Annotated in this window: 105 protein-coding genes and 1 other RNA gene (2 of these 106 running past the window's edge); 43 read left to right on the forward strand and 63 right to left on the reverse strand. The window is 68.0% G+C overall.

All coding sequences use genetic code 11. The annotated features are described in order from the left end of the window. The 3 genes from secD to HWX03_RS13220 form a co-directional block, all read left to right on the forward strand. Positions 1–279: the final stretch of a protein translocase subunit SecD gene (gene secD / locus HWX03_RS13210; protein ID WP_175820536.1), read on the forward strand. 1,743 nt of this gene lie to the left of the window's left edge; 279 of the gene's 2,022 nt are visible here — the last part of the coding sequence; its start codon lies off the left edge, out of view; it ends in the stop codon at positions 277–279. An 18-nt stretch (positions 280–297) separates the two neighbouring features. Next, positions 298–1,248 carry a protein translocase subunit SecF gene (gene secF, locus HWX03_RS13215; protein ID WP_174433005.1) on the forward strand — a complete coding sequence of 317 codons (951 nt, stop codon included), beginning with the start codon at positions 298–300 and terminating at the stop codon, positions 1,246–1,248. Between the two features lie 218 nt (positions 1,249–1,466). After that, positions 1,467–3,011 (forward strand): S41 family peptidase, encoded by a 1,545-nt coding sequence (locus tag HWX03_RS13220; protein WP_175871521.1) that lies wholly within the window; start codon positions 1,467–1,469, stop codon positions 3,009–3,011. Between the two features lie 18 nt (positions 3,012–3,029). On the opposite strand, the gene HWX03_RS13225 is transcribed toward HWX03_RS13220, so the two are convergent. From HWX03_RS13225 to HWX03_RS13240, 4 genes are all read right to left on the reverse strand, one after another. Further along, positions 3,030–4,307 carry an MFS transporter gene (locus HWX03_RS13225; protein WP_175871522.1) on the reverse strand — a complete coding sequence of 426 codons (1,278 nt, stop codon included), beginning with the start codon at positions 4,305–4,307 and terminating at the stop codon, positions 3,030–3,032. A gap of 192 nt (positions 4,308–4,499) precedes the next feature. Further along, positions 4,500–5,081 (reverse strand): YceI family protein, encoded by a 582-nt coding sequence (locus HWX03_RS13230; RefSeq protein WP_006476873.1) that lies wholly within the window; start codon positions 5,079–5,081, stop codon positions 4,500–4,502. A gap of 65 nt (positions 5,082–5,146) precedes the next feature. Then, positions 5,147–5,707 (reverse strand): YceI family protein, encoded by a 561-nt coding sequence (locus HWX03_RS13235; protein WP_006482463.1) that lies wholly within the window; start codon positions 5,705–5,707, stop codon positions 5,147–5,149. Between the two features lie 8 nt (positions 5,708–5,715). Continuing rightward, entirely contained in the window at positions 5,716–6,276 is a 561-nt protein-coding gene (locus HWX03_RS13240) for a cytochrome b (RefSeq protein WP_174388762.1), read from the reverse strand. A 258-nt stretch (positions 6,277–6,534) separates the two neighbouring features. Here HWX03_RS13240 and HWX03_RS13245 point away from each other — a divergent pair, with 258 nt between their 5' ends. The 6 genes from HWX03_RS13245 (at position 6,535) to HWX03_RS13270 (ending at position 14,208) form a co-directional block, all read left to right on the forward strand. Beyond that, a complete protein-coding gene (locus tag HWX03_RS13245; RefSeq protein WP_175871523.1) occupies positions 6,535–7,200 on the forward strand; it encodes a paraquat-inducible protein A in 666 nt (221 codons plus the stop codon). Next, positions 7,197–7,832: a paraquat-inducible protein A gene (locus HWX03_RS13250; protein WP_175871524.1), complete on the forward strand. Its 636-nt coding sequence runs from the start codon at positions 7,197–7,199 to the stop codon at positions 7,830–7,832. The genes HWX03_RS13245 and HWX03_RS13250 overlap by 4 nt, the downstream gene beginning before the upstream one ends. Next, complete coding sequence (locus tag HWX03_RS13255; protein ID WP_175871525.1) at positions 7,825–9,444, forward strand: MlaD family protein; 1,620 nt, start codon at positions 7,825–7,827, stop codon at positions 9,442–9,444. Before HWX03_RS13250 ends, HWX03_RS13255 begins: the two co-directional genes overlap by 8 nt. Next, positions 9,441–10,160: a PqiC family protein gene (locus HWX03_RS13260; RefSeq protein WP_175871526.1), complete on the forward strand. Its 720-nt coding sequence runs from the start codon at positions 9,441–9,443 to the stop codon at positions 10,158–10,160. The genes HWX03_RS13255 and HWX03_RS13260 overlap by 4 nt, the downstream gene beginning before the upstream one ends. Positions 10,161–10,638: 478 nt before the next feature. Continuing rightward, entirely contained in the window at positions 10,639–12,753 is a 2,115-nt protein-coding gene (locus HWX03_RS13265; protein WP_175871527.1) for a site-specific recombinase, read from the forward strand. Between the two features lie 153 nt (positions 12,754–12,906). Then, positions 12,907–14,208 carry a class I SAM-dependent RNA methyltransferase gene (locus HWX03_RS13270; RefSeq protein WP_175871528.1) on the forward strand — a complete coding sequence of 434 codons (1,302 nt, stop codon included), beginning with the start codon at positions 12,907–12,909 and terminating at the stop codon, positions 14,206–14,208. Positions 14,209–14,282: 74 nt separating this feature from the next. Here HWX03_RS13270 and HWX03_RS13275 read toward each other — a convergent pair whose 3' ends face one another. After that, entirely contained in the window at positions 14,283–14,747 is a 465-nt protein-coding gene (locus HWX03_RS13275) for an SRPBCC family protein (protein ID WP_175871529.1), read from the reverse strand. Positions 14,748–14,749: 2 nt separating this feature from the next. Beyond that, entirely contained in the window at positions 14,750–15,073 is a 324-nt protein-coding gene (locus tag HWX03_RS13280; protein ID WP_175871530.1) for a metalloregulator ArsR/SmtB family transcription factor, read from the reverse strand. Positions 15,074–15,270: 197 nt separating this feature from the next. On the opposite strand from HWX03_RS13280, the gene HWX03_RS13285 reads away from it, so the two are divergent. Both HWX03_RS13285 and HWX03_RS13290 read left to right on the forward strand, forming a co-directional pair. After that, entirely contained in the window at positions 15,271–15,681 is a 411-nt protein-coding gene (locus tag HWX03_RS13285; RefSeq protein ID WP_175871531.1) for a VOC family protein, read from the forward strand. 73 nt (positions 15,682–15,754) lie between these two features. Next, positions 15,755–16,441 carry a YafY family protein gene (locus tag HWX03_RS13290; RefSeq protein WP_175820550.1) on the forward strand — a complete coding sequence of 229 codons (687 nt, stop codon included), beginning with the start codon at positions 15,755–15,757 and terminating at the stop codon, positions 16,439–16,441. A 68-nt stretch (positions 16,442–16,509) separates the two neighbouring features. Here the strand turns inward: HWX03_RS13290 and HWX03_RS13295 are convergent, their stop codons facing one another. Further along, a complete protein-coding gene (locus tag HWX03_RS13295; protein WP_059236082.1) occupies positions 16,510–17,433 on the reverse strand; it encodes a carbon-nitrogen hydrolase family protein in 924 nt (307 codons plus the stop codon). A gap of 80 nt (positions 17,434–17,513) precedes the next feature. Here HWX03_RS13295 and HWX03_RS13300 point away from each other — a divergent pair, with 80 nt between their 5' ends. Further along, the gene (locus HWX03_RS13300; RefSeq protein ID WP_175871532.1) at positions 17,514–18,434 is read left to right on the forward strand and encodes a LysR family transcriptional regulator; all 921 of its coding nucleotides are present in this window, start codon (positions 17,514–17,516) and stop codon (positions 18,432–18,434) included. 86 nt (positions 18,435–18,520) lie between these two features. On the opposite strand, the gene HWX03_RS13305 is transcribed toward HWX03_RS13300, so the two are convergent. Genes HWX03_RS13305 through HWX03_RS13315 form a run of 3 tightly spaced genes read right to left on the reverse strand, consistent with a single transcriptional unit; the run spans position 18,521 to position 21,449 of the window. Beyond that, a complete protein-coding gene (locus HWX03_RS13305; RefSeq protein WP_175871533.1) occupies positions 18,521–19,975 on the reverse strand; it encodes an NAD(P)(+) transhydrogenase (Re/Si-specific) subunit beta in 1,455 nt (484 codons plus the stop codon). Next, a complete protein-coding gene (locus HWX03_RS13310; RefSeq protein ID WP_006476884.1) occupies positions 19,972–20,298 on the reverse strand; it encodes an NAD(P) transhydrogenase subunit alpha in 327 nt (108 codons plus the stop codon). Before HWX03_RS13310 ends, HWX03_RS13305 begins: the two co-directional genes overlap by 4 nt. An 11-nt stretch (positions 20,299–20,309) precedes the next feature. After that, complete coding sequence (locus HWX03_RS13315; protein WP_175871534.1) at positions 20,310–21,449, reverse strand: Re/Si-specific NAD(P)(+) transhydrogenase subunit alpha; 1,140 nt, start codon at positions 21,447–21,449, stop codon at positions 20,310–20,312. 305 nt (positions 21,450–21,754) lie between these two features. On the opposite strand from HWX03_RS13315, the gene HWX03_RS13320 reads away from it, so the two are divergent. The 3 genes from HWX03_RS13320 (at position 21,755) to HWX03_RS13330 (ending at position 25,204) form a co-directional block, all read left to right on the forward strand. Then, positions 21,755–22,264, forward strand: coding sequence for an NUDIX hydrolase (locus tag HWX03_RS13320; RefSeq protein WP_059501004.1), 510 nt, complete (start codon positions 21,755–21,757; stop codon positions 22,262–22,264). Further along, positions 22,261–23,466 (forward strand): tRNA 2-thiouridine(34) synthase MnmA, encoded by a 1,206-nt coding sequence (mnmA, locus tag HWX03_RS13325; RefSeq protein WP_175871535.1) that lies wholly within the window; start codon positions 22,261–22,263, stop codon positions 23,464–23,466. The genes HWX03_RS13320 and mnmA overlap by 4 nt, the downstream gene beginning before the upstream one ends. 118 nt (positions 23,467–23,584) lie before the next feature. Further along, positions 23,585–25,204: an FMN-binding glutamate synthase family protein gene (locus tag HWX03_RS13330; RefSeq protein WP_174429897.1), complete on the forward strand. Its 1,620-nt coding sequence runs from the start codon at positions 23,585–23,587 to the stop codon at positions 25,202–25,204. 106 nt (positions 25,205–25,310) lie between these two features. Here HWX03_RS13330 and HWX03_RS13335 read toward each other — a convergent pair whose 3' ends face one another. Continuing rightward, entirely contained in the window at positions 25,311–25,925 is a 615-nt protein-coding gene (locus HWX03_RS13335) for a glutathione S-transferase C-terminal domain-containing protein (RefSeq protein ID WP_174429898.1), read from the reverse strand. Positions 25,926–26,110: 185 nt separating this feature from the next. Between HWX03_RS13335 and HWX03_RS13340 the strand changes: the two genes are divergently transcribed. The 10 genes from HWX03_RS13340 (at position 26,111) to HWX03_RS13385 (ending at position 36,677) form a co-directional block, all read left to right on the forward strand. Then, entirely contained in the window at positions 26,111–27,496 is a 1,386-nt protein-coding gene (locus tag HWX03_RS13340; protein WP_175871536.1) for an aminopeptidase P N-terminal domain-containing protein, read from the forward strand. Positions 27,497–27,533: 37 nt separating this feature from the next. Next, positions 27,534–28,721: a UbiH/UbiF/VisC/COQ6 family ubiquinone biosynthesis hydroxylase gene (locus HWX03_RS13345; protein WP_175871537.1), complete on the forward strand. Its 1,188-nt coding sequence runs from the start codon at positions 27,534–27,536 to the stop codon at positions 28,719–28,721. Between the two features lie 138 nt (positions 28,722–28,859). Next, positions 28,860–29,927, forward strand: coding sequence for a tRNA dihydrouridine synthase DusB (gene dusB, locus HWX03_RS13350; protein WP_174386055.1), 1,068 nt, complete (start codon positions 28,860–28,862; stop codon positions 29,925–29,927). Further along, entirely contained in the window at positions 29,924–30,157 is a 234-nt protein-coding gene (locus HWX03_RS13355; RefSeq protein WP_006476892.1) for a Fis family transcriptional regulator, read from the forward strand. The genes dusB and HWX03_RS13355 overlap by 4 nt, the downstream gene beginning before the upstream one ends. 44 nt (positions 30,158–30,201) lie before the next feature. Continuing rightward, positions 30,202–31,767, forward strand: coding sequence for a bifunctional phosphoribosylaminoimidazolecarboxamide formyltransferase/IMP cyclohydrolase (gene purH, locus HWX03_RS13360; RefSeq protein WP_175871538.1), 1,566 nt, complete (start codon positions 30,202–30,204; stop codon positions 31,765–31,767). A 154-nt stretch (positions 31,768–31,921) separates the two neighbouring features. Next, positions 31,922–32,464, forward strand: a complete 543-nt coding sequence (gene ruvC, locus HWX03_RS13365; RefSeq protein WP_027813218.1) for a crossover junction endodeoxyribonuclease RuvC — start codon at positions 31,922–31,924, stop codon at positions 32,462–32,464. Between the two features lie 192 nt (positions 32,465–32,656). Then, positions 32,657–33,238, forward strand: coding sequence for a Holliday junction branch migration protein RuvA (gene ruvA, locus HWX03_RS13370; RefSeq protein WP_175871539.1), 582 nt, complete (start codon positions 32,657–32,659; stop codon positions 33,236–33,238). Positions 33,239–33,346: 108 nt separating this feature from the next. After that, complete coding sequence (gene ruvB, locus HWX03_RS13375) at positions 33,347–34,420, forward strand: Holliday junction branch migration DNA helicase RuvB (RefSeq protein ID WP_174429902.1); 1,074 nt, start codon at positions 33,347–33,349, stop codon at positions 34,418–34,420. A gap of 24 nt (positions 34,421–34,444) precedes the next feature. Then, a complete protein-coding gene (locus tag HWX03_RS13380) occupies positions 34,445–35,398 on the forward strand; it encodes an oxygenase MpaB family protein (protein WP_175871540.1) in 954 nt (317 codons plus the stop codon). Between the two features lie 151 nt (positions 35,399–35,549). Next, complete coding sequence (locus HWX03_RS13385; RefSeq protein WP_175871624.1) at positions 35,550–36,677, forward strand: ParB/Srx family N-terminal domain-containing protein; 1,128 nt, start codon at positions 35,550–35,552, stop codon at positions 36,675–36,677. 58 nt (positions 36,678–36,735) lie between these two features. Here the strand turns inward: HWX03_RS13385 and HWX03_RS13390 are convergent, their stop codons facing one another. From HWX03_RS13390 to tyrS, 3 genes are read right to left on the reverse strand one after another with little or no spacing between them, the layout of a single operon-like run. Continuing rightward, complete coding sequence (locus HWX03_RS13390) at positions 36,736–37,401, reverse strand: histidine phosphatase family protein (RefSeq protein WP_175871541.1); 666 nt, start codon at positions 37,399–37,401, stop codon at positions 36,736–36,738. A gap of 23 nt (positions 37,402–37,424) precedes the next feature. Then, the gene (gene dtd / locus HWX03_RS13395; protein ID WP_011544595.1) at positions 37,425–37,883 is read right to left on the reverse strand and encodes a D-aminoacyl-tRNA deacylase; all 459 of its coding nucleotides are present in this window, start codon (positions 37,881–37,883) and stop codon (positions 37,425–37,427) included. Continuing rightward, positions 37,880–39,121: a tyrosine--tRNA ligase gene (gene tyrS / locus HWX03_RS13400; protein WP_175871542.1), complete on the reverse strand. Its 1,242-nt coding sequence runs from the start codon at positions 39,119–39,121 to the stop codon at positions 37,880–37,882. Before tyrS ends, dtd begins: the two co-directional genes overlap by 4 nt. Positions 39,122–39,263: 142 nt before the next feature. Between tyrS and HWX03_RS13405 the strand changes: the two genes are divergently transcribed. Further along, positions 39,264–40,412 (forward strand): anhydro-N-acetylmuramic acid kinase, encoded by a 1,149-nt coding sequence (locus tag HWX03_RS13405; protein ID WP_175871543.1) that lies wholly within the window; start codon positions 39,264–39,266, stop codon positions 40,410–40,412. 107 nt (positions 40,413–40,519) lie between these two features. Here the strand turns inward: HWX03_RS13405 and erpA are convergent, their stop codons facing one another. The 3 genes from erpA to rplM all read right to left on the reverse strand — a co-directional run bounded on the left by erpA (position 40,520) and on the right by rplM (position 41,940). Beyond that, complete coding sequence (gene erpA / locus HWX03_RS13410) at positions 40,520–40,891, reverse strand: iron-sulfur cluster insertion protein ErpA (protein WP_006759918.1); 372 nt, start codon at positions 40,889–40,891, stop codon at positions 40,520–40,522. A gap of 217 nt (positions 40,892–41,108) precedes the next feature. After that, positions 41,109–41,501, reverse strand: coding sequence for a 30S ribosomal protein S9 (rpsI, locus tag HWX03_RS13415; RefSeq protein WP_174386066.1), 393 nt, complete (start codon positions 41,499–41,501; stop codon positions 41,109–41,111). Positions 41,502–41,511: 10 nt separating this feature from the next. Continuing rightward, positions 41,512–41,940 (reverse strand): 50S ribosomal protein L13, encoded by a 429-nt coding sequence (gene rplM / locus HWX03_RS13420; protein WP_041490553.1) that lies wholly within the window; start codon positions 41,938–41,940, stop codon positions 41,512–41,514. A 310-nt stretch (positions 41,941–42,250) separates the two neighbouring features. Between rplM and HWX03_RS13425 the strand changes: the two genes are divergently transcribed. Both HWX03_RS13425 and HWX03_RS13430 read left to right on the forward strand, forming a co-directional pair. Beyond that, a complete protein-coding gene (locus HWX03_RS13425) occupies positions 42,251–42,556 on the forward strand; it encodes a DUF1090 family protein (RefSeq protein ID WP_175871544.1) in 306 nt (101 codons plus the stop codon). Between the two features lie 408 nt (positions 42,557–42,964). Further along, positions 42,965–43,429 (forward strand): OsmC family protein, encoded by a 465-nt coding sequence (locus HWX03_RS13430; RefSeq protein WP_074801272.1) that lies wholly within the window; start codon positions 42,965–42,967, stop codon positions 43,427–43,429. Positions 43,430–43,497: 68 nt separating this feature from the next. Here the strand turns inward: HWX03_RS13430 and rnpB are convergent. From rnpB to pyrC, 3 genes are all read right to left on the reverse strand, one after another. Next, an RNA gene (rnpB, locus tag HWX03_RS13435) (RNase P RNA component class A) lies at positions 43,498–43,909 on the reverse strand. A 12-nt stretch (positions 43,910–43,921) separates the two neighbouring features. Beyond that, entirely contained in the window at positions 43,922–44,800 is an 879-nt protein-coding gene (locus tag HWX03_RS13440; RefSeq protein ID WP_175871545.1) for a DUF3025 domain-containing protein, read from the reverse strand. After that, positions 44,797–45,861, reverse strand: coding sequence for a dihydroorotase (gene pyrC, locus HWX03_RS13445; RefSeq protein ID WP_175871546.1), 1,065 nt, complete (start codon positions 45,859–45,861; stop codon positions 44,797–44,799). Before pyrC ends, HWX03_RS13440 begins: the two co-directional genes overlap by 4 nt. Positions 45,862–46,066: 205 nt before the next feature. Between pyrC and HWX03_RS13450 the strand changes: the two genes are divergently transcribed. Beyond that, positions 46,067–46,981, forward strand: a complete 915-nt coding sequence (locus tag HWX03_RS13450) for a class II glutamine amidotransferase (RefSeq protein WP_174386069.1) — start codon at positions 46,067–46,069, stop codon at positions 46,979–46,981. Positions 46,982–47,594: 613 nt separating this feature from the next. Beyond that, positions 47,595–52,865, forward strand: coding sequence for an autotransporter outer membrane beta-barrel domain-containing protein (locus HWX03_RS13455; protein ID WP_175871547.1), 5,271 nt, complete (start codon positions 47,595–47,597; stop codon positions 52,863–52,865). Positions 52,866–52,981: 116 nt separating this feature from the next. Here HWX03_RS13455 and HWX03_RS13460 read toward each other — a convergent pair whose 3' ends face one another. The 6 genes from HWX03_RS13460 to HWX03_RS13485 form a co-directional block, all read right to left on the reverse strand. Further along, the gene (locus tag HWX03_RS13460; protein WP_175871548.1) at positions 52,982–53,707 is read right to left on the reverse strand and encodes an amino acid ABC transporter ATP-binding protein; all 726 of its coding nucleotides are present in this window, start codon (positions 53,705–53,707) and stop codon (positions 52,982–52,984) included. Next, the gene (gene gltK / locus HWX03_RS13465; protein ID WP_174429912.1) at positions 53,704–54,381 is read right to left on the reverse strand and encodes a glutamate/aspartate ABC transporter permease GltK; all 678 of its coding nucleotides are present in this window, start codon (positions 54,379–54,381) and stop codon (positions 53,704–53,706) included. Before gltK ends, HWX03_RS13460 begins: the two co-directional genes overlap by 4 nt. Then, positions 54,381–55,121 (reverse strand): amino acid ABC transporter permease, encoded by a 741-nt coding sequence (locus tag HWX03_RS13470; protein WP_175871549.1) that lies wholly within the window; start codon positions 55,119–55,121, stop codon positions 54,381–54,383. Before HWX03_RS13470 ends, gltK begins: the two co-directional genes overlap by 1 nt. An 84-nt stretch (positions 55,122–55,205) precedes the next feature. Continuing rightward, a complete protein-coding gene (locus HWX03_RS13475) occupies positions 55,206–56,099 on the reverse strand; it encodes a glutamate/aspartate ABC transporter substrate-binding protein (protein WP_175871550.1) in 894 nt (297 codons plus the stop codon). A gap of 219 nt (positions 56,100–56,318) precedes the next feature. Beyond that, complete coding sequence (locus tag HWX03_RS13480) at positions 56,319–57,605, reverse strand: Glu/Leu/Phe/Val dehydrogenase (protein WP_174386074.1); 1,287 nt, start codon at positions 57,603–57,605, stop codon at positions 56,319–56,321. Positions 57,606–57,881: 276 nt separating this feature from the next. After that, positions 57,882–58,835: a LysR substrate-binding domain-containing protein gene (locus tag HWX03_RS13485; protein ID WP_174386075.1), complete on the reverse strand. Its 954-nt coding sequence runs from the start codon at positions 58,833–58,835 to the stop codon at positions 57,882–57,884. A 265-nt stretch (positions 58,836–59,100) separates the two neighbouring features. Between HWX03_RS13485 and purB the strand changes: the two genes are divergently transcribed. Next, positions 59,101–60,489, forward strand: coding sequence for an adenylosuccinate lyase (purB, locus tag HWX03_RS13490; protein ID WP_175820565.1), 1,389 nt, complete (start codon positions 59,101–59,103; stop codon positions 60,487–60,489). Positions 60,490–60,559: 70 nt separating this feature from the next. Here the strand turns inward: purB and HWX03_RS13495 are convergent, their stop codons facing one another. Continuing rightward, positions 60,560–61,981 (reverse strand): FAD-dependent oxidoreductase, encoded by a 1,422-nt coding sequence (locus HWX03_RS13495; RefSeq protein WP_175871551.1) that lies wholly within the window; start codon positions 61,979–61,981, stop codon positions 60,560–60,562. Between the two features lie 275 nt (positions 61,982–62,256). Here HWX03_RS13495 and HWX03_RS13500 point away from each other — a divergent pair, with 275 nt between their 5' ends. Beyond that, a complete protein-coding gene (locus HWX03_RS13500; protein ID WP_175871552.1) occupies positions 62,257–62,904 on the forward strand; it encodes a TetR/AcrR family transcriptional regulator C-terminal domain-containing protein in 648 nt (215 codons plus the stop codon). Positions 62,905–62,975: 71 nt separating this feature from the next. Here HWX03_RS13500 and HWX03_RS13505 read toward each other — a convergent pair whose 3' ends face one another. From HWX03_RS13505 to edd, 4 genes are all read right to left on the reverse strand, one after another. Further along, positions 62,976–63,479, reverse strand: a complete 504-nt coding sequence (locus HWX03_RS13505) for a gluconokinase (protein WP_174429919.1) — start codon at positions 63,477–63,479, stop codon at positions 62,976–62,978. Between the two features lie 13 nt (positions 63,480–63,492). Further along, positions 63,493–64,854 carry a GntP family permease gene (locus tag HWX03_RS13510; RefSeq protein WP_174429920.1) on the reverse strand — a complete coding sequence of 454 codons (1,362 nt, stop codon included), beginning with the start codon at positions 64,852–64,854 and terminating at the stop codon, positions 63,493–63,495. Positions 64,855–65,070: 216 nt separating this feature from the next. After that, positions 65,071–65,697: a bifunctional 4-hydroxy-2-oxoglutarate aldolase/2-dehydro-3-deoxy-phosphogluconate aldolase gene (gene eda / locus HWX03_RS13515; protein WP_011544577.1), complete on the reverse strand. Its 627-nt coding sequence runs from the start codon at positions 65,695–65,697 to the stop codon at positions 65,071–65,073. Positions 65,698–65,716: 19 nt separating this feature from the next. After that, on the reverse strand, positions 65,717–67,573 hold the full coding sequence (gene edd / locus HWX03_RS13520) for a phosphogluconate dehydratase (protein WP_175871553.1): 1,857 nt from the start codon (positions 67,571–67,573) through the stop codon (positions 65,717–65,719). Positions 67,574–67,867: 294 nt separating this feature from the next. Here edd and HWX03_RS13525 point away from each other — a divergent pair, with 294 nt between their 5' ends. Next, positions 67,868–68,716, forward strand: a complete 849-nt coding sequence (locus HWX03_RS13525) for a MurR/RpiR family transcriptional regulator (RefSeq protein ID WP_126359737.1) — start codon at positions 67,868–67,870, stop codon at positions 68,714–68,716. 94 nt (positions 68,717–68,810) lie between these two features. Here HWX03_RS13525 and HWX03_RS13530 read toward each other — a convergent pair whose 3' ends face one another. The 9 genes from HWX03_RS13530 to HWX03_RS13570 form a co-directional block, all read right to left on the reverse strand. Further along, a complete protein-coding gene (locus HWX03_RS13530) occupies positions 68,811–69,233 on the reverse strand; it encodes a CopD family protein (RefSeq protein ID WP_128841871.1) in 423 nt (140 codons plus the stop codon). Between the two features lie 22 nt (positions 69,234–69,255). After that, the gene (locus HWX03_RS13535) at positions 69,256–70,527 is read right to left on the reverse strand and encodes a glutamate-5-semialdehyde dehydrogenase (protein ID WP_175871554.1); all 1,272 of its coding nucleotides are present in this window, start codon (positions 70,525–70,527) and stop codon (positions 69,256–69,258) included. A 199-nt stretch (positions 70,528–70,726) separates the two neighbouring features. Continuing rightward, positions 70,727–71,821, reverse strand: a complete 1,095-nt coding sequence (gene holA / locus HWX03_RS13540) for a DNA polymerase III subunit delta (RefSeq protein ID WP_175871555.1) — start codon at positions 71,819–71,821, stop codon at positions 70,727–70,729. Between the two features lie 18 nt (positions 71,822–71,839). Further along, on the reverse strand, positions 71,840–72,391 hold the full coding sequence (gene lptE, locus HWX03_RS13545; protein WP_174429924.1) for an LPS assembly lipoprotein LptE: 552 nt from the start codon (positions 72,389–72,391) through the stop codon (positions 71,840–71,842). 38 nt (positions 72,392–72,429) lie between these two features. Beyond that, positions 72,430–75,024, reverse strand: a complete 2,595-nt coding sequence (gene leuS, locus HWX03_RS13550) for a leucine--tRNA ligase (protein ID WP_175871556.1) — start codon at positions 75,022–75,024, stop codon at positions 72,430–72,432. 183 nt (positions 75,025–75,207) lie between these two features. Continuing rightward, entirely contained in the window at positions 75,208–75,648 is a 441-nt protein-coding gene (locus HWX03_RS13555; RefSeq protein ID WP_174386089.1) for a biopolymer transporter ExbD, read from the reverse strand. A 24-nt stretch (positions 75,649–75,672) separates the two neighbouring features. Next, entirely contained in the window at positions 75,673–76,341 is a 669-nt protein-coding gene (locus HWX03_RS13560; protein WP_175871557.1) for a MotA/TolQ/ExbB proton channel family protein, read from the reverse strand. Between the two features lie 18 nt (positions 76,342–76,359). Then, on the reverse strand, positions 76,360–77,157 hold the full coding sequence (dapB, locus tag HWX03_RS13565) for a 4-hydroxy-tetrahydrodipicolinate reductase (RefSeq protein ID WP_175871558.1): 798 nt from the start codon (positions 77,155–77,157) through the stop codon (positions 76,360–76,362). A 65-nt stretch (positions 77,158–77,222) separates the two neighbouring features. After that, entirely contained in the window at positions 77,223–78,029 is an 807-nt protein-coding gene (locus HWX03_RS13570) for an outer membrane protein assembly factor BamE (RefSeq protein ID WP_175871559.1), read from the reverse strand. Between the two features lie 141 nt (positions 78,030–78,170). On the opposite strand from HWX03_RS13570, the gene fur reads away from it, so the two are divergent. Further along, positions 78,171–78,599 carry a ferric iron uptake transcriptional regulator gene (gene fur, locus HWX03_RS13575; protein WP_034182711.1) on the forward strand — a complete coding sequence of 143 codons (429 nt, stop codon included), beginning with the start codon at positions 78,171–78,173 and terminating at the stop codon, positions 78,597–78,599. Between the two features lie 93 nt (positions 78,600–78,692). Here the strand turns inward: fur and HWX03_RS13580 are convergent, their stop codons facing one another. The 3 genes from HWX03_RS13580 to HWX03_RS13590 form a co-directional block, all read right to left on the reverse strand. Then, a complete protein-coding gene (locus HWX03_RS13580; protein ID WP_011544566.1) occupies positions 78,693–79,226 on the reverse strand; it encodes an ureidoglycolate lyase in 534 nt (177 codons plus the stop codon). A gap of 14 nt (positions 79,227–79,240) precedes the next feature. Next, complete coding sequence (alc, locus tag HWX03_RS13585; RefSeq protein WP_175871560.1) at positions 79,241–80,248, reverse strand: allantoicase; 1,008 nt, start codon at positions 80,246–80,248, stop codon at positions 79,241–79,243. A 106-nt stretch (positions 80,249–80,354) separates the two neighbouring features. Next, the gene (locus HWX03_RS13590) at positions 80,355–81,674 is read right to left on the reverse strand and encodes a C4-dicarboxylate transporter DctA (protein ID WP_174386095.1); all 1,320 of its coding nucleotides are present in this window, start codon (positions 81,672–81,674) and stop codon (positions 80,355–80,357) included. 212 nt (positions 81,675–81,886) lie between these two features. On the opposite strand from HWX03_RS13590, the gene HWX03_RS13595 reads away from it, so the two are divergent. Next, positions 81,887–82,609, forward strand: a complete 723-nt coding sequence (locus tag HWX03_RS13595; protein ID WP_175871561.1) for an FCD domain-containing protein — start codon at positions 81,887–81,889, stop codon at positions 82,607–82,609. A gap of 42 nt (positions 82,610–82,651) precedes the next feature. On the opposite strand, the gene cynR is transcribed toward HWX03_RS13595, so the two are convergent. Continuing rightward, positions 82,652–83,542: a transcriptional regulator CynR gene (gene cynR / locus HWX03_RS13600; protein WP_175871562.1), complete on the reverse strand. Its 891-nt coding sequence runs from the start codon at positions 83,540–83,542 to the stop codon at positions 82,652–82,654. A 313-nt stretch (positions 83,543–83,855) separates the two neighbouring features. Here cynR and HWX03_RS13605 point away from each other — a divergent pair, with 313 nt between their 5' ends. After that, the gene (locus HWX03_RS13605) at positions 83,856–85,055 is read left to right on the forward strand and encodes an MFS transporter (protein ID WP_175871563.1); all 1,200 of its coding nucleotides are present in this window, start codon (positions 83,856–83,858) and stop codon (positions 85,053–85,055) included. A 110-nt stretch (positions 85,056–85,165) separates the two neighbouring features. On the opposite strand, the gene HWX03_RS13610 is transcribed toward HWX03_RS13605, so the two are convergent. Both HWX03_RS13610 and HWX03_RS13615 read right to left on the reverse strand, forming a co-directional pair. Beyond that, positions 85,166–86,224 (reverse strand): L-idonate 5-dehydrogenase, encoded by a 1,059-nt coding sequence (locus tag HWX03_RS13610; RefSeq protein ID WP_174429933.1) that lies wholly within the window; start codon positions 86,222–86,224, stop codon positions 85,166–85,168. 13 nt (positions 86,225–86,237) lie between these two features. Then, positions 86,238–87,011, reverse strand: a complete 774-nt coding sequence (locus HWX03_RS13615) for an SDR family NAD(P)-dependent oxidoreductase (RefSeq protein WP_175871564.1) — start codon at positions 87,009–87,011, stop codon at positions 86,238–86,240. 150 nt (positions 87,012–87,161) lie between these two features. On the opposite strand from HWX03_RS13615, the gene HWX03_RS13620 reads away from it, so the two are divergent. After that, complete coding sequence (locus HWX03_RS13620; RefSeq protein WP_175871565.1) at positions 87,162–88,052, forward strand: LysR family transcriptional regulator; 891 nt, start codon at positions 87,162–87,164, stop codon at positions 88,050–88,052. A 77-nt stretch (positions 88,053–88,129) separates the two neighbouring features. Here HWX03_RS13620 and gap read toward each other — a convergent pair whose 3' ends face one another. Then, positions 88,130–89,140 carry a type I glyceraldehyde-3-phosphate dehydrogenase gene (gene gap, locus HWX03_RS13625; protein WP_175820581.1) on the reverse strand — a complete coding sequence of 337 codons (1,011 nt, stop codon included), beginning with the start codon at positions 89,138–89,140 and terminating at the stop codon, positions 88,130–88,132. An 87-nt stretch (positions 89,141–89,227) separates the two neighbouring features. Beyond that, the gene (gene tkt / locus HWX03_RS13630) at positions 89,228–91,300 is read right to left on the reverse strand and encodes a transketolase (protein ID WP_175820582.1); all 2,073 of its coding nucleotides are present in this window, start codon (positions 91,298–91,300) and stop codon (positions 89,228–89,230) included. Positions 91,301–91,515: 215 nt separating this feature from the next. Here tkt and speE point away from each other — a divergent pair, with 215 nt between their 5' ends. From speE to HWX03_RS13645, 3 genes are all read left to right on the forward strand, one after another. Continuing rightward, on the forward strand, positions 91,516–92,373 hold the full coding sequence (speE, locus tag HWX03_RS13635; protein ID WP_175820583.1) for a polyamine aminopropyltransferase: 858 nt from the start codon (positions 91,516–91,518) through the stop codon (positions 92,371–92,373). An 87-nt stretch (positions 92,374–92,460) separates the two neighbouring features. Next, positions 92,461–92,877 (forward strand): glyoxalase/bleomycin resistance/extradiol dioxygenase family protein, encoded by a 417-nt coding sequence (locus HWX03_RS13640; RefSeq protein WP_174429938.1) that lies wholly within the window; start codon positions 92,461–92,463, stop codon positions 92,875–92,877. A 17-nt stretch (positions 92,878–92,894) separates the two neighbouring features. Then, the gene (locus HWX03_RS13645) at positions 92,895–93,662 is read left to right on the forward strand and encodes a 16S rRNA (uracil(1498)-N(3))-methyltransferase (RefSeq protein WP_175871566.1); all 768 of its coding nucleotides are present in this window, start codon (positions 92,895–92,897) and stop codon (positions 93,660–93,662) included. A 57-nt stretch (positions 93,663–93,719) separates the two neighbouring features. Here HWX03_RS13645 and HWX03_RS13650 read toward each other — a convergent pair whose 3' ends face one another. The 4 genes from HWX03_RS13650 to HWX03_RS13665 form a co-directional block, all read right to left on the reverse strand. Then, on the reverse strand, positions 93,720–94,130 hold the full coding sequence (locus tag HWX03_RS13650; protein WP_175871567.1) for a hypothetical protein: 411 nt from the start codon (positions 94,128–94,130) through the stop codon (positions 93,720–93,722). Positions 94,131–94,444: 314 nt separating this feature from the next. Further along, positions 94,445–95,014, reverse strand: coding sequence for a barstar family protein (locus HWX03_RS13655; RefSeq protein ID WP_174386107.1), 570 nt, complete (start codon positions 95,012–95,014; stop codon positions 94,445–94,447). Between the two features lie 16 nt (positions 95,015–95,030). Next, a complete protein-coding gene (locus tag HWX03_RS13660) occupies positions 95,031–95,462 on the reverse strand; it encodes a ribonuclease (RefSeq protein ID WP_031398890.1) in 432 nt (143 codons plus the stop codon). A gap of 376 nt (positions 95,463–95,838) precedes the next feature. Beyond that, positions 95,839–98,139 carry an NADP-dependent malic enzyme gene (locus HWX03_RS13665; RefSeq protein WP_175871568.1) on the reverse strand — a complete coding sequence of 767 codons (2,301 nt, stop codon included), beginning with the start codon at positions 98,137–98,139 and terminating at the stop codon, positions 95,839–95,841. Between the two features lie 176 nt (positions 98,140–98,315). Between HWX03_RS13665 and thiL the strand changes: the two genes are divergently transcribed. The 3 genes from thiL to HWX03_RS13680 are packed head-to-tail and all read left to right on the forward strand — an operon-like array spanning position 98,316 to position 100,381. After that, complete coding sequence (thiL, locus tag HWX03_RS13670) at positions 98,316–99,314, forward strand: thiamine-phosphate kinase (protein WP_175871569.1); 999 nt, start codon at positions 98,316–98,318, stop codon at positions 99,312–99,314. Beyond that, positions 99,304–99,849 carry a phosphatidylglycerophosphatase A gene (locus tag HWX03_RS13675; protein WP_174429942.1) on the forward strand — a complete coding sequence of 182 codons (546 nt, stop codon included), beginning with the start codon at positions 99,304–99,306 and terminating at the stop codon, positions 99,847–99,849. Before thiL ends, HWX03_RS13675 begins: the two co-directional genes overlap by 11 nt. Before the next feature lie 31 nt (positions 99,850–99,880). After that, positions 99,881–100,381: a CinA family protein gene (locus HWX03_RS13680; protein WP_034206379.1), complete on the forward strand. Its 501-nt coding sequence runs from the start codon at positions 99,881–99,883 to the stop codon at positions 100,379–100,381. Between the two features lie 35 nt (positions 100,382–100,416). Here HWX03_RS13680 and HWX03_RS13685 read toward each other — a convergent pair whose 3' ends face one another. The 11 genes from HWX03_RS13685 to HWX03_RS13735 form a co-directional block, all read right to left on the reverse strand. Further along, the gene (locus HWX03_RS13685; RefSeq protein WP_174429943.1) at positions 100,417–101,475 is read right to left on the reverse strand and encodes a haloacid dehalogenase-like hydrolase; all 1,059 of its coding nucleotides are present in this window, start codon (positions 101,473–101,475) and stop codon (positions 100,417–100,419) included. Between the two features lie 256 nt (positions 101,476–101,731). Beyond that, entirely contained in the window at positions 101,732–102,574 is an 843-nt protein-coding gene (gene pyrF, locus HWX03_RS13690) for an orotidine-5'-phosphate decarboxylase (RefSeq protein ID WP_175871570.1), read from the reverse strand. A 39-nt stretch (positions 102,575–102,613) separates the two neighbouring features. Continuing rightward, entirely contained in the window at positions 102,614–103,675 is a 1,062-nt protein-coding gene (locus HWX03_RS13695; RefSeq protein ID WP_175871571.1) for an aldose 1-epimerase, read from the reverse strand. A gap of 49 nt (positions 103,676–103,724) precedes the next feature. Next, positions 103,725–104,522: an SDR family oxidoreductase gene (locus HWX03_RS13700; RefSeq protein ID WP_175871572.1), complete on the reverse strand. Its 798-nt coding sequence runs from the start codon at positions 104,520–104,522 to the stop codon at positions 103,725–103,727. A gap of 28 nt (positions 104,523–104,550) precedes the next feature. After that, positions 104,551–105,567 carry an L-arabinose ABC transporter permease AraH gene (gene araH, locus HWX03_RS13705; RefSeq protein WP_006491027.1) on the reverse strand — a complete coding sequence of 339 codons (1,017 nt, stop codon included), beginning with the start codon at positions 105,565–105,567 and terminating at the stop codon, positions 104,551–104,553. 88 nt (positions 105,568–105,655) lie between these two features. Further along, the gene (araG, locus tag HWX03_RS13710; protein ID WP_175871573.1) at positions 105,656–107,167 is read right to left on the reverse strand and encodes an L-arabinose ABC transporter ATP-binding protein AraG; all 1,512 of its coding nucleotides are present in this window, start codon (positions 107,165–107,167) and stop codon (positions 105,656–105,658) included. A gap of 67 nt (positions 107,168–107,234) precedes the next feature. After that, entirely contained in the window at positions 107,235–108,230 is a 996-nt protein-coding gene (locus HWX03_RS13715; protein WP_050013854.1) for an arabinose ABC transporter substrate-binding protein, read from the reverse strand. 111 nt (positions 108,231–108,341) lie between these two features. After that, the gene (locus HWX03_RS13720; RefSeq protein ID WP_175871625.1) at positions 108,342–109,121 is read right to left on the reverse strand and encodes an SDR family oxidoreductase; all 780 of its coding nucleotides are present in this window, start codon (positions 109,119–109,121) and stop codon (positions 108,342–108,344) included. After that, complete coding sequence (locus HWX03_RS13725; protein ID WP_175871574.1) at positions 109,121–109,798, reverse strand: 2-dehydro-3-deoxy-6-phosphogalactonate aldolase; 678 nt, start codon at positions 109,796–109,798, stop codon at positions 109,121–109,123. Before HWX03_RS13725 ends, HWX03_RS13720 begins: the two co-directional genes overlap by 1 nt. Positions 109,799–109,820: 22 nt before the next feature. Continuing rightward, positions 109,821–110,846 (reverse strand): 2-dehydro-3-deoxygalactonokinase, encoded by a 1,026-nt coding sequence (locus HWX03_RS13730; RefSeq protein WP_175871575.1) that lies wholly within the window; start codon positions 110,844–110,846, stop codon positions 109,821–109,823. Further along, positions 110,843–111,586: the 3' portion of an IclR family transcriptional regulator gene (locus HWX03_RS13735; protein WP_034206368.1), read on the reverse strand. The gene runs 156 nt beyond the window's last position; the window shows 744 of its 900 coding nt (coding positions 157–900); its start codon lies beyond the right edge, outside the window — the gene reads right to left on this strand; the stop codon is at positions 110,843–110,845. Before HWX03_RS13735 ends, HWX03_RS13730 begins: the two co-directional genes overlap by 4 nt.

Below are 111,586 nucleotides of genomic sequence, written 5' to 3' on the forward strand. Positions count from 1 at the left end.
ACGTCGATGTTCTCCGCGGTGTTCTTCTCGCGCGGGATCGTCAACCTCTGGTACGGCGGCCGCAAGAAGCTGAAGTCGCTCGCGATCGGCCAGGTGTGGAAGCCGGAAGGCGCCGCTGCCGCCGCGTCGTTCACCGACGCGGACGAATCGACCGACACCGCGCGCGCCGCGAAGCTCGCCGCCCCGGCGAAGGGCAACGCGCCGCGCGCCGGCAAGCCGCAGCTGCGCAACCGCGCGCAGCAAGGCGTGTCGCCGAAGAAACCGGGCTCGACCCAATAAGGCCCCGGAGACGAAGCCATGGAATTTTTCCGCATCCGTAAAGACATTCCGTTCATGCGGCACGCGCTGGTGTTCAACGTGATCTCGCTGGTCACGTTCCTCGCCGCCGTGTTCTTCCTGTTCCACCGCGGGCTGCACCTGTCCGTCGAATTCACCGGCGGTACGGTGATCGAGGTGCAGTACCAGCAGGCCGCGCAGCTCGAGCCCGTGCGCGCGACGCTCGGCAAGCTCGGCTACGCCGACGCGCAGGTGCAGAACTTCGGCACGTCGCGCAACGTGCTGATCCGCCTGCAGCTGAAGGAAGGCCTCACGTCCGCGCAGCAGAGCGACCAGGTGATGGGCGCGCTGAAGGCGCAGAGCCCGGACGTCACGCTGCAGCGCGTCGAGTTCGTCGGCCCGCAGGTCGGTCGCGAGCTCGCGACCGACGGCCTGCTCGCGCTCGCGTGCGTCGTGATCGGCATCGTGATCTACCTGTCGATCCGCTTCGAATGGAAGTACGCGGTCGCCGGCATCATCGCGAACCTGCACGACGTCGTGATCATTCTCGGCTTCTTCGCGTATTTCCAGTGGGAGTTCTCGCTGGCGGTGCTCGCGGCGATCCTCGCGGTGCTCGGCTACTCGGTCAACGAGTCGGTCGTCATCTTCGACCGGATCCGCGAGACGTTCCGCCGCGAACGCAAGATGAGCGTGCAGGAAGTGATCAACCACGCGATCACGACCACGATGTCGCGCACGATCATCACGCACACGTCGACGGAAATGATGGTGCTGTCGATGTTCTTCTTCGGCGGCCCGACGCTGCACTACTTCGCGCTCGCGCTGACGGTCGGCATCATGTTCGGCATCTACTCGTCGGTGTTCGTCGCGGGCTCGCTCGCGATGTGGCTCGGCATCAAGCGCGAAGACCTGATCAAGGACAAGAAGACCGCGCACGATCCGGACGATCCGAACGCCGGCGCGCAGGTTTAAGCGCCACGCCGTTTCGGCATCGAAGCAAAGCCGGCCCGTTTGGGCCGGTTTTTTTTTGCGCTGGCCGCCGTCGTGCGGCACGCAAACGGCTCGACCGGCGCCGTCGCGGGGGTCGGCTACAATCGTCACCGCCCTGCTCCGTCGCTTGCCGGCCGCACCCCGGCACCGGGCAAGCCCCTCGCCACCCGTCCGAACGTGCGGTCCCGATGATGCCTCCCATGCGTGTCGTTCGTCGCCTCGCCGTCTGCGCAGCCGCCGCGGCCGCGTTCCCGTATGCGCCGCTCGTCGGTGCGCAAACGGCATCCGCGCCGCCCGCCGCTTCGCTGCCAGCCGCTTCACCCGCCGTCGCTTCGCCTGCCGCCGCCCAACCGCCGTCGCCCTGCCCGCCCGACTGGGAGCCGCAGCTCTGCGAACTGAAAGCGGCCGTCGAAGTGCTGAAGCGGCAACACCTGACCGACGTCGACATCGGCGCGCTGCTCGACGCCGCGACCCACGAAGGCATCAAGACGCTGCCGTACGCACGCTTCTTCAACGCGAAGGAAGAGCAGGAACGACGTAACGACGAGCAGCGCGCGCGTGACGGCACGCCGGGCATCGGGATCGTGTTCGAGACACGGCCCGACGGGCTGCACATCATCGACGTGATTCCCGACGCGCCGGCCGAAAAGGCCGGCGTGCGGCCCGACGATCTCGTCGTCGCGATGAACGACAGGAGCGTCGTCGGCATCGACGGCGGCGAGCTGATGAAACTCGCGAAGGGCGACGCGGGCGTGCCGCTGAAGCTCACGGTACAGCGCGGCCCGAAGCATGCGGTGCTGAGCTTCGCGCCCGTGCGCGCGATCGTCAAGCCGCATCCGGCGACCGCGAAGCGGCTCGACGGCGACATCCTGTACACGCGGCTGTCGAGCTTTCCGGAGCCGGCGGTCGGCGACTATATCGACGCGGTGCAGGCCGCACGCCGTGCGGGCCCGCCGGTGAAACAGATGATCCTCGACCTGCGCATCAACGGCGGCGGCGCGCTCAATGCGGCGATCGGCATCACCGCGCTGTTCGCGGGACGCGACCGCACCGCGATGGTGACGGTCGAGCGCGGCGACACGAACCGCCGCCGCTACACGACCAACTGGCCCGACTACGAATTGCCCGTCATGCACGGGCAGGATCCGCTCGCGCCGCTGCAGGCCGACGACTGGTGGCGCACCGTGCCGCTCGTCGTGCTCGTCGACGGACAGAGCGCGTCGGCCGCCGAAGCGACCGCGGCGGCGCTGAAGGATCTCGGCCGCGCGACACTGCTCGGCATGCCGACTTACGGGAAAGGGCTCGCGCAGACGGGCGTCGACCTGATCGACGGCACGCGCCTGAATTTCACGTTCGCGCGCAACCTGCGGCCGAACGGCTGCCCGATGGACGGCTACGGCGTCGTGCCGGACTGGCTCGTGCCGCCGCGCCGCGATTCGGACGTCGACGGCGTGCTGCTGTGGTACCGGGAAGTCGATCTCGCCCGCGCGCCGCATGCGGACCGGCAGGCGCCCGACCCGTTCGCGCAGGTGCGCAAGGCGCGGCAAAAGCTGCGCGAGGATCGCGTGCGCGCGAAAGTCGATACGGCAAGGAGCGCGGCGCTGCCGCAGCGCGCATTCGGCACGGCCGCCGACTGGCAGCTTCGGCAGGCGCTCGCCGCGCTCGCGGGGCGCCCGGTCCGGACCGTCGCCGCGCCGCCGCAACTGATGCCGGCGCAGCCGGTATGCGAGCGCGGCGGCGACTGACGCGCCGCCCGCCCCTTATCAGCGAAACCCGAACCGCCGCCGCAGCACGACCAGCGCCGCGAGGCTCAGCACGGCCGCGAACATCAGGTAGAAGCTCGGCGCGGTCTTCATCCCGGTCGCGCGGATCAGCCACGCGATGATGAACGGCCCGAAGCCGCCGAAGATCGTCACCGCGACGTTGTACGCGAGCGACATCCCGGTCGTGCGCGTCTGCACCGGAAACACCTCGGACAACAGCCCCGGCAGCGCCGCGAAGTAGCCGGTCATCAGGAACGCGAGCAGCACCTGCAGCGCGATCAGCGTGCCGAAGCCCGGATGCGCGACGAGGTACGCAAACGCCGGATAGATCAGCACGAGGATGCCGACGGCCGGCGCGATCATCACGCGCACGCGGCCGTAGCGATCCGACCAGTGGCCGACGAGCGGCGCGAACGCCATCTGGATCACGCCGACCACGAGAATCGCGGCAAATGCGGCGGACGGCGCGAGGCCGAGCTGCTTCACGCCGTAGGTCGGCATGAACAGCACGAGATAGGTGGCGACGGTGCCGAGCACGACCACGCCCATGGCCGCGACGAGGCGCGCCTTGTGCGACGCGAACGTATCGCGCAGCGGGTTCGCGGTGCCTTCGGCCGCGAGGAATTCGGGTGTCTCGTCGACCTTGGTGCGGATGTAGTACGCGACCGGCCCGATCAGCAGCCCGAAGAAGAACGGCACGCGCCAGCCCCACGACGCCATCTGCGCGGCCGACAGCTGCGCGTTCAGCACGGTGCCGAAGCCCGCGGCGAGCAGCGTCGTGAGCCCCTGGCTCGCGACCTGCCAGCTCGCGAAGAAACCGCGCCGGCCCGGTACGTGCTCGGCGAGGAACGCTGTCGCGCTGCCGAATTCGCCGCCGGCCGAGAAGCCCTGCATCAGCCGCGCGGCGACGAGAATCACCGGCGCAGCGACGCCGATCGTCTCGTAGGTCGGCAGCACCGCGATGATCAGCGTGCCGGCCATCATCAGCAGGATCGACAGCGTGAGCGCGGCCTTGCGGCCCGCGCGGTCGGCATACGCGCCGAGCACGATCGCGCCGAGCGGCCGCATGAAGAACGACACGCCGAACGTGCCGAGCGTGAGCAGCAGCGACACGGTGTCGTTGCCGGCCGGGAAGAACAGCTTCGAGATCGTCACCGCGAAAAAGCCGTAGACGACGAGATCGAACCACTCGAGCGCATTGCCGATCGACGCGGCGACCACCGCGCGCCACACGCGCGGCGACGAGGCAATGGAGCTGGACTGCGTGACGGCATGCATCGGCGATCTCCTTGTCGTTGTACGTTCTGTTCGAGGCGGCCGCCGTCGCGCGGTCGGCCTGCCCGGCGCCGCATGGCCGCATGCCGCGCTCGGGCGATTATAGGCGCGCAAAAAAAACCGCCGCGCCCCGGGAACGGGAGCGCGGCGGTTTGCTCGCGGGGGCCGGCGCGATGCCGGCCTCGCGGGGGAGTCTTACTGCTGCTTGACCGCTTCGGCCGTGATCAGCAGCTTCGTCTTCATCTTGAAGCCGTACTGCTTGCCGTAGTCGAGGCCGAAATCGTCGCGGCTGAATTCGCCGACCGCATCGACGCCGCACACTTCACGCTTGAGCATCGGGTGCGGCATGCACTTGAACGAATCGATCTTCAGCGTGAGCGGCTTCGTGACGCCATGCAGCGTCAAGTTGCCGACCACCGACACCGGCTTGTCGCCGTCGAACTTGATCGTGCCCTTGTAGTTCGCCTGCGGGAACTTCGCCGCGTCGAAGAATTCGGCCGTCTGCAGGTGCTCGTCGAGCTTCGCGCTGCCCGTGTGGATCGACGCGATGTCGGTCGTCACGTCGACCGTGCCGGTCTTCGCCGCGCGGTCGAGCGTCACGGTGCCGCTCGACTTGTCGAACTTGCCGCGCCAGACCGACAGGCCGCCGAAGTGGTCGGCCTCGAAGCTCGGGTACGTGTGGCTCGGGTCGAACTGGTAGGTCGCGCTTTCGGCGAAGGCCGAGAACGACAGCGAAGCGGCCAGCGCTCCGGCGGCGATGATCAGATGCTTTTTCAAACTCTTTCTCCTTGGAACAGCGCCGCGCCCTCGCGCGGCAATCGGGTGAAGCGACAACCCGCCGCTTACTTCGTGGCGACGAGATGGAACTTGATCTGTACTTCGTCCGCGACGATCGACGTGTCCTTCCACTCGCCGGTGCCGACGTTGAAGGCCGAACGCTTGATCGGCAGCACGCCGTCGAACGTCTGCGTCGCGCCGTTTTGCGCGACCGTGACAGGCACCGTGACGGTCTCGGCCTTGCCCTTGATCGTCAGCTTGCCGGTCACGTTGTACTTGTTGCCGCCGGCCGGCGCGATCGCCGACGACACGAAGGTCGCCTGCGGATAGGTCTTCGCGTCGAACCAGTCCTTGCCGGCGACCTGGTCGTTGTACATCTTGTCGCCGAGGTCGAAGCTCGCGACGTCGATCGTCATTTGCGCGCTGCCCTGCGCGGCTTTCGCCGGGTCGAACTTCACCTGCGCGGAAAACTTCTTGAACGCGCCTTCGGTCGGCACGTTCATCTGCTTCGACACGGCGGACACCTTGCTCTTCGCGAGATCGACGTCGGCATGCGCCGCGCCCGACGCGACAAGCGCCGCCGCGGCGAACGCGGTCAGCATGGAGCGGGAGAAAGACACTTTCATGGGATCCTTCATTTGGCAAAGGGAAGCATGCGCGACAGGAGGCCGTCGCGGTCCAACAACTGGTGCTTGAGCGCCGCGAGCACGTGCATCGCGACGAGCGCAAGCAGAACGTAATTCAAAGACACGTGCAGCGTCTTGAAGGTTTCCTTGAGCGCCGGATCGGGGTCGATCAGGCGCGGCAGCGGCACGATGCCGAGATAGACGACCGGGATGTTCGACGCCGAGCTGTACAGGTAGCCCGTCACCGGGATCACGATCATCAGCACGTACAGCAGCACGTGCACGCCGTGCGACGCCGCGCGCTGCCACGCCGGCGTGCCGCCCGGCAGCGGCGGCGGCACGTGGGTCGCACGCCACAGCACGCGCACGACGGCCAGCGCGAACACCGTCACGCCGATCCACTTGTGCCACGAGAAGTACTTCAGCTTGGTCGGCGTGAAGCCGGGGATGTCGGTCATCACCCAGCCGAGCGCGAAGCCACAGACGATCAGCAGCGCGATCAGCCAGTGCAGTGCGATCGCGGTGTGCGCGTAGCGTGCCGGCGCGGCCGGCGGCGATTTCGATGCCATCTTGGGTTCCTCAGTTCAGCGAACGGCTGCGCCGGTAAATTCGTCCGACGCATGTCAAGGGCGCCATGCTACCGCAACCTTTTGACGTGCGCGGACTCTGAGGACAGGCACGCCAGCCGGCTGACGGCGTCCCGTCATGTTACCGATCGGTCACGCAACTCACGATCCTTGACGCATCGAAAAAGCCCTTTTGGTAAGATTGGCGCGGGTTCCGGCCCCGTCGACGCGTTCCCCGGCCGTCGCAACACCGCCTTTTCCATGCAACGATACGACCTGATTGCCTGCCACGAGTGCGACGCACTGTTGCATAAACCGCGCCTGAGCGGCCGCCAGATCGCGCGCTGTCCGCGCTGCGACGCGCTGCTCTATCGCAACAGCACCACGCAGATCGAGCGCATCACCGCGCTCGCGGTCGCGGCGCTCGTCACGTTCATCATCGCGCAGACGTTCCCGATCCTCGAAATGGACCTGAACGGCACGCGCGTGCAGACGACGCTGATCGGCGCGATCGACGCGCTGTGGCATCAGGACATGGCGGTCGTCGGCGTGATGGTGTTCTGCTCGACCGTGCTGTTCCCGCTCGTCGAGATGGCCGCGCTGCTTTACGTCCTGCTGCCGATCCGGCGCGGCATCGTGCCGCCCGGCCTCAACCTCGTGCTGCGCACGATCCAGCTCGTGCGGCCGTGGGGGATGATCGAGGTGTTCATGCTCGGCATCGTGGTCACGATCGTGAAGATGGTGAGCCTCGCGCGCGTCGTGCCCGACGCGGCGCTGTTCGCGTTCGGCGCGCTCACGCTGATGACCGCCGTCGTGCTGATGTTCGACCCGCGCACGGTGTGGGACATCGCCGACGACCTGCGCGCCGGCCGCGCACCCGAGCGGCCCGACCCCGCCGCGCCGCCGCCGGACGCGCCCCGCCGATGACGGGGCCCATGCCGACTGCCGCCCGCGAGGGCTACGCCAGCTGCCACGCGTGCGGGCTCGTGCAGACGATCGACCGGCCGCACGCGCATTGCGCGCGTTGCGGCAGCGCGCTTCACGTGCGCACGCCGAACAGCATCATGCGCACGTGGGCGCTGCTGCTCGCGGCCGCGATCCTCTACATTCCAGCGAACCTGCTGCCGATCATGCGTACGTCGTCGATCGTCGGGTCGCAGCAAGACACGATCATGAGCGGCGTCATCTATTTCTGGACGTCCGGCGACTGGCCGCTCGCCGTCGTCGTGTTCGTCGCCAGCATCCTCGTGCCGATGCTCAAGCTCGGCGTGCTGACGATCCTCGTCACCAGCGCGCAGCGCCGCGCCGCCTGGCGGCCGCTGCAGCGCACGCGCCTCTATCGGATCGTCGAGCGCATCGGCCGCTGGTCGATGCTCGACATCTTCGTCGTGACGCTGACCGTCGCGCTCGTCCATTTCCGTTCGCTCGCCGTCATCACGGCCGGCCCCGGCGCACTCGCGTTCGGCTCGGTCGTGATCCTGACGATGCTCGCGTCGATGCAGTTCGATCCCCGCCTGATCTGGGATCCAGTCGAAACCTCAGGGAATCACCATGAATAGTCCACAAGGCCCGCAGCACGACGCGCCCCGGCCGCCCGATCCGACGATCTCGACGAAAAGCGGCTGGCTGCCGTCGCTCGTCTGGCTCGTGCCGCTGATCGCCGCGCTGATCGGTATCGGCCTCGTGATCAAGTCCGTGCGCGAGCGCGGCCCGGAAATCACGCTCAGCTTCCACAGCGCCGAAGGGCTCGAGCCGGGCAAGACCCAGGTCAAGTACAAGGACGTCGAGATCGGCATGGTCAAGACGATCAAGCTGTCGAAGGACCTGTCGCGCGTGCTGGTCCAGGTGCAGCTCAAGAAGGAAGCCGAGGACTTCGCGGTCCAGGGCTCGCGCTTCTGGATCGTGCGGCCGCGCGTCGGCGCGACCGGCGTGTCGGGGCTCGGCACGCTGCTGTCCGGCGCGTACATCGGCGTCGACGCCGGTCACGGGCAGGACACGCTGACCGACTTCACCGGCCTCGAGACGCCGCCCGCCGTCACGGGCGACCAGAAAGGCACGCAATACGTGCTGCGCGGCGATTCGCTCGGCTCGGTCGACATCGGCTCGCCGGTCTACTACCGCCGCGTCCAGGTCGGCCAGGTGGTCGGCTTCTCGCTCGACAAGGACGGCACGGGCGTCACGTTCAACGTGTTCGTCAATGCGCCGTACGACCAGTACGTCGGCATGAACTCGCGCTGGTGGCAGGCGAGCGGCGTCGATCTGCGGCTCGATTCGAGCGGCCTGAAGCTGAACACGCAGTCGCTCGCGACGGTGATCCTCGGCGGCATCGCGTTCCAGACGCCGCCGAACCAGGGCAGCGGCACGACCGCGCCGAACAACACGACGTTCCGCCTCGGCTCCGACGAGGGCGACGCGATGCGCGACCCGGACGGCCAGCCGCTGCAGGTCGTGATGAACTTCAACCAGTCGCTGCGCGGGCTCGCCGTCGGCGCGACGGTCGACTTCCGCGGCATCGTGCTCGGCGAAGTGACGAACATCGGCATCGACTTCGATCCGAAGACGAAGAACTTCCTGATGCCGGTGACGATGAACGTGTATCCGGAACGCCTCGGCCGCCGCTTCCGCGAGACGATCGAGAGCAAGGGCGAACCGGCGCGCCGCGAGATCGTCGAGCGGCTCGTCCAGCACGGGCTGCGCGGCCAGCTGCGCACCGGCAACCTGCTGACGAGCCAGCTGTACGTCGCGCTCGACTTCTTCCCGAAGGCGCCGGCCGTGAAGATCGACACGGCCCGCCAGCCGCTCGAGCTGCCGACCGTGCCGAATTCGCTCGATGAGTTGCAAGTACAGATTGCCGACATCGCGAAGAAGCTCGACAAGGTGCCGTTCGACCAGATCGGCGCGAACCTGAACAGCGCGCTGTCGAACGCCGACAAGCTGTTCAAGCAGCTCGACACGCAGGTCGCGCCGGAAGCGCGCGACACGCTGTCGGCCGCGAAGCAGACCTTCTCGACCGCCGAGGCGACGCTGCAGCAGGATTCGCCGCTGCAGTCCGACGTGCGCGGCGCGCTGAAGGAACTCACGCGCACGCTGCAATCGCTGAACGCGCTCGCCGACTATCTGGAGCGTCACCCCGAATCGCTGCTCAAGGGCAAGCCAGGAGATAAACAATGACGACACGCGTGAACGGTTTCGCGAGCGGCGCGGCGGCGGTCTTCGCCGCACTCGCGCTCGCCGCGTGCAGCTCGCCGCCCGCGCGGTTCTACACGCTCAGCCCGGCCGACGCCGCGGCGCCGCTGCGCACCGCGCCGGCCAACCCGGCGTTCCTGATCGAGGTGCCGTCGGTCGGCGTGCCCGAGCAGGTCGCGAAGAACCAGCTGGTCGTGCAGAAGAACGCCGCGCAGGTCGACGTGCTCGAGCAGGAACGCTGGGCGTCGCCGCCCGCCGACGAGATCCGCCGCGCGCTGTCGGACGATCTCGCCGCGCAGCTCGGCACGATCGACGTCGCGAATTCCGCCTATCCGGCCGGCGTGCCCGTGTACCGCATCAGCGTGAACGTGCAGCGCTTCGAGTCGTGGCTCGGCAAGCGAGCCGCGGTCGACGCCGTGTGGAGCGTGCGCTCGCTTGGCACGCAGGCCGTGATGACCTGCCGCACGAGCGTCGCGGAACCAGTCGCCGACGGCTACGACGCGCTCGTCGCCGGCCACCGGCGCGCGCTCGACGTGATTGCCACGCAGGCCGCGGCCGGCGTGCGCGCGTTGGCCGCACGCCGCGGTGCGGCGGCCACGGCCGCTGCCGGCAGCAAGACGGCGGCCGCACCGGTCGTGCCGTGCCCGGCCAACCCGACGTCCGGCGGCGACGGCGGCGCGACGGGCAAGTCCGGCGCATAAGCGAACGCGGACGGCGCACGGGCGAACGTTCGACACGGCGTTCGCCCGTGCGGTATCGAATGGCGCGGCGCGTCCCGCAGCGCGCGCCGCTCGTCGCCGGCTGCACGCCGCCGCAGCCGGCCTCGCGCACCGCCTTCATCGGCCGAACGGCCATTGACATTCTTTGTCAAAGCCGCCGGAACCCGCGCCACCTAACGCGGTCGGCTTGCGTTTTCCGGCCCGATTGACGATCCTACGCACTTTCAGGCTCGCGCCGTTCGTCGTGCGCACAGCCAAGCGGCGCCGGGCCGCGTTCGGCCCGACCGCCGTGCCTCCCGGCGCCCGCACGCGAACCGCGTGCACCGCAGCGGGGCAGCCGCATCGCGGGTCGCCGCGCCTCGTCCGGCACCGGTCCCGTCTCACCCGTTCTCCCGGCGCCGCGCCGCTTCCCTGGCCGGCATCCCGAACCCGCCCGTCCCGGGCTTTCGCTATTCCGTTTATGTTTCGTTCCCTGACGACCCTGATCAAGAAGTGGCGCGCGTCGCGCAATGCCGGTCACCAGCTCGACGCGCTGCTCGCGCAAGCCGACGCCGATGCGTCGTACGCCGAGCGCAGCGAATGGCTGATCGAGGTCGCGCACTGGCTGCGCCGCAACGGTACGGTGCAGGACGCGCCGGCCGAGCGCGACGCCGACACGCGCGCGTATCCGGCCCATGCGCGGCTGCGCTACCTGTTCCACGTGCTCGATCGCAACCCCGCGTGGAAAGCGCATGCCGCGCGCATCCTGCGCGGCATCCTGCGCGAGTGCGACGGCATTTCGCTACTGTGCGACGCCGGCATGCCCGTGCATTCGGGTTTCTTCGGCGCGCTGTTCGAGCGGATCGATTCGTCGCTGATCCCGCCCGCGCCGAACCGCCGCGAGCTGTCGGCGCTGTTCACGCTGATGTTCCCGACGCCCGAGGACGCGAAATGGATCGACGCGCTGCCCGACGACCTGCTCGCGCGCCTCGCCGGCCTGATCTCGTTCGACGTCACCGACGAAGAGCGCCACGAGCCCGGCTCGTTCTCGCGCGACCTGCTGGCCGCGCTGCACAACCTGACCTGCCAGATCAGCTCGACCGGCCTGTCGCAGACGGTGCGCAGCCGGCTGTCCGACGACGATGCGCGCAAGCCGCTCGAATCGCAGCCGTTCTACCGCCTCACGCGCGCGATGCTCGCGGTCGAGACCGCGCACGCGGCCGTCGACGACGGCGGCGATCCGAGCAAGCTGCTGCACGAGGTGAACTACCTGCGCGTGCTGCTCGACGAATGCCGGATCGCCGTCGACAACGTGTTCGCGCACCTGTACCGCAACGGCGTGTCGGTCGACATCGTGTTCCAGGTCGAGCGGATGCGCATGCGCATCCTGCGCGCGGAAATGCTGCTGAACGCGTGGATGGCGCGCGACGACCTGCGCGGCATGGCGCACCTGACCGCCGAGCTCGTCGACGCGAACCAGAGCAGCCAGAGCGTCGCGCACCTCGTGCGCAGCAACTTCTCGCTGTTCGCGCGCAAGCTCGTCGAGACCAACGCGGACACCGGCGAGCACTACATCTCGCGCGGCCGCGCCGAGTACCTGAAGATGCTGCGGATGGCCGCGGGCGGCGGCCTCGTCACCGTCGTGACCGTGTGCGTGAAGTTCGCGATCACGGGCGCACACCTGCAGTCGATGCTCGAAGGGCTGCTCGCGGGCATCAACTACGCGGCCAGCTTCATGCTGATGCACTTCCTGCACTTCACGCTCGCGACCAAGCAGCCCGCGATGACCGCGCCGACGCTCGCGCGCGAGCTCGACGACACCGGCCACGAGGAAGGCGTGAAGGCGTTCGTCGCGTCGGTGATCGCGCTGATCCGCACGCAGGCGGCCGCGATTTCCGGCAACGTGCTCGTCGTGCTGCCCGTGTGCCTGCTCGTGCAACTGTTCGCGAGCAACGTGCTGCACGCGAACCTGATCTCGCCGGAGAAGGCGCACGCGACGCTGCATTCGTTCTCGCTGCTGGGTCCGACGCCGTTCTACGCGGCGCTCACGGGCGTGCTGCTGTGGGCGTCGAGCCTGCTCGCGGGCTGGGCCGACAACTGGTTCGTGCTGCACCGGGTCGGCGACGCGCTCACGTACAACCGTCGGCTGCGCCTGACGCTCGGCGCGGCCGGCGCCGCGAAGCTCGCGCACTTCTGCCGGTCGAACGTCGCCGGCGTGGTCGCGAACGTCGGTCTCGGCCTGATGCTCGGCCTCGTCCCGGCGATCGTCACCGTGTTCATGTTCCCGTTCGAAGTGCGGCACGTGACGCTGTCGGCCGGCTCGATCGGGATCGCGCTCGGCGTGCTGGGCAAGGGTGCGCTCGGCACGCCCGAGCTGTGGTGGGCCGGCGCCGGCGTGCTCAGCATGGCGATCCTCAACGTGCTCGTGAGCTTCGCGCTCGCGTTCACGATGGCAGTGCGCTCGCGCAGCCTGCGCCCGACCAAGGTGCGCACGCTCGTCGCGGCGATCGTCCGCACGGCGCTGTCGAATCCGCTCGCGCTGTTCTGGCCGGCGGCCAACCCCGCCGCGCGCGCCGGCCAGCCGGGCACGCACTGACCGGTGGCGGGGCGGCGGCGCCCGGCCGGGCGCCCCTCCGCGCCTCCCGGCACGCGCGAGCGGCCGTCGCCCCGACGCCGCCGCGCCGAAACGCCGGCCCCGGTCGCCCGCGCCGCGTACAATAGTGGACTTTTGCACGTCCTCACCCGCCTTATGTCCTCGCCCACCCTGTTCGAATTCTTCGCCCCCTGCCCGCGCGGCCTCGAAGCGGCGCTTGCCGCCGAGCTGGCCGAAATCGCCGGCCGCCACCTGAACGGCGCGCCGTTCACCGCGGGCGCGCAGGTGCCGGGCGGCGTCCATTTCAGCGGCGGCTGGGCCGCCGGCATGGCCGCGAACCTCCATTCGCGGATCGCGAGCCGGATCCTGCTGAAGATCGCGCACGGCCCGTACCGCAACGAGCAGGACGTCTACGCGCTCGCGCTCGAGCAGCCGTGGGAACGCTGGTTCGCGGCCACGCAGACGCTGCGCATCGACATCACCGCGATCAAGTCGCCGCTGAAGAGCCTCGAATTCACGACGCTGCGCGTGAAGGATGCGATCTGCGACCGGATGCGCGAGAAAACCGGCTCGCGCCCGAGCATCGACACCGGTGCGCCGGACGTGCGCGTGTTCGCGTTCCTGACGGTCAACGAATGCACGCTGTACCTCGACACGTCGGGCGAACCGCTGTTCAAGCGCGGCTGGCGTCTCGACAAGGGTGCGGCGCCGCTGCGCGAGAACCTCGCGGCCGGCATCCTGCGCCTGACGGGCTGGACGCCCGGCACCGCGCTGTACGACCCGATGTGCGGCAGCGGCACGTTCCTCGCGGAAGCCGCGCAGATCGCGCTCGGCGTGGCGCCCGGCGTCGAGCGCCGGTTCGGCTTCGAAAAGCTCAAGCAGTACGACATCACCGCGTGGCAGGGGCTGAAGGTCCCGGCACTGGACGCGAAGCGCGCCGCGCGCGGCAAGCGCGGCGACGCGCTCGGCGTGTACGGCAGCGACATTTCCGGCGACATGCTCGAGAAGGCGCGTGCGAACCTCGAGCGCGCGGGCGTGCCGTCGGTGTGGCTCAAGCAGGTCGACGCGCGCGGGATGACGCCGCCGTGCGACGGGCCGGGCATCCTCCTCGCGAACCCGCCGTACGGCGAGCGGATCGAAGTGCGCGGCCGCAGCGCACGCGGCGAGGTGCGCGAAACCGGCCGCAACCGCGGCAACGACGACGCGTTCCGCCGCACGCACACCGACGCGCCGGACAGCGAGTTCTTCAACGCGCTCGGCGATGCGCTGAAGCAGCGCTTCACGGGCTGGCAGGCGTTCCTGCTGACGTCCGACCGTTCGCTGCCCGGCCAGTTGCGCCTGCGCGAATCGGCGAAGACGCCGCTGTTCAACGGCGCGCTCGAATGCCGGCTGTTCCGCTTCGACCTGATCGCCGGCAGCGTGAAGGCACGCCCGGCCGCATCGGAAGACGACGCGTAAGCCATCCGTCCGCTTCCACGAGCAGCTACGTCGCAGGGGCCGCCATCGCGGCCCCTGTGCTTTTCCGCGGCCAGTCAGTGCTTAGACTGCGACCAGCGCGCCATCGTGAACGGCAGCGCATGCCCCGTCTCGAGCAGCGTCTTCAGGCTCGACAGCACGACCGGCCAGCCGCCGCGAATCCCGCGATCCATCTCCGAACCGGGCACCAGCCCGTCGTGCGTGACGGTCAGCTTCACGACGCCCTCGTGCGGCTCGACCAGGTAGGTCACGCGCGATTCCTCGCCCTCCCCCGACGGCGTGCGCCACGTGACCACCAGCCGGCGCGGCGGATCGTTCTCGACCACTTCGCCGACGATGTCGACCCGCGACGGATCGTCGTAGTCCTGATGTTCCCAGCGCGAACCCGGCCGCCAGTCGGGCGACGCGTTGCGATGCCGCACCCAGTAGTCCTTCGTCAGCTCGGCGTTGGTCAGCGCGTCGAACACGCGCTCGGGCGTGGCGGCGATGAAGGTCACGTACACGAAGGCGGGATTACCCATCGTCATCTCCCGTGTCGCGGGGCGCTTCCAGCCCCGCGCTTGAGATCCGCCAGCGCCTGCAGGCGCTGACGCTCGAACTTGCCGATCCAGCGTTCCGCGATGTCATGGATCGGCACCGGATTCAGGTAATGCAGCTTCTCCCGGCCGCGCCACGTCGTCGCGACGAGATGCGCGGCCTCGAGCAGCGCGAGGTGCTTGCTCACGGCCTGCCGGCTCATCGCGAGCCCGTCGCACAGCTCCGACACGGTCTGGCCGTTTTTTGCGTACAGCAGATCGAGCAACTGACGGCGCGTGGCGTCGGCCAGCGCCTTGAAAACGAGATCCATGCCGCTCCCGGGTCAATGGCCTCATTATGCAACCTAATGGTTGCATGTCAAGGGTGACAACTCTACTGACAATACGGTGTCAGCAGCCCGCGATCACACTGCAATCCCGGCGCAATGCAGGCTGGTTTCCACACCGAATCCGCATAACAACGCAAACAACGCAAACAACGCAAACAACGCAACACAAGGAGCGCGTCATGACGTCCGCAACTGCCACTGCCCCCGCAACCCTGGAACGCGCGATCGCGTGGTTCGACATTCCGTCCCTCGATTTCGACCGCGCGATCCGCTTCTACGAAACCGTGCTGCAAACCACGTTGCAGCGCGAAGTCATCGGCGGCGTGCCGATGGCGACGTTCGATCGCGACGCGTCGAGCACGGGCGGCAGCATCGTGTTCGATCCGCAGCAGATCAAGCCGAGCGCGAACGGCGTGCTCGTCTACCTGAACGCCGGCGAATCGGTCGTCGCGGCGCTCGAACGCGCGAAGCGCGCGGGCGGCGTCGTGCAGGGCTCGGTCGTCGAGCTGCCGAACAACTACGGCTATGTCGGCTACCTGATCGACACGGAAGGCAACCGCGTCGGCCTGCACGCGCCGAAATGCCACTGAGCGCAGCGGTCAGCGGGCCGGCGCGGCGCTATCATCGCGAAGTCCCCGTAGCCAGAGGAATCGAGGTGCTGTCATGACCCGCCGTGCCGACCGCCTGTTCCAGATCGCCGAGCTGTTGCGCGGGCGTCGTCTCACGACCGCGCAGCAACTGGCCGACTGGCTGTCGGTGTCGCCGCGCACGGTCTATCGCGACGTGCGCGACCTGCAACTGTCAGGGGTGCCGATCGAAGGCGAAGCCGGCATCGGCTACCGGCTGAACCGCAACGCGAGCCTGCCGCCGCTCACGTTCACGGCCGAGGAGCTGGCGGCGCTCGCCACCGGCGCGCGCATGCTCGAGACTTGGGGCGGTGCGCGCTTCGCGAGCGGCGCGCGCTCGGCGCTCGCGAAGATCGCGTCGGCGATGCCGGCCGACAAGCGCACGGCGCTCGACCGCCTGCCCGTGTTCGCGCCGTCGTTCCACATCGACGAGACGTTTTGCGCGAAGGTCGACGCGATCCACCAGGCGATCGACACGCGCCACATCGTCAGCTTCGACTATCGCGACCGGCTCGGCGCGCATTCGCAGCGCCGCGTGTGGCCGCTCGGGCTCGTCTACTGGGGCGGGCGCTGGACGATCGGCGCGTGGTGCGAGCTGCGCGGCGATTTCCGCACCTTCGACATCGCGCGGATGGGCGACATCAGCGTGCACGAGCAGTTTCCGGACATGGAAGGCCGGCGGATCGCCGACTACATGCGGATCGCGGAAGCGCCGATGCGCTGACGCGGCGGCGGGCGCGCGCGCCCGCCCTTCATTTTCCGGGCGCCGTAGGGCGCCCGGCCCCGCTTGCGTTACCCGCCGAACACCACCGGCCGCTTCGGCCGCTCGTCGACGTGCAGCGAAAACACGTCCGCACGCGCGTAGTGGCCGACGACGTCGAAGTCGTAGCGCGCCCGCACGAGCTCGTCGGTGTCGATGCGCGCGGTCACGAGCCCGGCCTCGCCGATCAGCGGCTCCGTCAGCAGGTCGCCGAGCGGCCCGACGATCACGCTGCCGCCGCGGATCAGCGGCCGCTCGGGGTCCCAGCCCGGCACGTCGATGCCGAGCGCGCGCGGCGACGGCTGCACCTGGCACGCGCTCACGACGAAGCAGCGCCCTTCGTGCGCGATGTGCCGCATCGAGCTCTGCCACAGGTCGCGCTCGTCGACGGTCGGCGCACACCAGATCTGCACGCCTTTCGCATACATCGCGCAGCGCAGCAGCGGCATGTGGTTCTCCCAGCAGATCGCGGCGCCCGCGCGGCCCGCGGCCGTCTCGACGACGGGCAGCGTCGAGCCGTCGCCCTGCCCCCAGATCAGCCGCTCGGTGCCGGTCGGCATCAGCTTGCGGTGCTTCGCGACGAGCCCGTCGCGCGGATCGAAGAACAGCGCCGTGCAGTACAGCGTGCTGCCGCCGCGCTCGATCACGCCGACCACGAGGCTCGCGCCGGTGCGCTGCGACAGCGCGGCCAGCTCGTCGGTTTCCGGCCCCGGCACGTCGATCGCCTGTGCGGCATAGCGCGCATACGCGTCGCGGCCTTCAGGCAGCCGGTAGCCGAGCCGCGTACCGAAGATTTCGCCTTTCGGATAGCCGCCGAGCACGGCCTCGGGCAGCACGACCAGCGACGCGCCGCTGTCGCGGATCGCGGTTTCGTAGCCGAGGATGGTGTCGAGCGTGGCGCGCGTGCCGGCGGGCGATGCGCCGATCTGCAGCGCGGCGATGACTGACGTGGACATGAAGGCGTCTCCGATGAATGGGATGCCGCCATCTTTATCGATAAGATATCATCGATCAAATCGATAGAACGATATGTGTCATGAATACGGATGATATCGCCGGCCTCGACCTGAACTTGCTGAAGGTATTCGAGGCGCTGTACGAGGAAGGCGGCGCGAGCCGCGCGGCGCTGCGGCTCGACCTCACGCAGTCGGCGGTCAGCGCGGCGCTCGGGCGGCTGCGCGTGATCTATGCCGATCCGCTGTTCGTGCGCACCGGCCGCGGGCTCGCGCCAACGCCGCGCGCGGACGAACTGAAGCCGATCCTGTCCGATGCGCTCGACCGCTGCCGCGAAAGCCTCGCGATCGCGGCCGACGGCGGCGACCGCGTCGGCCGCACGATCTCGATCGGGCTGTCCGACGATTTCGAGATCGCGCTCGGCCGCGCGCTGATCGATGCGGTCGCGCGCGAAGCCGCCGGCATCCGGCTGATCTTCCGGCAGACCCATAGCGGCATCGCCGGCGACGCGCTGCTGCGGCACGGCGTCGACCTCGCGATCGCGTCGGGCGGGTTCTCGGCGAACGGGCTCAGCCGGCGCGCGGTCGCCACAGGCGGTTACGCGTGCCTGATCGATCCGGCCGGCCGCGCGCGGGCGCCGCGCACGCTGACGCTCGCCGATTTTCTGCGGCGCGACCACCTGCTCGTGTCGTCGGGCGGCGTGATCGGGATCGTCGACGAGGCACTGGCCGCGCTCGGCCACAAGCGGCGCGTCGCGGCATCGACCACGCATTTCGCCGCGCTGCCGTACCTGCTCGCCAGCTCCGACGCGGTCGCGACGATTCCCGCGCATGCGGCGCGTGCGATCGCGCAATCGAGCTCGCTGCGCGCGCTCGCGTGCCCGGTCGACCTGCCGCGCTATCCGGTCGAAATCGGCTGGCGCACGAGCACGCAGCGCGACCCGGCGATCGTGCGTGTACGCGACACGATCGCCGCCTGCGTCGCGCAGCTCGTCGCTCCATGAAAAAAGCCCGGCCGGCTTGCGCCGGTCGGGCCTGTGCCGGCGCGACGCCCGCGCATCGAAGCGGCCGCCGCGTGTCGGGTCGTGCGTTAGTCGACGGCCTTCACCATGTCCTCGATGACCTTCTTCGCATCGCCGAACACCATCATCGTCTTGTCCATGTAGAACAGGTCGTTGTCGAGGCCCGCGTAGCCGGCCGCCATCGAACGCTTGTTGACGATCACCGTGCGCGCCTTGTACGCCTCGATGATCGGCATCCCCGCGATCGGCGATTTCGGATCGGTCTTCGCGGCCGGGTTCACGACGTCGTTCGCGCCGAGCACGAGCACCACGTCCACCTGGCCGAATTCGCCGTTGATGTCCTCCATCTCGTGCACGATCTCGTACGGCACTTCCGCTTCCGCGAGCAGCACGTTCATGTGGCCCGGCATCCGCCCGGCGACCGGGTGGATCGCGTACTTCACGTCGATGCCCTTCTCGACCAGCTTGTCGGTCAGCTCCTTCAGCGCGTGCTGCGCGCGGGCGACGGCGAGCCCGTAGCCCGGCACGATCACCACCGTTTCCGCGTTGCCGAGCATGAACGACGCGTCGTCGGCCGAACCCGACTTCACCGGCCGCTGCTCCTGCGCGCCCGCCGCACCGCCCGCCGCCGCGTCGCCGCCGAACCCGCCGAGGATCACGTTGAAGAACGAGCGGTTCATCGCGTGGCACATGATGTACGACAGGATCGCGCCCGACGAGCCGACCAGCGAACCCGCGATGATCAGCATCGCGTTGTTCAGCGAGAAGCCGATGCCGGCCGCCGCCCAGCCCGAGTACGAGTTCAGCATCGACACGACCACCGGCATGTCCGCGCCGCCGATCGGGATGATGATCAGCACGCCGAGCACGAACGCGATCGCCGTCATGATGATGAACGGCAGCCACGCCTGCGTGATGACGAACAGGATGCCGAAGCCGAGCATCGCGATCGCGAGCATCAGGTTGATCAGGTGCTGGCCTGCGTACACGACCGGCGCGCCCTGGAACAGCCGGAACTTGTACTTGCCCGACAGCTTGCCGAACGCGATCACCGAACCGGAGAACGTGATCGCGCCGACGAACGTGCCGATGAACAGCTCGACGCGGTTGCCGTACGGGATGAAGCTCGACGCGACGGCGTCCTGCGGCACGAGCCCGAACGCTTCCGGCTCCGACACCACCGCATACGCGATGCACACGGCCGCGAGACCGATCAGCGAGTGCATCGCCGCGACGAGTTCCGGCATCTTCGTCATCTCGACGCGCGCGGCGACGAAGGCCCCGACGCCCCCGCCGACGATCAGCGCGCCGAGCACGAGCGCGAGGCCGAGCGGCAGGTTCGCGCCGAGCCACGCGGCCTGCTTGACGATCAGCGCAATGGTCGTGAGGATCGCGATGGCCATCCCGACCATCCCGAACAGGTTGCCGCGTCGCGCGCTCTTCGGGTTCGACAACCCCTTCAGCGCCTGGATGAAGCACACCGACGCGACGAGGTACAGCAGCGTAACGACGTTCATGCTCATCGCGCGCCCTCCTTGCCGCCCTCGACACGCTTGGGCTCCTTCTTGCGGAACATCTCGAGCATTCGCCTCGTCACGAGAAAGCCGCCGAACACGTTGACGGCCGCGAGCGCGACCGCGAGCGTGCCGAAGAACTTGCCGGTCGCGCCGACGGTGAGCGCCGCCGCGAGCATCGCGCCGACGATCACGATCGCCGAGATCGCGTTGGTCACGGCCATCAGCGGCGTATGCAGCGCCGGCGTGACGTTCCAGACGACGTGGTAGCCGACGTACACCGCCAGCACGAAGATGATCACATTGATCACCGTGTGATTGATGACTTCCATGGTCTCCTCCGTTATTTGCGGGTGACTTCGCCGTCGCGGCACAGCAGCGTCGCGGCGACGATGTCGTCGGTCAGGTCGATGTTCAGCGCGCCTTCCTTCGTGACGATCAGCTTCATGAAGTCGAGCAGGTTGCGCGCATACAGCGCCGACGCGTCCGACGCGACCATCGATGCGAGGTTCGTATAGCCGGCGATCGTTACGCCGTTGTGCACGATCACCTGGTCGGCGACCGTCAGCGGGCAGTTGCCGCTCTTCCTGCCATCGAATTCCGGGCCGCGGCCGGCCGCGAGGTCGACGAGCACCGAGCCGGGCTTCATCGACTGCGCGGTTTCGACCGAGATCAGCGTCGGCGCCGGGCGCCCCGGAATCAGCGCGGTGGTGATCACGATGTCGGCCTGCTTCGCGCGCTCGTGCACGAGCGCGGCCTGGCGGCCGAGCCACGACGGCGGCATCGGGCGCGCATAGCCGCCGACACCCTGCGCGGCGTCGCGCTCTTCGTCGGTTTCGAACGGGACGTCGAGGAATTTCGCGCCGAGCGACTCGATCTGCTCCTTCACGGCCGGCCGCACGTCGGACGCCTCGATCACCGCGCCCAGCCGCTTCGCGGTCGCGATCGCCTGCAGGCCCGCGACGCCCGCGCCGAGAATCAGCACGCGCGCCGCCTTCACGGTGCCCGCGGCCGTCATCAGCATCGGCATGAAGCGCGGATACAGCGCCGCGGCCACCAGCACGGCCTTGTAGCCGGCGATGTTCGCCTGCGACGACAGCACGTCGAGACTCTGCGCACGCGTCGTGCGCGGCGCGGCCTCGAGCGCGAAACCGGTCACGCCGGCCGCGGCGAGTTTCGCCGCCTGCTCGCCGTTGAACGGATCGAGCATGCCGACCAGCACGGTGCCGCGCTTGAACAACGGCAGCTCGGTGTCGGTAGGCGCCTGGACCTTCAGTACGAGGTCGGCGTCAAAAGCGGCCGACTGGTCGGTCAATTCGGCGCCGGCGGCCGCATAGGCTTCGTCGGGATAGCTGGCTGCGCTGCCGGCCCCTTTCGCGATACTGACCCGATGGCCGGCCGCCGCGTATTTCTTCACGGTTTCCGGCGTCGCAGCCACACGCGCCTCGTTGGCCCGCGTTTCAGCAGGCACTCCAATATGCATCGTCAGTTCCTCCAGTCATTGTCAGTATTTCTTTTCTTGCAATCTTTACTGCACAACGAGCCGGACAGGCTGACTTACCGGCTCACGAGCAACGGCTTTCACGCTGCACTTTAACCGAAAGCGATGGCCCCGCCAGCACTTTCCGCACGATCGTGCTCGAATGCGACATGAGCTTGGCCCGTGCCGTCTCGCATCCCCGGGACGGACGATCTGCGAGGGTCGGATCGTCTAACGAACGGCCGGCGACGGGCGGCCGGCGGCGAACGACCGGCAGCGTTCGGGCGCAACCGGTAAAATGCCGAACCATGAAACCCGAAATCTGGACCCCGCATGTGACGGTCGCCGCGCTCGTCGAGCGCGCCGGCCGCTTTCTCGTGATCGAGGAAGAAACCTCGACGGGCCTGCGCATCAACCAGCCGGCCGGTCATCTCGAAGCCGGCGAGACGCTGGCCGACGCCGTGATCCGCGAAACGCTCGAGGAAACCGCGCACCCGTTCACGCCCGACGCGCTCGTCGGCGTCTATCTCGCGCACTACGACCGCCCCGGCAGCGCCGGCGCGACCTATCTGCGCTTCACGTTCTGCGGCACGGCCGGCGAGCCGGTCGCGGGCCATGTGCTCGACGACGGCATCGTCCGCACGCTGTGGATGACGGCCGACGAACTGCGCGCCTGCAGCGAGCGCCATCGTTCGCCCGCGGTGATGCGCTGCGTCGACGACTATCTCGCCGGGCGGCGTATTCCGCTCGATTTCGTGCACACGCACTCGGTCGCCCCGCGCCCCGAGGCATTCGAACGTCAGGCGGTCGGCAAATGAGCAAGCGCCGTGTAGTGGTGGGCATGTCGGGCGGCGTCGATTCGTCGGTGACCGCATGGCTGCTGAAGGAACAGGGCTACGACGTGGTCGGCCTGTTCATGAAGAACTGGGAAGACGACGACGACGGCGAGTACTGCTCGACGCGCCAGGACTGGATCGACGTCGTGTCGGTGGCCGACCTGATCGGTATCGACGTGGAAGCCGTCAACTTCGCCGCGGAATACAAGGACCGCGTGTTCGCCGAATTCCTGCGCGAATACTCGGCCGGCCGCACGCCGAACCCCGACGTGCTGTGCAACGCCGAGATCAAGTTCAAGGCGTTCCTCGACCACGCGATGTCGCTCGACGCGGAAATGATCGCGACCGGCCACTATGCGCGCGTGCGCGAGCGCGACGGGCGTTTCGAACTGCTGAAGGCCTTCGATCATACGAAGGACCAGTCGTACTTCCTGCACCGGCTGAACCAGGCCCAACTGTCGAAGACGATGTTCCCGCTCGGCGAGATCCCGAAGACGAAGGTGCGCGAGATCGCCGCGCAGATCGGGCTGCCGAATGCGAAGAAGAAGGATTCGACCGGCATCTGCTTCATCGGCGAACGGCCGTTCCGCGATTTCCTGAACCGCTATCTTCCGACGAAACCCGGCCCGATGAAGACGCCCGACGGCAAGGTGGTCGGCGAGCACATCGGCCTCGCGTTCTACACGTTCGGCCAGCGCAAGGGCATCGGCCTCGGCGGCAGCAAGGATGGCAACGGCGACCCGTGGTTCGTCGCCGCGAAGGACATCGCGTCGAACACGCTGTACGTCGTGCAGGGCCACGATCATCCGTGGCTGCTGTCGCGCGAGCTCGTCGCCGGCAACGTGAGCTGGGTCGCCGGCGAGCCGCCGGCGGACGGCTTCGCGTGCGGTGCGAAAACACGCTACCGGCAGGCCGATGCGGCGTGCGCGTTCGGCCGGGCCGCGTTCGGCCGGGCCGCGACAGGCCGGGCCGCGATAGGCGCCGCGGCCGCCGGCCCGGCAGGCGAAGCGCGCTTCTCGCTCGCGTTCGACGATGCGCAGTGGGCCGTCACGCCCGGCCAGTCGGCCGTGCTGTACGACGGCGAGATCTGCCTCGGCGGCGGCATCATCGAGTTCGCGGCCACCGGCCGACCCGGTCAGGTTGCACCGGCGGGCCACGCGCCGGCGCTCGCCGACGCACGCTGACATCCATTCGGTTTAGACTTGCGGCACGCCGCGCCGGCGGAACACGATTCCGCCGCGGCCGGCGCGCCGCCTTCGCAGCGTACGCATGGCGGCATTTCAGAATTCTTACGGAGTCCCCATGCTTTCAAGACGCTACCTCGCGATGTGGTGCGCCGTGCTGCTGCTCGTCGCAGCGGCCGCGCTCGCGTCGGTCCACATCCTTTCCTGGCTGTGGATCGCCATCCCCATCGCCCTCGTCGCGCTCGGCCTGTACGACCTGAACCAGGACCGCCACGCGATCCTGCGGAACTACCCGCTCTGGGGCCACTTCCGCTTCCTGTTCGAATTCATCCGACCTGAAATCCGCCAGTACTTCGTCGAGGACGACACCGACGAAAAACCGTTCTCGCGCGCGCAGCGCAGCCTCGTCTACCAGCGCGCGAAGAACGTCGCCGACAATCGTCCGTACGGCACCGAGCTGAACGTGAAGGCCGTCGCGCACGAATGGATCAGCCATTCGCTCGCGCCGACGAAGCTGCCGAACCACGATTTCCGCATCCGCGTCGGCGCGAATCGCGCGCAACCGTACGACATTTCGATCTTCAACATCTCGGCGATGAGCTTCGGCTCGCTGTCCGCGAACGCGATCCGCTCGCTGAACCTCGGCGCGAAGAAAGGCGGGTTCGCGCACGACACCGGCGAAGGCTCGCTGTCGAAGTACCACCGCGAGAACGGCGGCGACATCATCTGGGAAATCGCGTCCGGCTACTTCGGCTGCCGCAACGACGACGGCACGTTCAACCCCGACAAGTTCGCGAAACAGGCCGCCGATCCGCAGGTCAAGATGATCGAGGTGAAGCTGTCGCAGGGCGCGAAGCCCGGCCACGGCGGCGTGCTGCCGGCCGCGAAGATCACGCCGGAAATCGCCGAGACGCGCGGCGTGCCGATGGGCAAGGACTGCATCTCGCCCGCGACGCACTCGGAATTCTCGACGCCGCGCGGGCTGCTCGAATTCGTCGACCGGCTGCGCACGCTGTCCGGCGGCAAGCCGACCGGCTTCAAGCTGTGCATCGGCCATCCGTGGGAATTCTTCGGGATTGCGAAAGCGATGGTCGAGACGGGCATCGTGCCCGACTTCATCGTCGTCGACGGCGCGGAAGGTGGCACGGGCGCGGCGCCGCTCGAATTCACCGACCACGTCGGCGTGCCGCTGCAGGAAGGGCTGCTGCTCGTGCACAACACGCTCGTCGGGATCGGCGTGCGCGATCGCGTGAAGCTCGGCGCGAGCGGCAAGATCATCACCGCGTTCGACATCGCACGCACGCTCGCGATCGGCGCGGACTGGGTGAACTCGGCGCGCGGCTTCATGTTCGCGGTCGGCTGCATCCAGGCGCAGCACTGCCACACCGACCGCTGCCCGACCGGCGTCGCGACGCAGGACCCGGTGCGCCAGCGCGCACTCGTCGTGCCCGACAAGGCCGAGCGCGTATACAACTTCCACCGCAATACGCTGCATGCGCTGCAGGAACTCGTGCAGGCGGCCGGCCTCGCGCATCCGTCCGAGCTGCGCGCGCATCACATCGTGCAACGGGTCGCGCCGCACGAGGTGCGGCTGATGTCGCAACTGCTGAAGTACCTGAAACCCGGTGCGCTGCTCGACGGCCAGACCTGCGGCTTCTCGCTGTACGACAAGTGGTGGCCGATCGCGCGCAGCGATTCGTTCACGCTCGGCGAAGCCGTGTACGCGTCGATCGAGTAATTCGTACGGCCACGCCGCTGCTGCTGCGGCCGGCGCGGCAAAAAGAAAAGCGCCCCGCGGGGCGCTTTTCTTTCGTCTGCCGAATGCGTGAAGGCCGGCCCGCGGCTCAGTTCTGCGGCAGCGTATCGGCGAACGACTGTCGCTGCAGCAGCTTCACGAAGTACTTGTCGAGGTTCGGGTGGCGATCGCGCCAGTCGAGCTCGGGCATCCGGAAATCGAGGTAGCCGAGCGCGCAGCCGAGTGCGATGTCGGCGAGCGTGTAATGATTGCCGACGCACCACGTCTTGCCGCCGAGACCCTGCGACATCGCGACGAGCGCGTCGTCGATCTTGCGCTGCTGGCGTGCAATCCAGCTCGCGCTGCGCTGCGCTTCTTCCCGCATCGTGTGTTCGAGACGGATCGCGACGGCCGCGTCGAGCACGCCGTCGCCCAGTGCTTCCCAGCAGCGCACTTCGACGCGCTCGCGGCCCGACGGCGGAATCAGCTTGCCGACCGGCGACAGCGTATCGACGTATTCGCAGATCACGCGGGAATCGAACACCGCGGCACCATCCTCCATCACGAGGCACGGGACCTTGCCGAGCGGATTCGATGCATGAATATCCGTCTCCGGCGCCCACACGTTCTCGAGCTCCAGCTTGTAGTCGATCTTCTTTTCAGCAAGCACGATCCGCGCCTTTCGGACGTACGGGCTGCTGAGCGAACCGATTAATTTCATCATCTGCCTTTTTGAGGGAACCGCCGAGAGTATACGTTGTCGCCGATCATAACCGGCCCGCGCGGCCGGGCAGAAAATCGCCCGTCCGGCCTGTGGATGGTTTGCAACAGCCGCCGCGCGGGCCTTGGCCGGTGCGGCTTCCGGCCCCACTCTCACGCGCGGCGTCACGCGGCGCTACAATCGCACGAATGAACGCGCCCCTCGATACCGCCATCGCCGTCGACGTCTACCGCCAGCGCCGTGAACGCGTGCTTGCCGCACTGCGTGCCGCGGGCGGCGGCGTCGCCATCGTCCCCACCGCGCCGGAACTGCTGCGCAACCGCGATACGGCCTACCCGTACCGGTTCGACAGCTACTTCCATTACCTGACGGGCTTCACCGAGCCGGATGCCGTGCTCGTGCTGAACGCGGCCGCGCCGCACGGCGCGCCGGAATCGATCCTGTTCTGCCGCGGCAAGAACGTCGACCGCGAGATCTGGGAAGGCTTTCACTACGGGCCGGACGCCGCGCGCGACGCGTTCGGCTTCGACGCGGCATTCGCGGTCGACGTGATCGACACCGAAATGCCGCGCCTGCTCGCCGATGCGGGCACCGTGCACTACCGGTTCGGCGCATCGGCCGACTTCGAGCGCCAGCTCGCCGGCTGGCTCGACGCGGTGCGCGCGCAGGCCCGCACCGGCGTCGCCGCGCCGGATGCCATGCTCGACCTCACGCCGCTGCTCGACGACATGCGGCTCGTGAAGGACGAACACGAACTCGCGATCATGATGCGCGCCGCGCACATCTCCGCGCTCGCACACCGCCGTGCGATGCAGATGTGCCGCCCCGGCATCCGCGAATACGAGCTCGAGGCCGAGTTGCTGTACCTGTTCCGCAAGCACGGCGCGCAGGCGCCCGCGTACGGTTCGATCGTCGCGGCCGGCGCGAATGCGTGCGTGCTGCACTACCCGGCCGGCAACGCGGCCGCGCGGGACGGCGACCTGATCCTGATCGACGCCGCCTGCGAACTCGACGGCTATGCATCCGACATCACGCGCACGTTCCCGGCCAACGGCCGCTTCTCGCCTGCGCAGCGCACGCTGTACGACATCGTGCTCGCCGCGCAGCAGGCCGCGATCGACGCGACGCGCGCGGGCGTGCCGTTCGAGGCGCCGCACGACGCGGCCGTCCGCGTGCTCGCGCAGGGGCTGCTCGACACCGGCATCATCCCGAAGACGCGCTTCTCGAACGTCGACGACGTGATCGCCGAGCGCGCGTACACGCGCTTCTACATGCACCGCACGGGCCACTGGCTCGGGATGGACGTGCACGACTGCGGCGACTACCGCGAGCGGCTCGCCGAGCGCGACACCAACGGCGCGCTGCCGTGGCGCACGCTGAAGCCCGGCATGACGCTCACTGTCGAGCCCGGCCTGTATGTGCGCGCGGCCGACGACGTGCCGCCCGAGTACTGGAACATCGGCATCCGCATCGAGGACGACGCGATCGTGCGCGAGCACGGCTGCGAGCTGATCACGCGCGGCGTGCCGGTCGCGGCCGACGAGATCGAGGCGCTGATGCGCACGGACGCATGACCGGCCGCCGACCGTTACCTCCGTTTCACGAATCAAGATGACGACCGCTTCCTCCCCGGCCACGCCGGATTACGACCTCGCCATCGTCGGCGCGGGCCCCGTCGGGCTCGCGCTCGCCGGCTGGCTCGCGCGCCGCAGCGCGACGCAGCACGCGTCGATCGCGCTGATCGACGCACGCGAACCGGCCGCGAGCGCGAACGACCCGCGCGCGATCGCCGTGTCGCACGGCAGCCGCGTGCTGCTCGACACGCTCGCGTGGCCCGCCGACGCCACGCCGATCGAACATATCCACGTGTCGCAGCGCGGCCATTTCGGCCGCACGCTGATCGACCGCGACGAGCACGCTCTCGCCGCGCTCGGCTACGTGGTGCGCTACGGCTCGATCGTGCAGGCGCTCGCGAATGCGGTCCGCGGCACGCGCGTCGACTGGCTCACGTCGACCACCGCACGCGCGCCGCAGCAGGACGCCGACGGCGTCACGCTGACGCTCGACGGCCCGCAAGGCGAGCGCACGCTGCGTGCGCGCATCGTCATCAATGCCGAAGGCGGCCTGTTCCACGAACAGCAGGCCGATACGGCCAAGCATCGCCGCGACTACGGACAGACCGCGCTCGTCGGCACGGTCACGGTATCGGCGCCGCGCCCGAACGTCGCGTGGGAACGCTTCACGCACGAGGGCCCGCTCGCGCTGCTGCCGCTCGGCGGGCCGCGCCAGGCCGACTACTCGCTCGTCTGGTGCTGTACGCCCGACGAAGCGGCGCGACGTGCCGCACTGCCCGACGATGCGTTCCTGCGCGAGCTCGGCGGCGTGTTCGGCGAACGCATGGGCGAATTCGCCGCGATCGCCGGGCGCGCGTCGTTCCCGCTCGGCCTGAACGCCGCGCCGACGCTCGTCAGCGGCCGCGTCGCGATCGTCGGCAATGCCGCGCAAACGCTGCACCCGGTTGCGGGCCAGGGGCTCAACCTCGGGCTGCGCGATGCGCACACGCTCGTCGACACGCTGTCCGCACAAGGCTTCGAAGCGACCGCACTCGCGACCTTCAACGCGCGCCGCGCGCTCGACCGGCGCTTCACGATCGGCGCGACCGACACGCTGGCGCGCCTGTTTACGATCGACTCGGGCCCGCTTCCGCTGCTGCGCGGCGCCGCGCTCACCGCGCTCGAGTTCGTGCCGCCGCTCAAGAAGGCGATCGCGCGCCAGATGATGTTCGGCCAGCGCAACTGACGCGCGGCGCACCATACGGCGCCTCCGGGCAAACCCAGGCAAACCGGGTCAAATCGGCGGGGCATGGGAATACGGTAAAATGCCCGTTTTCCGTCTTCCCTTCCCCTGCCCGCGCCTGTCGCGGGCGGCGCCATTGCGATGCCCGTTATCGGCCCTCACGTATTGCGTAACAACCTGTTCGTCGCCCCGATGGCCGGGGTCACGGACCGTCCGTTCCGCCAGCTGTGCAAGCGGCTGGGGGCCGGTTACGCCGTGTCCGAGATGGTCGCGTCCAACGCGCAGTTGTGGAAGAGCGCGAAGACGATGCGGCGCGCGAACCACGAAGGCGAAGTTGAGCCGATCGCGGTGCAGATCGCCGGCGCCGATCCGGCGATGATGGCCGAAGCGGCCCGCTACAACGTCGACAACGGCGCGCAGATCATCGACATCAACATGGGCTGCCCGGCGAAGAAGGTCTGCAACGTCGCGGCCGGCTCCGCGCTGCTGCAAAACGAGCCGCTCGTGCAGCGGATCGTCGAGGCCGTCGTCGCGGCGGTCGGCACGGGGCCCGATGCGGTGCCCGTCACGCTGAAGATCCGCACCGGCTGGGACCGCGAGCACAAGAACGCGATCACGGTCGCGCGCCTGGCCGAAGCGGCCGGCATCTCGATGCTGACCGTGCACGGCCGCACGCGCGCCGACCTGTACCGCGGCGACGCCGAGTACGACACCATCGCGGCCGTGAAGGCGGCCGTGCGCATTCCGGTGGTGGCGAACGGCGACATCACGTCGCCGGCGAAAGCGAAGGCCGTGCTCGACGCAACCGGCGCCGACGCACTGATGATCGGTCGTGCCGCGCAAGGTCGGCCGTGGCTGTTCCGTGAAATCGATCATTTCCTGCAAACCGGCGAGCTGCTGCCCCCGCCGCGGATCGACGAGATCCAGCACGTGATGAACGAACACCTGGAAGACCACTACGCGTTCTACGGTGAATTCACGGGCGTGCGTACTGCGCGCAAGCACATCGGCTGGTACACTCGCGGCCTTTCCGGTGCCAACGGGTTCCGGCACAGGATGAACACGCTCGATTCCTCCCGCGAGCAACTCGCTGCCGTCAATGCATTCTTCGAGGCGCAAAAGGCGCTGTCGGACCACCTCGTCTACGTCGATGACGAAGAGGAAAACGGCCAGGGCGAGTCGGACGACCATAACCAGTTAGCAGCATGAGCAAGCACAACATCGAACAATGTGTCCGCGAGAGCCTGGACGTGTATTTCCGGGATCTAGACGGCTCCAATCCGCACGACGTCTATGAAATGGTGATGTCCTGCGTCGAAAAGCCGATGCTCGAGGTCGTGCTCGTACAGGCCGGCGGCAACCAGTCGCTCGCCGCGGAGTACCTCGGCATCAATCGCAATACGCTGCGCAAGAAGCTGCAGCAGCACGGCCTGCTGTAGGCAGCCGTCCCGTCCCCGTTTCCCTGGCTATTGGTGGTTCCATCATGATCAAGCAAGCGCTCATTTCCGTTTCCGACAAGACCGGCATCGTCGACTTCGCGAAGTCGCTGTCCGACCTCGGCGTCAAGCTGCTGTCGACGGGCGGCACCGCGAAACTCCTCGCCGACGCCGGCCTGCCCGTGACCGAAGTGGCCGATTACACGGGCTTCCCGGAAATGCTCGATGGGCGCGTGAAGACGCTGCACCCGAAGGTGCACGGCGGCATCCTCGCCCGCCGCGACCTGCCCGAGCACATGCAGGCGCTGGAACAGCACGGCATCCCGACGATCGACCTGCTGGTCGTGAACCTGTATCCGTTCGTCGCGACGATCGCGAAGGACGACTGCACGCTCGCCGACGCGATCGAGAACATCGACATCGGCGGCCCGACGATGCTGCGCTCGGCCGCGAAGAACCACCGCGACGTGACGGTCGTCGTCGATCCGGCCGACTACGCGGTCGTGCTCGACGAAATGAAGGCGAATGGCAACACGGTCGGCTACCCGACCAACTTCCGCCTCGCGACGAAGGTGTTCGCGCACACCGCGCAATACGACGGCGCGATCACGAACTACCTGACGAGCCTGACCGACGAGCTGCAGCACGCATCGCGCAGCGCGTACCCGGCCACGCTGAACCTGGCGTTCGACAAGGTGCAGGACCTTCGCTACGGCGAGAACCCGCACCAGAGCGCGGCGTTCTACCGCGACCTCGCGACGCCGGCCGGCGCGCTGGCGAACTACCGCCAGCTGCAAGGCAAGGAACTGTCGTACAACAACATCGCGGATTCGGACGCGGCGTGGGAATGCGTGAAGACGTTCGACGCGCCGGCCTGCGTGATCATCAAGCATGCGAACCCGTGCGGCGTCGCGGTCGGCAACGACTCGGCCGACGCGTACGCGAAGGCATTCCAGACCGACCCGACCTCCGCATTCGGCGGCATCATCGCGTTCAACCGCGAAGTCGACGAAGCGGCCGCGCAAGCCGTGGCGAAGCAGTTCGTCGAAGTGCTGATCGCCCCGTCGTTCTCCGACGCCGCGAAGCAGGTGTTCGCCGCGAAGCAGAACGTGCGTCTGCTGGAGATCGCGCTCGGCGACGGCCATAACGCATTCGATCTCAAGCGCGTAGGCGGCGGCCTGCTCGTGCAGTCGCTCGACGCGAAGAACGTGCAGCCGAGCGAGCTGCGCGTCGTCACGAAGCGCCAGCCGACCGCGAAGGAAATGGACGACCTGCTGTTCGCATGGCGCGTCGCGAAATACGTGAAGTCGAACGCGATCGTGTTCTGCGGCAACGGCATGACGCTCGGCGTCGGCGCCGGCCAGATGAGCCGCGTCGATTCCGCGCGCATCGCGAGCATCAAGGCGCAGAACGCGGGCCTGACGCTGGCCGGCTCGGCCGTCGCGTCGGACGCGTTCTTCCCGTTCCGCGACGGCCTCGACGTCGTCGTGGCGGCCGGCGCGACCTGCGTGATCCAGCCGGGCGGCTCGATGCGCGACGACGAAGTGATCGCGGCAGCCGACGAGCACGGCATCGCGATGATCCTGACGGGCGTGCGCCACTTCCGTCACTGATCGCCGCATGCGGCCCACGCGGCCGCTGCACGAGAACCCGGCGGCATCACCCCCGCCGGGTTTTTTATTGCGCGGCGCCTTCGCGCACGACCGGGCGACCGGCTTGCCGCACCATTCGTTGTAGTATCGCTGCATCACGCCATTCTCCTCACTCATGCGAATTCTCGGCATCGACCCCGGCCTGCGCGTCACCGGCTTCGGCGTCATCGACGTCAGCGGCCACCGGCTCGCCTATGTCACGAGCGGCGTGATCCGCACGCCGACGGCCGACCTGGCCACCCGGCTCGGCACGATCTTCCAGGGTGTGTCGACGATCGTGCGCGAACACGCGCCCGACCAGGCCGCGATCGAAAAGGTGTTCGTCAACGTGAACCCGCAGTCGACGCTGCTGCTCGGCCAGGCGCGCGGCGCCGCGATCTGCGGCCTCGTCGCGGGCGGGCTGCCGGTCGCCGAATACACGGCGCTGCAGCTCAAGCAGGCCGTGGTCGGCTACGGCCGCGCGACCAAGACGCAGATGCAGGACATGGTCACGCGGCTGCTCAACCTGTCCGGCCAGCCGGGCTCCGATGCGGCCGACGCGCTCGGCATGGCGATCTGCCACGCGCACGGTGGCAACACGCTCAGCACGCTGGGCGGCCTCGCGCCGGCGCTCGCGCAGAAAGGGCTGCGCGTGCGGCGCGGCAGGCTGGTCGGCTGACGCCGCCGCGCACCGCGGCCCGGCGCATCGGCTCGACTGCGTTGGCGCCTTGGCTGGCGTTGGCCACCTTGATCGTTTTACCCGCACCCGACACGCCGGCGACACGCGCTGCTTCGGCCTGACGGACGCACCCATCGGCATTACGCCGCGCGTGCGCTACACTCGCGCTTTCTTCCTCGCATCCCGTCCTCCATGATCGGTCGCATCGCCGGCATCCTGCTCGAAAAGAACCCGCCTCATCTGCTTGTCGACTGCAACGGCGTCGGCTACGAAATCGACGTGCCGATGAGCACCTTCTACAACCTGCCGCAAACGGGCGAACGCATCGTGCTGCTCACGCAGCAGATCGTCCGCGAGGACGCGCACCTGCTGTACGGCTTCCTGACGCCGCAGGAACGCACGACCTTCCGCGAGCTGCTGAAGATCACCGGCGTCGGCGCGCGCATGGCGCTCGCCGTGCTGTCCGGCATGAGCGTGCAGGAACTCGCGCAAGCCGTGACGATGCAGGACGCCGCCCGCCTCACGCGCCTGCCCGGCATCGGCAAGAAGACGGCCGAGCGCCTGCTGCTCGAACTGAAGGGCAAGCTCGGCGCCGACCTCGGTACGCTCGCCGGGGCCGCGTCGGCGTCCGACCACGCGACCGACATCCTCAACGCGCTGCTGGCGCTCGGCTACTCCGAGAAGGAAGGCCTTGCCGCGATCAAGAACGTGCCGGCCGGCACCGGCGTGTCCGAAGGCATCAAGCTCGCGCTGAAGGCGCTGTCGAAGGCGTAACGCGCGGTCGATCCGGCCGTCGAAGCCAGTGTCGCGCCGCCGCGCGGCACGCGCCAGTCGGCCGTTCGGCCAGGTGGTCCGGGCTTCGTCGCGCGGTACAATGGCCGCATGATTGAAACCGACAAACTCGCCACCGAGCAGCGGATCATCGCCGCCACGCCCACCTCGTCGCACGAGGAGGTGTTCGAACGTGCGTTGCGGCCGCGCCAGCTCGACGACTACGTCGGCCAGGAAAAGGTGCGCGGCCAGCTCGAGATCTTCATCGAAGCCGCGAAGCGCCGCGCTGAGCCGCTCGATCACGTGCTGCTGTTCGGGCCGCCGGGTCTCGGCAAGACGACGCTCGCGCACATCATCGCGCGCGAGATGGGCGTGAACCTGCGTCAGACGTCGGGCCCCGTGCTCGAGCGCGCCGGCGATCTCGCCGCGCTGCTGACGAACCTCGAAGCGAACGACGTGCTGTTCATCGACGAGATTCACCGGCTGTCGCCGGTCGTCGAGGAAATCCTGTATCCGGCGCTCGAGGATTACCAGATCGACATCATGATCGGCGAAGGCCCGGCCGCGCGCAGCGTGAAGCTCGACCTGCAGCCGTTCACGCTGGTCGGCGCGACCACCCGCGCGGGGATGCTGACCAACCCGCTGCGCGATCGCTTCGGGATCGTCGCGCGCCTCGAGTTCTACGACGCCGATCAACTGTCGCGCATCGTGCGGCGCTCGGCGTCGCTGCTGAACGCGCAGATCGATCCGAACGGCGCGCTGGAAATCGCGAAGCGCGCGCGCGGCACGCCGCGAATCGCGAACCGGCTGCTGCGCCGCGTGCGCGACTTCGCGGAAGTGAAGGCCGACGGCCAGATCACCGCGGCCGTCGCCGATGCCGCGCTCGCGATGCTCGACGTCGATCCGGTCGGCTTCGACCTGATGGACCGCAAGCTGCTCGAAGCGATCCTGTACAAGTTCGACGGCGGCCCGGTCGGCATCGACAACCTCGCGGCAGCGATCGGCGAGGAGCGCGACACGATCGAGGACGTGCTCGAACCGTACCTGATCCAGCAGGGCTTCCTGCAGCGCACGCCGCGCGGCCGCGTCGCGACGCTGCTCACGTATCGCCACTTCGGGCTTTCGGTGCCCGATGCGCGCCGCACCCCCGAGCGCGACGAGTGGGATACCCCCGACGGGAAGTAATCCGTCGCCCGAGCCGCACCTGCCATGACGACGCCGCCCAGCCGCCACCCCACCGCACCCGTGCCGAGCCCGCGCTGGGCCGAGCCGATCCGCAAGCGGCTCGTGGCCGGCATCACGCACCTGACGGCCGGCGGCGGCGGCCCGTCGATCGATCTCTCGTCACCGCCTGGAGACCCGGGGCTGTTCGGCCCCAACGCCGTCTGCTGGCGAGTGCATGCCGATTTCACGTCGATGATGACGGGCGGCATCGCCGCGCTGCTGCTGCAGGCGCTCCACCCGCTCGCGCTCGCGGGCGTCTGGGATCATTCGTCGTTCCGCACCGACATCTTCGGCCGCTTGCGGCGCACCGCCACGTTCATCACGGGTACGACGTTCGGCAGCCGCGCGGATGCGCTCGCGCTGATCGAGCGCGTGAAAACGATCCACGCACGCATCTCGGGCAGCGCGCCGGACGGCCGGTCGTACCGCGCCGACGATCCCGCGTTGCTGACCTGGGTGCATGTCGCGGAAGTGTCGAGCTTCCTCGCCGCGCATATGCGTTACGTGAATCCCGCGTTGTCGGGCGAGTTGCAGGACCGCTATTACGCGGAGACGGCGCTGATCGCCGAGCTGCTCGGCGCCCGAGAAATTCCGCGTTCGCGCGCCGAGGTGGCGGCCTATCTCGCGCGCATGCTGCCCGAACTCGAAGCCGGGCCGCGTACGTTCGACGTGATGTCCATCCTGCTGAACGTGCCGGTCGCGAAGCCCGCGCTGCGGCCTGCCGCGTCGCTGGTGATGCATGCCGGGATCGACCTGCTGCCGCCGTGGGCGCAGCGCATGCTCGGCGTGTCGACGTTCGCGCCGTTACGGCGCGCGCTGGTCCGGCCCGGCATACGCGCCATCGCGCCCGTGCTGCGCTGGGCGCTCGTGAACGGCGCGTCGAAGCGTGCGCGCCGCCGCGCGACGGCCCCCCCGTCCGACGGCACCCCGCCTGCCTGACGATCCGTTTCTTCGGATCATTTCAATTTGCTGTCAAATACCTGTGACAAGCTGACGGGCTTGCACCCGCGCACGGTCGCACGTCCTGCTCGTCACGCATGCCCGTGACCCGCGCGGTGTCCTGCCACCCGACCGACACCCGATGCCCGCGATGCCACGCCTGCCGATCCGTTTCGCCCTTGCCGCCAGCCTGTCCACCGTCTTCGCTCTCGCCGCGTGCGGAGGCGACGAGGTCGCCGCCGTCGCGCGCACGGACGCGCAACCGCCGTCCGGCGGCACGACGACGACGCCGGCTCCCACACCGCCCGCCACCACCACGCCGCAACCGGGCAAGTGGAAGGCCGCCCGCGCCGGCGACCTGATCGACGTGACGCTAGGCGATCTCCATCCGACGCAGGGTGCGATCGGCTACGACCAGATCTACTACAAGCTCGGCCGCTACGAACTGCAGCCCGACAAGAAGTTCGACGACTTCTGCGCGGACGAAGGCCTCGGCGGCGTCGCATCGAGCGGCTACACGGCCCAATCGTCGCTGCGCGAGCCGGCGAGCTACACGTGCGCGACGGCCGACACGAACGCCCGCGACCGCTCGGTGCTGAACCCCGTCGTGATCGGCCCGAACGGCGATGCGCTGTACCTGACCGACGGCCACCACGGGTTGTCGACCTATTACGAGACGCCCGACGGCGGCCCGGCGCTGCACGTGCACGTCGTCGTCAAGGACAACCTCAGCGGCTACTCGGGCGACGCGTTCTGGCAGCAGATGCAAGGCCGCGGTTATCTGCGCCTGAAGAACGGCGAAGGCAAGCCGATCACGACCGCGCAACTGCCGACCGGCCTCGGCTTGACGCTCGGGATGACGAACGACCGCTACCGCTCGCTCGTCTATTTCACGCGCGACATCGGCTACAGCAAACCCGCACAAGCGACCGACTACCTCGAGTTCTACTGGGCCGACTGGCTGCGCGTGCAGCCGGGCACGTTCGCGCTGGCCGGCTATGACCTGACGCGGCCCGGCACGACCGATCCCGATCCGGCGAAGGCCGACACGGGCTACCTGAATGCGGTCTGGAATGCGTCGACGCGGATGGTCGCGGCCACGGACCCCGTGATCGACGGCAAGACGGGCGCCGACCTCGGGCGCGCCGATGCGATCAACGGCGGGAAGAAATACAGCAAGGGGGAATTCGACAAGCTGCGCCAGCCGATCACGGCCGACAAGCCCGGCAAGATCGCGTACGCGCTCGACTACAAGACGCGCCACGGGCTGCCGCAGTAAGCGTCACACCGGAAGAAAGCGAACCCCGGGCTGGCCATGCCGGACGGGGTTGGCATGCTCAGAGCACCTTGCGGTACCCGTCGTCATCGTCGCTCGCGGCTTCGAGATGCGACACGTCGGCCCACTGCACGACCTGCGCGCGGCCATCCACGTAATCGACGACGTTGATGCTGGTGTTGAGCAGCTGATAGTTGCGCGGCGCCGACAGCTCGATCCCGTTCGCGAAGCGATACACGCAATCGAGCACGCCGCCGTGCGCGACGCACGCGATCCGGCCGCCCGGATGCGCGGCGACGATCGGTTCGAGCGCATGCAGCACGCGGTGATAAAACTCCCGCTGCGACTCGCCGCCCTCCGGCGCGAACCCCGGATCGCGCGTCTGCCACGCCGCATACGCGTCCGGAAACAGCGCCTCGATCTCGGTGCTGTCGTGCCCCTGGAACGCGCCGTACGAACGTTCGCGCAACCCTTCGCGCAGCAGCAGCGGCAGCCCGAGCGCATCGGCAAAGGGTTGTGCGGTCTGTTGCGCGCGCATCAGGTCGCTCGAATACACCGCGTCGAGCCGCGCGCCGTCGCGCACCTCTCGCTCGAGCCGCGCCGCCAGCCGCTGCGCCTGCGCGAGCCCCGTGTCGGCCAGCGGGATGTCGATATGCCCCTGGATGCGCTTGATGCGGTTCCAGGCCGTCTCGCCGTGGCGGATGAAAAGAATCTGCGTGGTGGCCATCGCGGCGCGTCTCCGGGGAAGAATCAGGGCCGCACTTGCAGCCAGAACGTCACGGGGCCGTCGTTGACGAGCGACACCTGCATGTCGGCGCCGAACTCGCCCGTCTCGACGATCGGGTGCCGCGCCCGCGCGGCCGCGACGAAATAGTCGAACAGCCGCGCGCCTTCGTCGGGCGGCGCGGCCGGCGTGAAGCTCGGACGCAGCCCGCTGTTGGTATCGGCCGCGAGGGTGAACTGCGACACGAGCAGCAGGCCGCCTGCACGGCCTTCGCCGTCGATGTTCGACACCGGCAGGTTCATCTTGCCGGCCGCGTCGCTGAACACGCGGTAGCCGAGCAGCTTCGCGAGCAGCTTGTCGGCCGCGGCCTCGGTATCGCCGCGCTCCGCGCAGACCAGCGCGAGCAGGCCCGCGCCGATCTCGCCCGTCGTCCGGCCGCCGACGCGCACGTCGGCGCGCGTCACGCGCTGGATCAGCGCGATCATGCAGTCAGCGTGACGCGCGCGAAGCGGCGCTTGCCGACCTGTACGACGAACTCGCCGGCCTCGACCTTCAGGCCCTTGTCGGACACGGTCGCGCCGTCGATCTTCACGCCGCCCTGCTCGATGTTGCGCAGCGCTTCGCTCGTCGACGGCACGAGGCCGGCCTGCTTCAGCAACTGACCGATCGCCAGCGGCGCGCCGGCCAGCGTGACCGACGGAATGTCGTCCGGCACGCCGCCCTTCGCGCGGTGGTTGAAGTCCTCGAGCGCACGCTCGGCGTCGGGCTGCGAGTGGAACCGCGCGACGATTTCCTGCGCGAGCAGCACCTTGAAGTCGCGCGGGTTGCGGCCGCCTTCGGCCTCGCGCTTGAAGCCGGCGATCTCGTCGAGGCCGCGGAACGACAGCAGCTCGAAGTAACGCCACATCAGCGTGTCCGAGATGCTCATAAGCTTGCCGAACATGTCGGTCGGCTTCTCGCTGATGCCGACGTAGTTGCCCTTCGACTTCGACATCTTCTCGACGCCGTCGAGGCCTTCGAGCAGCGGCATCGTCAGGATGCACTGCTGTTCCTGGCCGTACTGCTTCTGCAGTTCGCGGCCGACCAGCAGGTTGAACTTCTGGTCGGTGCCGCCGAGTTCGAGATCGGCGTTCAGCGCGACCGAATCGTAGCCCTGCATCAGCGGGTACAGGAATTCGTGGATCGAGATCGGCACGCCGCCCTGGAAGCGCTTCGTGAAATCCTCGCGCTCGAGGATCCGCGCGACCGTGTAGCGCGACGCGAGCTTGATCATCCCGTCCGCGCCGAGCGGCATCGACCATTCGCTGTTGTAGCGGATCTCGGTCTTGTCGCGATCGAGCACGAGTGCGGCCTGCTCGAAGTAGGTCTTCGCGTTCGATTCGATCTGCTCGCGCGTGAGCGGCGGACGCGTCGCGTTGCGGCCCGACGGGTCGCCGATCAGCGACGTGAAATCGCCGATCAGGAAGATCACCGTGTGGCCGAGGTCCTGCAACTGGCGCATCTTGTTCAGCACGACCGTATGGCCGATGTGGATGTCCGGTGCGGTCGGGTCGAGGCCGAGCTTGATGCGCAGCGGCGTGCCCGTGGCTGCGCTGCGCGCGAGCTTCTGCGCGAACTCTTCCTCGATCAGCAGCTCGTCGACGCCGCGCTTCGTGACGGCGAGCGCATGCCGGACTTCGTCGGTGATCGGGAAAACGGGCTTGGAACTGGGTTCGGTGCTCATCGGTGCCAGGAAGAATGTCGCAAAAACAGGGATTTTCCCATAACTTGCGCGCGCATCGCTTAACGACGCGTCACGTTGCGCGGATAATCGGGCGCAAGGCGCGCGGCACCGGCCCGCGCCGCACGATCCAGGAGAACCCAACGTGCCGCAACGACAGCCGCAGCATGCCCATCCGGCAGACGGCATCTACTTCGGGCTGATGTCGGGAACCAGCATGGACGGCGTCGACGGCGTCGCCGTGCGTTTCGAGGCCGGCCGCGCGCCGGCCGTGCTCGCGGAAGCGTTCGTCGGCTTCGCACAATCGCTGCGCGACGCGCTGTTCGCGCTGCAGCAGCCCGGCGACAACGAGATCGACCGCGAATCGCTCGCAGCGAATGCGCTCGTCACGCGCTATGCGGTGTGCTGCCATGAATTGCAGCGCACGGCCGGGCTGTCGCGCGACGAGATCCGCGCGATCGGGGTGCACGGCCAGACGGTGCGCCATCGGCCCGAGCGCGGCTATACGCGCCAGCTCAACAATCCGGCGCTGCTCGCCGAATTGACCCAGGTCGACGTGATCGCCGATTTCCGCAGCCGCGATGTGGCCGCCGGCGGCCACGGCGCGCCGCTCGCGCCAGCCTTCCATGCGACGGTGTTCGGCGCGCCGGGCGAAACGCGCGTCGTCTGCAATCTCGGCGGGATCAGCAACATCACGATCCTGCCCGATGCGGGCGGCGACGTGCGCGGCTTCGACTGCGGCCCCGCGAATGCACTGATCGACGCGTGGGCGACCCGCCATCTGGGCAAGCCGTACGACGACGGCGGCAAGTTCGCCGCACGCGGCAGCGTCCACGCGCCGCTGCTCGACGCGCTGCTCGACGAACCGTATTTCACCGCGCCGCCGCCGAAAAGCACCGGACGCGACCTGTTCAATCCCGCATGGCTCGATGCGAAGCTCGCCGCGTTCCCGCAGGTTGCGCCGGAGGACGTGCAGGCGACGCTCACCGCGCTCACCGCCGTGTCGGTGGCGCGCGAAATCGCGCAGCACGCACCCGGCTGCAAGGCCGTCTTCGTATGCGGCGGCGGCGCACGCAATCCGGTGCTGCTCGACGCGCTCCGGCACGCGCTGCGCGAGGCCGGCGTGCCGGCCACCGTCGATACGACGGCCGCGCTCGGCGTGCCGCCGCAGCAGGTCGAAGCGCTCGCGTTCGCGTGGCTCGCGTACCGCTTCACCGCGCGCCAGCCCGGCAATCTCGCGAGCGTGACGGGTGCCGCCGGCGAGCGCGTGCTCGGTGCGCTCTATCCGCGCTGAGGCGATACCCGCCGCGCGGCGGGCGCTGCAAGGCGAGCGCGCATGAAAAACGGGGCATGAAGCCCCGTTTTTTTATTCCGGCGAGCCGGCGCGGATCTGGCGTGCGCTCAGACCGAGAACGACGAACCACACCCGCAGGTGGTGGTCGCGTTCGGGTTCTTGATCACGAACTGGGCGCCGTTGAGGTCGTCCTTGTAGTCGATCTCGGCGCCGACCAGGTACTGGTAGCTCATCGAGTCGATCAGGAGCTGGACGCCGTTCTTGTTCATCACGGTGTCGTCCTCGTTGACTTCCTCGTCGAACGTGAAGCCATACTGGAAGCCGGAGCAGCCGCCACCCTGCACGAACACGCGCAGCTTCAGGTCGGGATTGCCCTCTTCGTCGATCAATTGCTTGACCTTGTCGGCCGCGGCGTCGGTGAAGACGAACGGCAGCGGCATATCGGTCGTCGTTGCTGCGGATTCGGTAACAGCGTTCATTCGAACTCTCCAAAAAGCTTTAGCCGCTATTGTAGGGCCGATCAGAAGATCGTGCTGATGTCCATGAAATCAATAGGTTCTTGTCGATTTCATCAAGGGCGCCCGCGCGGGCGGGCGCCGCAGCGGCCCGGAAGCGGCCATAAAAAAACCGCCAGCATGAAAGCTGGCGGTTTTTTCGGCGGACGCCGCCCGAAAGCGGCGAGGCCATGAAGCGAAATTAACGCTTCGAGAACTGCTTTGCGCGGCGTGCCTTGCGCAGACCGACCTTCTTACGCTCGACTTCACGCGCATCGCGCGTGACGAAGCCTGCGGTCGACAGCGACGGCTTCAGCGTCGCATCGTAGTCGATCAGTGCACGGGTGATGCCGTGGCGCACTGCGCCTGCCTGACCCGTTTCGCCGCCGCCGTTGACGTTCACCTTGATGTCGAACGTCTGGCCGTGGTTCGTGAGTTCCAGCGGTTGACGCACGATCATCAGCGACGTTTCGCGCGAGAAGTAGTCAGCGATGGGCTTGCCGTTGACGATGATGTCGCCCTTGCCAGCCTTGATGAAGACACGTGCGACTGCGCTCTTGCGGCGGCCCGTACCGTAGTTCCAGTTACCGATCATGTGGGTCCCCTTAGATCTCGAGCGCCTTCGGCTGTTGAGCCGAATGCGGATGCGTCGCTTCTGCGTAGACCTTCAGCTTCTTGATCATCGCGTAGCCGAGCGGGCCCTTCGGCAGCATGCCCTTGACCGCCTTCTCGAGCGCGCGGCCCGGGAAGCGTTCCTGCATCTTGCCGAACGTCGTTTCATAGATACCGCCCGGGTAGCCCGAGTGACGGTAGTACTTCTTGTCCAGCGTCTTGTTGCCCGTGACCTTCAACTTGCTCGCGTTGACGATGATGATGAAATCACCGGTGTCGACGTGCGGGGTGAACTCAGGCTTGTGCTTGCCGCGCAGACGGCGTGCCACTTCGCTGGCAACACGGCCGAGAACCTTATCCGTCGCGTCAATCACGTACCATTCGCGCGTCACCTCATGGGCTTTTGCGGAAAACGTCTTCATGATCGATCCAAAAAAAATGCTTTGCCCGATGTGTTCGTCCTGCTTGTCTGTGTGCGCTTCGAGGCGCGGTGCAGGCTCTCCCTGTTCTTTTTCCGTGGGCATGAATGCGGAAAAGCCCTGAATTATAAAGGAAATACGGTTGCGTGGTCAAAGAGAATCCACGCCCCGTGTTCGCGGCGGCCGAAATGGGCCAAAATCCGGTCGTGCCCCACCAGCCAGGCGAACCGAGCGCCTGGGGAGGCACCCATCGACGCGCGGCACATGACCTTGCCGCGCCCGACCGGCCGAACCCGAAAAACAACAAACTAGCATGATGAAACAACGACTTACGCCCTTCCTCGCGGCCGCGCTGCTGGCCGCCGCGGCGCCCGCCGTCGCCGCCCGCTCCGGCTGCGAAGCCAAGCTCGACGCACTCGACGCGCGCATCGCCGAAGCCCGGACCGCCCGTGCCGAAGACCGCATCGCGCGCCTGCGCGCGGTGCGCGAACGCGTCCGCCACTTCTGCGCGCGCGGCCACGGCCACGCGTCGGCCGCCTACGCGCCGACGCCCGATGCCGGCTCGCGCGGCACGCCGCCCGACGCGACCTCGCAGCCGGCAGCGCGACAGCCCGCGTGACTGCCGGCGCGCGCAAGCCGCGCGCCGATGTTTGCATGGGACGAAAAAAAGCCCGAACGGCTGGTTCGGGCTTAATCCACCTTAGGAGGAGGGTGGAGGAGACATTCGGAGGTTGCCGCAGCGCGACAACCAATGAGGCTCATTATACGAATGCCCTGCGGACTTCACAAGAAAATTTGCATTGCGAAATCAAATCCCACGATATGAGATTGCAGCCGGCAAACTTCCGAGAATCACTTTCCTTTTAAAATCAATTACATAATCGTATCGGACACGACCTAAAACCGCCCTCGCCTAGAGCAAAACCCCTAAATTCAACCGGGAAATCGCCGCTCGCCGCCCTGCTCGCGCGGCGCCGGCGTTGCCCGTCGTGCAGCGCATCAGCCGACCGTTGCGCTGCGGGCTACAATGCCGGATCGAATCCGAATCAGGCAACGCTGGAGTGCAAGCATGGAATGCAAAGTAAGCTGGATGGGTCAGGACGGCATGGCGTTTTCCGCCGAGACCGGCAGCGGGCATCTCGTCACGATGGACGGCGCGCCCGAAGGCGGCGGCCACAATCTCGCGCCGCGTCCGATGGAAATGGTGCTGCTCGGCACCGGCGGCTGCACGGCCTATGACGTCGTGCTGATCCTGAAGAAGAGCCGCCAGGAAGTGAGCGGCTGCTCGGTCACGCTGAAGGCCGAGCGCGCGAGCGAAGATCCGAAGGTGTTCACGAAGGTGCACTTCCACTTCACGGTCACCGGCCGCAACCTGAACCCGGCCACGGTCGAGCGCGCGATCAACCTGTCGCACGACAAGTATTGCTCCGCGTCGATCATGATCGCGAAGACGGCCGAACTCACGCATTCGTTCGACATCGTCGCCGCCTGAACGCACGACGCACACATGAAAAAAGGGCCGGCGCTCCGAAGGGAGACGCCGGCCCTTTCGCATTCGAACGGCAAAGCAGGCCGATAAGCCGGATTCTGTGCACGCTGCGCGCCGAAGCGCACAACGCGTGGCAGCCATTCCTCTAGGCGCGCCATTGCTGACGCGCTCAAGCTTCCTACCCGCAGACGAGACGGGGGCCCCGTCCTGCATCCGAAAATGCGCGCCTGCCTACTTGGAATTGCTCCGGGTGGAGGTTACCGTGCCGGCGAACGTCGCCGTCGCCGCGGTGCGCTCTTACCGCACCGTTTCACCCTTACCTGATCCCGGCTTGCGCCGGGCCATCGGCGGTTTGCTTTCTGTTGCCCTGTTCCGCGTGTCGCCACGGATGGCCGTTAGCCATCACCCTGCCCTGTGGAGTCCGGACTTTCCTCGCCCCCGCGCGCCCGAAGGCGGCGAGGCCGCGACTGCCTGGCCTGCTTTGCGACGCGCATTCTAGCACTGCGCGCCGCCGTCGGCAGCGCGCGAGCGGCGGCCGCTGCGAAACACGGCCGGATCGTCGTAGAACGCGGCGTCGGCGTTCGCCGCGCACCAGCCCGGCACGCCGAGTACCGGCAGCGGCGCGAAATCGCGGCTCGTCAGCGCGCGCGTCGCGAGTTCGGCGGCGATGCGCGCGTCGACATGCGCGCGCCGTTGCGCGTCGGGCCATGAAAAATAGTCGGCGCTCACGTCGACGATCCACGCGTGCGCGGTGCAGGACTTGTAGGGTGCGACGAGCTGTTCGAGCAGTGCATGGCCGACGAGCCGCGCTTCGCAGCGCGTGCCCCACGCCTCGCGCGCGGCCACCAGCAGCCGCGGCCAGTCGAAACCGCGCAGCGCGTCGGCGAGCGCGCGGTCGGCGGTGACGAACAGCGCGGCGTTCTCGTCGAACAGCGTCAGCGCATCGCGCAACGCGCCGCGCACGGGGCCGACGCCGCCCGCCGCGTCGATCGCGGCGGCCTGGCGCGCGTTCAGCGCGGCCTTGGTGCGCGGGTACGCGAACCAGACGAGCGCATTGAAGAAGTCGTGAAGCGTGTGGCGGGTCGGCACGCGGCCGGTGTCCGCAATATGGGTCTCGTACGCGACGCCGGGCGGCAGTTCGGCCTGCGGCACGAAGCGCAGCGGCCAGCCGCGACCGGTGACGCGATCGCCGCCGCGCAACGCGCCGTTCAACGCATCGAGCAGCGCGGCCTCGCCCGCGCGGGCGGCCGCCTGCCACGCGCGGCCCGGCTCCGCATGATGCGCGAGCCACGGCGCGGACCAGTCGATCCGCGCGAACTCCGCCGCCGCACGACCGGCCGCAGGGCCGGGTTCGCGCGGCGGCGCGCCGGTCACGCGAGTTTCCAGCCGATCATCTCGCCGCCGCGCAGCGGCACGACCGGCGTATCGCCCGCGAAGATCTCGCGCGGCAGCTCCCACGCCTCGCGGCGCAGCGTGACCGTCTCGGCGCTGCGCGGCAGCCCGTAGAAATCCGCGCCGAAGAAGCTCGCGAACCCCTCCAGCTTGTCGAGCGCGCCGGCCGTGTCGAATGCTTCCGCGTACAGTTCGAGCGCGTGCAGCGCCGTGTAGCAGCCCGCGCAGCCGCACGCGGTTTCCTTCGCGTCGCGCGCATGCGGCGCGCTGTCGGTGCCGAGGAAGAAGCGCGGGTTGCCCGACGTCGCGGCCTCGACCAGCGCCACGCGATGCGTCTCGCGCTTCAGCACCGGCAGGCAGTAGTAATGCGGGCGAATCCCGCCGACGAACAGCGCGTTGCGGTTGTACAGCAGGTGATGCGCGGTGATCGTCGCGCCGAGCAGGCCGGGCGCAGCGTCCGCATCGCGCACGTAGTCGGCCGCGTCCTTCGTCGTGATGTGCTCGAACACGACCTTCAGGCCCGGGAAGTCGCGGCGCAGCGGCGTCATCACGCGGTCGATGAACACCTTCTCGCGGTCGAACAGGTCGATCGACGCGTCGGTCACCTCGCCGTGCACGAGCAGCGGCATGCCGGTTTCCTGCATCGCCTCGAGCGTCTTCGCGCATTTCGCGAGATCGGTGACGCCATGGTCGGAATTCGTCGTCGCGCCGGCCGGGTACAGCTTCACGCCGTGCACGAAGCCGCTTTCGCGCGCGCGGCGGATTTCGTCGGGCGGCGTGTTGTCGGTCAGGTACAGCGTCATCAGCGGTTCGAACGTCATCCCGGCCGGCAGCGCGGCGAGGATGCGCTCGCGATAGGCCTGCGCCTGCGCGGTGGTCGTGACCGGCGGCTTCAGGTTCGGCATGACGATGGCGCGGCCGAACTGGCGGGCGGTGTGCGGCAGCACGGCGGCGAGCATGTCGCCGTCGCGCAGGTGCAGGTGCCAGTCGTCGGGACGGGCGAGCGAAAGCGTCGCCGGGGAAGAAGCGTTCGAGGCAGTCATAGGAGGCGTCGTGAGGAACGGGCTTGCCATCGGCGGGGCCGGAACGCGCGTGCGCGGGCCGACTGACGGCAAACCGCAACACGGGGCCTTTGGCCAGCGGAATCCGCTTTTTACCGCTCAGGGCTCGGTGATATGCTAGAAGTCGCATTGTACCGGGGTTCGCCCGGTTCGTTACCCCCTGCTTCGGCCTGCCGCCCCACGTAAAATGTGCCAACTCCTTGGAATGAACTGCGCCGCGCCGACGGACGTCACATTCTCCTTCACAGGTTTCGCGGCCCGGGGCGGGCTCACCGATCACCATGCCGACGGCTGGGGCATCGCGTTCTTCGAAGACAAGGCCTGTCGCCTCTTCATCGATCACCAGGCATCGGCCACGTCGCCGATCGCCGAAATGGTGAAGCGCTACCCGATCAAGTCCAAGAACACGATCGCGCACATCCGCAAGGCGACGCAAGGGCACATCCTGCTCGAGAACAGCCATCCGTTCATGCGCGAGCTGTGGGGCCGGCACTGGATCTTCGCGCATAACGGCGACCTGCAGGACTACGCGCCGGACATGGACGGCAGCGTCTACCATCCGGTCGGTACGACCGACAGCGAACAAGCGTTCTGCGTGCTGATGCAGGGGCTGCGCGAGGCCTTTCCCGGCGCGCAGCCGCCGCTGCCCGAGCTGTTCGAGCGGGTCGGCGAACTGACGCGCGGCATCACCGATCACGGCGTGTTCAATTTCCTGATGTCGAACGGCCAGGCGCTCTTCGCGCACTGCTCGACGCGGCTGCACTACCTCGTGCGGCGCTGGCCGTTCTCGACCGCGCATCTCGTCGACGAAGACCTGTCGATCGACTTCGCGAAATACACGACGCCCGAGGATCGCGTCGCGGTGATCGCGACGCAGCCGCTCACCGACAACGAAGTCTGGACCGCATTCGAGCCCGGCGAGCTGATCATGTTCCAGTGCGGCGACGTCGCCGCGCGGATGCAGATTCCGGTGCCCGAACGCGTGCTCGAGAAGCTGCGCAACCCGTCGCTCGACGCGTCGGCGTCCGCGCCGCGCACGGAGGTTCGCGAAGCGCTCGCCACCGCGGCCGACGGCGATTCCGACGACGCGATCGATTTCTGAAGCCCCGCGCGGCATCGGCCGCGCCCGCTTCCTGCTCACTGGCTGCCTGCTGCGCGAACTTCATACGACGCGTCCGACGACGCCCGTCATCGGCGCACATCGCCCCGCTCCGGCCAATACGGTTTCATTTTGACCACCACCCGGCGCAACCGATCGACGTCACTCGACATTCGCTTGATTTTATTTATTTACGAGCGAAAATAAATAAAAGGCGAGACGCAAGAAACAACCATCAATTAAAACGGAAATCCCGGAACCGCATTTTAGCGCGCCTCATCCGCCGGAACCGTGCGCTATCCCACCTACTCCGGCAGCCCCTCCGGATTTTCACGAAATCCCCCCAGACCCGCCACCACCATGGCTTTCGGTTCGATTAACCACACAAATCAAAAATACCACGCATTACGGTTCGCATCATTACAGTTTCCCGTTTCTCGATAATCGACGGCCACCCGAATCAGTAAACTCCGCCCATCCTCGGTGTAACGAAACACGATTGGCGCGACACGCAGCCATAGCCGCCGCACGCCCCTTCGGATCATTTCCCCACCGCGGAATGCGAATTCGCCGAATGGCGGCGAATGCCACGTCAAAAGAAGAAAGAGGGGTAGTCGTGAATCACTCATTTCGATCGATATGGAACGAGGCCGCCGGCTGCTGGGTCGCGGTTGCGGAAACGGCTCGGGCGCGCGGCAAACGCTCGGGCAGCGAATCGGGTGCAAGCCGCCGCACCGCGCGCGCAACGACGCGCCGGTCGCCGCTGCGCGTCGCCGCGCTCGGCGCCGCACTGGCGGCACTGTCGGCCGGCTCCGCGCATGCATCGACGTGCGGCAACGGCACGGCCGTCGCGAACGGCGGCACCTGCGTGCCCGGCAGTTTCAGCCCGACCGTCAACGACAACCTGGCCGGCTCCGCCACCGTGTCGGGCGGCGACACCGTCGGCATGTCGGGCGCATGGACCGCCGACGGCGGCGACCCGGGCTACACCCTCACGCCGATCGGCAGCACGACCATCGTGTCGGGCAACCCGAACCAGCCGCTGCTGTCACTCGGCGGCAAGACGCACAGCGTCAGCACGCCCGACTCGATCACCGGCACCCGCACGTCGGTCGCGACCTACGATTCGTCCGCGTTCTCGACGTCGACGGCCGGCGCGACCGAAGTGCCCGTCTATCACGACGTGAACGGCGATCAGTATGTGAACACGCGCATCGGCACCGTCGCCGCCACCGGCGGTACGCTCAACGTGTCGATCGGCAATGCGGCGAACGCCCCCGATGCAGCCGGCAACGCGATCTCGATGGCCGCGAAGGCGACCGACCTTACCCTCGCGGACGGCACGGGTTCCGCGACAAGCACCGTCAACTGGAATTCGCGCAACCAGATCCGGTTCACGACCGGCGACTATCTTGCGGACGGCGGCGCGGTCGGCACCCGCCAGCTCGACGTGCCGACCTACGCGGGCACCTTCACCGCATTCGACGGCAGCACGTGGCAGGTGACCGACGCCGCCTCGCTCGCCGCGTACAACGATTTTCTCGTGCGCTCGGTGCAGAGCGGCGCGCTCGGCTCGCAGGCTGCCTACGACAGCGCATTCAGCCAGGCCGTCACGTTCTCGCAGCAGGCCTTCCAGTATCAGAACACTGTGTCCGCCGGCGACAAGAACACGCTGCCGATCGATCACCTGTCGGTGATGCACGGCACGGGCGCGAACGCGACGCTGCAGATCGGCAAGGACGGCCAGATCGACTTCCGCGGCGTCAACACGATCGTCTCGAGCTCGGCCGTCCTCGCGGAAAACGGCGCGCACTTCATCAACGACGGCCGCCTGTCGGGTGACTTCACGCTGGTGCGCCTGCTGAGCGGTGCGAGCGGCGTCAACAACGGCGTGATCTCGTCCGGGTACGCATCCGGCGACGACTTCGACACGAGCGGCAGCGCGCCGCCGAACAACTTCAACTACAACGCGTACACCGAAGGCAACGGCGTGTTTGCGAACGGTGCGGGCACGTCGTTCGTCAACAACGGCGTGATGAACGTCGGCGCGTGGACGCTGGACGGCAACCGCCCCGACCTGCAGAACTACGCGGTCGCCGTGACAGGCGGCGCGATGGCGTCGAACGCCGGCACGATCAACGTCGGCGTCAACGCGACGACGCTCGACAGCCAGGTGATCGGCGGCCTCGTCGCCGGCGGCAGCTTCACGAACGAAGCCGGCGGCACGATCTATCTCGGCCGCTCGGCGCAGTACGCGCCCGGTCAGACGGCAAACGACGTCGCGCTCACCGCGCACGCGTACGGCATCCTGCTCGGCGCATCGGGCACCGCGAGCAACCTCGGCACGATCGTGATCGGCGCGCAGACGCAGAACGGCGCCGCGCTGGCGAGCATCGGCTCGACCGCCGGCGCGCTGACCAACGCGGGCACGATCGTCGTCAACGGCGCCGCGCCCGGCACGCCGCTCGCCAACGTCGGCATGCTCGCCGCCGACACCGCCGCGACCGTGACCAACACGGGCACGATCACGCTGAATGGTGTGAACGGCATCGGCATCATGGTCGTCGGGACCGGCACGAACGCGACGGCCGCGACGTCGACCGGCACGATCAACGTGGCCGGCGGCCTCGATCCCGCGTCGGGCACGCGCAACTACGGCGTGTGGGCCGAGGGGCCGCTCGCGAAGGCCACGCTCGACGGCGCGCTCAACCTGACGGGCGCCGGCGCGATCGGCGTGCATGCGCGTTCGGGCGCGACGATCGACGTCGGCGCGAACGCCGTGCCGGCCTTCATGTCCGGCACGAACCAGATCGGCTTCTATGCATACGGCACGGGCTCGAAAATCAACGTCGCCGCGCAGCACCTGAGCGTCGACACCGACGATTCGACGCTGTTCCGCGTCGCGGGCGGCGCGGCCTACACGGGCACGTCGACGGCCGGCGCGCTGACGACCGACGTCAACGGCCAGCGGGCGCGCGGCGTGCTCGCGACCGACGCCGGCACCACGCTGTCGACCGGCAACGCGATCTACAACGTCAACGGCGCGAACGGCATCGCGATCGCGGTGGAAGGCGGCGCGAAGGGCACGATCGACGCGGGCGCGACGATCAACCTGAACGCGGCCGGCGCGACCGCGGGCATCGTCGACGGGCAGGCGCACGACCTCGCCGGCGCGAATGCCGGCGCACCGGTCGCGACGACGCTGACCAACAACGCTGCCGTCACGTCGTCGACCGCCGGCGTGACCGGTTTCATCGCGCAGAACCTCGGCACGCTCGAGAACCGCAGCACGGTGTTGCTGACCGGCGCCGGCTCGACGGGCGTCGTGGCCGGCACGCTCGGCACGGTGAACAACGCATCGACGATCCGCGTCGCCAACGGCACGGGCGCGCTCGTGCAGGGTGCGTCGGCCACGCTCGCCAATGCGGGTTCGATCGAAGCCGACGACGGCCTGGCGGGCGTACGCCTGACGGGGGCCGGCGCATCGGTCGCGCTGTCGGGCGCCGGCACCGTCATCGCGAACGGCAGCGCCGACGGCGTGCTGATCGACTCGACCGTCACGGGCGGCGGTATCGCGGCCGGCGCGACGTCGATCGCGGTCGGCGGATCGGGCAGCGGGATCCGCAACCTCGGTGCGAATGCAACGATCGCGCTGTCCGGCACGCAGGTCGCCACGACCGGCAACGGCGCCGCCGGCCTCACGTCGACCGGCGCGGGCGCGCGCATCGCGACCGATGTGGCCACGGTCGTCCGCGCGGCGGGCGCCGATGCGCGCGGCCTGTCCGTGTCGGGGGCCGATTCCACGCTCACGGCCAACGGGACGACCGTCGCGACGACCGGCACGAATGCCCATGCGATCGTCATGGACGGTGGCGCGACGGCCCTGCTGTCGGGCGCGAAAGTCACCGCATCAGGTAATGCAGCCGACGGCATCGTCGCGCAAAACGGCGGCCGCATCGCCGATACGGGTTCGTCGCTCGCCAGCGCGGCCGGCAACGGCGCCACCGCGAACAGCGGCGGCGTGCTCGCGTTGACCGGCACGACGCTCACGGGCGCGACGGCCGGCGTGCTGACGTCGGACACGCTCGCGAACGGCGCGACCAGCTCGGTACTCGTCGACGGCGGCAGCGTGACGTCCGCCACCGGGCCGGCCTTCGCCGCGCGCGGCGGCACCGCCGACATCGCGGTGCGCAACGGCACGGTCGTGACGGCCGGCAACGGCACGCTGCTGAACCTCGCGAACGGCAGCAACGTGACGTTCAACGCATCGGCGGTGAACCTCGCGGGCGACATCGTTTCCGACGCATCCAGCACCGGCAACGTGTTCCTCGCGAACGGCACGACGCTGACCGGGAAGATCGACCCGGTCGCGCTGACCGTCGACGGCACGAGCACGTGGCGCATGACGGGCAGCTCGGTCCTGAGCCGCCTGAACAACGCGGGCCTCGTCGCGTTCGCCGCGCCGACCGGCTCGCCGACGCTGACCGGCAGCTACAAGACGCTGACGACCGGCGGCTACGTCGGCAACGGCGGCACGATCGCGCTGAACACGTATCTGGGCGCCGACGCGTCGCCGACCGACCGGCTGATCGTGAACGGCGGCGCGGCGAGCGGCACGACCGGCCTGAAGATCGCCAACACGGCCGGCACCGGCGCGCAGACGACCGGCGACGGGATTCCCGTGGTCGTCACGGCCAACGGCGGCACGACCGCCGCGTCGGCGTTCCATCTCGCGGGCCCGGTACAGGCCGGCGCGTACGAGTACCGACTCTATCGCGGCGGCCAAAGCGATGCGAACGGCTGGTACCTGCGTTCGCAGCTCGACCAGACCGACCCCGGCGACCCGATCCACCCGTCGGGCAGCGGCGACGGCGGCAACAACGGGAATGGAAATGGCAACGGCGGCGGCGCGCTCGCGTATCGTCCGGGCGTCTCTGGCTACGCGATGACGCCGCTGCTGAACGCCGACTACGGCTTCTCGACGCTCGGCAGGCTGCACGAGCGCGTCGGCGATATCTACAACGTCGAGAAGCAGCAGCCCGGCAATCGCGACGGCGTGTGGGGGCGCATCGGCGGCCAGAGCCTCGATGCGAACGCGGGCCGTTTCTCGGCCGACGAACGCACGTTCTTCGCGCAGTTCGGCAAGGACTGGACCCTCGACCAGGCGCCGAACGGCGCCGGCAGCACGCACGCGGGCGTGACGGCCAGCATCGGCGTGTCGAATGCGAGCTTCAGCGACATGGCGCGCGCGGGCTCACCCAACCTGTCGACGTCGACGGGCTCGGTCGAGACGCACGCGCAGAGCGTCGGCGGCTACTGGACGCGCTACCTGTCCGACGGCACCTACTTCGACAGCGTCGGGCAGGTCACGCACTACGGCAACCGCTATCGCGACAGCTACGGCAACGAGGCGTCGCAGAACGGCTTCGGCGTCGCGCTGTCGCAGGAAGTCGGCAAGCCGTTCGCGATCGGCGCGTTGCCGGTCGCGGTCGAGCCGCAGGCGCAATTGATGTATCAGTACCTGAAGCTGAACGGGTTCAACGACAACGTGTCGGCCGTATCGGGCACGACGACGAATGCGCTGCGCGGCCGCGTCGGCGTGCGCATCTTCCGGCCGAACCTCCAGTCGGACGCGGGCGGCGGCGCCGCGACGCCGTACTTCACGGCCGACGTGCTGCATGACTTCCTGTCGCCGGGCCAGACGGTCGTCGGCGGCACGCCGTTCGCGACGCATCTCGGGCGCACCTGGTACGAGCTCGGCGTCGGCGTGACTGCCGGCTTCGGCAAGTCGGGGGAGTTGTACGCGAACGTGAAATATGCGCGCAACATCGGCGGCGATTACCGGCGCGGGATCGTCGGGCAGGTCGGCTACCGGTACAGCTGGTAACGCCCGATACAGGAACCCGTCCGCCGGCGGTGGGCGGCGGACGAAAAAAAACCGCCCGGCGCTCGGCCGGGCGGTTTTCGCATCCCGCGCACATGAAGCGCGCGATGCACCAGCGCTCAGTGCAGGATCTTCGCGAGGAAGTCCTTCGCGCGTTCCGACTTCGGGTTCGCGAAGAACTCTTCCTTGCGGTCGTCCTCGACGATCGCGCCCTGGTCCATGAAGATCACACGATGGGCGACCTTCTTCGCGAAGCCCATTTCGTGCGTGACGACCATCATCGTCATCCCTTCCTGCGCGAGTTCGACCATCACGTCGAGCACTTCGTTGATCATCTCGGGATCGAGCGCGGACGTCGGCTCGTCGAACAGCATCGCGATCGGGTCCATCGACAGCGCGCGCGCGATCGCGACCCGCTGCTGCTGGCCGCCTGACAACTGGCCCGGAAACTTGTGCGCATGCGCCTTCAGGCCGACGCGATCGAGCAGCTTCATGCCCTTCTCGTTCGCTTCGTCCTTGCCGCGGCCGAGCACCTTGACCTGCGCGAGCGTCAGGTTCTCGGTGATCGACAGGTGCGGGAACAGCTCGAAGTGCTGGAACACCATCCCGACCTTCGAGCGCAGCTTCGACAGGTTCGTCTTCTTGTCGCCGACCGACTGGCCGTTCACGAGGATCTCGCCCTGCTGGAACGGCTCGAGGCCGTTCACGGTCTTGATCAGCGTCGACTTGCCCGAGCCCGACGGGCCGCACACGACGACCACCTCGCCTTTCTTGACCTCGGTCGTGCAGTCGGTGAGGACCTTGAACTGGCCGTACCACTTCGAAACGTTCTTGATGGAAATCATCTTGTGACCTTTTTCTGGAGACCCTTGACGAGAGCAGACGCCAACGAGCAAATCACGAAATAGCATGCGCCGGCGAACAGGACCATCTCGACGGTCGTGCCGTCGCGATCGCCGACGTTGGCGGCCGTGCGGAAGAAGTCCGCGAGACTGATCACGTACACGAGCGACGTATCCTGGAACAGGACGATCGCCTGCGTGAGCAGCAGCGGCACCATCGCGCGGAACGCCTGCGGCAGGATCACGAGGCGCATCGCGTGCGCGTAATTCATGCCGAGCGCAAACGCGGCATTCGCCTGCCCGCGCGGCACCGCCTGGATGCCGGCACGGATGATCTCGGAATAATACGCGGCTTCGAACAGCGAGAACGCGACCATCGCCGAGGCAAGGCGAATGTCGATCGTCGGCGACAGCCCGAGCACGCCCTGCAGCAGCTGCGGCACGATCAGGAAGAACCACAGCAGCACCATCACGAGCGGGATCGAGCGGAACACCGTCACGTACGCTTTCGCGAACCACGCGAGCGGCTTCACGCCGGACAGCCGCAGCAGCGCCAGCAGCGTGCCCCAGACGATGCCGACGACGATCGCGATCAGCGTGATCTTGAACGTGACGATCGCACCGGTCCACAGCGTCGGTATCGCGCCGGGAATACTACTCCAGTCGAACTGATGCATCACTTGCCTCCGATGTAGCCGGGCAGCCGCGTGCGGCCTTCGATCCAGCGCATGAACCCCATCACGACGAGGTTGATGAGCACGTACGCGAGCGTCACCGCGATGAACGACTCGTAGGTCTGCGCGGTGTAGTCGACGAGCTGGCGCGCCTGCGCGGACAGGTCGAGCAGGCCGATCGTCGACGCGACCGCCGAGTTCTTGAAGATGTTCAGGAATTCGGACGTGAGCGGCGGCACGATGATCCGGTACGCGACCGGCAGCAGCACGTAGCGGTACGTCTGCCATTGCGTGAAGCCCATCGCGAGGCCGGCCGCGCGCTGGCCCTTCGGCAGCGCGTTGATCCCCGAGCGCACCTGTTCGCACACGCGCGCGCCGGTGAACAGGCCGAGACAGACGATCGATGCGGTAAAGAACTGCGTGCCGGGCGGCAACTGCTTGATCCAGGTGCCGATCGACGCGGGCAGCAATTCCGGCACGACGAGGTACCAGATGAAGAACTGCACGATCAGCGGAATGTTCCGGAAGATCGACACGTACACGGTGCCGATCGCGGCGAGCCATTTGTTCGGCACGGTGCGCAGCACGCCGAACAGCGATCCGACGATCAGCGCGATGACCCAGGCGACGAGCGACACTTCGATCGTCACCCAGAAGCCGGACATCAGCCATCCGAAATAAGTCGTCGGCTCGCCGGTCGACACGGGGCTCAGAAAGATGCCCCAGTTCCAGTGGTAAGACATGGGCAAGACTCCAGCAAAAAGAAACGGAAGAAGCGTGGCCTCTTCCGTCTCATTAGCGTCATTTCTGCATCAACAGCCGTGTGGTCAGTCGAGCGCCTTGTCGTTCGGGTTCGCGTACAGCTTCTTCATCGACTCGGACAGCGGGAAGTTCAGGTTCAGCCCCTTCGGCGGGATCGGGCTCTCGAACCACTTCGCGTAGATCTTCGCGGCTTCGCCCGACTTCTCGACTTGCGAGATTGCGTCGTCGACGACCTTCTTGAAGTCGGTATCGCCCTTGCGCATCATGCAGCCGTACGCCTCTTCCGATTGCGGCGTGCCGACGATCGCCCACTCGCCCGGCTGCTTCGCCTTCGCGCGTTCGCCCGCGAGCAGCGCGTCGTCCATCATGAACGCGACCGCGCGGCCCGATTCCAGCGTGTTGAACGAATCGCCGTGATCCTTCGCGCTGATGATGTTCATGCCCAGCTGCTTGTCGTTGTTCATCTTGCGCAGCAGGCGCTCCGACGTCGTGCCGGCAGTCGTCACGACCGTCTTGCCCTTCAGGTCCGCGAAGTCCTTCACGCCGGAATCCTTCTTCGTCATCAGGCGCGTGCCGATCACGAAGATCGTGTCGGAGAATGCAGCCTGCTGCTGACGTTCGGTATTGTTGGTCGTCGAGCCGCACTCGATGTCGACCGTGCCGTTCTGCACGAGCGGGATGCGGTTCTGCGACGTGACCGGGATATTCTTGACCTGCAGGTTCGGCAGGTTCAGCTTCTTCTTCACCGCGTCCACGACCTTCATCTGGAAGTCGCGCGAATAGCCGACCACCTGCTGGTTCTGGTCATAGTAAGAGAACGGAATCGACGATTCGCGGTGGCCCAGCGCGATCACGCCCGTGTCCTTGATCTTCTTCAGCGTGCCCGTCTCCTGAGCGTGCGCGCCGCTTGCGAACGCGCAAAGCGCCGCGACCATCAGGACTGCCTTGTGGTATTTCATTTTGGTCATCTCCTTGGCTAAAACCCGCGCCAGTGTATCAAAGTAATATTTTTGAAAGTACTGGTTGTTTACCGCACTACGAATCGCCCGGTGCGAAGCCTTCCTCTCGGCTTCGGGCACGCCGAATGCGCGCGCGGGCGATGCCGGATCCGGCATCGCCCGCGAGGGTTCATATCAGCAATCGGGTGGATTGCGTCATGAATCGTTCATGGTCGACAATCAGGGGTAGAGGCCGCGCATTTCGCGCGCCATCAGGATGCGCTTGCACGCGACGATGAACGCCGCCGTACGCACCGTCACCTTGTGCTCTTCCGCGACCGCCCACACGCCGGCGAACGCTTCGCGCATCACGCGCTCGAGACGATGGTTGATCTCGTCTTCCGTCCAGAAGAAGCTCGAGAAATCCTGCACCCACTCGAAGTACGACACGGTCACGCCGCCTGCGTTCGCGATCACGTCGGGGATCACGAGCACGCCGTTCGCGCTCAGGATGTCGTCGGCCGCCGTCGTGGTCGGGCCGTTCGCGCCTTCGACGACGATCTTCGTGCGAATCTTCGCCGCGTTCTTCTCGGTGATCTGGTTTTCCAGCGCCGCCGGGATCAGGATGTCGGTTTCGACCGTCCAGAACTCGTCGTTCGGCATCGGCTCGGCGCCTTCGAAGCCCGCGACGCCGCCCGTGCGTGCGACGTGGTCGAGCAACTGGTTCGAATCGAGGCCGGCCGGCTGGTAGATCGTGCCCGTGTGATCCTGCACCGCGATCACCTTCGCGCCCGCTTCCTGGAACAGCTTCGCCGCGATGCCGCCGACGTTGCCGAAGCCCTGCACCGCGATGCGTGCGCCTTCGATCTCGAGGCCCTTCTTCTTCGCCGCTTCGCAGCCGACGACGAACACGCCGCGGCCCGTCGCTTCCTTGCGGCCGAGCGAACCGCCGAGCGCGATCGGCTTGCCGGTCACGACGCCGGTCGACGTCTGACCCTGGTTCATCGAGTAGGTATCCATCATCCACGCCATCACCTGTTCGTTGGTGTTGACGTCCGGCGCCGGGATGTCGGTGTTCGGGCCGATGATGATGCCGATTTCGCTGGTGTAGCGGCGCGTCACGCGCTCGAGCTCACCGCGCGACAGCTTGCGCGGGTCGACGCGGATGCCGCCCTTCGCGCCGCCGTACGGCACGTTCACGGCTGCGTTCTTCACGGACATCCATGCCGACAGCGCCATCACTTCCGACAGCGTCACGTCCTGGTGGTAGCGCACGCCGCCCTTGCCCGGGCCGCGCGACACGTTGTGCTGCACGCGATAGCCCTCGAAGTGCGCGACGGTGCCGTTGTCGAGCTCGATGGGGCAGTCGACGATCAGGATGCGCTTCGGACGCTTCAGCGTTTCGAGCCAGCGCGACAGCGAACCGAGGTACGGCGCGACGCGATCGACCTGCCGAAGGTAGTTGCCCCACGGGCCGAGATCGTCGGCGTGCAGGTAGGACGGGATGGACTGCTGTTGCGAAGACATGGAAACTCCAACGTTCAACGGATTGCGCACATTGTCGAAAAACCCGTTTTTTTTATCCAATGCCGTTTGTTTATTCGATTATGCGTTTCTTGCATGATCGCGATTTTTCGCAAAATCGCGGTCGATTTGCGCAAGAACGCCCGCGATCGGCCGTGCATCGCGTTCGTGAAAAATCGGATTGGATAGACGCGGGCCGGCCGCCGGACAGCCGGTCGACAGGCGCTGCAAGGCCGCCGTCAGCCGGCCGGGCCGATCGGCCGGATTAACCGTCGGCGGTTAACCTGTGGTCTCGCGCAGTTCGTCGCGCACGACGTCCCATAGCCCGCGCACGAGCTTCTGCCGCGGATCGTCGCCCTGCAGCGCGAGCTTGTCGCAGTACAGCCGGATCTCCATCGTCAGCGTGAACGGATGCGCGCCGCCGCGCGCCGACCGGTCGAGCCGGATCAGCCGGCCGCCCGCGACCGCATCGTCGACCGCGCTGTGCGGCAGGAACGCGACGCCGTGGCCCGCGAGCGCCATCGCCTTCAGCCCTTCGGCCATGTCGGTTTCGTACACGCGATCGAGGAACAGCCGCGTCGGCGCGTTCGCGATGATGACTTCGGTCATCCGGCCGAGATACGCGTTCGGCGTATACGACAGATACGGCACGCGCGCCTCGGGCGTGCCCGGCAGCGTATGGCGCGGCCGGCCCGCGCGGCCGGGCGCCGAGAACGGGCTGATCGGCTCGCTGCCGAGGATCAGCATGTCGTAGCGAGCGGGGTCGAGCGCGACCGGGTGGCTCGGGTGGTGGTAGCCCATCACGAGGTCGCAGCCGCCCTCGACGAGCGATAGCACCGCATCGTGCACGTTCAGCGCGCGCAGCCGCGTGTGAACCTGGCCCATCTTCGCCTCGATCCGCTCGAGCCAGCGCGGGAAATAGGTGAGCGACAGCGTGTGCGGCACCGCGAATTCGATCGTCGGCACCGGCGCGCCGACGTGGCCGCGCAGCAGCGTCCTCGCCTCGTGCGCCTGCGACAGCATCGTCAGCGCCTGCTCGTAGAAGATCTGCCCGGCCTGCGTGAGCCGCGTCGGATAGACCGAACGATCGATCAGCTCGGTCGCGAGCCACGCCTCGAGCGCCTGGATGCGCCGCGAAAACGCCGGCTGCGACACGTGCCGCAGCTCGGCGGACCGGCTAAAGCTGCGCGTTTCCGCGAGCGAGACGAAGTCTTCGAGCCATTTCAGTTCCATGCAGGCGGGCGCGGCGGGCGGCGGTCGGGAAGAAGCCTGCATTCTACCGGCGGGCGGGCCCGGCCGGCGGCCTGGCGGACGGCCCGGCGAGCCGGCGCGAGCGCCCATCGGCACGCCATTCGCGCGCTGCCCCGGCGCCGCCCGGGCGGCGCGCGCCCGCGGCAACCGCAGCCGGACCGGTTCGGCCGGGATTGGCCCGCGCCAATGGTAAAATGCCGGATTCTCCTTCCCCTCGCTCGACCCGGCCCCAAGGCCCCGCCCGATCATGTCCGACACTCGTCCCGATACGCTTTTCGCCCTCACCGCGCTCTCGCCCATCGACGGCCGCTACGCCAGCAAGACCGAAGCGCTGCGCGACTGGCTCTCCGAAGCCGCCTTCATGCGCCACCGCGTCACCGTCGAGGTGCACTGGCTGATCGCGCTGTCGCGCGCCGGCTTCGCGGAAGTCCCGCGCTTCTCGGAAGCGTCCGAGCAGTTCCTGCTGCAGCTCGCCGAGCGGTTCACCGCGCACGACGCCGCGCGCATCAAGGAAATCGAGCGCGTGACGAATCACGACGTGAAGGCCGTCGAATACTGGCTGAAGGAATCGGTGAAGGGCCAGGCCGAACTCGAGCAGGCAAGCGAATTCATCCACTTCGCGTGCACGTCCGAGGACATCAACAACACGTCGCACGGGATGATGCTCGCCGGCGCGCGCGAACACGTGATCCTGCCGGCGCTGCGCACGGTCTACCAGCGCCTCGTCGCGCTGTCGCACGCGCACGCCGAACAGCCGATGCTGTCGCGCACGCACGGCCAGCCGGCCAGCCCGACGACGCTCGGCAAGGAGCTCGCGAACGTCGCCGCGCGCCTCGCCCGCGCGATCACGCGCATCGAGAAGGTCGAGATCCTCGGCAAGATGAACGGCGCGGTCGGCAACTTCAACGCGCACTTGTCTGCGTATCCGGAATTCGACTGGGAAGCGTTCTCGCGCGACGTGATCGAAAACCGCCTGAAGCTCACGTTCAACCCGTACACGATCCAGATCGAGCCGCACGACTACATGGCCGAACTGTTCGACGCCGTCGCGCGCGCGAACACGATCCTGCTCGACCTCGACCGCGACGTGTGGGGCTATATCTCGGTCGGCTACTTCAAGCAGAAGACGAAGGCCGGCGAAATCGGCTCGTCGACGATGCCGCACAAGGTCAACCCGATCGACTTCGAGAACTCGGAAGGCAACCTCGGCCTCGCGAACGCGACGCTGCGCCACCTCGCCGACAAGCTGCCGGTGTCGCGCTGGCAGCGCGACCTGACCGACTCGACGGTGCTGCGCAACATGGGCGTCGCGCTCGGCTACTCGCTGCTCGCGTACGACTCGCTGATCCGCGGCCTCGACAAGCTCGAAGTGAACCCGCAGCGCCTGAACGACGATCTCGACAACTGCTGGGAAGTGCTCGCGGAGCCGGTGCAGACGGTGATGCGCCGCTACGGCATCGAGAACCCGTACGAGCAGTTGAAGGAACTGACGCGCGGCAAGGGCATCACGCGCGAGGCGCTGCAGGAATTCGTCGGCACGCTCGCGATCCCGCAGGACGCGAAGGATCGCCTGCTCGCGATGACGCCGGCGTCGTACATCGGCAAGGCCGTCGAACTCGCGAAGCGGATCGCGTAAGCACCACCGGCGCCGGATGGAAAAAAGCCCAATGCGAGCGATCGCATTGGGCTTTTTGCTTTTCTGCCGATCAGAACGAGATCATCCGTCCCGGATTCAGCGCGCTCATCACGCTCATCGCGGCCTTCGCGGCGGGAATCGCGATCGGCGACAACTGCCGGCCAAGCGGAATCGCGCGATGGTCGATGCCCGTGAGCATCGAGAAATCGTCGTTGCGGCCGACGAAATCGTCGCAGATCGCCTTGCCGATCCGCACCGTCTGCGCGACGCCGTGGCCGCTCCAGCCCTGCACCATGTACATCGGCACGTGGCCGTCGGTCTTGCGGCTGTCGGTGGCGCCGTTCAGCGTGAAGTCGCTGACGCCGCTCCAGCAGTAGTCGAGCGCGAAGCTGCCGTCGGCCTGCGGAAACACCGTGTTCAACCGCGTCAGCAGATACGCGTTGACGTCGGGCTGCGCCCAGCAGCTGCCGGTGCCCTGCCCGCCGAACAGCAGGCGGTTGCCGCGCACCGGCCGGTAGTAGTCGATCTGGAACTGCGTGTCGTACACCGGCATGCCGGCCGGCATCAGCGTCGCGACGTCGACGTCGAGCGGCGCCGTCACGCTCACGTACGTGAAGAACGGCACCGTGGTCGCCGCGCCGTCGTCGAGCAGCCGGAACGTCGTGTTGTGCAGCGCGAGCACGACGCCGCGGCGGGCGGTGATCGTGCCGCCCGGCGTCGTCGCGACGACGCCCGCGGGCGTCTCGTCGAGCTCGAGCACCTCGGTGCCCTCGAACAGCGCGCCGCCGTTCAGCCGAAAGCCGTGCACGAGGCCGCGCACCAGCGCGAGCGGATGGATCTGGCCGCCGGTCGCGTCGATCGCCGCGCCGTGATACAGCCCCGAGCGCACGTATTCGTCGTGCAGCTGATGGCGACCGACGAGCGTCACGCCGGCGTCGCCGAGATGGCGGCGCGCATCCGCGCCGTCGAGCAGCGCGCTCATGTGGCCGGGGTGAACCGCCGCCGTGATGTGGCCGCGCTTGCGGTCGAGATCGAGCGCGTAACGCGCGCCGATCTCGTCGATCAGGCCCATCGACTCGGCCGACGCGAAGCGCCACAGCCGCTTCGCATCGTCGTGCGACAGGTTCTCGATCATGTCGGCGGCTTCCCAGCGCGCGAGGCCGGGCGTGAGCTGCCCGCCGTTGCGGCCCGATGCGGCCGAGCCGACGTGATGCTTGTCGACGAGGATCGTGTCGACACCCGCTTCCGCGAGATGCAGCGCGGCCGATGCGCCGAGCAGGCCCGCGCCGATCACGAGCACGTCGCAGACGGCGTCGTGCGCGAGCGGCGCGGTGTTTTCATGGCGCGACAACGACGCTTCGTACCAGTTGGCGGGACGCTCGCCGTCGTAGCGGGCCGGATCGCACCAGTTCCAGTTGTCTTTTTCGATGTTCAGTTGCGTTTGCCCGAAACGCGATTCGCCCCGGATCAGGGGTGGGTGATTGGAATTCATGATTGCACTTGCATGGTCTTGGCCGCCTGTCGATGAGCCTGCTGGCTTCGCGGGTGGGGCAGCCGGTTCCACATGGGTGTCAACGAGAAAAGGGGCGCGATGGCCCGTGTTGACGGCAGGCACGCTCGTGCCGCCTGGATCCCGGACTGTGCGAAAGCACGTCTTGAAAGGTGCCGGGACACCCAATTTCTACACCGCAGAAATAATTCTACAGTGTAGAATAAGCTTTCGTCAAGTTTACAGCCGGCGCCGTGCCGGCCTGCCAGCCCGCCTCGATGAAAGACAAACCCGCCCAGGGCCCGCGCGGCCTCGACAAGGACGCGATCGTCGCGGCCGCGCTCGCGCTGCTCGAAGACGTCGGCGAAGCCGCGTTCAGCGTGCGCAAGCTCGCGCAATCGATCGGCTGCGACCCGATGAGCGTGCTGTATCACTTCAAGTCGAAGGATGGCCTGAGCCGCGCGATCGCGAATACGCTGTCGCGCTCGCTCGTGCCGGTCGACCCGTCGCAGCCGTGGCGCGAACGGCTGCGCGACCTCGCGCGCCAGTACCGCGCGCTCGCGCTGCGCTACCCGGCCGCGTTCGCGCTGCTGCAGCGGCACATGAGCACGGGGCCGGCCGATCTCGCGCACATCGAGGCCGTGCATCGCGCGCTGACCGACGCCGGCATCCCGCGCGCGGCGCTGCCGTCGGTATGCGTCGGCTGGTACGCGAGCGTGATCGGCCTCGCCGCCGCCGAAGCGGGCGGCCTCACGCGCGCCGCGAACGACGTCGAGCTCGCGGAAATGCACGCGCTGTCCGACGCCGGGCATCCGCTCGTCAAGTCGGCCACCCCGCTCTACGCGCAGCTCGATCCGGCCGTCGTGCACGACACGATGCTCGACGTGCTGCTCGACGGCATCGCGCAACGCGCGCGCACGGCCTGACCGGCGTCCGCGCCGCCAACGAAAAAGGCGCCCGAAGGCGCCTTTTCCATCACGATGACCGCGAACCGCGCTCAGTGCGGGTGCGCGAGGCCGATCTTCAGCATGACCTGATCGACGATCTGCTCGGGCGTCAGCTCGATGCTGACCTCGATTGCTTCGTCCGGGCCCGGCTCCTCGAGCGTGTCGAGCTGGCTCTTCAGCAGCGACGGATCGAAGAAATGGCCGGTGCGGCTCTTCAGGCGCTCGTGCAATACCTCGAACGTGCCCTTCAGATACACGAACCGCACGTCGGTATCGGTGCCGCGCAGCACGTCGCGGTACGAGCGCTTCAGCGACGAGCACGTGAACACGGCGGTTTCGCCCGCGCGCTGCTTTTCCTCGATGGCCGCGCGAATCGTGCGCAGCCACGGCCAGCGGTCTTCATCGGTCAGCGGAATGCCGTGGTGCATCTTTTCCTTGTTCGCCGCGCTGTGAAACGCGTCGCCATCGGTATAGCTGCACGACAGGCGTTCCGCCAGCATTTCGCCGATCAGCGACTTGCCCGCGCCCGACACGCCCATTGCGATCAGAATCATTGACTACCCCTTGTTACAGAACCAGGCTCAGCAGCAGCGTAAAGCTCAGACCGAGCACCGAGATGATGGTTTCAAGCAGCGACCAGGTCTTGAACGTCTGGCCGACCGTCATCCCGAAATATTCCTTGATCAGCCAGAAACCGCCGTCGTTCACGTGCGAGAAGATCAGCGAGCCCGAGCCCGTCGCGAGCACCAGCAGTTCCGGGCGGGCCGTCGTGCCGGCCGCCGCAGCGATCGGCGCGACGATGCCGCAGGCCGTCGTCATCGCGACCGTCGCCGAACCCGTCGCGAGACGCATCAGCGCCGCGACGAACCAGCCGAGCAGCAGCGGCGACAGATGCGCGTGCTTCGCGGTCTCGACGATCTGCTGCGAGATCCCGCTCTCGCGCAGGACGCCGCCGAAGCCGCCGCCCGCGCCGACGATCAGCGTGATCCCGGCGATCGGTGCCAGGCACTCGCCGCAGAACTTCTGGATCTGGTCGCGGTTGAAGCCCTGCAGCTTGCCGAACGTGAAAAAGCTCACGAGCACGGCGATCAGCAGCGCGACGTCCGAGTTGCCGGCAAAGCGCAGCAGGTTGTTCGGCAGCGACTTCGGTGCGAACACCAGGTCGGCCCAGCTGCCGACGAGCATCAGCACGACGGGCAGCAGGATCGTGAACAGCGTGATGCCGAAGCTCGGCAGTTCGCGCTTGCGACCGTCCGTGTGCGTATCGACGAACTGCGATGCGAGCGGGTTGTTTTCCGGCAGCTTCACGAACTTCGAGATCATCAGCGCGAACAGCGGGCCCGCGATGATCGCGGTCGGCACGCCGACGATCAGGCCGAAGGCGATCGTCTTGCCGATATCGGCGCCGTATTGCTGGACGGCCAGCAGCGCGGCCGGGTGCGGCGGGATCAGCCCGTGCACGACCGACAGGCCGGCCACCATCGGCAGGCCGACGACGAGTAGCGACTTGCCGGTGCGCTTCGCGACGTTGAACGCGATCGGGATCAGCAGCACGAAGCCGACTTCGAAGAACACCGGCAGGCCGACGATGATCGCGACGAACATCATCGCCCAGTGGATGTTCTTTTCACCGAACCAGTCGATCAGCGTGGTCGCGATCCGTTCGGCGCCGCCCGATTCGGCCATCATCTTGCCGAGCATCGTGCCGAGGCCGACGACGATCGCAATGTGGCCGAGCGTGCCGCCGGTGCCCGTTTCGAACGACTTGACGATCTTGTCCATCGGCATGCCGACGACGAGACCGAGGCCGAGCGAAACGATGATCAGCACCAGGAACGGGTAGATCTTGTAGCGCGCGATCATCAGGATCAGCGCGGCAATCGCGATCAGCGTGAATACGAGCAGCATGCTGCCTTGGACGGCCCCCATGTGGCACTCCTCCTAGAATTGTTCGAACCGGGCGAGTCGTTGCGAGTATGCCCGGCTATGCAGGTCTCCGAAACACGGGGGTACCCCCCGTCAGGACGCTGAATTTTACTTATCTTTGCGATCCGCGGATAGAACCGGTTCCATCAGCAAAAACCCTCGGTAAAACAAGCACTAACGCTTGCTTTCCGAGGGTCAAACCGTCATCGGACACAAGTTTTAACGGGGCAGCTGGCTCGCCGCTTGCGCGAGGCGCGTGACTTCGGCCCAATCCTGCGCGGCGAGCGCGGCCTTCGGCGTGAGCCACGAGCCGCCGACGCACACGACGTTCGGCAGTTTCAGGAAGTTTGGCGCGGTGTCGACCGTGATGCCGCCGGTCGGGCAGAACTTCAGCGCCGGGAACGGGCCGTGGAACGCCTGCAGCATCGGCACGCCGCCCGCCTGCTGCGCGGGGAAGAATTTCACGATGTCGTAGCCGAATTCGAGCGCCTGGATGATGTCGCTCGGCGTCATCACGCCCGGCAGCAGCGGCAGGCCCGCGTCGAGCGACGCGAGATGCAGTTCCTTCGTCAGGCCCGGCGACACGCCGAACTTCGCGCCCGCGCGCTTCGCCTGCGCGCAGTGCTCGGGCTTCGTGATCGTGCCGACGCCGACGACGATGTCGTCCGCGAGCTGGCTCGCGCGCTGGATCGCCTCGAGGCCCGCCGGCGTGCGCAGCGTGATCTCGAGCACCTTCACGCCGCCCGCGTGCAATGCCCGCGACACGTTTTCGCCCTGCTCGACCGAGTCGAATGCGAGCACCGGGATGACCGGGCCCAGCTTCACGATTTCAGCAATCGTCTTCATTGAATTGGCTCCTTGAAATTCATGCGGCGACACTGACGGCCGTTTCGCCGATCAGCGTCCCGAAAACCGATGCGCCCTGCTCGGCCGGCGCCGCGGCCGCGCGGAACACGCCGAACAGTTCGCGCCCGAAACCGACTTCGTTCTCGGCCTGGTGCTGCGGCTGCGCGACCCGGCGCGCGTGCCACTCGGCGTCGTCGACCTCGATGTCGAGCACGCCGGCTTCCGCGTCGATCACGAGCGTATCGCCCGTCTTCACCTTGCCGAGCGGGCCGGCCAGCAGCGCTTCCGGCGACACGTGGATCACGGCCGGCACCTTGCCCGACGCGCCCGACATGCGGCCGTCGGTCACCAGCGCGACATGGAAGCCCTGATCCTGCAGCACGCCGAGCAGCGGCGTCAAACGGTGCAGCTCGGGCATGCCGTTGGCGCGCGCGCCCTGGAAGCGCACCACCGCGACGAAATCGCGCTTCAGCTCGCCGCGATCGAACGCTTCCTGCACGGCTTCCTGCGAGTCGAACACGATCGCGGGCGCCGTCACCTTGCGGTGCTCCGGCGCGACCGCCGAAATCTTGATCACGCCGCGGCCGAGCCGGCCCTGCATCAGGCGCAGGCCGCCGTCCGGCTGGAACGGGTCGCGAATGCCGCGCAGCACCTTCGTGTCGTGGCTCTCGGCCGCGCCGTCGACCCACGTCAGCTTGCCGTCGAGCAGCTTCGGCTCCTTCGTGTAGTGCGCGAGCCCCTTACCGGCGACCGTCGTCACGTCCTCGTGCAGCAACCCGCCTTCGAGCAGGTTGCGTACCAGGAACGCGACACCGCCGGCCGCGTGGAAATGGTTCACGTCGGCCTTGCCGTTCGGGTAGATCTTCGCGAGCAGCGGCACGACGGCCGACAGCTCGTCGAAGTCGTTCCAGTCGATCAGGATGCCGGCCGCGCGCGCGATCGCGACGAGGTGCAGCGTGTGGTTGGTCGAGCCGCCCGTCGCGAGCAACGCGACGATCCCGTTGACGATCGCCTTTTCGTCGATCACATGGCCGATCGGCGTGTAGTGGCCGCGCTCGACGGTCAGGTCGAGCACACGGCGCGCGGCCTCGGCCGTCAGCGCGGTGCGCAGCGGCGTATGCGGGTGAACGAATGCCGAGCCCGGCAGGTGCAGCCCCATCAGCTCCATCAGCATCTGGTTGCTGTTCGCGGTGCCGTAGAACGTGCAGGTGCCATGGCCGTGATACGCGGCCGATTCGGCTTCGAGCAGCGCGTCGCGGCCGACTTGGCCGGTCGCGAACTGCTGGCGGATCTTCGCCTTGTCGTCGTTCGACAGGCCGCTCGTCATCGGGCCGGCCGGCACGAAGATCGTCGGCAAGTGGCCGAACTGCAGCGCGCCGATCAGCAGGCCCGGCACGATCTTGTCGCAGATGCCGAGACAGAGCGCCGCGTCGAACATGTTGTGCGTGAGCGCGATCGCGGTACCCATCGCGATCGCTTCGCGCGAGAACAGCGACAGCTCCATCCCCGGATTGCCCTGCGTGACGCCGTCGCACATCGCCGGCACGCCGCCCGCGAACTGCGCGACACCGCCGTTCTCGCGCGCGGCCGCCTTGATGATCTCGGGGAAATCCTTGTACGGCGCGTGCGCGGACAGCATCTCGTTGTACGAGGACACGATGCCGATGTTCGGCTCGCGGATCGCCTTGATCGCGAATTTGTCGTTGCCCTCGAGGCCCGCGAAGCCGTGCGCGAGGTTCGCGCACGACAGCGCGCCGCGTGCCGGGAACTTGCCTTGCGCGCCGTCGATGCGCTGCAGATAGGCGGAACGGGTCGATTGGCTGCGGGCGATCACGCGTTCGGTGACCTTCGCCAGAGTGGGGTGCAGCGACGTCATGCTGGGCGCTCCTGTATGCCGGCCGACACCGGCGGTTGGAATCGTGGGGACGGTCGAGCTTCGTCGATCGAACGAAGGCAGTCTAGTAGAAAAACTACAAGCATGCAATGCGGATCGACTCGCCCGCAACCCTCATTCCCGCCACCAGCAAGGCTTTAATCAGTGAAAACCCTAATTCCCCTTGTTAGCCCTACGTCGAAACCGTCGCTATTTCGCTAGTATTTTCATGTAGATTTTCTACAATTCGATTGCGATACACTCCCTCATCCGAACCCGATTTCCACGTGCCGTCCCATGCTGCCTCGCATTGAAGCGATCCGCGCCGAGCTGCGCCCGTCCGAGCGCAAGCTCGCCGACTACATTCTCGCCGCGCCGCGCGAGGTGCTCGACCTCGCGATGACCGAGCTGTCGACCCGCGCGGGCGTCAGCCAGCCGACCATCGCGCGCTTCTGCCAGGCGCTCGGCTGCAGCGGCTTTCGCGAATTCAAGATCCGGCTCGCGCAGAGCGTCGCGCCGGGCGTGTCGTCGGTGTACCGCGACGTCGAGCCCGACGAACCGGCGCCCGGCATCATCGGCAAGGTGTTCGACCGCACGATCGGCGCGCTGATCGAGGTGCGCAACAGCCTGTCCGCGGGCAGCGTCGCCGACGCGATCGCGCTGCTGTCGAACGCGTCGCGCATCGAGTTCTACGGCGCCGGCGGCTCGGGCATCGCCGCGCAGGACATCCAGCACAAGTTCTTCCGGCTCGGCGTGCCGAGCGTCGCGTATTCGGATCCGCATACGTTCTCGATGTCGTCGGCGCTGCTCGGGCCGCACGACGTCGTCGTCGCGATCTCGAACACCGGCCGCACGCGCGACATCGTCGACGCCGCGCGCTCCGCGCTCGCGTGCGGCGCGAAAGTCGTCGCGATCACGCAGAGCCATTCGCCGCTCGCGAAGCTCGCGACGGTCAGCCTCGCGTCGAACGTCGCCGAGGAAACCGATGTGTTCTCGCCGATGACGTCGCGGATGTCGCATCTCGCGATCGGCGACATTCTCGCGGTCGGCGTCGCGCTGTCGCGCGGGCCGGCGCTGATGGAACGCGTCGGCCGCGCGAAGGAAGCGATCACGCGGCGCCGGATCGACGACCCGACGAAGGAGTAACAGTCGCGGAACGCCGCGCGTAAACGAACAACGGCGCCCCGAGGGGCGCCGTTGCGCATGATTCGACGGCGGCACATGCCACTGGCCGCGCCGCTCAGAACGGCTTGATCACCACCAGCGCGACCGCCGCGAGCATGCCGAGCACCGGCAGCTCGTTGAACACGCGATACCACTTGTCGGTGCGGCGGTTCTCGCCGCGCTCGAACACCCGCAGCAGGTGCCCGCAATACGCGTGGTAGATCACGAGCAGCAGCACGACCGTCACCTTCGCATGGATCCAGCCCTGCCCCTGCCCGATGCCGATCACGAGCCAGAGCCACAGCCCGCACGCGAGCGCCGGCACCGCGATCATCGTCATGAAGCGGAACAGCTTGCGCGCCATCAGCAGCAGGCGCCGCACCGCGGCCGGATCGGTCTCCATGGCCAGGTTCACGTAGATGCGCGGCAGGTAGAACAGCCCCGCGAACCACGCGGCGATCAGAACGACATGGAACGTCTTGACCCAGAGCATTGCCATGGTGGTGCGCCTCGCGGTTGACTTACTGACGGCCTTCGCCGTGCCCGAGCACCACGTACTTCAGCGACGTGAGCCCTTCCAGGCCGACCGGGCCGCGTGCGTGCAGCTTGTCGTTCGAGATGCCGATTTCCGCGCCGAGGCCGAATTCGAAACCGTCCGCGAAGCGCGTCGACGCATTGACCATCACGCTCGCCGAATCGACTTCGCGCAGGAACCGCATCGCGCGGTCGTGATCCTCGGTGACGATCGCATCCGTGTGATGCGAGCCGTAATGGTTGATGTGCTCGATCGCGGCGTCGAGCCCGTCGACGACCTTGATCGCGAGCACCGGCGCGAGATATTCGGTGTGCCAGTCTTCCTCGGTCGCGTCGACGAGCGGGCCGACGCCCGCGTCGGCGAGCACCGCGCGCGCGGCCGCGTCGACGCGCAGTTCGACCTGCTTGTCGCGATACAGCTTGCCGAGCGGCGGCAGCAGCTTCGCGGCGATGCCGCTGGATACGAGCAGCGTCTCCATCGTGTTGCAGGTGCCGTAGCGGTGCGTCTTCGCGTTGTCGCAGACGGTCAGCGCCTTCGCGACATCCGCACGATCGTCGACGTACACGTGGCAGATGCCGTCGAGGTGCTTGATCATCGGCACGCGCGCCTCGTTGATCAGCCGTTCGATCAGGCTCTTGCCGCCGCGCGGCACGATCACGTCGACGTATTCGGTCATCGTGATCAGCTTGCCGACCGCCGCGCGATCGGCCGTCGCGACGACCTGCACCGCGTCCTGCGGCAGCCCGGCCGCCTCGAGCCCTTCGCCGATCAGCTTCGCGAGCGCCGCGTTCGATTCGAGCGCCTCGGAGCCGCCGCGCAGGATCGTCGCGTTGCCCGACTTCAGGCACAGCGCGGCCGCGTCGATCGTCACGTTCGGGCGCGACTCGTAGATGATGCCGATCACACCGAGCGGCACGCGCATCTGGCCGACCTGGATCCCGCTCGGGCGGAACTTCAGGTTGCCGATCTCGCCGATCGGATCGGCCAGCGACGCGACCTGACGCAGCCCTTCGACCATCGTGTTCAGCGCCTTGTCCGACAGCGTCAGGCGGTCGACGAACGCCGCATCGAGCCCCTTTTCACGGGCGCGGGCGACGTCGCGCGCATTCGCATCCTTCAGCGCCTGCGCGTCGCGTTCGATCGCACGGGCCACCGCGTCGAGCGCCGCGTTCTTCGCGGCCGTGCTGGCGCGCGCCATCGCGCGGGAAGCGTGCCGGGCGCGACGGCCCAGGTCGGTCATGTACTGATCGATATCCATCGTGTGACTCGAGAAGCGAGCCGCGCGGAGCGGCATGAATTCGTGGGGAAGCGTGGGGCGGCCATCCGGAACGGCTATCCGGGTGGACGGCCATCCGTGCGGGGCGGCGGCCGCAAGGCCGCGCCGCGTAGGGCGGCGCCCCGGTCATCGAAACATTGTAAGCGGGTTGCGCAGTGCGCGCTGAAGGCCCGAACGGGACTTAGCGTCGCACGCGACCCGCGGTCGGCGGTCGCTCGCCGCGGGCGCCCGCGACCGTCATCGCGAGCTGGAACAGCCCGTCCCACGGGTCGGGCGGCGGTTCGTCCTGCGCGCGGCGGCCCGGCACGACGGCCGTGAGCCCCTTGACCTGCCGGTCGAGCTTCGCGGCGAACGCGAGCGCCTGTTCGAGCACCGCCTCCGACACGCGGTTCAGCGCGGGCGCGATCAGCCGCTCGCGCGGCCCCCACACGCGGTTCTCGCGCAGCAGCGTCGCGAGCGGCTTGCCGGCCGTCGTGCCGCGCTTGATCCGCAGCAGCGTGCGCAGTTCCTCGACGACGGCCCACATCACGAGCACGATCGCCTCGCCCTCGCCCTTCAGCCCGTCGATCATCCGCGCGAGCCGCGCGGCGTCGCCGGCGAGCATCGCTTCGTTCAGCTTGAACACGTCGTAGCGCGCGACGTTCAGCACCGCGTCGTGCACCTGCTCGAACGATAGCGCACCCTGCGGATACAGCAACCCGAGCTTCTGGATTTCCTGGTGCGCGGCGAGCAGGTTGCCCTCGACGCGCTCGGCGATGAACTGCAGCGCGCGGCGCCCGTCGTCGCCCGGCGCGGCACGCTGGCCCTGCATCGACAGACGCTGGCCGATCCAGTTCGGCAGTTGCGCACGGTCGACCGGATCGATCTTCAGCGCGACGCCGCCGTTCTGCAGCGCGGTAAACCATGCGGATTTCTGCGTGGCCGCGTCGAGGCGCGGCAACGTGACGAGCATCAGTGCGTCCGGATTGGGCGTGGCCGCGAGCGTCTTCAGCGCATCGGCGCCTTCCTTGCCGGGCTTGCCCGACGGAATGCGCAGCTCGATCAGCTGGCGCTCGCCGAACAGCGACATCGCCTGGGTCGCGCCGAGCAGCACGCTCCAGTCGAAGCCGCGCTCGACCGTATGCACCGAACGCTCGGTGAAGCCGGCCGCGCGCGCGGCCGCACGAATGCGGTCGCACGCTTCCTGCGCGAGCAGCGGCTCGTCGCCGTAGACGGTATAGAGCCCGGCCAACCCCTTCGCGAGGTGCGGCTCCAGCGCATCAAGTCGCAATTGCATCGCTGCGTGCGCCCGCGATCAGAGCGGCGGCGGCGGCAGCGGCGCGCGCGGCGCCACGCCCGGCACCACGTCCTCCGGCGCCGGCGTCAGCGAGTGGACGATCGCGAGACGCCGCATCAGCTGGTCGACCGCGTCGTTCTGCATGTCGCCGTACAGGATGTCGGCTTCCTGCGCCTTCGCGTTCGTGTACTGGTCGCTGTACGTCATCGCGCGGTTCAGCGCGATCGCGCTCGGCGGGATCAGCACGGTGCCGTCCTTGCTCGTCAGCGTGTAGTTCAGCGTGTAGAACAGCGCGTATTCCTGCGCGGAGCCGTACTTGTTGAGCGTCAGCGTGTTCTGGCCACGCGACTCCCACATGCGCAGCACGGCGTCGGCGTCGTCCGCCGACTTGACGATCTTCGTGTCGCTGCCGGCCTGGACGAGGCGCGTGAGCCGCGCCTCGACGGGCGCCGGCGCACCGGCCACGAACAGCTGCTTGAACGCGTAGTCCTGCTGGCCGCGCAACTGGAAGCCGCATGCCGACAGCACGACCGCGCTGCCGACGAGCATCAAAAACGATCTGCGGATCACCTTCGCTCCTTCTGGGTACGTCCGACGGCCGGCGGCCGTCAGACGACGATGTTCACGAGGCGGCCCGGCACGACGACGATCTTCTTCGCCGGCTTGCCGTCGCTGAATTTCGCGAATGCCTCGTCGGCCACCGCCGCCGCTTCGATCGCGTCGCGGCTCGCGTCCTTCGCGACCTTCAGCGCGCCGCGCACCTTGCCGTTCACCTGCAGCACGAGTTCGATCTCGGCCTGCTCGAGCGCGGCCTCGTCGACCTTCGGCCACGGCGCATCGAGCAGCGGGCCGAATTCGTCCGCGTAGCCGAGCGCCTTCCACAGCTCGAACGTGGCGTGCGGCACGACCGGGTACAGCACGCGCAGCAGCACGCCGTACGTCTCGCGCAGCACGGCGGGCGTCGCGCCCTTCGCGCCGTCGATCGCGTTCAGCATCTTCATCGCGGCCGACACGACCGTGTTGTACTGCAGGCGCTGGTAGTCGAAATCGGCCTGCTTCAGCACGCTGTAGATCTCGCGGCGCAGCGCCTTGTCGGCGTCGCCGAGCGCGGCGGCATCGAAGCCCGCGCGCACGGCGAGCGCTTCGCGGTTGCCGGCGCCGAAGCTCCACACGCGGCGCAGGAAGCGGCTCGCGCCCTCGACGCCCGCGCCCGACCACTCGAGCTGCTGCTCGGGCGGTGCCGCGAACATCGTGAACAGGCGCGCGGTATCGGCGCCGTACTGGTCGATCAGCAGTTGCGGATCGACGCCGTTGTTCTTCGACTTCGACATCTTCTCGATGCCGCCGAGCACGACCGGCTGGCCGTCCGCATTCAGCGTCGCGCCGACCGGGCGGCCCTTGTCGTCGTGCGTGACCGTCACGTCGAGCGGGTTGTACCAGGTCTTCTTGCCCGCCGCGTCTTCGCGGTAGTACGTCTCGTTCAGCACCATCCCCTGCGTGAGCAGGTTCTTCGCCGGCTCGCCGAACTTCACGAGGCCGAGGTCGCGCATCACCTTGGTCCAGAAGCGCGAATACAGCAGGTGCAGGATCGCGTGCTCGATGCCGCCGATGTACTGATCCATCGGCATCCAGTAATCGGTGCGCGCGTCGACCATCGTCTCGGCGTCCGGCGCCGTGTAGCGCGAGAAGTACCACGACGAATCGACGAAGGTGTCCATCGTGTCGGTTTCGCGCTTCGCGGCCGCGCCGCATTTCGGGCACGTGCAGTTCAGGAACGCCTCGGACTTCGCGAGCGGGTTGCCCGAGCCGTCCGGCACGAGGTCTTCCGGCAGCACGACCGGCAGATCCTGCTCCGGCACCGGCACGTCGCCGCACGACGGGCAGTGGATGATCGGGATCGGCGTGCCCCAGTAGCGCTGGCGCGACACGCCCCAGTCGCGCAGGCGCCACGTGACCTGCTTGTCACCGAAGCCGCCGGCCTTCAGGTCGGCGGCGACCGCGTCGACCGCTTCCGTATAGCGCAGGCCGTCGTACTTGCCGCTGTTCACGCAGACCGCGGTGTCCTTGTCGCCGTACCACTCCTGCCATGCGTCGAGCGAGTACGTCTGCCCTTCGCTCGCGATCACCTGCCTGATCGGCAGATCGTATTTCTTCGCGAACGCGAAATCGCGCTCGTCGTGGCCCGGCACGCCCATCACCGCGCCTTCGCCATAGCTCATCAGCACGTAGTTGCCGATCCACACCTCGACCGGCTCGCCGGTCAGCGGGTGCTTGACCGAGAAGCCGGTCGCGACGCCCTTCTTCTCCATCGTCGCGACGTCGGCCTCGGCGACGCCGCCACGCTTGCACTCGTCGATGAACGCGAGCAGCTCCGGCTTGTCCTGCGCGAGGCGCGTGGCGAGCGGGTGCTCGGCCGCGACCGCGCAGAACGTGACGCCCATGATCGTGTCGGCGCGCGTCGTGAACACGCGCAGCAGCTTCTGCTCGCCGTCGAGTTCGTACGGGAAGCCGAAGTTCACGCCGAAGCTCTTGCCGATCCAGTTCTGCTGCATGATCTTCACGCGCTCGGGCCAGCCGAGGCCGTCGAGGTCGTTCAGCAGCTCATCCGCGTACTGCGTGATGCGCAGGTAGTACATCGGGATCTCGCGCTTCTCGACGAGCGCGCCCGAGCGCCAGCCGCGGCCGTCGATCACCTGCTCGTTCGCGAGCACGGTCTGGTCGACCGGGTCCCAGTTCACGGTGCCCGTCTTCTTGTACGCGATGCCCTTCTCGAGCATCTTCAGGAACAGCCACTGGTTCCACTTGTAGTAGTCGGGCTTGCACGTCGCGATCTCGCGCGACCAGTCGATCGCGAGGCCCATCGACTGCATCTGGCCCTTCATGTAGTCGATGTTGTCGTAGGTCCACTTCGCGGGCGGCACGCCGTTCGCCATCGCGGCGTTCTCGGCCGGCATCCCGAACGCATCCCAGCCCATCGGCATCAGCGTGTTGTAGCCGTTCATCCGCAGATAGCGGTACATCACGTCGTTGATCGTGTAGTTGCGCACGTGACCCATGTGCAGCTTGCCGGACGGGTACGGCAGCATCGATACGCAGTAGAACTTCGGCTTCTGCGAATCTTCCTTCGTCTTGTAGGCATCGGCTGCGCGCCAGTCGCCCTGGGCGGCGGCTTCGACGTCGGCGGGTACGTATCTCTCGTGCATGGTGTGGTTCGGGCTAGGCTTTAAGCGGCGCGACGGCGCGCGCGCAGGATTGGATCGAAATCGTGCGTGCCCGGCGCAGGAACGGGCTGACCGGTTCCGGGCCGGGAAAAACGTCGATTATACCGCCCGTGCGGGCCCGCACGGCCGGTCTCGCGGGCCGGGGCCCGCAACGACGACGGCATATCAGGGTTTTGCGCCGGCGCCACCGGCCGGCGGCACGTCGGTCACGAAACCGATCCGCGTGAGGCCCGCGGCCTGCGCGGCGCCCATCACCTGCGCGATCACGTCGTAGCGGGTCGCGCGCGACGCGCGCAGCCGCAGCTCGGGCGGCGCGGCGCCCGCGGCGGCAGCCCGGAAGCGCGCGGGCAGCGCGTCGAGCGCCACGGGCGCGTCGTCCCAGTAGAGCTTACCCGCGTCGTCGATCGACAGCGTGACGGATTGCGGCGTGTCGCGCGCGACGCTGGCCGCGACCTTCGGCAGGTCGAGCCGGATCGCGTGCGTCATCAGCGGCGCGGTGATGATGAAGATGACGAGCAGCACGAGCATCACGTCGATCAGCGGCGTCATGTTGATCTCCGCCATCGGCGCGGACGTCTTGTGGTGCTCGAGCCCGCCGAATGCCATGGTCGTTCCTCCGGAGCCGGCGCGTCAGGCGCCCTGCGCGCACACGAATACGTGCAGATCGCGTGCGAAGCCGTCGAGTTCCTCGGCGAGCTGCCGGACGAGCCGGCCGAGGATGTTGTACGCGAGCACCGCGGGAATCGCGACGACCAGCCCGAACGCGGTCATGATCAGCGCCTCGCCGACCGGCCCCGCGACGTTCTCGATCTGCGCCTGCCCGCTCGCGGCAATGCTGCCGAGCGCGTGATAGATGCCCCACACGGTGCCGAGCAGCCCGACGAATGGCGCGGTGCTGCCGATCGACGCGAGCAGCACCTGGCCGAATTCGAGGCGCCGCTGCGAGCGCAGCATCGCATGACGCAACGCGCGCAGCACGCGTTCGCTGCGCTCGACGCGCGCGGCCAGCGCGGTGGGATCGTGGTCGTCGGCCGCGTCGCGCGCGGCTTCGGCGAGCGGCACGAACACGCGCTCGCGATCGGCGCCGGCGAGCGCGGCGATACCCGCGTCGAGCGACGGCGCGCGCCAGAACGCGGCGAGCGCGCGCGGCCCCTGCCGCTTCGCGCGGACCAGCAGCCAGGCTTTCATCAAGAGGAAGCACCAGCTGGCGACGGACATCGCCAGCAGCACATAGGAGACGGCATGCGTGATCGCATCGCCGCTTTCGAGGTAGTGGACAACGCCGGTGGGAATCGCCATCGGAGTTTCCTCGTGGGGTCAGCGCAGGCCGAGCACGTCCTGCATGTCGAACAGGCCGGCGCCGCGCGCCGACAGGAAGCGGGCCGCGCGCAACGCGCCCTGCGCGTACGACACGCGGCTCGACGACTTGTGCGTGATCTCGATGCGCTCGCCGATCCCGGCGAACAGCACGGTGTGGTCGCCGACGATGTCGCCGCCGCGCACCGCGGCAAAGCCGATCGACGACGGATCGCGCTCGCCCGTCACGCCGTGGCGGCCGTACACCGCGCAATCGTCGAGCGAGCGGCCGAGCGCACCGGCGACGGCTTCGCCCATCATCAGCGCGGTGCCCGACGGCGCGTCGACCTTGTGGCGGTGATGCGCTTCGATGATCTCGATGTCGTAGCCGTGCGAGAAATGCTGCGCCGCGAATTCGAGCAGCTTCAGCGTGACGTTCACGCCGACGCTCATGTTCGCCGCGAACACGATGCCGATCTTGCCAGCCGCGGCCTGCAGTTCGGCCTTCTGCTCGGCGGTGAAGCCGGTCGTGCCGATCACGAGCTTCACGTCGTGGCGCAGCGCTGCCTCGAGGTGGGCCATCGTGCCTTCCGGACGCGTGAAATCGATCAGGGTGTCGGCCTGCGCGAACACGGCGTCGAGGTCGTCGGTCAGCTTGATCCCGGTGTCCTTGCCGAGGAACGCACCGGCGTCCTGGCCGAGGAACGGCGAACCGGCGCGGTCGAGCGCGCCGACGAGCTGCGCGTCGGCATCGTTGAGAACGGCTTCGATCAGCATCCGGCCCATTCGGCCCGATGCGCCGGCAATCGCAATCTTCATGGCTTTCTACACGACAGGTCTAAAGGCGGGCGGCGCATGCCGCCCCGTTTCCGCACGCCGGCCGCTTACTGCGCCGGTGCGGTGAGCGGCTGGTTCTGCAGGTTGTCCGAGCCTTGCGGGCCGACCGGCGGCGATGCCTCGTTCGACACGTTCGGCTGCGGCGGACGATGGAACTGGAACTGCGGCTGGATCGCCGGCGCGGCGCCCGGCGGCTGCCCGCCCGGCACCGGCGCGCCGCCCGAGGCCTGCGCGGCCGGCGTGAACCGGCGCGAACCCGAACCCTGCCCCGACACCTGGTTGGTCGCGCGGTTCGCCGCGCGTGCCGCCTGGGCGTTCGCATCCTGGTCGACCACCGCGCCGGACGCCGGCTCGGCGGACGGGCTCGCGGCAGCGGCAGCCTGCGCGGCGCTTGCGGCGCTCGCGGCGGCGGCGGCTTCGGAAGCCTTCTTCGCCGCGGCAGCGGCCTTCGCCTTCTTGCCGCCGCGGTCGCCGTCGATGTCGGCCAGCAGGTCGAGCTCGGACGGCAGGTTGTCGGCGCCGGTCCAGCTCGCGACGCGATCGCCCGAGAAGGTCACCACGAGGTCACGCTGCTGGACGATCGACGTCGAGCCGCGCTTGAAGTAGAAGAGGTAATCCCAGCGATCCGCGTGGAACATGTCCGCCAGCAGCGGCGTGCCGAGCAGCGCGCGGACCTGCTCGCGCGTCATGCCGACCTGCAACTGTGCGGCTTTCTCCTGCGACACGAAGTTGCCTTGCACGACGGTGATCCGATACGGCGTGATGCTCTGCGCAATGCGCTGCGTCACGCTGTCGTACGACGAACAACCCGCCAGCGCGACAACGGCGGCGGCAGCGATGATGGCACTCCGCATGCGACTCCTCTGAAAGTGCGAAAGCGATTCTGGGATCATTTCCTTCACCGTGCTGGCCCGCGTGCAGGCCGCGCGTATATCTGGAACGGCGAAAAGCCGGTAACATTGAAGCCCTGCATTGTACTCTAGGGATGCCTAGCCATGACCAATCCGACGGATCTCAAGAATATCGGGCTAAAGGCCACCCTACCGCGCCTCAAGATTCTCGAGATTTTCCAGCAAAGCCCCGTGCGCCACCTGACGGCCGAAGACGTCTACCGCAACCTGCTCAACGAGCAGCTCGACATCGGGCTCGCCACCGTCTACCGCGTGCTCACGCAGTTCGAGCAGGCCGGCCTGCTCTCGCGCAGCAACTTCGAATCCGGCAAGGCGGTGTTCGAGCTGAATGAAGGTTCGCACCACGACCACCTCGTGTGCCTCGATTGCGGCCGCGTCGAGGAATTCTTCGACGCCGAGATCGAGGGCCGCCAGCAGGCGATCGCGAAGGAGCGCGGCTTCCGGCTCCAGGAGCATTCGCTCGCGATGTACGGTTCGTGCACGACCGAGAACTGCCCGCACCGCAAGCACTGAATCGCGCCACCCGCGCACGCAGCACGGCCCGGCCGGCATCTCGCCGCCCGGGCCGTCTGTTTTTTCGGGGCGCGTGCCGCGCGCCCGGAATGCTTACGAAAGCCCTTCGGCGCCCGCGCAGGCCGGCTCGAAATCGAGCGCCCACGCGCGTTCCAGCGGAATCTCGTCGCAGTTCGGCTGCGGGCCGCCGCGATCGACGATCACGAAATCGCTGACCGCGTCGAGCGCGAGCAGCGGATGGTGCCAGACGCCCTTCGCATAATTGACGCCCTGCCAGCCTTCGGCCAGGAACGCGCGCATCGCGTCGGGCCGGAATTCGCCGGCCGGCGCGACGACGATCGCGTAGCGCGACACCGCCGCGAGCGGGATGAACGCCTGGCTGCCGTGCGGGTGACGCTCCATCAGCGTGACCGCGACCGGCAGCGCGCGCGGCTGCGCACGAAACACGCTGACGAGCGGCCGGCCGCCGTCCGCGCAGACGTCGATCGTCGCGAGATCGTGAAAGCGCTCGGTCGTGCCGCCGTTGATCGGGAAATGCCGCGCGCCTTCGAGCGCGATCACGTCGCCGAACGGCGCGAACGCTTCGCGGGTCAGGCGCTCGACGCGCAGGATCGGAGTTCCGCTCATGCCGCTGCCCTCCTTCAAGCCGGCTCGCCCCACAGACGCAGGCGCGACACGCCGCCGTCCGGGAAGATGTTGAAGCGCACGTGCGTGACGGGGCCGAGCGCCGCCAGCTGGTCGAACGTATGCATGTGGTCCATCTGCAGCTTCTGCTCGCCGAGCAGTTCGGCCCAGAACATCGCCTGCGTGACGAGCGAATCGTCCGTGCCGCCCGTCACGTGCGCGGCCTGCAGCGAGCAGCGGTCGGGGAAATTGCCCTTGAAGAACGCCGTATCGACCTCGACGCGCCGGATGATGCCCGGCCGCGCGAGCGCGACGATCGCCCAGTCGTTGCCGGGCTCGCGGCGGCGCCGCGTTTCCCAGCCGTCGCCCATGTTCGCGCCGCGCCCCGGCATCAGCATCTGCGAGGCCGGGCCGAAGTGCTGGTTGTTCGCGGCCACGAGATAACCGCCGTTCTCGATCGCCGCGAGATCGACGAGCTCGCCGGCCGGCACGTGGCGCCAGTCGCGCAGCGGCTGGCCGTACACGCGCAGCCGCGCAAGCCCGCCGTCCGGATACAGGTTCACGCGCAGGTGCGTGACCGGCTGCGCATCGTCGACGCTCACGTAGTGATGCGAATTGCCCTGCAGCGTCGTCGCGGGGACGATCGTGCGCCATGCGGCGTCGTCCGGCGGCGTGTCGCCGTCCACCGCGCAGGCCTCGATCGATGCGGCCGGCGGAAAGTTGCCGGTGAAGTGGCTCGTATCGAGATCGACGCCGAAAATCACGCCCGGCCGCGCGAGCCGGACCACGCAGAAGTCATGGCCGGTCGTGCGCTTGCGGCGGGTTTCCCAGCCGTCCATCCACTTGCCGTGGTCGTCGTACTTGCCGGGAATGAACACGGCCGGCTCGGGATTGAGCATGCGCTCCTTCGGCGCGAAGAATTCGTCGCTGGCGAAGAGCGCCTGCGCGCCCAGGCGCGGGTCGGCGAGGTTCATGTAGCGCCGCGTAAAAGCCGGCGCGTTCGGATCGAGGATGGGGGCTGCCATGTCGTCTCCATTATTTTTTGAGAAGCGCCGGGGCGTCATCGCACCGGTCGCATGAAGTTCGGTCGCGCGGTGCGGCCGGGGAAGCCGCGCCGCGTGAGCGTCGTGTTCAGAGTGCGTGAGCCTGGTCGCCGGCGACCGGTGCGGCGCTGCCCGGCGCATCGGCCACGTAGCGCAGCTCGCGGTTCAGCACGCGCTTCGCGCGGGCCCGGTCGATGTCGTTCTCCCACACCGCGACCACCACCGTCGCGACGCAGTTGCCGATCAGGTTGGTCAGCGCGCGGGCGATGCCGACGAACCAGTCGACCGGCAGGATCAGCACGAGGCCGAGCACCGGAATCGCGGGAATCGCCGACAGCGTCGCCGCGAGAATCACGATCGCCGAGCCGGGGATGCCGTGCGCGCCCTTCGACGTGACGAGCGACACGAGCAGCACGACGATCAGGTCGTGCGTGGACAGCGGCGTGTTGGTGGCCTGCGCGATGAACAGCACCGCGAGCGTCAGGTAGATCGAGAAGCCGTCGAGGTTGAACGAATAGCCGGTCGGGATCACGAGGCCGACCGTCGAATCCTTGATGCCCATGTATTCGAGCTTGCTCATCACCTGCGGCAGCACCGCGTCCGACGACGCCGTGCCGAGCACGATCGACAGTTCCTCGCGCAGGTAGCGGATCAGCTTGAACACCGAGAAGCCCGCGAGCCGCATCACCACGCCGAGCACGACCGTGACGAACACGAAGCAGCTCAGGTAGAACACCGCGACCAGGTAGCCGAGCTGCTTGAGCGACGAAACGCCGTACTTGCCGGTCGTGAACGCGATCGCGCCGAGCACGCCGAGCGGCGCGAGCTTGATGATGAAGCCGATGATCTTGAAGAACACGTGCGACAGTTCCTCGATCAGCGAGTTGACGCGCTGCGCCTTGTCGCCGAGCAGCGACAGCGCGGAGCCGAACAGCACCGCGAACACGAGGATCTGCAGGATGTCGCCCTTCGCGAACGCGTCGATCGCGGTCTCGGGGATGATCTTCATCAGGTAGCCGGCCGTGTCCTTCAGGCTTTCGGCATTCTTCGCGTACGTCGACAGCGACGCCGCGTCGAGCGAGCGCAGGTCGATGTTCATCCCGACGCCCGGGCGCGTGACCCAGGCGAGGACGAGCCCGATGCCGAGCGCGAGCGTCGTCATCACCTCGAAGTAGACGACGGCCTTCAGGCCGACCCGGCCGACCTTCTTCAGGTCGCCCGCATTGGCCATCCCGCTGACCACGACGCAGAACACGATCGGGCCGATGACCATCTTGATGAGCTTCAGGAAGCCGTCGCCGAGGGGACGCAGCGACTCGGCGAAATGCGGGAAGAACGCGCCGAGCGCGACCCCCAGTATTAATGCGACGACTACCCGGCCAAACAGCGAATTCAAGAATTTCGACACGGCGCTCTCCCGATCCAACGGTTGCAGTTTCGTCTGTTCATACTGGTAAGACCAGTGATGTTATGGTGGATAGTAGGAAGCCGATATAGTGGCGTCAAGGACCAACAAAATAGGGATTTCCCGCCCCTTCGCCGGCGTTTTCGGTGCATCGGAAAGGGGGCGGATCGTGGCTTTCCCGTAGGCGGTCGTGCAGCGCCTGCGTGCGGATTACAATGCCGGTCAGACCGGCCATCGTTCACACCATGAAAAATGTTCCGCATACCGTGACCGACACCGCCATCGCGACGATCCGCGACCGGATCGAGACAGGCGTGTACCCGGTCGGCAGCCTGCTGCCGGCCCAGCGCCAGCTCTCCGAGGAGCTGGAGATCAGCCGCGCGTCGCTGCGCGAGGCGCTGTCGACGCTCGAGGCGCTCGGGATGCTGCGCATCCGCGCGGGCAAGGGCGTGTACGTCGAAAGCGCGCAGGCGTCGGCCGCGCAGGCGTGGCAATTCGCCGAGCAGTCGTCGCCGCCCGACACCTACCAGATGCGCTATGCGCTCGAAGGCTTCGCCGCGCGGATGGCCGCGCGCGTGGTCAGCGACGAAGACATCGCGTGGTTCGAGGACAATCTCGCCGACCTGCACGTCGCGCTGACGGAGAACGCGCTCGATGAAGCATCGCGGCTCGACTTCGACTTCCACATGCGGATCATCCACCTGGCCGGCAACGCGGCGATCGAGTCCATCCTGCGCAGCAGCGCGGACATCATGAAGGAAAGCCAGCGCATGCCGTTCTACCGGCGCGAACTGCTGCTGTCGACGTGGCACGAGCACCGCGCGATCGTCGACGCGCTGATCGCGCGCGATGCGGCCGCCGCCGGCACCGCGATCGAAACGCACATCGCGAACGCCGCGCAGCGCGCGGGTGTCTTCTTCCCGACGCCCGGCGCGTAATTCTCCGGCGCCGCCGCCCTCACTTCCGCCCGGCCGTACCGGTCACCGTTCCGACGGATCGCGATACGCGAGCACGCGCTCGATGAATGCGCGCGCCGCGACGCTGCGGTACGCGCCCTTGCGCGTGAGCAGCGCGGCCGTGCGCGTCGGCAGCGGTGGATCGAGCTCCAGCGCGCACAGGTCGCCGCTCTCGCGCGCGACCGCGTCGGGCAGCACCGTCGCGAGCCGGCCGCGCCGCACGAGCTCCAGCACCGCGCTGACCGTATTCGTCTCGATCGCGATCAACGGCCGCGCGCCATGCTCGACGAAATACCGGTCGATGCGCTCGCGCGTCGCGAACGCGCGGCTCAGCAGCACCAGCGGCTCGCCGCCGAGTTCGGCCGGCGTGAGCGCGCGGCGACGGCGCGCGAGGCGGTGCGTGCGGCCCGTCACCAGCGCGAGCGGCTCGTCCCACAGCGGCAGCGCGTCGATGTCCGGCGCGCGCGGCGGCATGAACGCGAAGCCGGCGTCGAGCTGGTCGTCGGCGAGCAGTGCCTCGATGCGTGCCTGCGGCATCGCATCGATCGTCAGCGCGACGTTCGGATGGTCGGCATGGAACGCGTCGATCAGCGAGCCGCTCAGGTAGGCCGCGAAGGTCGGCATCATCGCGAGCCGCAGCGAGCCGCTGCCGAGATCGGCGACGTCGTGCAGCGCGCGCTGCCCGGTATCCAGCGCGTGCAGTGCGGCGCGCGCATGGCGCGCATAGACCTCGCCGAATTCGGTGAGCCGCACCGTGCGGCCCGAACGGTCGAACAACTGCACGCCGAGCGTTTCCTCGAGCTGGCGGACCTGCTGCGACAGCGTCGGCTGCGATACGTGCAGCGCATCGGCCGCGCGCGTGAAACTGCGCTCGTCGGCGACGGCCAGGAAATAGCGGATGTGACGGAGAAGCATCGCGGCCAACGTATTGGTTTTGCCAATAGGGACCATAACGATCCAGTCTTGGACGCTATGGGTCGATTTCCGCATCATACGCACATCCGCTTCCGTGCAGCGCCGCTGTCGCCGCACCGGAGCGGCACGCCCGGGCCCGCCCTGCCTCTGCCCGCCGCACGGCGATCCGCCGCCCGCCCGATCCGGGCCCGGCCGCGATCCGCCCGGCGCGCATCGGCTCACCGCCGATCCGTCGACGCCGGCCCCCGATTTCCGTCACCCCGCGCAGCCGACGGCCCCGTGCCGCCGGCCGGCGCCGCCGTTTTTCGCGACCATGGAACCGCATCACGACAACCACCCTCCCCTCACCCGCGGCATGACGCTGCTGTTCGCGTGCGCGTGCGGCATCGTCATCGGCAACATCTATTACGCGCAGCCGCTGCTCGCCGCGATCGCGCACAGCTTCGGGCGCGCGCCGACCGAACTCGGCTATCTCGTCACGCTGACGCAGCTCGGCTATGCGGCCAGCCTGCTGCTGATCGTCCCGCTCGGCGACGCGGTCAATCGCCATACGCTGATCGTGCGGCTGCTGATGCTCAACGTCGTCGCGCTGGTCGCGGTCACGTTCAGCACGAACTTCACGATGTTCGTCGTCGCGAACGTCGCGGTCGGCTTCGTCACCTGTTCGACGCAGCTGCTCGTGCCGTTCGCGGCGTCGCTCGCCGATGCGCGCTCGCGCGGCCGCGCGGTCGGCACCGTGATGAGCGGGCTGCTGCTCGGCATCCTGCTCGCGCGCGTCGCGGCCGGCGCGATCGCTGACGGGTTCGGCTGGCGCGCGGTGTACGGCATCGCCGCGGTGATGGTGCTCGCGCTGACCGCCGTGCTCGCCGTGAAGCTGCCGAAGGATCGCCGCGACACGCGCGTCGACTATGCGGCGCTGATGAAGTCGCTCGTCGCGCTGGTGCGCGCGCAGCCGCTGATCGCGCTGCGCTCGACCTACGGCGCGCTCGTGTTCGCGTGCTTCAGCCTGCTGTGGACGGGCCTCACGTTCCTGCTGAGCCAGCCGCCGTACAGCTATTCCGAAGGACGGATCGGCCTGTTCGGGATCGTCGGCGCGGTCGGCGCGCTCGCGGCGACGTCGGCCGGCCGGCTGGTCGATCGCGGTCACGGCAATGCAGCCACCGGCCTGTTCGCGGCGGCCGTACTTGGATCGTTCGCGCTGATCGCGACCGGCTCGCATTCGCTCGCGGCGCTGATCGCGGGCATCCTGCTGCTCGACGTCGGCGTGCAGGGCATGCACATCTCGAACCAGAGCGTGATCTATGCGCTCGCCGGCCATGCCCGCAGCCGCGTGACGACGATCTACCTGACGAGCTACTTCATCGGCGGCGCGCTCGGCTCGTTCGCGGCGAGCGTCGCGTACGGCCTCGACGGCTGGCGCGGCGTGTGCGTCGCCGGTGCCGCGCTGTCGGGCGTGCTGATCGCGCTGTGGCTCGCGTCGCAGCGCATAGGCGCGCGGCAGGTCACGCAATGATGCGGTAGTTCGTTTTCGCTGCGCGACGAAAAAGGCACGCGCTGCGCATCGCGGGCGTGCCTTTTTTGCCAAGGGCGCCGCTGCCGTCGCGACGCGCTAACGCCGCACCGTCACGCGGCCTCGTTCGCGAAATCGATCAGCACCTTCATCGCACGCTGGCGATCGCCCGCCAGTTCGAACGCGAGGTTCGCATCGCGCATCGGGAACACGCGCGTGACGGCCGGCCGCAGGTCGACGCGCCCCGCGTTGATCAGCTGCACCGCCAGCGCGAATTCGGCATGAAAGCGGAACGAGCCGCAGATCGACAGCTCCTTCGCGACCACGACGTTCTGCGGCAGGCTCACGTCACCGCCGAGCCCGAGCTGCACGACGACGCCGCGCGGACGCATCACGTCCAGCCCGTCGCGCAGCGCGCGCGCATTGCCCGAACACTCGATCATCACGTCGAACGTGCCCTTGTCGGCGCTGTAGCGCTCGACCCAGCCGGCATCGGCCGCCGCGTTGATCGTGCGGTCCGCGCCGAGCGCGCGCGCGACTTCCAGCGGCGCGTCGACGACGTCGGTCGCGACGATCTCCGCCGCGCCGTGCACGCGCGCCGCCGCGACCGCCAGCACGCCGATCGGCCCGCAACCCGACACGAGCACGCGCTTGCCGATCAGCGGGCCCGCGCGCGACACCGCATGCAGCCCGACCGCGAACGGCTCGGCGAGCGCCGCGAGCGACAGCGGCACGTGCTCGGCGACCTTCACGCACTGCACCGCGTCGCACACGAGCGCATTGCGGAACGCGCCCTGCACGTGCGGCATCCGCATCGCGCTGCCATAGAAGCGCATGTCGAGACACTGGTTCGGCAGTCCTTCGAGACAGTAGCGGCACGCGCCGCACGGCCGGCTCGGATTGACCGCGACGCGATCGCCGACCTTCACCGACGTCACGTCCGGCGCCACTTCCGCGACCGTGCCGGCGACCTCGTGGCCGAGCACCATCGGCTGCTGCAGCCGGATCGCGCCGAAGCCGCCATGCCGGAAGTAATGCAGGTCGGAGCCGCAGATGCCGCCCATCGCGACGTCGACGCGCACCTGGCCCGGGCCAATCTCGCCCGCGTCCTGCTCCTCGACCCGCAGGTCGTTCGGCCCGTGGATCACGACACACATGCAACGCATACGCATGACACGCTCCTTGTCAGACGGCACTGGTCAACCCGCCATCCACGAACAGCGTCTGGCCGTTCACGAAATCGGACGCGGCCGACGCGAGGAAGATCGCCGCGCCGCACAGCTCGTCGACCTGCCCCCAGCGGCCGGCCGGCGTGCGCTTGCACAGCCAGTCCGAAAACGCCGCGTCGTCGACCAGCGCGCGATTCAGTTCGGTTTCGAAATAGCCGGGCGCGAGGCCGTTCGCCTGGATGCCGTGGCGCGCCCAGTCGGCGCACATCCCTTTGGTCAGCATCCGCACCGCGCCCTTGGTCGCCGCATACGGCGCGATCGTCGGCCGCGCGAGCTCGCTCTGCACCGAGCAGATGTTGATGATCTTCCCGTGGCCGCGCGCGATCATGTGCCGCGCGACGGCCTGCGCGACGTTGAACACGCCGTCGAGATTCACGCGCATCAGCGCATGCCAGTCGTCCGGGTCGAATTCGTCGAGCGGCGCGCGGCGCTGGATGCCCGCGTTGTTCACGAGGATGTCGATCGCGCCGACGCGCGCCTCGACATCGTCGATCGCCGCGCGTACCTGCGCGTGCTCGGTCACGTCGAACACCGCAAGGTCGGCCGCGAAGCCTTCGTCGCGGAAACGGCGCGCGAGCGTCGCGGCCTTCTCCTCATTGCGATCGTTGATGACGATCGCCGCGCCCGCTTCCGCGAGCCCGCGGGCGAGCGTCAGCCCGATCCCGCGGCCGGAACCGGTAATCAGCGCGCGGCGGCCGTCGAGGCGGAACCGGTCAAGCGCGTGGGTCATGGATGTCTCCTCGTGCCAGTCGAGCCGGCTGCCCGTCGCGGCCGGTCTCGCGTCGATGGTATCTTCGGCCGCCGGCCGGGTCCGCGCCAATGGTCTTTCGTGATCCGGTTATCATGAAAACTGATTACCGCCCTCTCGTGCCCGCCGCCCATGGAACTCAAGCAATTGCGCGCCTTCGTCACGCTCGCGGAAGAGCTGCATTTCGGGCGCGCCGCGCAGCGCCTGTGCATCGTGCAGCCCGCGCTGAGCATGCAGATCAAGGCGCTCGAGGCCGAACTCGGCGCGCGCCTGTTCGAGCGCGACCGGCACAAGGTCGGGCTGAGCGACACGGGGCGCGTGTTCCTGCCCGAAGCGCGGGCGACGCTGCAGCAGGCCGCGCGCGCGGAACAGATGGCGCGGCTGTCGAGCCGCGGCGAAATCGGCACGCTGCGGATCGCGTTCGTGTCGTCGGTATTGCCCGCGCTGCTGCCGGCCGTGCTGCGCACGATGCGCGAGCGCTATCCGTTGATCGCGCTCGAACTGAAGGACCTGCCGACGCCCGACCAGATCGCCGCGCTGCGCGACCGGCGGATCGACTTCGGAATGATCCGGCTGCCGGCCGCGTATGCGGGCATCGACCTACGCGTGGTGCTCGAGGAAGGCTTCGTCGTCGCGCTGCCGCTCGACCATCCGCTCGCCGTGCACGATACGATCGCGCCGGCCGCCTTGCGCGGCCACCCGGCGTTCGTGCTCGCGCGCCGCTACGCGCCCGGCTTTCACGACGACATGCTGCTCGCGCTGAGCCGCGCGGGCACGACGCTCGAGATCGCGCAGGAATTCGGCGAATTCACGACGATGCTCGCGCTCGTCGCGGCGGGCATGGGGATCGGGCTGATGCCGGCGGAAGCCGCCGGCGCGCTGCCGCCGAACGTGCTCGCGCGGCCGCTCGACCTGGCCGGTCACCGCAGCGGCATCGGCCTCGCGTGGACCGATCTCGACAACCCGCTGAAGCGCGCGTTCGTCGATGCGATCGAACACGTGACGGCGAACGGAGGGCAATAAAAAACCCGGCCGGGAAACCCCGGGCCGGGTTCGTCCGCCACGCCGGCCGCCTCGCGGCGGCCGCGCGACGTGCGGGATTACTTCGCGTTCGCGAATGCGACAGCCGTATCCAGCATGCGGTTCGAGAAACCCCACTCGTTGTCGTACCAGCTCGACACCTTCACGAGGCGGCCCGACACCTTGGTCAGCGTCGCGTCGAACGTCGACGAAGCCGGGTTGTGGTTGAAGTCGATCGACACCAGCGGTGCGTCGTTGTAGCCGAGGATGCCCTTCAGCGAACCTTCCGACGCTTCCTTCATGATCGCGTTGACTTCCTCGACCGTCGTGTCGCGCTTCGCGATGAACGACAGGTCGACGATCGACACGTTGATCGTCGGGACGCGGATCGCGTAACCGTCGAGCTTGCCGTTCAGTTCCGGCAGCACGAGGCCGACGGCGGAAGCCGCACCCGTCTTCGTCGGGATCTGGCTGTGCGTGGCCGAACGCGCGCGGCGCAGGTCTTCGTGATAGACGTCCGTCAGCACCTGGTCGTTCGTGTACGCGTGGATCGTCGTCATCAGGCCGGTTTCGAGGCCGATCTTGTCGTTCAGCGGCTTGACGAGCGGCGCAAGGCAGTTCGTCGTGCACGATGCGTTCGAGATGACCGTGTGCTCGGCCTTCAGCACGTCGTGGTTCACGCCGTAGACGATCGTCGCATCGACGTCCTTGCCGCCCGGCGCCGAGATGATCACCTTCTTCGCGCCGCCCTTCAGGTGCGCGCTCGCCTTTTCCTTCGTCGTGAAGAAGCCCGTGCATTCCATCACGACGTCGACGCCCAGCTCGCCCCACGGCAGTTCGGCCGGGTTGCGGTTCGCCAGCACGCGGATCTTGTCGCCGTTCACGACGAGGTAGTCGCCGTCGACCGACACGTCGCCCGGGAACTTGCCGTGCGCGGTGTCGTACTGGGTCAGGTGCGCGTTGGTCTTCGCATCGCCCAGGTCGTTGATCGCGACGATCTCGAGATCGTGCTTCTTGCCGTTTTCATAAAACGCGCGCAGCGTGTTGCGGCCGATACGGCCGTAGCCGTTGATTGCGACGCGAATCGTCATGGTCTATCTCCTGATGGCTGAAAAAATTCGTTTCGTGCAGCTTCACGGTGCGGCGCGCGCAACGGGTGGCGCGCGCCGCGTATGCTTTTAGGCCAGCACGGCCTTCGCGGTCTCGACGACGTGCTCGACGGTGAAGCCGAAGTACTTGAACAGCACGCCGGCCGGCGCCGATTCGCCGAACGTGTCGATCCCGACGACGCCGCCGTCGAGGCCGACGTACTTGTGCCAGAAGCTCGTCACGCCCGCTTCGATCGCGACGCGGCGCACGCCGTGCGGCAGCACGCGTTCGCGGTATTCGGCGTCCTGGCGGTCGAACACGTTGGTCGACGGCATCGACACGACGCGCGCCGCGATGCCCTGCTGCGCGAGCGGCTCGACGGCCTTCATCGCGAGTTCGACTTCCGAGCCCGTCGCGATCAGGATGATCTTGCGCGCGACGATTTCCTCGTCCCAGTCCTTCAGCACGTAACCGCCCTTGTCGATGTTGGCGATCTGCGCATCGGTACGCGGGTTGAACGCGAGGTTCTGGCGGCTGAAGATCAGGCTCGACGGACGGTCGGCGGCCACCGCGTGGGTCCATGCGACGGCCGTCTCGACCGTGTCGGCCGGGCGCCATACGTCGTGGTTCGGGATCAGGCGCAGGCTCGACACGTGCTCGATCGACTGGTGCGTCGGGCCGTCTTCGCCGAGGCCGATCGAATCGTGCGTGAACACGAAGATCGACGGCAGCTTCATCAGCGCGGCCACGCGCAGCGCGTTGCGGCTGTAGTCGGAGAACGTCAGGAACGTGCCGCCGAACGGCTTGTGGCCGCCGTGCAGCGCGAGGCCGTTGATCGCGGCGCTCATGCCGAATTCGCGCACGCCGTAGTTGATGTGGTTGCCGAGCAGCACGCCCGCGCCTTCCGGATTCGCGCGCACCGCCTTCGACGCCTTCCAGTTGGTCAGGTTCGAGCCGGTCAGGTCGGCCGAGCCGCCGAGCAGCTCGGGCAGCGCGGCGGCGAGGCCCTCGATCGCCTGCTGCGACGCCTTGCGGGTTGCCACCGTCTCGGCGCGCTCGTTCGCGCCGGCGATGATCGCGGCAGCCTTCTCGGCCCAGTCGGCCGGCAGCTGGTTGGCCATCCGGCGCTCGAATTCGGCGGCTTCTGCCGGGAACTTCGCGCGATAGGCCGCGAACGTCGCGTCCCATTCGGTCTCGGCGCGCTTGCCGGCTTCCTTCGCGTCCCATGCCGCATAGACTTCCTGCGGAATCACGAACGGCTCCCACTTCCAGCCGAGCGCTTCGCGCGTCTTCGCGATTTCTTCCGCGCCGAGCGCCGCGCCGTGCACGTCGTGGCCGCCGGCCTTGGTCGCCGCGCCCTTGCCGATCACCGTCTTGCAGCAGATCAGCGTCGGCTTGTCCGACAGCTTCGCCTTCGCGATCGCCGCGTCGACCGCATCGACGTCGTGGCCGTTCACGTTCGGGATCACGTTCCAGCCGTATGCTTCGAAGCGCTTCGGCGTGTCGTCGTGGAACCAGTTGACGACGTCGCCGTCGATCGAGATGCCGTTGTCGTCGTACAGCGCGATCAGCTTGTTCAGCTTCAGCGTGCCCGCGAGCGAGCAGGCTTCGTGCGAGATGCCTTCCATCAGGCAGCCGTCGCCGAGGAACACGTACGTGTGGTGATCGACGATCTTCGCGCCGTCACGGTTGAACTCGTCGGCCATCAGCGCTTCGCCGAGCGCCATGCCGACCGCGTTCGCCAGACCCTGGCCGAGCGGGCCGGTGGTCGTCTCGACGCCCGGCGTGATCCCGTATTCCGGGTGGCCCGGCGTCTTCGAGTGCAGCTGGCGGAAGTTCTTCAGCTCTTCGATCGGCAGGTCGTAGCCGGTCAGGTGCAGCAGCGAGTACAGCAGCATCGAGCCATGGCCGTTCGACAGCACGAAACGGTCGCGGTCGGCCCAGTGCGGGTTCGTCGGGTTGTGCTTCAGATGGCGCGACCAGAGCGCGACGCCGATTTCGGCCATGCCCATCGGCATGCCGGGGTGGCCGGAGTTCGCTTGCTGGACGGCGTCCATCGCGAGCGCACGGATCGCGTTGGCCATCAGGGTGGTGGAGGCGGGAGACGAAGTCGTCATGTCGAGTCCGGAGAACGAGTCGAGGAAACGGGGGCACGGCGGCATCCGGAAGCTCGAGCGTCAATCGTTCCCGGCGCGCGGTGCGGCGCCTGACGGACGCGAAGCGGACGGAGCCTACGGACGGGGCTGCAAAGCTCGTCATTTTAGCAGATGGCCCGACATTTCCCTTGTCGGCGCGCAGTGTTCCGGCACGGTTTTCCGCGAAACCGCCTGCCTCCTATAATTCAGGCGTCGGAACTGCCTGCCCCAGCGGCCCGCCCGTGAGCACCACCCTTCTCTTTCACCCGACGCCCGACGCCACCTACGGCTTCCCGAATGCGCGGCGGCTCGCGCACGTCGCGTCCCCGCACCAGCAGATCGAGGTCTGGGAAACCCCGCAGCTCGGCCGGCTGTTCACGCTGGACGGCCGGCCGATGACGTCGGTCGGCGACGAGTTCGTCTATCACGAGTGCATGACGCACCCGGCCGCGCTCGCGCATCCGTCGCCGCGCAAGGCGCTCGTGCTCGGCGGCGGCGACGGCGGCGCGGCGCGCCAGTTGCTCAAGCACGCGTGCCTCGAGCGGATCGTGATCGCCGAACTCGACGACGAGGTGGTCAGGATGGCGCGCCGCTATCTCGACGACGTGCATCAGGGCGCGCTCGACGACCCGCGCGTCGAGGTCGTGATCGGCGACGCCGCACACTTCGTCGATTCGACGGTCGAGCATTTCGATCTCGTCGTGTTCGACCTCACGCCACCCGATTCGCCGGCGGCCGGCCTCTATACGCGTGCGTTCTACGCACGGCTCAAGCGGATCCTGACGCCGCGCGGCGCGATCTCGATGCATCTCGGCTCGCCGGTGTTCCATGCCGCGCGCATCGCCGCGCTGCTCGACGACCTGCGCGCGAGCTTCGCGGTCGTCGATCCGCTGTCCGCGCACGTGCCGCTGTACGGCTCGCAGTGGCTGATGGCGATCGCGAGCGACACGCTCGATGCGGCCGCGCTGTTCGCGCACGACGTCGACGAACGGCTCGCGGCCCGCCGCGTCGACGGCTTGCGCTACTACGATGCGCGGCTGCATGCGTCCCTCTTTGCCCTGCCGCGCGCGCTGCGCGATACACTGGGCGTTCGCCGCTGAATATCCGGACGGTCGCAACGTTCCGCTGTTCCAGCATGAGACCGGCGCAGGCGCCGAAGCGCCGACACTGTGCAACAGGAGATTTTCATGACCGATCCACGTCCGGCCAACGTGCCTTGGTTGACGCCCTACCTGGCCGTACGCAACGCGCGCGCGGCCATCGATTTCTTCCAGGCCGCATTCGGCTTCACGGTGCGCGACATGCACGACGAGGACGGCGTGATCATGCACGTCGAGATGGCCTATCGCGGCCAGCTGATCGTGATGTTCGCGCCCGAAGGCGCGTTCGGCTCGCCCGCGCTCACGCCGAAGCGCGCGAACGCCACCGCGCCGCAATCGTTCTATCTGTATGTCGACGACGTCGACGCCACCTGGCAGCGCGCGCTCGATGCGGGCGCGAAATCGCTGAGCGCGCCGCAGGATCAGTTCTGGGGCGACCGGTTCGCGCAGATCGAGGATCTCGACGGCTACCGCTGGGCGCTCGGGTGCCGTCTCGACGCATGACCGAAACCGCCACACGCATGAACGAAGCCACCACCACCGCGGCCGTGCCGCGCTTTTTCGTCGACGCCGCACTGCGCGCCGACGCCACGCTCGCGTTGCCGGCCGACGTCGCGCGCCACGTGCAGGTGCTGCGCCTGCAGCCCGGCGACGTGCTCGCGCTGTTCGACGGCACGGGCGGCCAGTACCGCGCACGGCTCGTCGAAGTCGACAAGCGCAGCGCGCTCGCGCAGATCGAGACGTTCGAGCCCGCCGAGGCCGAGCCGCCCTATCGCGTGACGCTCGCGCAGGGGATCGCCGGCGGCGACAAGATGGACTGGGTGATCGAGAAGGCCGTCGAGCTCGGCGTCGCGGCGGTCGTGCCGCTGTCGACCGCGCGGGGCGTCGTGAAGCTGTCCGGCGAACGGGCGGACAAGCGCGTCGCGCACTGGCGCGGCGTCGTGCGCGCGTCGTGCGAGCAATGCGGGCGCAACCGCGTGCCCGACGTCGCGCCGGTCGCCGGCTTCCACGCATGGCTCGACGCGTTGCCGGCCGCGCCGGCCGACGGCGAGCTGCGGCTGCTGCTGTCGCCGCGCGCGAGCATCCCGTTCGCGTCGCTGCCCGACGCGCCGCCCGCGGCCACCGTCACGCTGCTGATCGGGCCCGAAGGCGGGCTGTCGCCGGACGAGGAACACGCGGCGCGCGCCCGCGGGTTCACCGCGCTGTCGCTCGGGCCGCGCGTGCTGCGCACCGAGACGGCCGGCGCGGCCGTGCTCGCCGCGTTGGCGGCGCGATGGGGCGGGTGGTGACCGGCAGCCGCGAGCGATTCGATCCGGCTCTACTTCAACGCGTAGATCGCCTCGGGTTCATTCCGCGGCGATAAATTTCGTTGTCGTGGTAGGAGGCAATCCGTGCAAGCGCATTATCGAGCGTGCCGTGACACCCACTCGCCCATCGTGCACTTCCGCCTTGTACTGGCAATAATCTTCCGGAATGGACATGGTGCCGGCCGCCGTGTCGCCCATTGCCAGCACTAGCGAGCGCTCTTGCATGGAACCGGCTGATCGGCTCTCCCGTCGAGCCGACACGCCCGAGCCCGGCGCGGACGTGTCGGCTCGACGGGTGGAAAGGACGAGCAAGTTACCCGAAAAATCGACTTTTACCCCTTCGTCGACGCGGCTTACCTGAGTAATCCAGCAAATGTGCGCGGCTTCCGCGAACCCTGTTGCCGGCGTCACAGCCGTCGCAATCATAAGAACCCCTGCAATTCGCTTCATGAATTTCATCGGACGAGTGAACGAGCGAAAATTGTATTTCGCTGCTCGCGCGGATTTCCGCGACCCGTCGGATGTAAGCGACAAACCGGCAAAATCTGCGTTGTCCTATTGTCTTGATCTGCTTATCGCTGGCGCGGCTGCGACGATGTCGAGTAAGTCCGGGGGTGCCACGCGTGCCCGAAGATTGGGTCCTCAAAGCAAAAAACCCGCACAAAGGCGGGTTTTCGAGAAGTTGCGGACCTGATTCCGGTGCCCGCAGCGTGTGCGGCCGGAAACTGCAATGACGCTGCGTACCGGGCCGCCGATATGTGCGCTTACGCGAACGAGTAGAACACCCGGAACGCGACCTTGCGCTCGGCCCAGAATTCGGCCGCCTCGCGGAACACGTCGAGCAGCGTCTCGCGGCCTTCCTTGTCGAATTTCTGCGCGATCGGCAGCCCTTCGAGGACGATCACGAAACCGGGCTGCGCGCCGGCCTTCGCGACGAGGTCGGTCAGGCAGTCGTACAGCGCGTCATAGTTCTTCCCGAAATGCTTCGGAAACAGGAACGAGGTCGCGATCGTTTCCATTACTTCCTGCTTCGACTGCGCGGCGCCGCAATACGCATACAGGAAATGCTGGCCGAGCCGACCGGCTTCGTCGGCGAGATCCTGCACGCGGAACGCGCGGATCGACTGCACGAGATTGGGTCGCACGGTCGTGAAAAGGCTCATAGGCTCCTCGTTCGATGAAAGCCCGGGCTCGGCTTCCTGTTGCTCCGGCGTGCCGCCGGCCTGCGCCGCCGCGTGCAGTTGGATCACACGCTGAAACAGATTGCCGTCGCCGGCCGCGAACAGTTCCGTCGTCGCCGCCGCCGTATCGTGCGCGTAGATGGAGTCGCTCATGCCATTCGTCCCGAAGTCATTCAACAATACGTTTAAAACTGTTGTAGTGGTCGCCCGTGTAATAACAGTTGTCGATCCGGCGCAACGGCCCGCCACAGACGATCCGGCGCGCGCCGCGATTGCGCGCACGCGGCGTCGGCACCGTGTACTCATGGTAGTAGCCGCGCTTCGCCTTCGGCAGGATCCGCTCGCGATTGCCGAATACGACGCCGTCTTTCTCGTACGGATAGGGGCCGCCGGCGCCGATCAGGCCCAGCGTGGTCACGGCCTCGCGCGGAAGACGGGCGGTCGGGATCGTATCGAGCCCGCTCGCGGCCACGTCGGCTGGAACGGCCTCCCGTGCGTAAGCGGCGGAAACCAGACTGCCCGTCGGCGTGCCGACGATACCCATCGCGAACATCGCGAAGACGGACGCGAGCGCGCCGTTGCGGAGCCACTTGCGTGCCATGAACCAGGGTTCCCGCTGTTAAATCAAGTAGTTGACGACCAACAAAGGCGTTAGCGTAGCGTTATTGGCCGCGCGAATCAATGTCCGTTTGGGAATCGAAAGCCTTGCGCCGCCCCTAATTCCGTATTTCTTACCGAAATTACACTACATTTATCTTACATAAGATAAAATGCGTGCGGCGTCTCTCGTATGGCAAGACTCTGCCTCCTTGCCACACTCGCTACCCGGAGTGGAGGGATGCTGCTGTTGCTTATGGGAAGCGCGGTTGCGCCCTGCCCGCGGCGTGCCCATTGCGGGCACGCCTCTTTTTGCTTTTGTTTACAATTTCGCCCGACGCGCGGCCCCGGTTCGACCGGCGCCGCGCGTTCGTTTCGGCTCAGCGCGCGGCGTTGACGTCGGCGACCAGCAGCGCCGCCATGTTGACGATGCGACGAACGGTCGCCGATTCGGTCAGCACGTGCACCGGCTGCGCGGCGCCCAACAGGATCGGACCGATCGCGATGTTGTTGCCGGCGGCCGTCTTCAGCAGGTTGTACGCGATGTTCGCGGCGTCGATGTTCGGCAGGATCAGCAGGTTCGCATCGCCTTCGAGCGTCGATTCCGGCAGGATTTCCCTGCGCAGCGCCGCGTCGAGCGCGACGTCGCCGTGCATTTCGCCGTCGACCTTCAGCTCCGGCGCGGTTTCCTGCAGGATCGCGAGCGTATCGCGCATCTTCTTCGCCGAAGGGGCATTGCTCGTGCCGAAATTCGAGTGCGACAGCAGCGCGACCTTCGGCTCGATGCCGAAGCGGCGCACTTCTTCCGCGGCCATGATCGTGATCTCGGCCAGTTCCTCCGGGGTCGGATCGACGTTCACGTGCGTATCCACGAGGAAAATCTGGCGGCCCGGCAGCACGAGGCCGTTCATCGCCGCGTACACGCTGCAGCCCGGGCGCTTGCCGATCACCTGGTCGATGAAGTGCAGGTGGCGGTGCGTGGTGCTGATCGTGCCGCAGATCATTCCGTCCGCTTCGCCCTTCTTCACCAGCATCGAGCCGATCAGCGTCGTGCGGCGGCGCATTTCGACGCGCGCGAGCTGCTCGCTGATGCCCTTGCGCGCCATCATCTTGTGGTACGTCTGCCAGAAGTCGCGGTAGCGCTCGTCGTGCTCGGTGTTGACGACCGTGAAATCGGTGCCGGGCGTGAGACGCAGGCCGTAGCGCTGAATACGATGCTCGATCACCGAGGGGCGGCCGATCAGGATCGGCTTCGCGAGTTTTTCGTCGACGATGATCTGAACGGCGCGCAACACGCGCTCTTCCTCGCCTTCCGCGAACACGACGCGCTTCTTCTCTTCCGGCGCGGCGCGCGCGATCTGGAAGATCGGCTTCATCGTCGTACCGCTGTGATACACGAACTGCTGCAGGTGAACGCGATACGCGTCCATGTCCTCGATCGGGCGCGTCGCGACGCCGCCGTCCATCGCGGCCTGCGCGACGGCCGGCGCGATATTCACGATCAGGCGCGGATCGAACGGCTTCGGAATCAGGTATTCGGGCCCGAACGACAGATCCTGGATGCCGTACGCGGTCGCGACGATGTCGCTCTGCTCGTGCTGCGCGAGTTCGGCGATCGCATTGACGGCTGCGATCTCCATTTCACGCGTGATCGTCGTCGCGCCGACGTCGAGCGCGCCGCGGAAGATGAACGGGAAGCACAGGACGTTATTGACCTGGTTCGGGTAATCGGTGCGGCCGGTGGCCAGCACAGCGTCCGGACGCACTTCGAGTGCGAGTTCCGGCAGGATTTCCGGCGTCGGGTTCGCGAGCGCGAGGATCAGCGGGCGCTCGGCCATGCCCTTCACCATCTCCTGCTTCAGCACGCCCGCGGCCGACAGGCCGAGGAAAATGTCCGCGCCGTCGATCACTTCGGCCAGCGTGCGCGCTTCGGTTTCGCGTGCGAAACGCTCCTTGTCCGGGTCCATCAGTTCGGTGCGGCCCTTGTAAACCACGCCGGCCAGGTCGGTCACCAGGATGTTCTCGATCGGCAGGCCGATGTCGACCAGCAGGTCGAGACACGCAAGCGCGGCCGCGCCCGCGCCGGACGCGACGAGCTTCACCTTCTTGATGTCCTTGTTGACGACCTTCAAACCGTTCGTGACGGCCGCGGCCACGACGATCGCGGTGCCGTGCTGGTCGTCGTGGAACACCGGGATCTTCATCCGCTTGCGCGCTTCGCGCTCGACGATGAAGCAGTCCGGCGCCTTGATGTCTTCCAGGTTGATCCCGCCGAAGGTCGGCTCCAGCGCGGCGATCACGTCGACGAGCTTGTGCGGGTCCGATTCGTTCAGCTCGATGTCGAACACGTCGATGCCCGCGAACTTCTTGAACAGCACCGCCTTGCCTTCCATCACCGGCTTCGACGCGAGCGGACCGATGTTGCCGAGACCGAGCACCGCCGTGCCGTTCGTCACGACGCCGACCAGGTTGCTGCGCGCGGTGAAGCGCGCCGCGTTCAGCGGGTTCTCGACGATCTCCTCGCACGCGTACGCCACACCCGGCGAATACGCGAGCGCGAGGTCGCGCTGGTTGATCATCTGCTTGGTCGGGGCGATCGCGATTTTGCCGGGGGTCGGAAATTCGTGATAGTCGAGCGCGGCTTCGCGGAGCTTGGCTTTGGAGGAGGCTTGGGTGGACATGTGTCTCGTGACGGGCGGATTAGAATAACTGTTCGACGGCATTGTAGCGCCAATCATCGGCCGCCAGACCGGCGATTCGGGTGCGACAGCCGCGACCAAAATGTACTGGATGGTGCAGGAGCGCCGCCGCTCGCCTCGTACAATGCCGTTCCTTCAACCGTTTCGGATCGCCCGCCGTGCCAGCCGCCCTCTCCGAGTTCTCGCTGATCGAACGCTTCTTCACGCGCCGCGCCGCGCAGGGCGCCCGCGCGTCGACGCTCGGCATCGGCGACGATTGCGCACTGATTGCGCCCCGATCCGGGAAATTGCTGGCCATTTCGACGGACATGCTGGTGGAAGGCCGCCATTTCTTCCCCGAGGTCGCGCCCGACGCGCTCGGCCACAAGACGCTTGCGGTCAACCTGTCGGACCTCGCGGCGATGGGCGCCGAGCCGCGCGCGTTCACGCTCGCGTGCGCGTTGCCGCGTGCCGACGCGGCGTGGCTCGAGGCGTTCAGCGACGGCCTCTTCGCGCTCGCCGAGCGATACGGCTGCGAGCTGATCGGCGGCGACACGACGAGCGGGCCGCTGAACCTGTGCGTGACCGTGTTCGGCGAAGTCGCGCCCGACGCGGCGCTGCGGCGCGATGCCGCGCGCGACGGCGACGACGTGTGGGTGTCCGGCACGCTCGGCGATGCGCGCGCGGGGCTCGGCGTCGCCCGCGGCGAATGGACGGCCGGCGCGGATGAAGCCGCCGCGTTCCGGCGCGCGCTCGAGCGCCCCGAACCGCGCGTCGCGCTCGGCCTGGCGCTCGCGGGCGTCGCGCACGCGGCGCTCGACCTCTCGGACGGCCTCGCCGGCGACCTCCAGCACATCCTGACGCGCTCGAACGTGCGCGCCGAGATCGACGCCGACGCGGTGCCGCGCTCGGCCGCGCTCGCGACGCTGCCAGCCGATGTGCAGCGCCGCTGCACGCTGGCCGGCGGCGACGACTACGAACTGTGCTTCACCGCGCCGGTTGCGGCCCGTGCGGCGGTCGCGGCGGCGGGCGCCACGGCCGGCGTGCCGGTCACGCGAATCGGTACAATACGCGCGTTGTCCGCGCCGTCGGCGCAACCCGCCATCGCGTGGCGCGACACCGCCGGCGCGCCCCTCGCTCTCACGTTGCACGGCTTCGACCACTTCCATGCAGACTGATCCGACGCCCGCGCACGCCGCGGCCGAGCCCGGCGCCGCGCAGCCCGCGCCGACCCGCGTGACGGCCCGCTTCATGCTGTCGCACCCGGCGCATATCGTGTCGCTCGGCTTCGGCAGCGGGCTCGCGCCGATCATGCCCGGCACGTTCGGCTCGCTGTTCGGCTGGCTCACGTTCGTCGTGCTCAACCGCTACCTGACGGTACCCGAATGGTGGGCGCTGATCGCCGTCGGCTTCGTGGCCGGCACGTGGGTCACCGGTTTCACCGCGAAGAAGGCCGGGACGGCCGATCCGGGCGCCGTCGTCTGGGACGAGATCGTCGCGATCTGGCTGGTGATGCTGTTCGTCACGCCCGCGACCTTCGTCGGCCAGCTGTGGGCGTTCGTCGCGTTCCGCTTCTTCGACATGCTCAAGCCGCCGCCGATCCGCTATTTCGAGCGCCGTCTGAAAGGCGGGCTCGGCATCATGGTCGACGACCTGGTGGCCGCGTTCATGACGCTGCTCGTGATCGCCCTGTGGCGCTCCGTCGCCGGCTGACCGATTTCCCGACTCCCGTTTCCCGACGCGCATGCCAACCGATTCCGTCGTCCACCAGCTTGCGATCCGCGCAGGCAACAAGCTGCGTGACGAGCACCTGACGCTCGCCACCGCCGAATCCTGCACCGGCGGCATGATCGCCACGGCGATCACCGACATCTCCGGCAGCAGCCAGTGGTTCGAGCGCGGCTTCGTCACGTACTCGAACCAGGCCAAGATCGAGATGATCGGCGTGCCGGCCGACCTGATCGACAAGCACGGCGCCGTCAGCGAGCCCGTCGCGCGCGCGATGGCCGAAGGCGCGCTGCGCAACAGCCGCGCGCAGGTCGCGCTGTCCGTCACCGGCATCGCGGGCCCGGCCGGCGGCAGCGAGAAGAAGCCGGTCGGCACCGTGTCGTTCGGCTGGAGCAACCGGCTGCATACCGACGTCGAAACGCTCGTGTTCAAGGGTGACCGCGAACAGATCCGCACGCAGGCGGCCGCGCATGCGCTGCGCGGGCTGCTGAAGCTGCTCGACGAACGCGAACGCTGATCGGGCCGGGCGCGCGTGCCGCGCCCGCCGAGCGCTTACTGAATCGCGTCGGGCTTCACGACGATCCAGTTCTTGTCCGCCGTCACCGGCAGGCCGAGCGACTTCTGCTTCGCGGCCGATTCGTCCGACCACGCGCGGATCTGCGCCATCTGCTTGTCCTTCTTGTTGACCCACACGCGCACGCCGCCGCGCGCGACGTCGGTCGCGTTCAGCAGCATGTAGCCGTCGGACGTCGGCGTGTCGCCCGCGACGAGCACCGGCTTCTTCCACTGGTCGATCCAGCCGACGATCGAACCGAGCTTGCCTTCGTACCACGTCATCGGGTTCATCAGGAACGGCGTGATCACGAGGTTGCGGTTCGCGGCCTCGTCGTACTTGCCGGCCTTGATCTGCAGCCGCGACGTCGTCAGCGCGCCGGTCGCCGGGTTGCGCAGCAGCGTCGTCACGCCGATCACGTTCTGCGGCTTCACGTTGTAGCCGTACTTCGGGTCGGACAGCACGAGCCGCGCGAGCTCCTCGTGCGCGGCCGTCATCACGTAGACGTCGATGCCGTTCTCGCGCAGCGCGTTGTACAGCTCCTGCATCCCGCGGAAGAAGCGCGGCGGATTCACCGTGCCGTCGACGACCTTGTCGCCCTGCCAGTAGCGGATCGGGATCGGCTTGCCGTCGGCGAGCATCGCGTCGACGTGGCGCTTCAGGTCGGCGAGCGACTGCCCGGCGAACGCCTGCGCGATCCACGGATAGCAGACCAGATCGTCGATCTCGCACAGCCGGTAGTAGTAGCTCGTCAGCGATTCCTTGTAGTCGGCGGAATCCTTGAACGGGATCAGCTTCAGCGACGGGTCGAGCGAATCGCGCGTCAGCACGCCGCGGTTCTCGAGATACGGCAGCAGCGATTCCTCGAGGTCGTAGCGGTAGGTCGTGTTGTCGGCGTCGAACACCGCGTAGTCGCCGCGGTTCGCGTGCGCGGCGATCATCGCGTTCAGCGCCTTCGCGCTGTCGGCCGGCCAGTGCGACAGATCCGCCGCATGGGCGAACGTCATGCACAGCGACGCGGCGAACGCGCTCAGAAGACGGCGGGACAGCTTGGGCATGGCGTCGCTCCCTTTTCTTGACATTTTCGTGACGGATCGGTGACAAGGGGCAGCATCGCGCGAATAAATTGTGGACATGCGGTGCGGAAGCGACGGGAAGTTGTCGGCGCGCGCCAGGGAGGATCGAGGAAAGCGAACGGGGGAACGGGAGGATGCAGCGCCGGCCCGCGGGCGCGGGGCCGGTGCCAACCGCCCAGCGGGCCGGCCGGGCGGTGTGATGCGAGACGGTATGGTGATACGGCGTCGTGCGATTCGATCAGCGATGCGCGTTGATCGTGTCGCGCGTCTTCTGCGCGGCGAGCGCCGCGGCTTCGGCGAAATCCTCGCCGTTGCTCGCATACAGGATCGCGCGCGACGAGTTGATCATCATCCCGGTGCCGTCGGCCGTGCGGCCTGCGTTGACGGTCGCCTGCACGTCGCCGCCCTGCGCGCCGATGCCGGGAATCAACAGCGGCATGTCGCCGACGATCCCGCGCACGACCTCGATTTCCTTCGGGAACGTCGCGCCGACCACGAGGCCGAGCTGGCCGTTCTTCACGTTCCACTTGTTCGCCGCGAGGTCGGCCACGACCTGGTACAGCGGCCGGCCCGGATGGCCGGCCCCATTCGTATCGAGGAACTGCAGGTCCGAACCGCCCGGGTTCGACGTGCGGCACAGCACGATCACGCCCTTGCCTTCATGCTCGAAGTACGGCTCGACCGAGTCGTAGCCCATGTACGGGTTCACCGTGACGGCGTCCGCGCGATAGCGCTCGAACGCTTCGCGCGCGTACTGCTCGGCGGTGCTGCCGATGTCGCCGCGCTTCGCGTCGAGGATCACGGGCAGGCCCGGATGCTGGAGATGGATGTGCGCGATCAGGCGCTCGAGCTGGTCTTCCGCGCGATGCGCGGCGAAGTACGCGATCTGCGGCTTGAACGCGCTCGCGTACTCCGCGGTCGCGTCGACGATCTGCCGGCAGAATTCGAAGATCGCGTCGGGCTGGCCGTCGAACTGCACGGGAAAGCGCGACGGCTCGGGATCGAGGCCGACGCACAGCAGCGAATTCGTGCGCTGCCACGCGGCGCGCAGCGATTCAATGAAAGTAAGCGGGGAAGACATGGCGGGTACTCGCGGCAAACCGTTGGTAGACCGCGTATTTTACCCGCGTCGCGGGCGGCCCTCGCGTGCCGCGGCATTGCCGCGCGCATCGGCGCGCTCGACGGTGAACGCGAAACGCCGCGTGAGCCGCTCGCCGGGCGCGAGCAGCGTCATCCCGTGCGCGGTCGCGCCGCCCGGCAGGTTCACCGCATTGATCGGATGATCGACCGGCTCGAAGCAGAAGAAATCCTCGCCCGGCGGCGTATAGAGCACGTACGCGTCGGCGTCGGCCGCGACGGTCAGCGACAGTCGGCGGCGCGGCCAGCTCACCGTCGCGTGGCCGCCCCAGCCGGTGAACGCGTGATTGACGAGCGTGGCCGGCAGCGGATACGCGACGCCGAACTTCCAGGCCGGCGGCACGCTGACGTGCCGCACCGGCAGGAAATCGGCGCCCGACAGCCACAACCCGCCCGCCGCCGCGGCCAGCTCGGTCACCGCATCGCGCACGAGGAACGGATGCACGCCGAGCCCGAACGGCAGCCGCGCGCGCCCCGCGTTCTCGATCGTCAGCGCGATCGACAGCGTCGCGTCGTCGAGTTCGAACGACTGGATCGCGCGGAACGCGTACGGCGCGCCGGCGGCACGGTCGAGCGACAGTTGCAGCGACGTGTCGGTCGCATCGTCAACCTGCCACGGCGCGAGCCAGCCGTCGCCGTGGATCGGCAGCGGCTCGTCGCGGCGGTTGCGCGGCACCGCGACCTTGCGCCCGTCGCATTCGAAGCGCCCATCGCCGATCCGGTTCGAGTACGGCAGCAGCGGATAGCACGCGAGCTCGTTCGGGTCCGTCGCCGTCTCCGGGTGCTCGCAGCGGCGGAACACCGGCATCAGCGCGCCGTTGTCGCCGCGCCAGTCGAAGCGCGCGATGCCGCCGCCGAGGTGCGGCAGCACGTCGAGCCACAGCGACGCGTTCGACAGCGTGACGGCCGCCGCATGCGCGGCGCCGACACCCTGCGCGAACGCGGCCGTCTGCGGGCCGGGGCTGACCGGCTGGGCGGCGGCGGCCAGGCGCGCGCGACGCGACTGGCTGGTGGACGACGATGCGCGCGAGGACGTGGCGGTCATGGTGAGCTCCTTTCCTTCGTCGAAGAAACGATGCGGGTCGTGCGAACGGTCAGGCCCAGCCGCCGTCGACGATCACGTCCTGCGCGGTGATCATCCGGCTGTCGTCGGCCGCGAGAAACAGCGCCATCCGGGCAAGATCGGCCGGCAGCAGTTCGGCATCGAGGCACTGGCCGGCCTTGATCGCCGCGCGGCCCGCGTCGTCGAGCCACAGCCGGCGCTGCTTGTCGGTCAGCACCCAGCCGGGCACCAGCGAATTCACGCGGATGCCGAACGGGCCGAGATCGCGCGCGAGGCCGCGCGTCAGGCCCTGCACGGCCGCCTTCGCCATCACGTAGACGGGATAGCCGCCGTTCTTCAGCATCCAGCTGATCGAGCCGAGATTGATGATCGCGCCGCCGCCCTGCCGCTTCATGTCGTCGATCACCGCCTGCGCGGCGAAGAACTGGTGACGCAGGTTCACCGCGATGCCCGCGTCGAACGACGCGGGCGTCACGTCGCCGATCGCATGGCGCGTGTCGTTCGCCGCATTGTTCACGAGCACCGCGATCGCGCCGATGCGCGCGCGGATCGCGTCGATCGCCCGGCGCAGCGCGTCGATGTCGGTCAGGTCGCACGACAGGAACAGCGGCGCATGGCGCATGTGCGCGAGGCGTTCGGCCAGCGCGGCGCCGGCCGCCGCGTCGAGGTCGACGAACGCGACGCGCGCGCCCTGTTCGGCGAAGTGCTCGACGAACGATGCGCCGATGCCGGTCGCGCCGCCCGTGATCAGCACCGCGCGATCCTCGAGGCTCGGGTAGCGCGCGAAGCGCTCGGCGTGCGGATCGGGCGCGGAAGTGTCGATGGTCATGCGGATCGTCTCCGTGGAAACTGGTTGGTCAGTCGCGTACGCCGCGGTTCTTCAGCTGGTCGAGCAGCACGGCCGCGAGCAGGATCGCGCCGCGCACGAGGTACTGGTAGAACGCGTCGATGTTCAGCAGGTTCATCACGTTCTCGACGGTGCCCATGATCAGCACGCCGATCACGACGCCCGAGATCGTCGCGCGCCCGCCCATCAGCGACACGCCGCCGAGCACGCACGCGGAGATCACGTTCAGCTCGAAACCCTGCGCGGCATTCGGCTGGCCCGACGTGATGCGCGACGCGAGGATCACGCCCGCGAGCGCCGTCACCGCGCCCTGGATCAGGAAGATGTACACGCGCGTGCGTTCGACGTTGATCCCCGCGAGCCGCGACGCTTCCGGATTGCCGCCGATCGCGAGCGTGTTGCGACCGTAGACGGTCTGGTTCAGCAGCACGCCGAACCCGATGAAGCACAGCAGCGTGACCCAGATCGGCAGCGACACGCCGAACATCGACATCCCGCCGAGCGCGATGAAGGTATCCGACGACACGCCGACCGCCTGCCCCTTCGACACGATGAAGCCGAGCCCGCGCACGATCTCCATCGTCGCGAGCGTCGTGATCAGCGCGTTGATGCGCAGGTACGCGATCACCGCGCCGTTCACGAAGCCGATCGCGGCGCCGGCCGCGACCGCCGCGACGATCGCGACGAACGTGTTGTCGGTCGCGTTCAGCACCATCGCGCACAGCACGCCGGAGAACGCGACGGTCGAGCCGATCGACAGGTCGAAGTCGCGCGACGCGAGGCAGAACATCATCGTGCACGCGACCATGCCGATCTGCGAGATCGACAGCGCGAGGCCGAGCATGTTGTCGATCGAGAAGAAATGATCGACGGTCAGCGACATCGTGATGAACATCACCGCGAAGATCGCGATCAGGCTGTATTCGGTCAGATGCTGCCACCACTTCTGGCGGTCGCTCTGCTGTGGAACCAGCGCGTCGGCCGATGGCTTCACGGCGGCGCTGGCAAGGTTTTCGTTGACTTGCATGGTGTGTCTCCTGCTCCTGCATCGCGCGGCCCGCGCCGCGCGTGTTCGATTCGAATGTCCCGGGCTTGTCCGGACGAAGCCGGCCGCGTCAGGCCGCCTCGACCGCGCTCGTCTGCGGCAGCGCGAGGTTCAGCACCGCGTGCTCGTTCGCCTGGGCGCGCGGCAGCTCGCCGGCGATCCGGCCTTCGCGCATCACGACGATGCGGTCGGACACGCCGAGCACTTCCGGCAGTTCCGACGACACCATCACGATCGCGCAGCCGCGCTCCGCGAGCCGGTAGATCACGTCGTAGATCTCGTGCTTCGCGCCGACGTCGATCCCGCGCGTCGGCTCGTCGAGGATCACGACCTTCAGGTCGGGCTCCGCGAGCCAGCGCGACAGGATCGCCTTCTGCTGGTTGCCGCCCGACAGGAAGCGGATCTTCTGGCGCCGGTTCGGCGTCTTGATCTTCAGCCGCTGGATGAAGCGGTCGGCCGTTTCGCTTTCGGTCTTGCCGTTGATGAACAGCCCCGCGCGCAGCGAATGGCGGCGGCAGCTGATGTTGATGTTCTCGGCGACCGACGCGATCGCGATGATCCCTTCTTCCTTGCGGTCCTCGGGGCACAGCACGATGCCGTGACGGATCGCGTCGCCGGTGCGCTTCACGTCGATGCGCTTGCCGTCGAGCGTCAGCACGCCCGCGCGCCGGCGGTCCGCGCCGTACACGAGCCGCATCAGCTCGCTGCGCCCCGCGCCGACGAGCCCGAAGAAGCCGACGATCTCGCCCGCGCGCACCGAGAAGCTCGCCGGTTCGCGCAGTGCCGGGCCGTCGACGCCTTCGGCGGAGAACCGCACGTCGCCGAGCGCGCGCGGCGCGTAATGGTAGATGTCCGCAATCTCGCGCCCGACCATCTCGGCGACGAGCCGCTCGCGCGGCACGTCGGCCAGCGCTTCGTGCGACGCGATCTTGCGCCCGTCGCGGAAAATCGTGCACGCATCGCACAGCCGGTAGATCTCGTCCATCCGGTGCGAGATGTAGATCAGCGCACGGCCCTGCGCACGCAGGTCGTCGACCAGCTTGAACAGCACTTCGGTCTCGCGATGCGACAGCGAGCTCGTCGGTTCGTCGAGCGCGATCACGCGCGCGTTGCGCATCAGCGCCTTGCAGATCTCGACCATCTGCCGCTGCGCGATCGACAGCCGCCCGAGCCGCGCGTCGGGATCGAGATCGACACCCATCTCCGCGAGCCGCTCGCGCACGTAACGCTTCGCCTCGCGCTTCCTCACCCAGCCGAACGCGTTCGGCAGGCGGCCGAGCAGCAGGTTTTCCGCGACCGTCAGGTCGGGCACGTACTGCAATTCCTGGTGAATCACCGCGATGCCGGCCGCGATCGACGCGGCCGCACTCGCGAACTGCACGGGCTGGCCGTCGACCAGCACGCTGCCCGCATCGGGCTGGTATTCGCCGCCGAGAATCTTCAACAGCGTCGACTTGCCCGCGCCGTTCTCGCCCATCAGGCCATGTACCTCGCCCGCATGCACGTCGAACGAAATACCGTCGAGTGCGCGCACGCCGGGAAATACCTTGCCGATATTGTCAAAACGCAGTGCCGCTGACACGTCGTCTCCCCACTTCCAGATCGATCGACCGCCGGCCGCCGCGTCGCCGCGGCAGCCGGCGGGCCGCTTACTTCGACGCGAGCCCCATCTCCTCGCGCACCTTCGACACGTTGTCGCGCGTCGCGAGCATGCCCGTCGTCAGCGTCAGCGGCGGCGGCGCCTTGCCCTGCGTGATCCACGTGTACATCAGGTCCGAGGTTTCCTCGCCGTGGCGCTTCGGGCTGATGATCACGGTGCCGTAGAAGCCCGTCGGCTGCGGCTTCTTGAATTCATTCAGCGCCGAATCGGAGCCGCCGATGCCGATGCCGATCATGTTGTCGGCCTTGAAGCCGCGCCCTTCGGCCGCGCGCACCGCGCCGAGCACGGCCTCGTCGTTCAGGCCGTACGCGACCCAGTGCTTGAACTGCGGGTTCTTGGTGAGCGCGATGTTCGCCGCGTTGAACGCGTTTTCCGTATCGGTCTTCGCCTGCGGCGCCGCGATCACGTTCGCCTTCGGGAAGCCGGCGGCGACCAGCGCGTCGGTCGCGCCGCTCGTGCGGTCGTGCGCGGTCGGCAACTGCTCGTAGGTGATGTCGATCGCGCCGACGTCCTTCATGTCCCAGCCGCGCTTCTTGATCTCGGCCGCGATGCCGTCGCCGACCTGCTTGCCGATGTTGTACGCGGAGATCCCCATGTGCGGCACCGCGTCGATCGGCTTGCCCGCGCCGTCGACGAGGCGGTCGTCGACCGTCATCATCTTCAGGTTGTGCGACTTCGCCTTCGCGACGATGCCCGGCCCGAGCTTCACGTCGGGCGTGCAGATGATGAAGCCCTGCGCCTTCTGTGCGGACAGGTTGTCGATCGCGCTCATCACCTTCTCGCCGGACGGCGCGCCGATCTTCACGAGCGTGAAGCCCTTCTGCTTCGCGGCGATCTCGGCGAATTTCCACTCGTCCTGGAACCACGGCTCTTCAGGCTGCTTCACCAGGAAGCCGATCTTGACCGGGTCGGCCGCGTGCGCGACCGGGCTGCCCATCACCACCGCCGCCGCAGCGGCCAGCGTTACGAACGTTCTGCGTTTCATCTCCAGTGTCTCCTTGTTTTCATCGAACAGGATGCAGCCGCTTGTTGGTTTCGACGCAGCGTGCGCGCGGCCGTCGCACGTGCGGTCTTTCGAATCGTTACGTCAATCGTGTCAGTCGTGATACAGCGCCGCGCGCCCGCCGCCGACGGTGATGCACGTGGCATTGATGAACGGCGCCTCGTCGGACGCCAGGAACACGGCCGTCATCGCGACCTCCTCCGGGCGGCCGATCCGCTTCATCGGCTGCAGCGCGAGCGTCTCGGCGCGCGCGGCGGCCGGATCGGGCTGCGCGTCCCACCAGTCGCGCGTCAGCTGCGTCTCGATGTAGCCCGGCGCGATCGCGTTCACACGCACGTTGCGCGCCGCGTATTCGATGCCGAGCGCACGCGTGAGGCCGAGCACGCCGTGCTTCGCGACCGGGTACGGAAAGCAGCCCGGGATGATCCTGAATGCATGCGTCGACGCGATGTTCACGATGCTACCGCGCCCGCGCTCGACCATGCCCTCCAGCGCCGCGCGACAGCCGTGCCACACACCGTCGAGATCGACCGCGAAGCAGCGCCGCCAGTCGTCGTCGGTCATCGTCAACGGATCGGCGAACACGTTGATGCCCGCGTTGTTCACGAGCACGTCGAGCGGGCCGAACGCCGCTTCGGTCTGCGCGAGCGCCTCGCGCACCGCCTGCTGCCGCGCGACATCCGCCTGCAGCGGCAGCACGCGCGCGCCGTCGCATTCATGTGCAATCGCGGCGGCCGTGTGCTGCGCCTGCGGGAAGTCGAGATCGACGAGCGCGACGGCCGCGCCTTCGCGCACGAACGCGCGCGCGATCGCGGCGCCGATGCCGCGGCCCGCGCCCGTCACCATCGCGACCTTGCCCGCGAGGCGGCCCATCATGCGGCTCCGCCGCGCGCGACACGCAAGCCGGCCTGGAACGCGCGCGCATTCGCCGCGGTCGTGTCCGCCGACTGGCCGGGACGGTACAGCGCCGAGCCGAGCCCGAAGCCGTTCGCGCCGGCGTCGAGGAACGGCTGCATGTTGTCCGGCGCGATCCCGCCGACCGGAATCAGCGGCACCGCGCGGTCGATCACCGCGCGCCATGCCTTCACGACCGTCACGCCGAGCTGCTCGGCCGGGAACATCTTCAGCACGTCGGCGCCGTTCGTCAGCGCCGCGAACGCTTCGGTCGGCGTCGCGACGCCCGGCGCGCTCGCCAGCCCGCGCTCGCGTGCGCGGCGGATCACGGCCGCGTCGCTGTGCGGCATCACGATCAGCGCGCCGCCCGCGTCCTGCACGCGGTCGACGTACTCGGCGCGCAGCACGGTGCCCGCGCCGACGATCATGTCGTCAGGCAATGCGCGGCGCAGCGCCGCGATGCTGTCGAACGGATCCGGCGAGTTGAGCGGCACCTCGACGATCCGGAAGCCGGCTTCGTACAGCGCGCGGCCGTGGTCGGCCGCTTCGGCGGGCGTGATGCCGCGCATGATCGCGATCAGCGGACACGCATCGAACGCGCGCATCAATGCGGCGTGGGGCGTGTACGGCGCGGGCAAGGTCAGGTCGGACGGCATCGAAGATTCCTCTGCAAGCAGTTCAGTGGTCGGCGCAGACGGGCTCGCCGTCCGCGCGCACGAGCCCGGCGCGCGACGCGATCCGCCACAGGCCGAGCTCGGTCGCATGCGCGGCCACACGCGCATGCGCATGGCCGAATACCTGGAGCGCATCGACGTAGCGCGAACACAAGCCGTCGTCGCCGATCAGCAGCAGCGGCTGGTCCGCGAGCGCGATGCCGCGCTCCGCGAGCATCGCGTCGAGCGCATTGAGCTCGTGACCGATCAGCAGGCCGGACAGGTAGTCGCCCTGCGCATCGGGCGCAAGCCGGTCGGTCAGCCCCAGCGTGCGCGTGCTGAAAATCGTCGCGAGCAGCCCCGTGTGCTGCGCGCCGCGTGCGACCGATACGCCGCGCACGAACGCGTCACGGTCGGGCGATGCAGCCATTCGCATCGTGCGGCCGAGGATCGTGTGATCGCGTAGCACCGCGAACAGCTCGCCGGTCATGAAGGTCTGGAAGCGCTCGATCAGCCCGTCCTTCACCCACGCCCATTTCGCATGCGTGCCCGGCAAGCCGATCAGTACCCCTGAACGATCGGCGCCAAGCGTCGGGTCGCTCGCGAGTGCGCCGACGATCTGCGTTTCTTCGCCGCGCATCACGTCGGGCAATTCGCCCGTTGCGATCACGCCCGGCACGATCGAGACCGTCGCGCCGCGCGATGTCGTCACGGTGATGAGGCCCGCGACGAGCGCGTCGGCGCCGGCCGGCACCGCGACGTACGGCGCCTCGCGCCAGCCCTGCGCGCTGCCGACCATCCCGGCGGCGAGCACCGGCAGGCCGGGCGTACGGTCGAGCCAGTCGCCGCACGCTTCCTCGAACACCGCGTCGAACGCACGCGCGCCGCCGCCCGGCACGTGCATCACACCGGCCGCCCGGCTGCGCGTGTCGATCGGCACGCCGTGCGCGTCATACAGATACGCGCGCAGCGACGTGGTGCCCCAGTCGAGCGCGATCAGCGACGGGGAGGCGGAACTGGCATCCGGAACGGGCCGGGTCGAAGTCGTCATCGTTTGATCCTGCGGGTACCCTGCGGCGGGCTCCAGCCCAGCTCCGCGGAAATGGCTCGCGCTTCGCGCTGCACGAGCGGAATCAGTTCGTCCATGCGGTCGTGCGGCATGTACGGAATCGTGCTCGCAACCGACACCGCCGCGACGATCGCGCCCGACGCGTCGCGGATCGGTGCGGCCACGCAGCGGATCGACGCCTCGTTTTCCTCGAGATCGAACGTATAGCCGCCGGCCGCGTAATGGGCCATGCGCTGCAGGAACGCGCTCGTCTCGGGCCGGTTGTCGGGCTTGAAATTGACGCCGGCCAGCGCGCGCCGCGCGGCTTCGAACAGCGAGCGCCACAGGTCCGGATCGAGGTCGAGCATCATCGCCTTGCCGATGCCGGTCGACGCGAGCGGCATCCGGTGGCCGACGCGCGAGCGCATCTCGAGGCCGCGCGTGCCGGGAATCTTGTCGATGTACAACACGTCGTCGCCGTCGCGCACGCCGAGATGGATCGTGTCGAGCGTCGCTTCCGCGAGCGCCTCGAGATGCGGACGCGCCACCGCGGTGAGCGGCATCTGTTCGAGCGCGATCGTGCCGAGCTCGATCAGCTTCGGGCCGAGCAGGTAGCCGCCCTGCACCTGGCGCAGATAGCGCGCCTGCACGAGGCTGCTGACGAGACGGTGCGTCGTACTGCGCGTCGTGCCGAGCGCGGCGCCGATCGCACGCATGTCGCGCGCGCCGTTCGCGATCGCCTC

It is taken from the genome of Burkholderia sp. BCC0397 (genome assembly GCF_902832865.1).
Classification (GTDB): domain Bacteria; phylum Pseudomonadota; class Gammaproteobacteria; order Burkholderiales; family Burkholderiaceae; genus Burkholderia.

What these genes read in the sequence shown, in the direction of transcription:
- secF (WP_174433005.1), top strand. Translation starts at nt 298, where the DNA reads ATGGAATTTTTCCGCATCCGTAAAGACATTCCGTTCATGCGGCACGCG.
- HWX03_RS13220 (WP_175871521.1), top strand. Translation starts at nt 1,467, where the DNA reads ATGCGTGTCGTTCGTCGCCTCGCCGTCTGCGCAGCCGCCGCGGCCGCG.
- HWX03_RS13225 (WP_175871522.1), bottom strand. Translation starts at nt 4,307, where the DNA reads ATGCATGCCGTCACGCAGTCCAGCTCCATTGCCTCGTCGCCGCGCGTG.
- HWX03_RS13235 (WP_006482463.1), bottom strand. Translation starts at nt 5,707, where the DNA reads ATGAAAGTGTCTTTCTCCCGCTCCATGCTGACCGCGTTCGCCGCGGCG.
- HWX03_RS13240 (WP_174388762.1), bottom strand. Translation starts at nt 6,276, where the DNA reads ATGGCATCGAAATCGCCGCCGGCCGCGCCGGCACGCTACGCGCACACC.
- HWX03_RS13245 (WP_175871523.1), top strand. Translation starts at nt 6,535, where the DNA reads ATGCAACGATACGACCTGATTGCCTGCCACGAGTGCGACGCACTGTTG.
- HWX03_RS13250 (WP_175871524.1), top strand. Translation starts at nt 7,197, where the DNA reads ATGACGGGGCCCATGCCGACTGCCGCCCGCGAGGGCTACGCCAGCTGC.
- HWX03_RS13255 (WP_175871525.1), top strand. Translation starts at nt 7,825, where the DNA reads ATGAATAGTCCACAAGGCCCGCAGCACGACGCGCCCCGGCCGCCCGAT.
- HWX03_RS13260 (WP_175871526.1), top strand. Translation starts at nt 9,441, where the DNA reads ATGACGACACGCGTGAACGGTTTCGCGAGCGGCGCGGCGGCGGTCTTC.
- HWX03_RS13265 (WP_175871527.1), top strand. Translation starts at nt 10,639, where the DNA reads ATGTTTCGTTCCCTGACGACCCTGATCAAGAAGTGGCGCGCGTCGCGC.
- HWX03_RS13270 (WP_175871528.1), top strand. Translation starts at nt 12,907, where the DNA reads ATGTCCTCGCCCACCCTGTTCGAATTCTTCGCCCCCTGCCCGCGCGGC.
- HWX03_RS13275 (WP_175871529.1), bottom strand. Translation starts at nt 14,747, where the DNA reads ATGGGTAATCCCGCCTTCGTGTACGTGACCTTCATCGCCGCCACGCCC.
- HWX03_RS13280 (WP_175871530.1), bottom strand. Translation starts at nt 15,073, where the DNA reads ATGGATCTCGTTTTCAAGGCGCTGGCCGACGCCACGCGCCGTCAGTTG.
- HWX03_RS13285 (WP_175871531.1), top strand. Translation starts at nt 15,271, where the DNA reads ATGACGTCCGCAACTGCCACTGCCCCCGCAACCCTGGAACGCGCGATC.
- HWX03_RS13290 (WP_175820550.1), top strand. Translation starts at nt 15,755, where the DNA reads ATGACCCGCCGTGCCGACCGCCTGTTCCAGATCGCCGAGCTGTTGCGC.
- HWX03_RS13295 (WP_059236082.1), bottom strand. Translation starts at nt 17,433, where the DNA reads ATGTCCACGTCAGTCATCGCCGCGCTGCAGATCGGCGCATCGCCCGCC.
- HWX03_RS13300 (WP_175871532.1), top strand. Translation starts at nt 17,514, where the DNA reads ATGAATACGGATGATATCGCCGGCCTCGACCTGAACTTGCTGAAGGTA.
- HWX03_RS13305 (WP_175871533.1), bottom strand. Translation starts at nt 19,975, where the DNA reads ATGAGCATGAACGTCGTTACGCTGCTGTACCTCGTCGCGTCGGTGTGC.
- HWX03_RS13310 (WP_006476884.1), bottom strand. Translation starts at nt 20,298, where the DNA reads ATGGAAGTCATCAATCACACGGTGATCAATGTGATCATCTTCGTGCTG.
- HWX03_RS13315 (WP_175871534.1), bottom strand. Translation starts at nt 21,449, where the DNA reads ATGCATATTGGAGTGCCTGCTGAAACGCGGGCCAACGAGGCGCGTGTG.
- HWX03_RS13320 (WP_059501004.1), top strand. Translation starts at nt 21,755, where the DNA reads ATGAAACCCGAAATCTGGACCCCGCATGTGACGGTCGCCGCGCTCGTC.
- mnmA (WP_175871535.1), top strand. Translation starts at nt 22,261, where the DNA reads ATGAGCAAGCGCCGTGTAGTGGTGGGCATGTCGGGCGGCGTCGATTCG.
- HWX03_RS13330 (WP_174429897.1), top strand. Translation starts at nt 23,585, where the DNA reads ATGCTTTCAAGACGCTACCTCGCGATGTGGTGCGCCGTGCTGCTGCTC.
- HWX03_RS13335 (WP_174429898.1), bottom strand. Translation starts at nt 25,925, where the DNA reads ATGATGAAATTAATCGGTTCGCTCAGCAGCCCGTACGTCCGAAAGGCG.
- HWX03_RS13340 (WP_175871536.1), top strand. Translation starts at nt 26,111, where the DNA reads ATGAACGCGCCCCTCGATACCGCCATCGCCGTCGACGTCTACCGCCAG.
- HWX03_RS13345 (WP_175871537.1), top strand. Translation starts at nt 27,534, where the DNA reads ATGACGACCGCTTCCTCCCCGGCCACGCCGGATTACGACCTCGCCATC.
- dusB (WP_174386055.1), top strand. Translation starts at nt 28,860, where the DNA reads ATGCCCGTTATCGGCCCTCACGTATTGCGTAACAACCTGTTCGTCGCC.
- HWX03_RS13355 (WP_006476892.1), top strand. Translation starts at nt 29,924, where the DNA reads ATGAGCAAGCACAACATCGAACAATGTGTCCGCGAGAGCCTGGACGTG.
- purH (WP_175871538.1), top strand. Translation starts at nt 30,202, where the DNA reads ATGATCAAGCAAGCGCTCATTTCCGTTTCCGACAAGACCGGCATCGTC.
- ruvC (WP_027813218.1), top strand. Translation starts at nt 31,922, where the DNA reads ATGCGAATTCTCGGCATCGACCCCGGCCTGCGCGTCACCGGCTTCGGC.
- ruvA (WP_175871539.1), top strand. Translation starts at nt 32,657, where the DNA reads ATGATCGGTCGCATCGCCGGCATCCTGCTCGAAAAGAACCCGCCTCAT.
- ruvB (WP_174429902.1), top strand. Translation starts at nt 33,347, where the DNA reads ATGATTGAAACCGACAAACTCGCCACCGAGCAGCGGATCATCGCCGCC.
- HWX03_RS13380 (WP_175871540.1), top strand. Translation starts at nt 34,445, where the DNA reads ATGACGACGCCGCCCAGCCGCCACCCCACCGCACCCGTGCCGAGCCCG.
- HWX03_RS13385 (WP_175871624.1), top strand. Translation starts at nt 35,550, where the DNA reads ATGCCACGCCTGCCGATCCGTTTCGCCCTTGCCGCCAGCCTGTCCACC.
- HWX03_RS13390 (WP_175871541.1), bottom strand. Translation starts at nt 37,401, where the DNA reads ATGGCCACCACGCAGATTCTTTTCATCCGCCACGGCGAGACGGCCTGG.
- dtd (WP_011544595.1), bottom strand. Translation starts at nt 37,883, where the DNA reads ATGATCGCGCTGATCCAGCGCGTGACGCGCGCCGACGTGCGCGTCGGC.
- tyrS (WP_175871542.1), bottom strand. Translation starts at nt 39,121, where the DNA reads ATGAGCACCGAACCCAGTTCCAAGCCCGTTTTCCCGATCACCGACGAA.
- erpA (WP_006759918.1), bottom strand. Translation starts at nt 40,891, where the DNA reads ATGAACGCTGTTACCGAATCCGCAGCAACGACGACCGATATGCCGCTG.
- rpsI (WP_174386066.1), bottom strand. Translation starts at nt 41,501, where the DNA reads ATGATCGGTAACTGGAACTACGGTACGGGCCGCCGCAAGAGCGCAGTC.
- rplM (WP_041490553.1), bottom strand. Translation starts at nt 41,940, where the DNA reads ATGAAGACGTTTTCCGCAAAAGCCCATGAGGTGACGCGCGAATGGTAC.
- HWX03_RS13425 (WP_175871544.1), top strand. Translation starts at nt 42,251, where the DNA reads ATGATGAAACAACGACTTACGCCCTTCCTCGCGGCCGCGCTGCTGGCC.
- HWX03_RS13430 (WP_074801272.1), top strand. Translation starts at nt 42,965, where the DNA reads ATGCCGGATCGAATCCGAATCAGGCAACGCTGGAGTGCAAGCATGGAA.
- pyrC (WP_175871546.1), bottom strand. Translation starts at nt 45,861, where the DNA reads ATGACTGCCTCGAACGCTTCTTCCCCGGCGACGCTTTCGCTCGCCCGT.
- HWX03_RS13450 (WP_174386069.1), top strand. Translation starts at nt 46,067, where the DNA reads ATGTGCCAACTCCTTGGAATGAACTGCGCCGCGCCGACGGACGTCACA.
- HWX03_RS13460 (WP_175871548.1), bottom strand. Translation starts at nt 53,707, where the DNA reads ATGATTTCCATCAAGAACGTTTCGAAGTGGTACGGCCAGTTCAAGGTC.
- gltK (WP_174429912.1), bottom strand. Translation starts at nt 54,381, where the DNA reads ATGCATCAGTTCGACTGGAGTAGTATTCCCGGCGCGATACCGACGCTG.
- HWX03_RS13470 (WP_175871549.1), bottom strand. Translation starts at nt 55,121, where the DNA reads ATGTCTTACCACTGGAACTGGGGCATCTTTCTGAGCCCCGTGTCGACC.
- HWX03_RS13475 (WP_175871550.1), bottom strand. Translation starts at nt 56,099, where the DNA reads ATGAAATACCACAAGGCAGTCCTGATGGTCGCGGCGCTTTGCGCGTTC.
- HWX03_RS13480 (WP_174386074.1), bottom strand. Translation starts at nt 57,605, where the DNA reads ATGTCTTCGCAACAGCAGTCCATCCCGTCCTACCTGCACGCCGACGAT.
- HWX03_RS13485 (WP_174386075.1), bottom strand. Translation starts at nt 58,835, where the DNA reads ATGGAACTGAAATGGCTCGAAGACTTCGTCTCGCTCGCGGAAACGCGC.
- purB (WP_175820565.1), top strand. Translation starts at nt 59,101, where the DNA reads ATGTCCGACACTCGTCCCGATACGCTTTTCGCCCTCACCGCGCTCTCG.
- HWX03_RS13495 (WP_175871551.1), bottom strand. Translation starts at nt 61,981, where the DNA reads ATGAATTCCAATCACCCACCCCTGATCCGGGGCGAATCGCGTTTCGGG.
- HWX03_RS13500 (WP_175871552.1), top strand. Translation starts at nt 62,257, where the DNA reads ATGAAAGACAAACCCGCCCAGGGCCCGCGCGGCCTCGACAAGGACGCG.
- HWX03_RS13505 (WP_174429919.1), bottom strand. Translation starts at nt 63,479, where the DNA reads ATGATTCTGATCGCAATGGGCGTGTCGGGCGCGGGCAAGTCGCTGATC.
- HWX03_RS13510 (WP_174429920.1), bottom strand. Translation starts at nt 64,854, where the DNA reads ATGGGGGCCGTCCAAGGCAGCATGCTGCTCGTATTCACGCTGATCGCG.
- eda (WP_011544577.1), bottom strand. Translation starts at nt 65,697, where the DNA reads ATGAAGACGATTGCTGAAATCGTGAAGCTGGGCCCGGTCATCCCGGTG.
- edd (WP_175871553.1), bottom strand. Translation starts at nt 67,573, where the DNA reads ATGACGTCGCTGCACCCCACTCTGGCGAAGGTCACCGAACGCGTGATC.
- HWX03_RS13525 (WP_126359737.1), top strand. Translation starts at nt 67,868, where the DNA reads ATGCTGCCTCGCATTGAAGCGATCCGCGCCGAGCTGCGCCCGTCCGAG.
- HWX03_RS13530 (WP_128841871.1), bottom strand. Translation starts at nt 69,233, where the DNA reads ATGGCAATGCTCTGGGTCAAGACGTTCCATGTCGTTCTGATCGCCGCG.
- HWX03_RS13535 (WP_175871554.1), bottom strand. Translation starts at nt 70,527, where the DNA reads ATGGATATCGATCAGTACATGACCGACCTGGGCCGTCGCGCCCGGCAC.
- holA (WP_175871555.1), bottom strand. Translation starts at nt 71,821, where the DNA reads ATGCAATTGCGACTTGATGCGCTGGAGCCGCACCTCGCGAAGGGGTTG.
- leuS (WP_175871556.1), bottom strand. Translation starts at nt 75,024, where the DNA reads ATGCACGAGAGATACGTACCCGCCGACGTCGAAGCCGCCGCCCAGGGC.
- HWX03_RS13555 (WP_174386089.1), bottom strand. Translation starts at nt 75,648, where the DNA reads ATGGCATTCGGCGGGCTCGAGCACCACAAGACGTCCGCGCCGATGGCG.
- HWX03_RS13560 (WP_175871557.1), bottom strand. Translation starts at nt 76,341, where the DNA reads ATGGCGATTCCCACCGGCGTTGTCCACTACCTCGAAAGCGGCGATGCG.
- dapB (WP_175871558.1), bottom strand. Translation starts at nt 77,157, where the DNA reads ATGAAGATTGCGATTGCCGGCGCATCGGGCCGAATGGGCCGGATGCTG.
- HWX03_RS13570 (WP_175871559.1), bottom strand. Translation starts at nt 78,029, where the DNA reads ATGCGGAGTGCCATCATCGCTGCCGCCGCCGTTGTCGCGCTGGCGGGT.
- fur (WP_034182711.1), top strand. Translation starts at nt 78,171, where the DNA reads ATGACCAATCCGACGGATCTCAAGAATATCGGGCTAAAGGCCACCCTA.
- HWX03_RS13580 (WP_011544566.1), bottom strand. Translation starts at nt 79,226, where the DNA reads ATGAGCGGAACTCCGATCCTGCGCGTCGAGCGCCTGACCCGCGAAGCG.
- alc (WP_175871560.1), bottom strand. Translation starts at nt 80,248, where the DNA reads ATGGCAGCCCCCATCCTCGATCCGAACGCGCCGGCTTTTACGCGGCGC.
- HWX03_RS13595 (WP_175871561.1), top strand. Translation starts at nt 81,887, where the DNA reads ATGCCGGTCAGACCGGCCATCGTTCACACCATGAAAAATGTTCCGCAT.
- cynR (WP_175871562.1), bottom strand. Translation starts at nt 83,542, where the DNA reads ATGCTTCTCCGTCACATCCGCTATTTCCTGGCCGTCGCCGACGAGCGC.
- HWX03_RS13605 (WP_175871563.1), top strand. Translation starts at nt 83,856, where the DNA reads ATGGAACCGCATCACGACAACCACCCTCCCCTCACCCGCGGCATGACG.
- HWX03_RS13610 (WP_174429933.1), bottom strand. Translation starts at nt 86,224, where the DNA reads ATGCGTATGCGTTGCATGTGTGTCGTGATCCACGGGCCGAACGACCTG.
- HWX03_RS13615 (WP_175871564.1), bottom strand. Translation starts at nt 87,011, where the DNA reads ATGACCCACGCGCTTGACCGGTTCCGCCTCGACGGCCGCCGCGCGCTG.
- HWX03_RS13620 (WP_175871565.1), top strand. Translation starts at nt 87,162, where the DNA reads ATGGAACTCAAGCAATTGCGCGCCTTCGTCACGCTCGCGGAAGAGCTG.
- gap (WP_175820581.1), bottom strand. Translation starts at nt 89,140, where the DNA reads ATGACGATTCGCGTCGCAATCAACGGCTACGGCCGTATCGGCCGCAAC.
- tkt (WP_175820582.1), bottom strand. Translation starts at nt 91,300, where the DNA reads ATGCCGCCGTGCCCCCGTTTCCTCGACTCGTTCTCCGGACTCGACATG.
- HWX03_RS13640 (WP_174429938.1), top strand. Translation starts at nt 92,461, where the DNA reads ATGACCGATCCACGTCCGGCCAACGTGCCTTGGTTGACGCCCTACCTG.
- HWX03_RS13645 (WP_175871566.1), top strand. Translation starts at nt 92,895, where the DNA reads ATGAACGAAGCCACCACCACCGCGGCCGTGCCGCGCTTTTTCGTCGAC.
- HWX03_RS13650 (WP_175871567.1), bottom strand. Translation starts at nt 94,130, where the DNA reads ATGAAGCGAATTGCAGGGGTTCTTATGATTGCGACGGCTGTGACGCCG.
- HWX03_RS13655 (WP_174386107.1), bottom strand. Translation starts at nt 95,014, where the DNA reads ATGAGCGACTCCATCTACGCGCACGATACGGCGGCGGCGACGACGGAA.
- HWX03_RS13660 (WP_031398890.1), bottom strand. Translation starts at nt 95,462, where the DNA reads ATGGCACGCAAGTGGCTCCGCAACGGCGCGCTCGCGTCCGTCTTCGCG.
- HWX03_RS13665 (WP_175871568.1), bottom strand. Translation starts at nt 98,139, where the DNA reads ATGTCCACCCAAGCCTCCTCCAAAGCCAAGCTCCGCGAAGCCGCGCTC.
- HWX03_RS13675 (WP_174429942.1), top strand. Translation starts at nt 99,304, where the DNA reads ATGCAGACTGATCCGACGCCCGCGCACGCCGCGGCCGAGCCCGGCGCC.
- HWX03_RS13680 (WP_034206379.1), top strand. Translation starts at nt 99,881, where the DNA reads ATGCCAACCGATTCCGTCGTCCACCAGCTTGCGATCCGCGCAGGCAAC.
- HWX03_RS13685 (WP_174429943.1), bottom strand. Translation starts at nt 101,475, where the DNA reads ATGCCCAAGCTGTCCCGCCGTCTTCTGAGCGCGTTCGCCGCGTCGCTG.
- pyrF (WP_175871570.1), bottom strand. Translation starts at nt 102,574, where the DNA reads ATGTCTTCCCCGCTTACTTTCATTGAATCGCTGCGCGCCGCGTGGCAG.
- HWX03_RS13695 (WP_175871571.1), bottom strand. Translation starts at nt 103,675, where the DNA reads ATGACCGCCACGTCCTCGCGCGCATCGTCGTCCACCAGCCAGTCGCGT.
- HWX03_RS13700 (WP_175871572.1), bottom strand. Translation starts at nt 104,522, where the DNA reads ATGACCATCGACACTTCCGCGCCCGATCCGCACGCCGAGCGCTTCGCG.
- araH (WP_006491027.1), bottom strand. Translation starts at nt 105,567, where the DNA reads ATGCAAGTCAACGAAAACCTTGCCAGCGCCGCCGTGAAGCCATCGGCC.
- HWX03_RS13715 (WP_050013854.1), bottom strand. Translation starts at nt 108,230, where the DNA reads ATGAAACGCAGAACGTTCGTAACGCTGGCCGCTGCGGCGGCGGTGGTG.
- HWX03_RS13720 (WP_175871625.1), bottom strand. Translation starts at nt 109,121, where the DNA reads ATGGGCCGCCTCGCGGGCAAGGTCGCGATGGTGACGGGCGCGGGCCGC.
- HWX03_RS13725 (WP_175871574.1), bottom strand. Translation starts at nt 109,798, where the DNA reads ATGCCGTCCGACCTGACCTTGCCCGCGCCGTACACGCCCCACGCCGCA.
- HWX03_RS13730 (WP_175871575.1), bottom strand. Translation starts at nt 110,846, where the DNA reads ATGACGACTTCGACCCGGCCCGTTCCGGATGCCAGTTCCGCCTCCCCG.